Source organism: Microbacterium sp. Root53, from assembly GCF_001426925.1.
GTDB lineage: Bacteria > Actinomycetota > Actinomycetes > Actinomycetales > Microbacteriaceae > Microbacterium.
Genome location: NZ_LMFR01000001.1, coordinates 1 through 111511, shown reverse-complemented (window position 1 = coordinate 111511; position 111511 = coordinate 1). Strand labels below are relative to the sequence as shown.

General features: G+C 70.2%; 114 protein-coding genes and 1 pseudogene (1 of these 115 cut by a window edge). 37 read left to right on the top strand and 78 right to left on the bottom strand.

Annotation, left to right across the window (positions count from 1 at the left end; all coding sequences use genetic code 11):
• From ASD19_RS00560 to ASD19_RS00545, 4 genes are all read right to left on the bottom strand, one after another.
• Nucleotides 1-201, bottom strand: the start of a protein-coding gene (locus ASD19_RS00560; RefSeq protein WP_055987749.1) for an amino acid ABC transporter ATP-binding protein. The gene continues 600 nt to the left of window position 1, outside the view; 201 of the gene's 801 nt are visible here — the first part of the coding sequence; the start codon lies at nt 199-201; the stop codon falls past the left edge of the window.
• On the bottom strand, nt 188-847 hold the full coding sequence (locus ASD19_RS00555; protein ID WP_055987747.1) for an amino acid ABC transporter permease: 660 nt from the start codon (nt 845-847) through the stop codon (nt 188-190). The genes ASD19_RS00560 and ASD19_RS00555 overlap by 14 nt, the downstream gene beginning before the upstream one ends.
• Before the next feature lie 135 nt (nt 848-982).
• A complete protein-coding gene (locus ASD19_RS00550) occupies nt 983-1789 on the bottom strand; it encodes an amino acid ABC transporter substrate-binding protein (RefSeq protein WP_055987745.1) in 807 nt (268 codons plus the stop codon).
• Between the two features lie 125 nt (nt 1790-1914).
• Nucleotides 1915-3546: a hypothetical protein gene (locus ASD19_RS00545; protein ID WP_055987744.1), complete on the bottom strand. Its 1632-nt coding sequence runs from the start codon at nt 3544-3546 to the stop codon at nt 1915-1917.
• A gap of 94 nt (nt 3547-3640) precedes the next feature.
• Between ASD19_RS00545 and purL the strand changes: the two genes are divergently transcribed.
• From purL to ASD19_RS00515, 8 genes are all read left to right on the top strand, one after another.
• A complete protein-coding gene (purL, locus tag ASD19_RS00540; protein ID WP_055987741.1) occupies nt 3641-5959 on the top strand; it encodes a phosphoribosylformylglycinamidine synthase subunit PurL in 2319 nt (772 codons plus the stop codon).
• Between the two features lie 5 nt (nt 5960-5964).
• On the top strand, nt 5965-6123 hold the full coding sequence (locus ASD19_RS14185) for a hypothetical protein (RefSeq protein WP_156377052.1): 159 nt from the start codon (nt 5965-5967) through the stop codon (nt 6121-6123).
• Nucleotides 6124-6142: 19 nt separating this feature from the next.
• Nucleotides 6143-6679, top strand: a complete 537-nt coding sequence (locus ASD19_RS14955; protein WP_442922482.1) for a RidA family protein — start codon at nt 6143-6145, stop codon at nt 6677-6679.
• A 79-nt stretch (nt 6680-6758) separates the two neighbouring features.
• A complete protein-coding gene (locus tag ASD19_RS13840; RefSeq protein WP_082542871.1) occupies nt 6759-7364 on the top strand; it encodes an RNA polymerase sigma factor in 606 nt (201 codons plus the stop codon).
• The gene (locus ASD19_RS00530) at nt 7339-8409 is read left to right on the top strand and encodes a hypothetical protein (protein ID WP_055987740.1); all 1071 of its coding nucleotides are present in this window, start codon (nt 7339-7341) and stop codon (nt 8407-8409) included. Before ASD19_RS13840 ends, ASD19_RS00530 begins: the two co-directional genes overlap by 26 nt.
• A 254-nt stretch (nt 8410-8663) precedes the next feature.
• Nucleotides 8664-8948: a YciI family protein gene (locus ASD19_RS00525; protein ID WP_055987737.1), complete on the top strand. Its 285-nt coding sequence runs from the start codon at nt 8664-8666 to the stop codon at nt 8946-8948.
• Nucleotides 8945-9700 (top strand): DUF899 family protein, encoded by a 756-nt coding sequence (locus ASD19_RS00520; RefSeq protein WP_235562926.1) that lies wholly within the window; start codon nt 8945-8947, stop codon nt 9698-9700. The genes ASD19_RS00525 and ASD19_RS00520 overlap by 4 nt, the downstream gene beginning before the upstream one ends.
• Nucleotides 9701-9763: 63 nt before the next feature.
• Complete coding sequence (locus ASD19_RS00515) at nt 9764-10339, top strand: dihydrofolate reductase family protein (RefSeq protein ID WP_055987734.1); 576 nt, start codon at nt 9764-9766, stop codon at nt 10337-10339.
• 17 nt (nt 10340-10356) lie between these two features.
• Here the strand turns inward: ASD19_RS00515 and ASD19_RS00510 are convergent, their stop codons facing one another.
• Complete coding sequence (locus tag ASD19_RS00510) at nt 10357-11784, bottom strand: lyase family protein (protein WP_055987733.1); 1428 nt, start codon at nt 11782-11784, stop codon at nt 10357-10359.
• Between the two features lie 161 nt (nt 11785-11945).
• Here ASD19_RS00510 and ASD19_RS00505 point away from each other — a divergent pair, with 161 nt between their 5' ends.
• The 3 genes from ASD19_RS00505 to ASD19_RS00495 are packed head-to-tail and all read left to right on the top strand — an operon-like array spanning nt 11946 to nt 13917.
• Complete coding sequence (locus ASD19_RS00505; protein ID WP_055987731.1) at nt 11946-12326, top strand: GntR family transcriptional regulator; 381 nt, start codon at nt 11946-11948, stop codon at nt 12324-12326.
• Entirely contained in the window at nt 12323-13231 is a 909-nt protein-coding gene (locus ASD19_RS00500; protein WP_055987729.1) for an ABC transporter ATP-binding protein, read from the top strand. The genes ASD19_RS00505 and ASD19_RS00500 overlap by 4 nt, the downstream gene beginning before the upstream one ends.
• Nucleotides 13228-13917 carry a hypothetical protein gene (locus ASD19_RS00495; protein WP_055987727.1) on the top strand — a complete coding sequence of 230 codons (690 nt, stop codon included), beginning with the start codon at nt 13228-13230 and terminating at the stop codon, nt 13915-13917. Before ASD19_RS00500 ends, ASD19_RS00495 begins: the two co-directional genes overlap by 4 nt.
• A 43-nt stretch (nt 13918-13960) precedes the next feature.
• Here the strand turns inward: ASD19_RS00495 and ASD19_RS00490 are convergent, their stop codons facing one another.
• The 3 genes from ASD19_RS00490 to ASD19_RS00480 form a co-directional block, all read right to left on the bottom strand.
• Nucleotides 13961-14281 (bottom strand): chorismate mutase, encoded by a 321-nt coding sequence (locus ASD19_RS00490; protein ID WP_055987725.1) that lies wholly within the window; start codon nt 14279-14281, stop codon nt 13961-13963.
• Nucleotides 14282-14423: 142 nt separating this feature from the next.
• Nucleotides 14424-15758, bottom strand: coding sequence for a lactonase family protein (locus tag ASD19_RS00485; RefSeq protein ID WP_055987723.1), 1335 nt, complete (start codon nt 15756-15758; stop codon nt 14424-14426).
• Between the two features lie 109 nt (nt 15759-15867).
• On the bottom strand, nt 15868-17154 hold the full coding sequence (locus ASD19_RS00480) for an adenylosuccinate synthase (RefSeq protein ID WP_055987721.1): 1287 nt from the start codon (nt 17152-17154) through the stop codon (nt 15868-15870).
• A gap of 211 nt (nt 17155-17365) precedes the next feature.
• On the opposite strand from ASD19_RS00480, the gene ASD19_RS00475 reads away from it, so the two are divergent.
• From ASD19_RS00475 to ASD19_RS00435, 9 genes are read left to right on the top strand one after another with little or no spacing between them, the layout of a single operon-like run.
• On the top strand, nt 17366-18382 hold the full coding sequence (locus tag ASD19_RS00475) for an AAA family ATPase (RefSeq protein ID WP_055987720.1): 1017 nt from the start codon (nt 17366-17368) through the stop codon (nt 18380-18382).
• 26 nt (nt 18383-18408) lie between these two features.
• Nucleotides 18409-19293, top strand: a complete 885-nt coding sequence (locus tag ASD19_RS00470; RefSeq protein ID WP_055987717.1) for a DUF58 domain-containing protein — start codon at nt 18409-18411, stop codon at nt 19291-19293.
• The gene (locus ASD19_RS00465) at nt 19280-19762 is read left to right on the top strand and encodes a hypothetical protein (RefSeq protein ID WP_055987716.1); all 483 of its coding nucleotides are present in this window, start codon (nt 19280-19282) and stop codon (nt 19760-19762) included. Before ASD19_RS00470 ends, ASD19_RS00465 begins: the two co-directional genes overlap by 14 nt.
• Nucleotides 19753-20751, top strand: a complete 999-nt coding sequence (locus tag ASD19_RS00460) for a VWA domain-containing protein (protein WP_235562925.1) — start codon at nt 19753-19755, stop codon at nt 20749-20751. The genes ASD19_RS00465 and ASD19_RS00460 overlap by 10 nt, the downstream gene beginning before the upstream one ends.
• Entirely contained in the window at nt 20748-21752 is a 1005-nt protein-coding gene (locus tag ASD19_RS00455) for a vWA domain-containing protein (protein ID WP_055987714.1), read from the top strand. Before ASD19_RS00460 ends, ASD19_RS00455 begins: the two co-directional genes overlap by 4 nt.
• A complete protein-coding gene (locus ASD19_RS00450) occupies nt 21749-22495 on the top strand; it encodes a hypothetical protein (RefSeq protein ID WP_055987711.1) in 747 nt (248 codons plus the stop codon). The genes ASD19_RS00455 and ASD19_RS00450 overlap by 4 nt, the downstream gene beginning before the upstream one ends.
• Nucleotides 22489-23610, top strand: coding sequence for a hypothetical protein (locus ASD19_RS00445; protein WP_055987709.1), 1122 nt, complete (start codon nt 22489-22491; stop codon nt 23608-23610). Before ASD19_RS00450 ends, ASD19_RS00445 begins: the two co-directional genes overlap by 7 nt.
• Before the next feature lie 31 nt (nt 23611-23641).
• Nucleotides 23642-24409: a Pr6Pr family membrane protein gene (locus tag ASD19_RS00440; protein ID WP_200941027.1), complete on the top strand. Its 768-nt coding sequence runs from the start codon at nt 23642-23644 to the stop codon at nt 24407-24409.
• Nucleotides 24410-24416: 7 nt separating this feature from the next.
• Nucleotides 24417-24686, top strand: a complete 270-nt coding sequence (locus ASD19_RS00435) for a hypothetical protein (RefSeq protein WP_055987707.1) — start codon at nt 24417-24419, stop codon at nt 24684-24686.
• Nucleotides 24687-24717: 31 nt separating this feature from the next.
• On the opposite strand, the gene ASD19_RS00430 is transcribed toward ASD19_RS00435, so the two are convergent.
• Nucleotides 24718-25524, bottom strand: coding sequence for a TerC family protein (locus tag ASD19_RS00430; protein ID WP_055987705.1), 807 nt, complete (start codon nt 25522-25524; stop codon nt 24718-24720).
• A 77-nt stretch (nt 25525-25601) separates the two neighbouring features.
• Here ASD19_RS00430 and argG point away from each other — a divergent pair, with 77 nt between their 5' ends.
• Nucleotides 25602-27044 (top strand): argininosuccinate synthase, encoded by a 1443-nt coding sequence (argG, locus tag ASD19_RS00425; protein WP_055987703.1) that lies wholly within the window; start codon nt 25602-25604, stop codon nt 27042-27044.
• Between the two features lie 188 nt (nt 27045-27232).
• Nucleotides 27233-27661 (top strand): VOC family protein, encoded by a 429-nt coding sequence (locus ASD19_RS00420; RefSeq protein ID WP_055987701.1) that lies wholly within the window; start codon nt 27233-27235, stop codon nt 27659-27661.
• A 27-nt stretch (nt 27662-27688) separates the two neighbouring features.
• On the opposite strand, the gene ASD19_RS00415 is transcribed toward ASD19_RS00420, so the two are convergent.
• From ASD19_RS00415 to ASD19_RS00400, 4 genes are all read right to left on the bottom strand, one after another.
• On the bottom strand, nt 27689-28360 hold the full coding sequence (locus ASD19_RS00415; protein ID WP_082542868.1) for a methionine ABC transporter permease: 672 nt from the start codon (nt 28358-28360) through the stop codon (nt 27689-27691).
• Nucleotides 28357-29418, bottom strand: a complete 1062-nt coding sequence (locus ASD19_RS00410; protein WP_055987699.1) for a methionine ABC transporter ATP-binding protein — start codon at nt 29416-29418, stop codon at nt 28357-28359. The genes ASD19_RS00415 and ASD19_RS00410 overlap by 4 nt, the downstream gene beginning before the upstream one ends.
• Before the next feature lie 71 nt (nt 29419-29489).
• Nucleotides 29490-30404 carry a MetQ/NlpA family ABC transporter substrate-binding protein gene (locus ASD19_RS00405; RefSeq protein ID WP_055987698.1) on the bottom strand — a complete coding sequence of 305 codons (915 nt, stop codon included), beginning with the start codon at nt 30402-30404 and terminating at the stop codon, nt 29490-29492.
• A gap of 187 nt (nt 30405-30591) precedes the next feature.
• Nucleotides 30592-31098 carry an Lrp/AsnC family transcriptional regulator gene (locus ASD19_RS00400; RefSeq protein WP_055987696.1) on the bottom strand — a complete coding sequence of 169 codons (507 nt, stop codon included), beginning with the start codon at nt 31096-31098 and terminating at the stop codon, nt 30592-30594.
• Between the two features lie 121 nt (nt 31099-31219).
• Between ASD19_RS00400 and ald the strand changes: the two genes are divergently transcribed.
• Nucleotides 31220-32320 carry an alanine dehydrogenase gene (gene ald, locus ASD19_RS00395; RefSeq protein WP_055987694.1) on the top strand — a complete coding sequence of 367 codons (1101 nt, stop codon included), beginning with the start codon at nt 31220-31222 and terminating at the stop codon, nt 32318-32320.
• Between the two features lie 129 nt (nt 32321-32449).
• Here the strand turns inward: ald and mnhG are convergent, their stop codons facing one another.
• The 17 genes from mnhG to hemE all read right to left on the bottom strand — a co-directional run bounded on the left by mnhG (nt 32450) and on the right by hemE (nt 49457).
• Nucleotides 32450-32782, bottom strand: a complete 333-nt coding sequence (gene mnhG, locus ASD19_RS00390) for a monovalent cation/H(+) antiporter subunit G (RefSeq protein ID WP_055987693.1) — start codon at nt 32780-32782, stop codon at nt 32450-32452.
• Entirely contained in the window at nt 32782-33060 is a 279-nt protein-coding gene (locus ASD19_RS00385; RefSeq protein WP_055987691.1) for a monovalent cation/H+ antiporter complex subunit F, read from the bottom strand. Before ASD19_RS00385 ends, mnhG begins: the two co-directional genes overlap by 1 nt.
• The gene (locus ASD19_RS00380) at nt 33057-33632 is read right to left on the bottom strand and encodes a Na+/H+ antiporter subunit E (RefSeq protein ID WP_055987689.1); all 576 of its coding nucleotides are present in this window, start codon (nt 33630-33632) and stop codon (nt 33057-33059) included. The genes ASD19_RS00385 and ASD19_RS00380 overlap by 4 nt, the downstream gene beginning before the upstream one ends.
• The gene (locus ASD19_RS00375) at nt 33629-35191 is read right to left on the bottom strand and encodes a Na+/H+ antiporter subunit D (protein WP_055987688.1); all 1563 of its coding nucleotides are present in this window, start codon (nt 35189-35191) and stop codon (nt 33629-33631) included. Before ASD19_RS00375 ends, ASD19_RS00380 begins: the two co-directional genes overlap by 4 nt.
• Complete coding sequence (locus ASD19_RS00370) at nt 35188-35769, bottom strand: Na(+)/H(+) antiporter subunit C (RefSeq protein ID WP_055987685.1); 582 nt, start codon at nt 35767-35769, stop codon at nt 35188-35190. The genes ASD19_RS00375 and ASD19_RS00370 overlap by 4 nt, the downstream gene beginning before the upstream one ends.
• On the bottom strand, nt 35766-38738 hold the full coding sequence (locus ASD19_RS00365) for a Na+/H+ antiporter subunit A (RefSeq protein WP_055987683.1): 2973 nt from the start codon (nt 38736-38738) through the stop codon (nt 35766-35768). The genes ASD19_RS00370 and ASD19_RS00365 overlap by 4 nt, the downstream gene beginning before the upstream one ends.
• A 227-nt stretch (nt 38739-38965) precedes the next feature.
• A complete protein-coding gene (gene hemL, locus ASD19_RS00360; protein WP_055987682.1) occupies nt 38966-40285 on the bottom strand; it encodes a glutamate-1-semialdehyde 2,1-aminomutase in 1320 nt (439 codons plus the stop codon).
• A 61-nt stretch (nt 40286-40346) separates the two neighbouring features.
• Entirely contained in the window at nt 40347-41330 is a 984-nt protein-coding gene (gene hemB / locus ASD19_RS00355) for a porphobilinogen synthase (protein WP_055987680.1), read from the bottom strand.
• Complete coding sequence (locus ASD19_RS00350; RefSeq protein ID WP_082542867.1) at nt 41327-42235, bottom strand: uroporphyrinogen-III synthase; 909 nt, start codon at nt 42233-42235, stop codon at nt 41327-41329. Before ASD19_RS00350 ends, hemB begins: the two co-directional genes overlap by 4 nt.
• Nucleotides 42232-43266, bottom strand: coding sequence for a hydroxymethylbilane synthase (gene hemC / locus ASD19_RS00345; RefSeq protein WP_230668214.1), 1035 nt, complete (start codon nt 43264-43266; stop codon nt 42232-42234). Before hemC ends, ASD19_RS00350 begins: the two co-directional genes overlap by 4 nt.
• Nucleotides 43263-43967 carry a hydrogen peroxide-dependent heme synthase gene (gene hemQ, locus ASD19_RS00340; protein ID WP_055987678.1) on the bottom strand — a complete coding sequence of 235 codons (705 nt, stop codon included), beginning with the start codon at nt 43965-43967 and terminating at the stop codon, nt 43263-43265. The genes hemC and hemQ overlap by 4 nt, the downstream gene beginning before the upstream one ends.
• Before the next feature lie 148 nt (nt 43968-44115).
• Nucleotides 44116-44403, bottom strand: a complete 288-nt coding sequence (locus ASD19_RS00335; protein ID WP_055987676.1) for a hypothetical protein — start codon at nt 44401-44403, stop codon at nt 44116-44118.
• Complete coding sequence (locus ASD19_RS00330) at nt 44393-44803, bottom strand: phage holin family protein (RefSeq protein ID WP_055987674.1); 411 nt, start codon at nt 44801-44803, stop codon at nt 44393-44395. The genes ASD19_RS00335 and ASD19_RS00330 overlap by 11 nt, the downstream gene beginning before the upstream one ends.
• Nucleotides 44800-45120 (bottom strand): hypothetical protein, encoded by a 321-nt coding sequence (locus tag ASD19_RS00325; RefSeq protein WP_134746363.1) that lies wholly within the window; start codon nt 45118-45120, stop codon nt 44800-44802. The genes ASD19_RS00330 and ASD19_RS00325 overlap by 4 nt, the downstream gene beginning before the upstream one ends.
• A 132-nt stretch (nt 45121-45252) precedes the next feature.
• A complete protein-coding gene (locus ASD19_RS00320; protein WP_200941026.1) occupies nt 45253-46815 on the bottom strand; it encodes a TIM-barrel domain-containing protein in 1563 nt (520 codons plus the stop codon).
• 66 nt (nt 46816-46881) lie between these two features.
• Nucleotides 46882-48390, bottom strand: a complete 1509-nt coding sequence (locus tag ASD19_RS00315; RefSeq protein WP_055987669.1) for a protoporphyrinogen/coproporphyrinogen oxidase — start codon at nt 48388-48390, stop codon at nt 46882-46884.
• Nucleotides 48387-49457 (bottom strand): uroporphyrinogen decarboxylase, encoded by a 1071-nt coding sequence (gene hemE, locus ASD19_RS00310; protein ID WP_055987666.1) that lies wholly within the window; start codon nt 49455-49457, stop codon nt 48387-48389. The genes ASD19_RS00315 and hemE overlap by 4 nt, the downstream gene beginning before the upstream one ends.
• Nucleotides 49458-49597: 140 nt before the next feature.
• Between hemE and ASD19_RS00305 the strand changes: the two genes are divergently transcribed.
• On the top strand, nt 49598-50863 hold the full coding sequence (locus ASD19_RS00305) for a glutamyl-tRNA reductase (protein ID WP_055987664.1): 1266 nt from the start codon (nt 49598-49600) through the stop codon (nt 50861-50863).
• Between the two features lie 197 nt (nt 50864-51060).
• Here the strand turns inward: ASD19_RS00305 and ASD19_RS00300 are convergent, their stop codons facing one another.
• From ASD19_RS00300 to ASD19_RS00190, 23 genes are all read right to left on the bottom strand, one after another.
• On the bottom strand, nt 51061-52119 hold the full coding sequence (locus tag ASD19_RS00300) for a Bug family tripartite tricarboxylate transporter substrate binding protein (protein WP_055987662.1): 1059 nt from the start codon (nt 52117-52119) through the stop codon (nt 51061-51063).
• 60 nt (nt 52120-52179) lie between these two features.
• Nucleotides 52180-52725 carry a tripartite tricarboxylate transporter TctB family protein gene (locus ASD19_RS00295; RefSeq protein ID WP_055987660.1) on the bottom strand — a complete coding sequence of 182 codons (546 nt, stop codon included), beginning with the start codon at nt 52723-52725 and terminating at the stop codon, nt 52180-52182.
• On the bottom strand, nt 52722-54257 hold the full coding sequence (locus ASD19_RS00290) for a tripartite tricarboxylate transporter permease (RefSeq protein WP_082542864.1): 1536 nt from the start codon (nt 54255-54257) through the stop codon (nt 52722-52724). The genes ASD19_RS00295 and ASD19_RS00290 overlap by 4 nt, the downstream gene beginning before the upstream one ends.
• 182 nt (nt 54258-54439) lie before the next feature.
• Entirely contained in the window at nt 54440-55597 is a 1158-nt protein-coding gene (locus ASD19_RS00285; protein WP_055987658.1) for an MFS transporter, read from the bottom strand.
• 7 nt (nt 55598-55604) lie between these two features.
• Nucleotides 55605-57251 (bottom strand): ethanolamine ammonia-lyase reactivating factor EutA, encoded by a 1647-nt coding sequence (locus ASD19_RS00280; protein WP_200941025.1) that lies wholly within the window; start codon nt 57249-57251, stop codon nt 55605-55607.
• Nucleotides 57252-57262: 11 nt separating this feature from the next.
• Nucleotides 57263-58378 carry an ethanolamine ammonia lyase-activating protein gene (locus ASD19_RS00275; protein ID WP_055987656.1) on the bottom strand — a complete coding sequence of 372 codons (1116 nt, stop codon included), beginning with the start codon at nt 58376-58378 and terminating at the stop codon, nt 57263-57265.
• Between the two features lie 44 nt (nt 58379-58422).
• Entirely contained in the window at nt 58423-59649 is a 1227-nt protein-coding gene (locus tag ASD19_RS00270; protein ID WP_055987654.1) for an MFS transporter, read from the bottom strand.
• 10 nt (nt 59650-59659) lie between these two features.
• Complete coding sequence (locus tag ASD19_RS00265) at nt 59660-60790, bottom strand: ABC transporter ATP-binding protein (RefSeq protein WP_055987652.1); 1131 nt, start codon at nt 60788-60790, stop codon at nt 59660-59662.
• Between the two features lie 26 nt (nt 60791-60816).
• Nucleotides 60817-62622, bottom strand: coding sequence for an ABC transporter permease (locus ASD19_RS00260; protein ID WP_055987650.1), 1806 nt, complete (start codon nt 62620-62622; stop codon nt 60817-60819).
• The gene (locus tag ASD19_RS00255) at nt 62619-63737 is read right to left on the bottom strand and encodes an ABC transporter substrate-binding protein (protein ID WP_055987647.1); all 1119 of its coding nucleotides are present in this window, start codon (nt 63735-63737) and stop codon (nt 62619-62621) included. Before ASD19_RS00255 ends, ASD19_RS00260 begins: the two co-directional genes overlap by 4 nt.
• A 135-nt stretch (nt 63738-63872) precedes the next feature.
• Nucleotides 63873-65108 (bottom strand): MFS transporter, encoded by a 1236-nt coding sequence (locus tag ASD19_RS00250; RefSeq protein WP_082542862.1) that lies wholly within the window; start codon nt 65106-65108, stop codon nt 63873-63875.
• Nucleotides 65109-65206: 98 nt separating this feature from the next.
• On the bottom strand, nt 65207-66301 hold the full coding sequence (locus ASD19_RS00245; protein ID WP_162246639.1) for an ABC transporter substrate-binding protein: 1095 nt from the start codon (nt 66299-66301) through the stop codon (nt 65207-65209).
• Nucleotides 66302-66437: 136 nt separating this feature from the next.
• A complete protein-coding gene (locus ASD19_RS00240; RefSeq protein ID WP_055987642.1) occupies nt 66438-67436 on the bottom strand; it encodes a cupin domain-containing protein in 999 nt (332 codons plus the stop codon).
• Between the two features lie 121 nt (nt 67437-67557).
• A complete protein-coding gene (locus ASD19_RS00235; protein WP_055987639.1) occupies nt 67558-68646 on the bottom strand; it encodes an ABC transporter substrate-binding protein in 1089 nt (362 codons plus the stop codon).
• Nucleotides 68643-69239, bottom strand: a complete 597-nt coding sequence (locus ASD19_RS00230; protein ID WP_055987637.1) for a cysteine hydrolase family protein — start codon at nt 69237-69239, stop codon at nt 68643-68645. Before ASD19_RS00230 ends, ASD19_RS00235 begins: the two co-directional genes overlap by 4 nt.
• Nucleotides 69236-69898 carry an isochorismatase family protein gene (locus tag ASD19_RS00225; protein WP_055987634.1) on the bottom strand — a complete coding sequence of 221 codons (663 nt, stop codon included), beginning with the start codon at nt 69896-69898 and terminating at the stop codon, nt 69236-69238. The genes ASD19_RS00230 and ASD19_RS00225 overlap by 4 nt, the downstream gene beginning before the upstream one ends.
• On the bottom strand, nt 69895-70527 hold the full coding sequence (locus ASD19_RS00220) for a cysteine hydrolase family protein (RefSeq protein WP_055987632.1): 633 nt from the start codon (nt 70525-70527) through the stop codon (nt 69895-69897). The genes ASD19_RS00225 and ASD19_RS00220 overlap by 4 nt, the downstream gene beginning before the upstream one ends.
• Before the next feature lie 69 nt (nt 70528-70596).
• A complete protein-coding gene (locus tag ASD19_RS00215; protein WP_055987630.1) occupies nt 70597-71517 on the bottom strand; it encodes a hydantoinase/oxoprolinase N-terminal domain-containing protein in 921 nt (306 codons plus the stop codon).
• 112 nt (nt 71518-71629) lie between these two features.
• Nucleotides 71630-73009 carry a VWA domain-containing protein gene (locus ASD19_RS00210; RefSeq protein WP_055987628.1) on the bottom strand — a complete coding sequence of 460 codons (1380 nt, stop codon included), beginning with the start codon at nt 73007-73009 and terminating at the stop codon, nt 71630-71632.
• A 16-nt stretch (nt 73010-73025) separates the two neighbouring features.
• Complete coding sequence (locus ASD19_RS00205) at nt 73026-73895, bottom strand: AAA family ATPase (protein ID WP_055987626.1); 870 nt, start codon at nt 73893-73895, stop codon at nt 73026-73028.
• A 111-nt stretch (nt 73896-74006) separates the two neighbouring features.
• Nucleotides 74007-75104, bottom strand: a complete 1098-nt coding sequence (locus ASD19_RS00200; protein WP_055987624.1) for an ABC transporter substrate-binding protein — start codon at nt 75102-75104, stop codon at nt 74007-74009.
• A 70-nt stretch (nt 75105-75174) separates the two neighbouring features.
• Entirely contained in the window at nt 75175-76713 is a 1539-nt protein-coding gene (locus ASD19_RS00195) for an ethanolamine ammonia-lyase reactivating factor EutA (RefSeq protein WP_055987622.1), read from the bottom strand.
• Entirely contained in the window at nt 76700-77947 is a 1248-nt protein-coding gene (locus ASD19_RS00190) for a cupin domain-containing protein (protein WP_055987620.1), read from the bottom strand. The genes ASD19_RS00195 and ASD19_RS00190 overlap by 14 nt, the downstream gene beginning before the upstream one ends.
• A gap of 271 nt (nt 77948-78218) precedes the next feature.
• Between ASD19_RS00190 and ASD19_RS00185 the strand changes: the two genes are divergently transcribed.
• Nucleotides 78219-78719, top strand: a complete 501-nt coding sequence (locus ASD19_RS00185) for a Fur family transcriptional regulator (RefSeq protein WP_055987618.1) — start codon at nt 78219-78221, stop codon at nt 78717-78719.
• Nucleotides 78720-78843: 124 nt separating this feature from the next.
• Here the strand turns inward: ASD19_RS00185 and ASD19_RS00180 are convergent, their stop codons facing one another.
• The 5 genes from ASD19_RS00180 to ASD19_RS00160 form a co-directional block, all read right to left on the bottom strand.
• On the bottom strand, nt 78844-79458 hold the full coding sequence (locus ASD19_RS00180; RefSeq protein ID WP_055987615.1) for an ABC transporter ATP-binding protein: 615 nt from the start codon (nt 79456-79458) through the stop codon (nt 78844-78846).
• Complete coding sequence (locus tag ASD19_RS00175) at nt 79455-80306, bottom strand: ATP-binding cassette domain-containing protein (protein WP_055987613.1); 852 nt, start codon at nt 80304-80306, stop codon at nt 79455-79457. Before ASD19_RS00175 ends, ASD19_RS00180 begins: the two co-directional genes overlap by 4 nt.
• A complete protein-coding gene (locus ASD19_RS00170) occupies nt 80303-81172 on the bottom strand; it encodes an ABC transporter permease (protein ID WP_200941024.1) in 870 nt (289 codons plus the stop codon). Before ASD19_RS00170 ends, ASD19_RS00175 begins: the two co-directional genes overlap by 4 nt.
• A complete protein-coding gene (locus ASD19_RS00165) occupies nt 81169-82152 on the bottom strand; it encodes an ABC transporter permease (protein WP_200941023.1) in 984 nt (327 codons plus the stop codon). Before ASD19_RS00165 ends, ASD19_RS00170 begins: the two co-directional genes overlap by 4 nt.
• A gap of 85 nt (nt 82153-82237) precedes the next feature.
• Nucleotides 82238-83848 (bottom strand): ABC transporter substrate-binding protein, encoded by a 1611-nt coding sequence (locus ASD19_RS00160; RefSeq protein WP_055987610.1) that lies wholly within the window; start codon nt 83846-83848, stop codon nt 82238-82240.
• Nucleotides 83849-84080: 232 nt separating this feature from the next.
• On the opposite strand from ASD19_RS00160, the pseudogene ASD19_RS14950 reads away from it, so the two are divergent.
• Both ASD19_RS14950 and ASD19_RS00150 read left to right on the top strand, forming a co-directional pair.
• Nucleotides 84081-84251, top strand: a pseudogene (locus ASD19_RS14950) (LysR family transcriptional regulator); the annotation flags it as partial.
• A 236-nt stretch (nt 84252-84487) separates the two neighbouring features.
• Nucleotides 84488-84982: a LysR family substrate-binding domain-containing protein gene (locus tag ASD19_RS00150; protein WP_082542860.1), complete on the top strand. Its 495-nt coding sequence runs from the start codon at nt 84488-84490 to the stop codon at nt 84980-84982.
• 156 nt (nt 84983-85138) lie between these two features.
• On the opposite strand, the gene ASD19_RS00145 is transcribed toward ASD19_RS00150, so the two are convergent.
• The 8 genes from ASD19_RS00145 to ASD19_RS00115 all read right to left on the bottom strand — a co-directional run bounded on the left by ASD19_RS00145 (nt 85139) and on the right by ASD19_RS00115 (nt 92693).
• On the bottom strand, nt 85139-85444 hold the full coding sequence (locus ASD19_RS00145) for a hypothetical protein (protein ID WP_134745462.1): 306 nt from the start codon (nt 85442-85444) through the stop codon (nt 85139-85141).
• Between the two features lie 13 nt (nt 85445-85457).
• Nucleotides 85458-85934, bottom strand: coding sequence for a hypothetical protein (locus tag ASD19_RS14180; RefSeq protein WP_134745461.1), 477 nt, complete (start codon nt 85932-85934; stop codon nt 85458-85460).
• Nucleotides 85935-86132: 198 nt separating this feature from the next.
• Nucleotides 86133-87242, bottom strand: a complete 1110-nt coding sequence (locus ASD19_RS00140; protein WP_082542859.1) for an ABC transporter substrate-binding protein — start codon at nt 87240-87242, stop codon at nt 86133-86135.
• Between the two features lie 30 nt (nt 87243-87272).
• Nucleotides 87273-88172 (bottom strand): DUF6282 family protein, encoded by a 900-nt coding sequence (locus tag ASD19_RS00135; RefSeq protein ID WP_055987599.1) that lies wholly within the window; start codon nt 88170-88172, stop codon nt 87273-87275.
• Nucleotides 88172-88945 carry an SDR family NAD(P)-dependent oxidoreductase gene (locus ASD19_RS00130; protein WP_055987597.1) on the bottom strand — a complete coding sequence of 258 codons (774 nt, stop codon included), beginning with the start codon at nt 88943-88945 and terminating at the stop codon, nt 88172-88174. Before ASD19_RS00130 ends, ASD19_RS00135 begins: the two co-directional genes overlap by 1 nt.
• Before the next feature lie 21 nt (nt 88946-88966).
• Nucleotides 88967-90424 (bottom strand): aldehyde dehydrogenase family protein, encoded by a 1458-nt coding sequence (locus ASD19_RS00125; protein WP_082542858.1) that lies wholly within the window; start codon nt 90422-90424, stop codon nt 88967-88969.
• 55 nt (nt 90425-90479) lie between these two features.
• Nucleotides 90480-91565, bottom strand: coding sequence for an ABC transporter substrate-binding protein (locus tag ASD19_RS00120; RefSeq protein WP_156377051.1), 1086 nt, complete (start codon nt 91563-91565; stop codon nt 90480-90482).
• 231 nt (nt 91566-91796) lie between these two features.
• Nucleotides 91797-92693: a LysR family transcriptional regulator gene (locus tag ASD19_RS00115; protein WP_055987594.1), complete on the bottom strand. Its 897-nt coding sequence runs from the start codon at nt 92691-92693 to the stop codon at nt 91797-91799.
• 160 nt (nt 92694-92853) lie between these two features.
• Here ASD19_RS00115 and ASD19_RS14875 point away from each other — a divergent pair, with 160 nt between their 5' ends.
• Nucleotides 92854-93597, top strand: coding sequence for a FadR/GntR family transcriptional regulator (locus ASD19_RS14875; RefSeq protein WP_134745456.1), 744 nt, complete (start codon nt 92854-92856; stop codon nt 93595-93597).
• A 135-nt stretch (nt 93598-93732) separates the two neighbouring features.
• Nucleotides 93733-95004: an NAD(P)/FAD-dependent oxidoreductase gene (locus ASD19_RS00105; protein WP_200941022.1), complete on the top strand. Its 1272-nt coding sequence runs from the start codon at nt 93733-93735 to the stop codon at nt 95002-95004.
• A 76-nt stretch (nt 95005-95080) separates the two neighbouring features.
• Here ASD19_RS00105 and ASD19_RS00100 read toward each other — a convergent pair whose 3' ends face one another.
• From ASD19_RS00100 to ASD19_RS00085, 4 genes are read right to left on the bottom strand one after another with little or no spacing between them, the layout of a single operon-like run.
• Nucleotides 95081-96082: a hypothetical protein gene (locus ASD19_RS00100; RefSeq protein WP_055987592.1), complete on the bottom strand. Its 1002-nt coding sequence runs from the start codon at nt 96080-96082 to the stop codon at nt 95081-95083.
• Nucleotides 96079-97089 carry an amidohydrolase family protein gene (locus ASD19_RS00095; protein WP_055987590.1) on the bottom strand — a complete coding sequence of 337 codons (1011 nt, stop codon included), beginning with the start codon at nt 97087-97089 and terminating at the stop codon, nt 96079-96081. The genes ASD19_RS00100 and ASD19_RS00095 overlap by 4 nt, the downstream gene beginning before the upstream one ends.
• The gene (locus ASD19_RS00090; RefSeq protein WP_055987587.1) at nt 97086-97793 is read right to left on the bottom strand and encodes a 4-carboxy-4-hydroxy-2-oxoadipate aldolase/oxaloacetate decarboxylase; all 708 of its coding nucleotides are present in this window, start codon (nt 97791-97793) and stop codon (nt 97086-97088) included. Before ASD19_RS00090 ends, ASD19_RS00095 begins: the two co-directional genes overlap by 4 nt.
• Nucleotides 97793-98947, bottom strand: coding sequence for a zinc-dependent alcohol dehydrogenase (locus ASD19_RS00085; RefSeq protein WP_055987585.1), 1155 nt, complete (start codon nt 98945-98947; stop codon nt 97793-97795). The genes ASD19_RS00090 and ASD19_RS00085 overlap by 1 nt, the downstream gene beginning before the upstream one ends.
• 86 nt (nt 98948-99033) lie before the next feature.
• On the opposite strand from ASD19_RS00085, the gene ASD19_RS00080 reads away from it, so the two are divergent.
• The gene (locus tag ASD19_RS00080; RefSeq protein WP_055987584.1) at nt 99034-99969 is read left to right on the top strand and encodes a hypothetical protein; all 936 of its coding nucleotides are present in this window, start codon (nt 99034-99036) and stop codon (nt 99967-99969) included.
• Nucleotides 99969-100421 carry an RpiB/LacA/LacB family sugar-phosphate isomerase gene (locus ASD19_RS00075; protein ID WP_055987582.1) on the top strand — a complete coding sequence of 151 codons (453 nt, stop codon included), beginning with the start codon at nt 99969-99971 and terminating at the stop codon, nt 100419-100421. Before ASD19_RS00080 ends, ASD19_RS00075 begins: the two co-directional genes overlap by 1 nt.
• 58 nt (nt 100422-100479) lie before the next feature.
• Here the strand turns inward: ASD19_RS00075 and ASD19_RS00070 are convergent, their stop codons facing one another.
• Genes ASD19_RS00070 through ASD19_RS00050 form a run of 5 tightly spaced genes read right to left on the bottom strand, consistent with a single transcriptional unit; the run spans nt 100480 to nt 104261 of the window.
• Nucleotides 100480-101328 carry an alpha/beta fold hydrolase gene (locus ASD19_RS00070; protein ID WP_055987580.1) on the bottom strand — a complete coding sequence of 283 codons (849 nt, stop codon included), beginning with the start codon at nt 101326-101328 and terminating at the stop codon, nt 100480-100482.
• Between the two features lie 12 nt (nt 101329-101340).
• Nucleotides 101341-102135, bottom strand: a complete 795-nt coding sequence (locus tag ASD19_RS00065; protein WP_055987578.1) for a 3-methyl-2-oxobutanoate hydroxymethyltransferase — start codon at nt 102133-102135, stop codon at nt 101341-101343.
• Complete coding sequence (locus ASD19_RS00060) at nt 102132-102614, bottom strand: hypothetical protein (RefSeq protein ID WP_055987576.1); 483 nt, start codon at nt 102612-102614, stop codon at nt 102132-102134. Before ASD19_RS00060 ends, ASD19_RS00065 begins: the two co-directional genes overlap by 4 nt.
• 2 nt (nt 102615-102616) lie before the next feature.
• Entirely contained in the window at nt 102617-103918 is a 1302-nt protein-coding gene (locus tag ASD19_RS00055; RefSeq protein ID WP_055987574.1) for an aromatic ring-hydroxylating dioxygenase subunit alpha, read from the bottom strand.
• 16 nt (nt 103919-103934) lie between these two features.
• Nucleotides 103935-104261 (bottom strand): 2Fe-2S iron-sulfur cluster-binding protein, encoded by a 327-nt coding sequence (locus tag ASD19_RS00050; RefSeq protein WP_055987572.1) that lies wholly within the window; start codon nt 104259-104261, stop codon nt 103935-103937.
• A gap of 113 nt (nt 104262-104374) precedes the next feature.
• Between ASD19_RS00050 and ASD19_RS14870 the strand changes: the two genes are divergently transcribed.
• The 4 genes from ASD19_RS14870 (at nt 104375) to ASD19_RS00035 (ending at nt 106779) form a co-directional block, all read left to right on the top strand.
• Nucleotides 104375-104503: a hypothetical protein gene (locus tag ASD19_RS14870; protein ID WP_268777921.1), complete on the top strand. Its 129-nt coding sequence runs from the start codon at nt 104375-104377 to the stop codon at nt 104501-104503.
• Between the two features lie 168 nt (nt 104504-104671).
• Nucleotides 104672-105742, top strand: coding sequence for a Fic family protein (locus ASD19_RS00045; RefSeq protein ID WP_200941020.1), 1071 nt, complete (start codon nt 104672-104674; stop codon nt 105740-105742).
• Nucleotides 105743-105782: 40 nt separating this feature from the next.
• Nucleotides 105783-106352 (top strand): HhH-GPD-type base excision DNA repair protein, encoded by a 570-nt coding sequence (locus tag ASD19_RS00040; protein WP_055987568.1) that lies wholly within the window; start codon nt 105783-105785, stop codon nt 106350-106352.
• Nucleotide 106353: 1 nt separating this feature from the next.
• Nucleotides 106354-106779 (top strand): DUF1801 domain-containing protein, encoded by a 426-nt coding sequence (locus ASD19_RS00035; protein WP_055987566.1) that lies wholly within the window; start codon nt 106354-106356, stop codon nt 106777-106779.
• A 7-nt stretch (nt 106780-106786) separates the two neighbouring features.
• On the opposite strand, the gene ASD19_RS00030 is transcribed toward ASD19_RS00035, so the two are convergent.
• From ASD19_RS00030 to ASD19_RS00020, 3 genes are all read right to left on the bottom strand, one after another.
• Complete coding sequence (locus tag ASD19_RS00030) at nt 106787-107419, bottom strand: GntR family transcriptional regulator (protein ID WP_055987564.1); 633 nt, start codon at nt 107417-107419, stop codon at nt 106787-106789.
• A 108-nt stretch (nt 107420-107527) separates the two neighbouring features.
• On the bottom strand, nt 107528-108199 hold the full coding sequence (locus tag ASD19_RS14470; protein ID WP_055987562.1) for a GntR family transcriptional regulator: 672 nt from the start codon (nt 108197-108199) through the stop codon (nt 107528-107530).
• Nucleotides 108200-108459: 260 nt separating this feature from the next.
• Entirely contained in the window at nt 108460-109848 is a 1389-nt protein-coding gene (locus tag ASD19_RS00020; protein ID WP_055987560.1) for a glycine--tRNA ligase, read from the bottom strand.
• A gap of 145 nt (nt 109849-109993) precedes the next feature.
• Between ASD19_RS00020 and ASD19_RS00015 the strand changes: the two genes are divergently transcribed.
• Both ASD19_RS00015 and ASD19_RS14945 read left to right on the top strand, forming a co-directional pair.
• The gene (locus ASD19_RS00015; protein ID WP_055987558.1) at nt 109994-110389 is read left to right on the top strand and encodes a GrpB family protein; all 396 of its coding nucleotides are present in this window, start codon (nt 109994-109996) and stop codon (nt 110387-110389) included.
• 448 nt (nt 110390-110837) lie between these two features.
• Nucleotides 110838-111511: DUF222 domain-containing protein (locus ASD19_RS14945; protein ID WP_156377049.1), on the top strand; the 674-nt coding region annotated here is incomplete at its 3' end.

Here is a 111511-nt window from a genome sequence, read left to right as displayed (position 1 = left end):
CTCGAGGCCGTTCAGCGAGCGCAGCACCGTGGTCTTGCCCGAGCCGCTCGCGCCGATGAGGGCGACGACCTGGCCACGCCGCACCTCGAGGTCGATGCCCTTCAGCACCTCGTGGTCGCCGAAGCTCTTGCGCAGGCCGCGGACGGTCAGCAGGGTCTCGCCGAGCACGTGGCCCGTCGATCCGGACTCAGTGGGCGACATAGTGGTCGAGCCTCCTCTCGATCCGGTCCTGCGCGGCCGACAGCACGGTGCAGAACATCCAGTAGATGAGCGCGGCCTCGATGTAGATCGTCATGAACTCGCTCGTGAACGTCGCGATGCGCTGCGCCTCGCGGAACATCTCCGTGACCAGGATCATGGACGCCAGCGACGTGTCCTTGACGAGCGAGATGAAGGTGTTCGACAGCGGCGGCACGCTGACGCGGGCAGCCTGCGGCAGGATGATCCGCCGCAGCGTCGTCGCGTTCGACATGCCGATCGTGTAGCCGGCCTCCCACTGGCCCTTCGGCACCGACAGGATGGCCGCGCGGATGATCTCGGCCGCGTACCCGCCCACGTTGATCGAGAAGGCGATGATCGCGCTGGGCCAGGGGTCCAGCGTGACGCCGATCGACGGCAGGCCGTAGAAGATCACGAACAGCTGCACCAGCAGCGGCGTGCCCCGGATGATCGACACGTAGGCCCGGCCGATCCACGACAGCACGCGGTTGGGCGAGAGGCGCAGCAGCGCGATGCCGAGCGCGATCACCAGACCGAGCGCGAACGACGCGAGCGTGAGCGGGATCGTCCCCTTCAGCCCGCCCAGCAGCAGCGGCCAGAACGACTCGAGGATCAGTTGCCAGTCCATGGCGCCCCCTTCCGTCTACGAGCATGTCCCAGTTCGCGCCCGAAACCGAACGCACGTGTCCCACTTGACGCCGCCATCCGATCGGGATTCGGGCACCAAGTGGGACACGGGCGGGGCGCGAGCGCCCCGGGAGTCTTACTTGCTGACGTCGGCGCCGAAGAACTGCTCGCCCAGCTCGGCGAGGACGCCCTCCTCGGCCAGCTCGGCCAGGGCGCCGTCGATCGCCTCGGCGAGGTCGGCGTTGTCCTTCGTGAACACGAACGCCATCTCGCCGGCCTCGGGGGTCTCGGCCGCGATCTTGATCGGCGCGTCGGGGTTCTGTTTGACGTAGTCGAGGAAGGTCAGCTCGTCGTTGATGGTCGCGTCGATGCGGCCCTGCTCGAGCAGCGCGATCGCCTGCGCCCAGCCCTCGACCGCCTCGACGGTCGCGCCGGACTCCTCGGCCAGCGCGCCCCAGTTGCTCGAGAGCGACTGGGCCGTCGTCTTGCCCTCGAGGTCCTCGAACGACGCGATGTCGGTGTTGTCCTCGGGCACGACGATCACGCCGGGCGACACGGTGTACGGCGTCGAGAAGACGTACTTCTCCTTGCGCTCGTCGTTGATCGTGACCTGGTTCGCGATGGTCTCGAAGCGGCCCGCGTCGAGGCCCGCGAAGATCGCGTCCCACTGGGTCTCCTCGAACTGCACCTCGACGCCGAGCTTCTCGGCGACCGCGCGCGCGACCTCGACGTCGTAGCCCGTGAGCTCGCCCGAGCCGCCCTCGTGGTAGCTGAAGGGCGGGTAGGTGCCCTCGGTCGCGACGACGAGCGTGCCGTCGGAGAGCGCCGCGGGGCCGTCGGCGGGGGCGTCCGAGCCGGTCGCGGCAGGCTGACCCGCGCAGCCCGCGAGGGCGAACAGGGCGGCCGAGGCGGCGAGGACGGTGGCGGTGCGGGTGATGCGCATGTGGAGGATGATCCTTCGGGTGAGGGATGTTCGGGCGGGCTCGTGAGCCGATAGCCAAGCTCAGCACGGCAGGAGCCGTGTGACCTAACCTCTGCGACGCTGTGTTTCTTCCCGTGTCCGGCGCCCTATGCGCCCGAGGCCGACTTGGCGGCGTCGCGGCGGCGGATGATCTCGCGGCGGGTGCGGGCGGCGAGCAGGGACGGATCCTGGAGATACGGGAACTCGGCCCACGCGGCCGGGTCGTCGACGCCGAGGGCCGCGAGGTAGCTCCCGGCGCGTGCGACGGGGCTCGACCCGCGCAGGCCGAGGGCCGTCATGAGCGCGGCGGGCGCGGCCGCGCCCGCCGGCGCGAAGGCGTCGTTCACGGCGCCGGCGATCCAGGCGATCGCGGCGGCCGCGAGCTCCGGCTTGCCCTTGGCGAACAGCCGCGGCTCGGTCTCGGCCAGCAGGTCGGCGATCCGCAGGGCGGCGGCCACGATCTCGGGGTCGTCGAACACCTCTCCCCCGGCCCGTTCGATCAGGCTGCGGACGGACTCCAGCCCGGCGCGCGCCCGGTCGTCGAGGTGCCTCAGGTCGGTGACGACGCGCGTCATGGGGACGGCGTCGAGCGCATCCAGCTGACGGCGGCCGCCCACGCGCAGCGCGAGCAGCGACAGCTCCCGGGCGCCGGGGTCGTCGTGCGGCAGCTCCCCGTCTGCGTCCATCGCCACCAGGTCGAGGAAGTCGCCGGCCAGGTCGCCGATCGCCTCGAGCGTCAGGGCCGTGAGCCGCTCGTCCACGGCGGACCGGGCGTGGGCCTCCTCGACGAGCGCGGGCAGGGCCCCGAGCAGCGCCTCCGGGTCCGCGCCGTCGTCGGCGACCGCGTCGGGGAGCAGCTCGAGCAGCAGGTCCTCGGCGAACGTGTCGCTCCAGCGCAGCGGATCGCCGCCGCCGCTGTGGGCGCGGTTCAGCGCGATCAGCAGGCGCGCGGCGTCCGCCGATCCGGGCACGCGCGCCTCGACGGCCGCGACAAGGTCGTCGTCCAGGGCGGCGTCCTCCGCGGCGCGCGGGTAGCCGGATCCGCCCTCGGGCAGGGCGTGCAGGATCCACGCCAGCAGCGGGCGGCACGCGGGCCACGACTCCGTGACGAGCTGCGGCTCCAGCGCGAGGTCGGCCGCGATCGCGGTGCGGATGCGCTCGCGCGCGTCGGCGGGCGACACCTCCGTCACCGGATACTCAGCCGGGTCGACGCCCTTCGTGCCCGCGGCGAGCGCGTCGGCGAGGGTCTCCGCCGCGACGAACGCGTCATCGACCGTGTTCCCGCCGTCGCGGTCGATGAAGACCGTGGCGGTGAGCGGGGCGCCGTCCGGCAGCGTCGTGCCGACCAGGATCGTCCCGTCGGCCCCGAGCGCGTGGTCGATGGATGCGACGCCGGTGATCTCCGGAGCTGCGGGCGCCGCGAGCCAGCCAGGGAGCGTGCGCCACCGCCCGCCCGCCTCGGCACGGATCCGGGCCGCGAGCTCGGCGTCCGCCGGGCCGCCGGCATCCAGCAGCACGGCCATCGCGAGCAGCAGCGCATCGCTCTGGCGCACGGCGTCATCCAGCGTGCGGTCCACCATCTCGGCGAGCGTCGGCAGGCCCTCGATCCCGTTGCCGTCGGCGTCGAGCGGGCGGCGCAGCATCTCGAGCACGCTGCTCGCGTAGGCCAGCAGGTCGAACGCGTCGCCGCGCAGGGCCTCATCGACGGTGCGGATGAGGTCGAGGTCGCGGCGGCTCATGCCTCGAGGGTATCCGCGCGCGGATAGACTGGACCGCGTCCGGCCCCTCGACGTCCGCCCGCCCGAGCGACGTCTCGATCCTGGAGCTCGCCGCGTGACCAACGCCCCCACTGCCCACGTCGTCGACACCGTCGCGAACGCCGCCGCCACGCCTGAGCGAGAGCAGCCGTACGACGCTCTGGGGCTCAAGCCCGACGAGTACGCGAAGATCCGCGAGATCCTCGGCCGCCGCCCCACCTCGGGTGAGCTGGCGATGTACTCCGTGATGTGGTCGGAGCACTGCTCCTACAAGTCGAGCAAGATCTACCTGCGCCGCTTCGGCCAGAAGGTCAGCGACGAGATGAAGAAGCGCCTGATGGTCGGCATGGGCCAGAACGCGGGCGTGGTCGACGTCGGCGAGGGCTGGGCCGTCACCTTCAAGGTCGAGTCGCACAACCACCCGTCCTACATCGAGCCGTTCCAGGGCGCCGCGACCGGCGTCGGCGGCATCGTGCGCGACATCATCTCGATGGGCGCCCGCCCGGTCGCGGTCATGGACCAGCTGCGCTTCGGCGCGATCGACCACCCCGACACGGCGCGCGTCGTGCACGGCGTCGTGAGCGGCATCTCGTCGTACGGCAACTGCCTCGGCCTGCCGAACATCGGCGGCGAGACCGTGTTCGACTCGGTCTACCAGGCCAACCCGCTCGTCAACGCGCTCGCGGTCGGCGTCATGCGTCACGAGGACATCCGCCTCGCCAACGCGACCGGCGCGGGCAACAAGGTCGTGCTGTTCGGCGCCCGCACGGGCGGCGACGGCATCGGCGGCGCGTCCATCCTGGCGTCCGACACGTTCGCCGACGGCGGCCCCACCAAGCGCCCCGCGGTGCAGGTGGGCGACCCGTTCGCCGAGAAGGTGCTCATCGAGTGCTGCCTCGAGCTGTACAAGAACGACCTGGTCGAGGCGATCCAGGACCTCGGCGCCGCCGGCATCTCGTGCGCCACGAGCGAGCTCGCGGCCAACGGCGGCTCGGGCATGAACGTCGAGCTCACCAACGTGCTGCTGCGTGACCCCTCGCTGACCGCCGAGGAGATCCTCATGAGCGAGTCGCAGGAGCGCATGATGGCGATCGTCGCGCCCGAGAAGCTCGACGCGTTCCTCGCGGTCGTGGAGAAGTGGGATGTCGAGACCAGCGTGCTCGGCGAGGTGACGGGCGACGGCCGCCTCGTCATCACGTGGAACGGCGAGACCATCGTCGACGTCGACCCCTCGACCGTCGCGGTCGACGGCCCGGTCTACGAGCGCCCCGTCGCCTACCCCGCGTGGCTCGACGCGCTGCAGGCCGACACGGCCGCCGCGCTGCCGCGCCCGACCGACGGCGCCGAGCTGGCCGAGCAGCTGAAGAAGCTCGTGGCCAGCCCGAACCTGGCCGACGCGTCGTGGATCACCAACCAGTACGACTACTACGTGCTCGGCAACACGGCCCTCGCGTTCCCCGACGACGCCGGCATGATCCGCGTCGACGAGGAGTCGGGCCTGGGCGTCTCGATCGCCACCGACGCCAACGGCCGCTACTGCCAGCTCGACCCGTACGCGGGCGCGCAGCTCGCGCTCGCCGAGGCGTACCGCAACGTCGCCGTCACGGGCGCGCAGCCCACCGCCGTGACCGACTGCCTCAACTTCGGCAGCCCCGAGAACCCCGAGGTCATGTGGCAGTTCTCGCAGGCCGTCGACGGCCTGTCGGACGCCTGCCTGGAGCTCGGCGTGCCGGTCACAGGCGGCAACGTGTCGTTCTACAACCAGACCGGCGACGTGCCGATCCACCCGACCCCGGTCGTCGGCGTGCTCGGCATCATCGACGACGTCGCGCGCCGCATCCCGAGCGGATGGCAGGACGCCGGCGAGAACATCTACCTGCTCGGCACCACCGCGACCGAGCTCGACGGCTCGGCGTGGGCCGGCACGATCCACGGTCACCTGGGCGGTCGCCCGCCGAAGGTCGACCTGGCCGGCGAGCGCACCCTCGCCGGGATCATCCAGGCCGCGAAGGACGAGATGCTCGTCTCGAGCGCGCACGACCTGTCCGAGGGCGGCCTCGCCCAGTCGCTCGTCGACGGCGTGCTGCGCTTCGGCGTCGGCGCCCGCGTGTGGCTCACCGAGATCATGGAGCGCGACGGCGTGGACGCCGCCACGGCCCTGTTCTCGGAGTCGACCGGCCGCGTGATCGTCACCGTGCCTCGCGAGGAGGACGTGAAGTTCCGCGGGCTGTGCGAGGGCCGCGGCTACCCCGTGATGCGCATCGGCGTGACCGACAGCGAGCCGACGCTCGAGGTGCAGGACCTGTTCACGATCCCCGTGGCCGAGCTGCGCGCGCTGTCGACCGGCACCCTGCCGGCGGCGTTCGGCCCGACGGTCGTCGAGCCGGTCGCCTGACCCGCATGCAGATCAACCACTCCGAGCTCGAGGCCGACGGCGAGGCATCCGACCACTGGTCGGAGCGCCGCAACCGCCGCGTGCGCGCGGTGGCCTGGGTCGTGATCGTCACGCTGCTCGTCACGGGCGGCGGCGCGACGCTGCTGGCGCTGCTGTTCGGCTGACGTCGGGGCGCCGTCGCGGATGTCCGAGGCGCGTGGCAGGGTCGGCGGCATGGACGGAATCCAGCGCCTGCGCCCCGCCGGGCTCGTGTCGAGCCCGGCCTTCAGCCACGTCGCGATCGTGCCGCCCGGCGCGACCACGGTCTACGTCGGCGGACAGAACGCCGTCGACGCCGACGGCCGCATCGTGGGAGAGGGCGACGCGGCGGCCCAGGCCTCGCGCGCTCTCGACAACGCCGAGGTCGCCCTCGCCGCGGCGGGTGCGACGCTCGCCGACGTCATCCAATGGACCGTGCTGTTCGTGGACGGCGTCGACCTCGCCGCCGCGTACGGCGCGATCGGCCCGCGCCTGGCCTCCCCCGAGCCGCCGCTCGCGAACTGCCCGGGTACGGAAGACGCGAAACTCGATATTGCGGCGCATCGGAGAGGACAGTACGTTACGGCTACCACTCATCGGGAGACAGCGAGGCTAGATCCAACAACCCCAGGCGAGCAGCCAGTCTCCCCTCGAGTAATCCGCCGGCCTGTGCTCGCTGAGACAGCAATTCATCGCGCATAAGGATCCCTGGCCTTGCACTAGCGAACACGCGAGACTAACTCTCCATGAACCGAATCCGCAGAACTGGGCAATACCAAGTGTGAGCACAGACGCCGAGATCATCGCCCGCTCCGTGAGGAGCCCTGCGGTCTTCTACGAGATCTTCGAGCGCCATGCCGCTGCGATCGGCGCGTACGCCCGGCGGCGCGTGGGGCACGACGCCGCGGAAGACGTGCTCAGCGACACGTTCCTCGTGGGGTTTCGGCGCCGGGCGGCGTTCGATAGTCGCTGGGACTCAGCACGGCCGTGGTTGTTGGGCATCGCAACACGCGTGATCAGGAAACATCGGGCCACGGAAACCGCCCAGTGGCGGGCATTCGAGCGAGCTGCAGGCGCCAGCGGGAACCTACCTCGGTCCGACACGGCAGACGCGGACGGGCGGCTTGACGCCTCCGCTGCGGTCCACCGCCTGGAACCAAGGATCGCCTCGCTACCGTCGAGAGACCGAGACACGTTGCTGCTTTACGCATGGGGCGACCTGACCTACGAAGAAGTAGCCGTCGCCATGGGAGTCCCGGTGGGTACAGTCCGATCGCGGCTAAACCGCGTTCGCCGCAAGCTCGCGCCCGCAGCCCCCCCATCGACACCTCGCCCCAGCACGATCGCAAAGGAGGAGCGCAATGTCGCTAATGGACCGCGTGCGTGAGATCCGCGCCGATGAGGCACGCGTCGACGAAACGCAGCTGGGCACTGCGCGTCAGGCGTTGCTCCGAGAAATCGGACGCGAGCAGCGCAAATCCACTCAGAGATGGGTGGGCTTCAAGGTTGCCGCCGGGGGGCTTGCCGCGATCAGCGCGGTCGTGGCAGGGACACTTCTGGTGCCGCTCTGGACCGACCAAGCGGCGACCGCGGCCGAAGTGCTCGACCAGGTCGCAGACGCCACAATCAGCGCGCAGGACACTCAGCTCGCGCCCGGCCAGTACCTGCGCGTCGACCGCAGCTGGGAGAGGGTCGAGCGCTGGAGCAGCGCCTTGGCCGACGACGACGACCCGAACACCCATCCGTTCGTTCCGGTGACCGAACCCGCCGACGGCGCGATTCACCTTCGGAAAGGAAGCGTCCTGTTCGTACCGGCGGATCGATCGGACGACTGGGTATACGACACAGGGCCCGCCGAATCTGTCGTCGCCTCATATGGGCAGGCCGGCGATCGGGCAGCCGCAGAAAAGGATCACTGGATCGGAGAATCCGAACCGAATCAAGTGATCGCGCTCCCTGGCGGCAAGTCACAGTTCCTCGGACGAACCGCGCTGCTCGACCTGCCCGTGAGCATGTGGGAAGCCACATATGAAGACATGCCGCGCGATCCGCACGAATTGCTGCAGTGGTACCACGACCGCTACGAGGCTGAGGGCGGGAGAGACGAGCAGTATTTCGACGACTGGCTCCTCGGGTCGTTCGACGACCTCCTCATGGTGGGCCTTGCTCCGCCGGATCTGAGAGCGGCAATGTTCCGGATGTTGGGCCTGGTTCCCGAGGTCACCTTGACGTCCGTGGATGGCGATGTCGCGACCCTCAGCCATGTGGGCCGCGACGGCACTGAGAGGGTGCTGCGGTTCGACGTCGCGGAGGGTACATTCGAGGCGATCGGGATCGACCAGCTCACGAGCGGGCCCGGGAGTGACGCCGCCGCACCCATGCAGACGATCTCGTTCAGCATCGTCGACTCCGCCCCCGATCCAACCCAATGAGCACTTGCATCCTCGATGGAGATAGTGTTGCCCTCTCTTTCGGCTCCATCCTTCACAGTGGATCGCGAAATGCGAATCCCGACAATAGTCCTGGTTAGTGATCCTCATAGGATCACCCGGCGTCGCCGGGATTCTCGATGCGCCGACCACACGCTTCCTACCAGATCCAGCAGCGCCGCAAGCCTGGACAGCCGTGCGCGGATCTGCCACCCTGCGAGCCCCGACTGAGCGGATCCGGCGTTCGGCACCAGCGGATGCTCTCGGCCTGGGCCGACGACGCGGGCTCCCACCTCGGCCCGGGCGCGCCCGTGGCGGGCCCCGAGCGCGCGAAGTCCGTCGTGAAGCGCGACGGCGAGGTGCTCATCACGGACGGGCCGTTCCCCGAGTTCAAGGAGTGGTTCGCGGGCTACGACCTGATCACCGCCGAGTCGATCGACGAGGCCGCCGCCCTGATGGCCGCGCACCCCACCGCCGTGGCCGGGCGGATGTACATCCTGCCGGTCGTGCCGCTTCCCTGGGAGCAGGAGGACGCGTCGTGAGCGCCGGGAAGCCGCCCGTCGTCGACCTGGCGACATGGCAGGCCGCGCGGGCGGAGCTGCTGACGCGCGAGAAGGCGCACACGCGCGAGGGCGACGCGATCGCGGCGGCGCGGCGGCGCCTGCCGATGGTCGAGATCGACGGCACGGTCGAAGTGACCGGGCCCGACGGGCCCGTGCCCTTCATCCGGCTGTTCCAGGGGCGCGACGAGCTGCTCGTCTACCGCCACATGTGGCACGACGGCGCCCCGCTGCAGGGGCAGTGCGAGGGCTGCACGGTGTCGGCGTGGCAGATGCGCGACGCGGTCTACCTCGAGGCGCGCGGCGTCTCGTTCGCGATCCTGTGCGAGGGGCCGTGGGACGAGGTCGCGCCCTTCATCGACTTCATGGGCTACGAGCAGCCGTGGTACTCGGTGCGGGGCCTCGACGAGCCGCTCGGCGGCGAGATGGGCCACATCACGGTCTTCCTGCGCGACGGCGACCGCGTGTTCCTCACCTATGACACCACCGGACGCGGCACCGAGCCCATGGACGCGATGTTCGCGCTGCTGGACATGACGCCGTACGGCCGGCGCGAGGCGTGGCAGGACGTGCCGGACGGATGGCCCCAGGGCCGCGAGGCGTGCTGGTACTGGCGGACCGACCACACGGGCGCCAGCCCCGTCGACCGCAGCACCACGCACCCCGCGCCGCAGTGGACGCGACCGGGCGCGGTCCCGGTCGACACGCTGGGCCGTCACGCGCACCACCACTGACCGACCCCGTTGATCCGCGCGCCCGGGAGCGGGAGCCTGACGAGGGGGCGAAACGGAGGCATCATGACCACCACCTACACGTTCGACGTGTTCTCGAGCCTCGACGGGTTCGGGTCCGTCAGCGGGGGCGACTGGGGCGGCTACTGGGGCAAGCAGGGCCCCGAGCTGCTCGCGCGGCGGCTCGCCCTCTACGAGCAGCCGCAGCGGATGGTGTTCGGCGCCGAGACGCTCCGGCAGTTCATCGGCTTCCGGTCCGACCCCGACATGGTGGCCGAGATGGACGCGTGGGGTCTGCGGATGATCGAGCTGCCCGCCACGGTGATCTCGAGCACGCTCACCCCGCCGATCGACTGGCCGGACGTCACGGTCGAGACGGGAGACGGGGTCGACGTCGTCCGCCGCCTCAAGGAGGAGTCGGACGTGCCGCTGCGCTCCCACGGCAGCCTGTCGCTCAACCGCGAGCTGCTGAACGCGGGGCTGGTCGACTTCGTGCAGGTCACGATCTTCCCCGTCCTCACGGGCCGCAACGGCGACGCCCCGGTCTTCGCGGGCGCCGACGACTTCGACCTCGAGCTCGTCGCCCAGCACACCCTCGACGCCCGAACGGTCGAGCTCACCTACCGCCCGACCCTGCACTGACGCGGGGGCCTCGCCGTTCAGCTCCCGGCGACGGCGTCGCGGGCGCGGCGGGCGGCCTCGCGCGCGATCTGCGGCGCGAGGCCCACGTGCCCGGCGGGATCCAGCAGCTGCCGGATGCGCACGGGCGGCAGCGCGCGGGTCACCCGCGGGTCGGAGATCAGGAGGCTCTCGAAGTCCTCGCCCTCGGTCGCGCAGCGCATGGCGGCCTCGTAGACGATCCGGTGCGCCTCGTCGCGGCCGATCTCCTCGCCGAGCGCGAGCATCACGGCCTCCGATCCGATCAGGTTCCCGCTCAGCTCGAGGTTGCGGCGCATCCGCTTCGGGAAGAGCTCGAGCCCCTCGAGGATGACCTTCAGGCGCATGAGCAGGTCGCCCATCGCGATCAGGCTGTCCTGCATGGCGGCGTCGAGCTTGGCGGTCGCCCCTCCGTCCGCCTCGTGCGGGTGGATGATCGCGGCCACCGCCTCGGGCGCCTTCGCGCGCACCTGCGCCGCCAGGTCCAGGACGTCCGCGGACAGCTTCGGGTTGCGCTTGTGCGGCATGGTCGAGCTGCCGACCGACCCCTCGGGCACGGGCTCGGAGACCTCGCCGAACTCGGTCTGCATCATGGTCTCGACCTCGATCGCGATGCGCCCGCACGACGCCGCGACGATCGCGAGGTCGGAGATGTAGCCCGACTGGGGCGACAGCAGCGCCCGGGACGGCACCGGCATCGGCTCGAGCCCGAGCAGGTCGGCGACGCGGCGCTGCACCTTCGGGCCGACCTCTCCCAGCGAGGCGAAGCTGCCGACCGCGCCGGCCATCATCACGCGCAGGCACGGCTTCACGCCGTGCTCGATGCGGTCGTGCCCTCGCAGCAGGTCGTCGATCCACGTCGCGACCTTGAGGCCGAACGTGATCGGCACGGCGTGCTGACCGTGCGTGCGCCCGGGCATGATCATGGTCGCCGACCGCTCGGCCAGATCGCCCAGCGCGGCGAGGCAGTCGAGCACGAGCCGGCTCACGATCTGGTGCGCGCGGCCGATCAGGATCGCGTGCCCCGACTGCATGATGTTCTGGCTCGTCGCGCCCCAGTGCACCCAGCCGCCGGCGCCCTCGCCCGCGGCGTGGGCGAGCTCCTCGATCAGCGGCACCAGCGGATGCCCCTGGGCGCGCATGCCCTCGATCACCCGATCGCGATCGAGCGCCGACAGCCGGCCCACCTTCGCGATGCGCCGCGCGGCCTCCTCGGGCACGATCCCCGCCTCGGCCTCGGCGCGCGCGAGCGCCACCTCCACGTCCAGCCACGACTGCCAGATGCTGTCGGTCGTGTACAGGGCGCGGATGCCCGCGTCCGGCACGCTGTAGTCGGTGAAGCGCCCGGCATCCCCCGCCGCCTCGGCGATCGTCAGGTCGATCGGCGTGGCGGCCCTCAGCGACAGGGGGATGGGGGCTGTGTCGCTCATGGCGCTCACATCCGGCGCGGCGTCACGACTGTGGAGCGGTGAAGGGCCATGTGAGCAGGTTAGAGCCCCTCGACCCCGGATCGGGCGCATCGGAGGGTTGACGCCCAAACGGTTCTGTGGTTCATTAGTCGAGTAATGAACCACAGAACCGGAGCGTCGCGTTGATCGAAGAGGGCAAGCCGCTGTTCGTGCAGATCGCCGAGCACATCGAGGACTCCATCGTGGATGGCAGCCTCACCGAGCAGGCGCAGGCGCCGTCCACCAACGAGCTCGCGGCCTTCTACCGGATCAATCCGGCCACGGCCGCGAAGGGGGTCGCCATGCTCGCCGACAAGGGCGTGCTGCACAAGCGGCGGGGCATCGGCATGTTCGTCGCCGAGGGCGCCCGCGACCTGCTGCTGGGCGAGAGGCGGTCCGCGTTCGCCGACCGCTTCGTGGCCCCGCTCCTGGCCGAGGCCCGCAGGATCGGCCTCGACGCCGAAGACCTCGCCGCGCTCATCCGGGAGCGCTCCACGCAGTCGACCACGGGAAGGGAATCATGACCGCCGTCATCGAGGTGAGGAGCCTCACCAAGCGCTACAAGGACAAGAAGGCCCTGGATGACGTGACCTTCGACGTCCGGAAGGACACCATCTACGGCTTCCTCGGCCGCAACGGCGCCGGCAAGACGACGGCGATGTCGATCATCACGGCCCAGAACTTCCCGACATCCGGGTCGGTCCGGGTGTTCGACGAGGAGCCGTACGAGAACGCCCGCGTGCTGAGCCGGATGTGCTTCGTGCGCGAGAGCCAGAAGTATCCGGATGATGCGCACCCGCGTCATGCCCTCGCCGCCGCGCGCCTGTTCTTCCCGAACTGGGATCAGGAGCTCGCCGAACGCCTGGTCGACGACTTCCAGCTGCCGCTCCGGACCCCGATCAAGAAGCTGTCCCGCGGGCAGCTGTCGGCCGTGGGCGTCATCATCGGCATCGCGTCGCGCGCCGAGATCACGTTCTTCGACGAGCCGTACCTCGGCCTCGACGCGGTCGCGCGGCAGATCTTCTACGATCGCCTGCTGGCCGACTACGCGGAGCACCCGCGCACGGTGATGCTCTCCAGCCACCTGATCGACGAGGTCGCGAACCTCATCGAGCGGGTGCTCGTGATCGACCGGGGGCGGATCATCATGGACCAGTCCACCGACGAGACCCGCGACGCCGCCGCGACGGTCGTGGGACCGTCGGCCGCCGTGGACGACTTCGTGCGCGGTCGCGAGGTCATCCACCGCGAGTCGCTCGGCCGCGTCGCCTCCGTCACCGTGCTCGGCGCGCTGGGCGCCGCCGAGCGCGCCGAGGTCGAAGCCGCGGGCCTCGACCTCGCTCCCGTCTCGCTGCAGCAGCTGATCGTGCGCCGGACGCAGCACGCGGCCGGGCAGCCCGTCTCGCAGACCCAGGAGGTCCACCGGTGAACAGTCGCATCCTCAACGTCGTCCGCCTTCAGTTCGTGAACAAGCAGACGTTCCTGTGGGTCCCGCTCATCATCCTCGCGGGCACCGTGCTGCTGAACGTCATGATCGTCGCGCTGGTCCCAGGGGACGGCCCGACGTACAGCGGGGGCGCACAGGCGCCGCTGTGGTACTTCCTCTACGTCGGGATCTCGTCGCTGACCCTGACATTCCCGTTCTCGCAGGCCATGAGCCTCACCCGCCGCGAGTTCTACCTCGGCACCGTGGTGGCCGCCGCCCTCACCGGCGGGATGCTCGCCACCCTCTTCGTGCTGCTCGGTCTCGTCGAGCGGGCCACCGACGGCTACGGGGTGAACGCCTACCTCAGCTACCTGCCTGCGGTGTGGGCGCCGGGGTGGTGGGCCGCGTGGATCGTGATGTTCATCACCACCATGTTCTTCTTCGTGATCGGCTTCTGGGGGGCGACGATCTTCAAGCGGTGGGGGGCGACGGTTCTCACGATCGTGCTGTTCTCGCTGGGGCTGGTCGCGATCGGCGGCCTCTACGTCGTGGGGCGCCTGAGTGCGTGGGACACCGTCTTCCAGTGGTTCGCGACCGCCGGATCGCTCGGCGTGGCGCTCTGGGCCATCCCCGTGATCCTGCTTCTGGGCGGCGGCTCGTACCTCACGCTGCGGCGCGCGACGGTCTGACCACGGTGGCGTCCGCCTCCCGAGGGAGGCGGACGCCGTCGCGTCAGGGGCGTTCGTTCTCCTCGGCGCCGGCCGCGACGTGGTGCCGGATGACCTCGGCCACCACGAAGTTGAACCACTTCTCGGCGAACTCGGGGTCGAGGTGCGCGGCCTCGGCCAGCGTTCGGAGGCGGGCGACCTGCTGCTCCTCGCGGCCCGGATCCGACGCCGGCATCGCGTGCCGGGCCTTGAGCTGCCCGACCTGCTGCGTGGCGCGGAACCGCTCGGCGAGCAGATAGACGAGCGCGGCGTCGATGTTGTCGATGCTGGCCCGCAGGCGCTGCAGGGTCTGCTCGGGCGTCTCGGTCGCGTCGGCGTCGGTCATGCGTCGAGATTACCGGGGCCGCGGGGTCGCTCCTGCCTGACACAATGCAGGACCTCAGTGCCATGATCGGCGTTTCCGGCCGCACGGCCCCGGAACACGCCCGGGATCCGGCGCAGGTCCTGCGTCGTGTCGGGAGAGCGGGCTACCGGACCGGCAGGATGTGCTGCGGCGTCGGGACCGCGAGGCGGTGCCGGACGCGGCCGGGCACGCCGGTGCGCTCGTCGACCGCCAGCGAGACCACCTCGTCCGACCCCTGGCCGGCCACGAGGACGGTGTCGCGCACGACCACGTGGTGGCGCGGCTTGCGCACGCCCGACTCGGCGAGCGCGACCTGCTCGAGGCGATCGCCCTCGCCGCGCACGCGCAGCACGGCGATCGTGTCGCTGCCGCGCAGGCCGGCGTACAGGAACCCGCCGTCGCGCGAGCGGGCGAGCTCCGCGGCGGTGTCGCCGGGAAGCGACCCCGGCGAGGCCGCCAGTCCCGAGCGCAGCGCCCACCTCCCGTCCGGCCCGGGCGAGAGCACGAAGACCTCGCACGTGTACTCGGTCACGACGTACAGGTGCCCGCTCGGATGCAGCACCATGTGCCGCGGCCCCGTGCCGAGCGGCAGCGCGACCTCGTGGTCGAGCTTCAGACCGCGCGGCGACGTGCGCCAGAACCTTACGAGGTCGTAGCCCAGGTCGGTGGTCGCGACGAGCCCGCGCGGCAGGAACACGGAGCAGTGGGCGCGGGGCGTGCGGGGCTCGTCCGGAGCGCCGACCGCGCCGCCGAGGTCCACGGCCCCCGCCAGCGGCGACGCCGGTTCCTGCGCCGCACCGCGCAGGATGTCGCGCACGGCGGGGTCGTCGAACGGGTTCTTCGACTGCCCCAACAGGGCGAGGATCTCGTCGAGCCCGGCGTCCGCGCCGATCGCCGGGGTCGGGGTGGATCCCGCGAGCATCGCGGCCAGCTGCGACGCGTCGGCGCCGCGGTCGACCAGCGCACGGAGGTCGGCGACGCCGCCCTGCTCCGCGACCAGCGCCGCGGCGTCGGGAGCCTGGCGGGGCGCCCCGCCGTCGTACGGGTCGGCGGACGGCTCCGCCTCGGTGCGCGCGCCGAGGCGCCCGGCCCCGTCGAGCGCGACGTGCGTCACGGTGCCGTCCCCCCACGCCGCCGCGATCAGGTGCGACCCGTCGGGCGCGACGCTGACGTGGCACACCGTCTCCCCCGCCTCGACCGGCGAGCCGAGCGGGGCGAGGGTCGCCTCTCCCGTGCGGCGGAACGCGGCGACGCGCCCCTCCCCCTCGAGCGCCGCATACACGACGTCGAGCGACGGATGCGCGGCGAGCCACGTCGGCGAGAGCGCCTCGACCGCGTCGCCGACGAGACCCAGCGGTCCGCTCGCGAGCGGCGAGTCGGGCTCGCCGGCCGTGCCGGCCATGATGCCGCGCGCCTCGGACTTCATGTCGGCGCCGCGCGCCCCGATCCAGAACCTCATGCGCTCGATCCTCGCAGAGTCGGGCGCCCGCGATCAGCCGAGGCCGGCGCCGCCCGGGAGCGACGGAGGGCCCGGCCGATCGGCCGGGCCCTCCGTCGGTGCTCTCGCGTCAGTCCAGGAGGTCGTGACGCACGATCACGGCGTCGCGGGCGGGGCCCACGCCGATCACCGAGATGCGGGTGCCGCTCATCTTCTCGAGCGCGAGCACGTAGTCCTGCGCGTTCTGGGGCAGGTCCTCGAACGTGCGCGCCGTCGAGATGTCCTCCTGCCATCCGGGGAACATCTCCAGGATCGGCTTGGCGTGGTGGAAGTCGGTCTGGTTCACGGGCAGCTCGTCGAAGCGGGTGCCGTCGACGTCGTAGGCCACGCACACGGGGATCTCATCGAGCCCGGTCAGGATGTCCAGCTTGGTCAGCACGAGGTCGGTGATGCCGTTCACGCGCGTGGCGTAGCGCGTGATGGGGGCGTCGTACCAGCCGACGCGGCGCGGCCGGCCGGTCGTGGTGCCGAACTCGAAGCCGCGCTTGCGCAGCCAGTCGCCCTGCTCGTCGAACAGCTCGGTCGGGAACGGGCCCGAGCCGACGCGCGTCGTGTAGGCCTTCACGATGCCGACGATGCGGTCGAGGCGGCCGGGGCCCACGCCCGATCCGGTCGAGGCGCCGCCCGCCGTCGCGGACGACGACGTGACGAACGGGTACGTGCCGTGGTCGACGTCCAGCATCGTGGCCTGGCCGCCCTCGAACACCACCACGTCGCCGGCGTCGAGCGCCTCGTTCAGCAGCAGGCCGGTGTCGGCGACCATCGGCTTGATGCGGTCGGCGTACGACAGCAGGTCCTCGAGGATCTCGTCGCACGTGATCGCGCGGCGGTTGAACACCTTCACCAGCAGGTGGTTCTTCTGGTCGAGCGCGCCCTCGATCTTCTGGCGCAGGATCGACTCGTCGAACAGGTCCTGCACGCGGATGCCGACGCGGTTGATCTTGTCGGCGTAGGCCGGGCCGATGCCGCGGCCCGTGGTGCCGATCTGGCGCTTGCCGAGGAAGCGCTCCGTGACCTTGTCGAGCGTGCGGTGGTAGTGCGTGATGATGTGCGCGTTGGCGCTCACCTTGAGCTTCGACACGTCGATGCCGCGGGCCGACAGCGCGTCGAGCTCGGCGAACAGCACCTCGAGGTCGATGACCACTCCGTTGCCGATCACGGGCGTCACGCCGGGCGACAGGATGCCCGACGGCAGCAGGTGGAGCGCGTACTTCTCGTCGCCGATCACGACGGTGTGGCCGGCGTTGTTGCCGCCGTTGAACTTGACGACCCAGTCGGTGCGGTCCCCGAGGAGGTCGGTGGCCTTGCCCTTGCCCTCGTCGCCCCACTGGACGCCGACGATCACGATTCCCGGCATGGGTTTCCCCTTGTCTTGTGCACGAGCCGACGGCTCGGTTTGCCCACGACCTCTCTCCCGGTTGTCGGGCTGCGTTCTGGGCCTCGGCCAGTCTACCGGCGAGGGCAGAACCACCCGCGGACCGGGCCCTCCGGGCGGGGCGGGCGCGCACTAGGCTGACCGCCGGGGGACGGTCGCGGGCGACCGATGCCCCGTCCGTGAAGGGGGAAGCATGGATCAGCAGGTCTCGACGCAGCAGACCGCCGGACCGAGCGCCGACGAGATGCGCCGCGCGACCGAGGTGCTGCGCGTCATCTCCGAGTCGTACTCCTCCAAGATGGTCGGCCAGGAGCGGCTGCGTACGAGCCTGCTGATCGGCCTGATCGCGGGCGGGCACATCCTGCTCGAGAGCGTGCCGGGCCTGGCCAAGACGACCGCGGCGTCGACGCTCGCCGACACGGTCGACGCGCAGTTCAAGCGCATCCAGTGCACGCCCGACCTGCTGCCGAGCGACATCACGGGCAACCAGGTGTACGACGCCAGCACCGGCTCGTTCCGCACGGTGCTCGGCCCCGTGCACGCGAACTTCGTGCTGCTCGACGAGATCAACCGCTCCAGCGCCAAGACCCAGAGCGCGATGCTCGAGGCGATGCAGGAGCACCAGACCACGATCGGCGGCGAGGTGCACCGCCTGCCCAAGCCGTTCCTCGTGATCGCCACGCAGAACCCGATCGAGCAGGAGGGCACGTACGAGCTGCCCGAGGCGCAGATGGACCGCTTCCTGCTCAAGGAGATCGTGGAGTACCCGAGCCCGCAGGAGGAGTTCGAGATCCTCGCGCGGATCGACTCGGGCGTGCTGGATCCCGAGCGCCACGTCCACACATCGGTCACGCTCGACGACGTGCATCTGCTGCAGGACGTCGCGAGTCGCATCCACGTCTCCCCCGCGATCCGCAACTACATCGTCGGCATCGCGTACGTGACGCGGAACGCGGCGCCGTACATCGGCGAGGAGCAGGCGCGGTACATCAAGTACGGCGCGAGCCCTCGCGCCTCCATCGCGTTCCTGCAGGCCTCGCGCGCGCTGGCGCTGCTGAACGGCCGCCCGCACGTGCTGCCGGAGGACATCCGGAGCCTGCGCCACCTGGTGCTGCGGCACCGCGTGCTGCTGAACTTCGAGGCAGAGGCCGACGGGGTGCGCAGCGAGCACATCATCGACCAGATCTTCGCGGCCGTCCCGACGCCCTGAGGCCCCGCCCCGATCACGGCGACCCCATGACCACCCTCATCACGCGCGTGAAGAGCAAGCTCTTCATCCACGCCACGAAGAAGTCGATGCACGCGCTCGACGGCGCGTACGCATCGCTGCTGCGCGGCCGCAGCAACGACTTCGAGGACCTGCGCAAGTACGAGCACGGCGACGAGGTGCGCGACATCGACTGGCGGGCCACGGCGCGGCTGGGCACGCTGCTCGTCAAGCGCACGCGCGCCATCCGCGCGCACACCGTGCTGTTCGTGGTCGACACGGGCCGGGCGATGGGCGCACTGGCGGGCGACGAGCGGTCCAAGCGCGAGCTCGCGGTGCTGGCCGTCGGCGCGCTCGGCATGCTCACGCTGCGGCACGACGACTTCTCGGTCGTCTTCGGCGACGCCGCGCGGGTGCGGCGCCTGCCTCCCAAGAGGAGCGAGGGCGCGCTCGAGCACGCGCTGCGCGCGATCGACGGCGCCATCCGCGACGCGGATGCGGCGAGCGCGCGCGAGCGCCTGCTCGACTTCGTGGCGCGCACGATCGCGCGCCGGATGATCGTGGTGGTCGTCACGGACGAGGCGCCGGTCACGGCCGAGACGGAGCGGCTGCTGCGCCGGCTGCGCACGCAGCACGACCTGGTGTGGCTCACGCTGCGGGATGCGGATCCGATCCGCTCGCGCGCGGGCCGCGACGGGCGCCGCGACGTGGACAGCGGCTGGCGCGTGCCCGACTTCCTGCACGGCGACCCCGCGATCGCGACCGAGCTCGCCGCCGAGCGTGCGGCGGCGGACGCGCGGCGCGCCGAAGTGCTGACGGCCCTCGAGATCAGCCACGCCGAGCTCGCGTCGCAGGACGACGCCGTGCCGGCGCTGCTGCGCATGCTCAGCCGGAGGGCGCATGTCGGAGCCTGACGAGCTGTACCCGCCCGTGCAGTACGCGCCCGGCTGGATGCTGCTGGCGTTCGGGGTGATCGCCCTGGTGATCCTGGCGTTCTGGCTGATCCTGTTCCTCACGCGGCAGCGCCGGCCGAGGCGCGAGGCCGGGGAGCCGGCCCCCAGCGTGCTCGACGCGGTCGCGCAGCTGCGCCACGAGTACCTCGCGGACATCGACGAGATCGAGCGGGCGTACCGCGCCCACGAGCTGGATGCGCGGCGGGCCAACCTCGAGCTCAGCCGCCTGACCCGCCGCTTCGTGAACGAATACAGCGGCCTGGAGGCGCCCGTGCTGGCGCTCGACGACCTGGTCGCGCGCGGCGTGCAGCCGAGCCTCGTGGACGCGCTGCGCCGCCACTACTACCCGAGCATCTTCGGGCGCGGGCCCGCGATCGATCCGCTCGCGGGCGCCGCGGCGGCGCGCAGGGTGGTGGCCGAATGGCACTGATCCCGATGCACCTCGCGACCCCGTGGCTCATCGCCGTCGCGGTGCTCATCGTGGGCGCCGCGATCGGGCTCGGCGTGCTGCTCGCCCGACGCGGCGGGGCGTCGGGCGGCGACGCCCTGCCGGTCGCGCGCGCCGAGCGGCTGCGTGAGCTCCCCAGCGTCGTGCGCGCCACGCGGCGCCGCGCCGCCGCGGTCGCGGGAGCGCTCGGGCTTCTCGTCGCGGCCGCCGGCGTGGCCGGGGTGGTCGCGGCCCGGCCTCTCGCGGCGCAGACCATCCAGCCGGTCGACACGAGCCGCGACATCATGCTGTGCCTCGACGTGTCGGGCTCGATGAGCGAGGTCGACGTCGAGGTCATCGAGGTGTTCGAGGAGCTGGTCGACGGCTTCGAGGGCGAGCGCATCGGGCTCACGATCTTCAACAGCTCGCCCGTGCAGGTCTTCCCCCTCACGGACGACTACGCGTTCGTGCGCGCCCACCTCGCCACGATCAGGGCGAGCTTCGACGACCACAGGAGCGAGATCCCCGAGCACTGGGCGGGCACGCTCAACGGCGCGGGCGCCTCGCTGATCGGCGATGGCCTCGCGGCGTGCGCTCTGCGGTTCGACCACCGCGACGACGAGCGGTCGCGGACGATCATCCTCGCGACCGACAACGAGGTGTTCGGCGCCGGCGTGGTCACGCTCGACGAGGCCGCGGCCTACGCCGCCTCCGCGGGCGTGCGCGTGTTCGCACTCAACCCGGTCGAGGGCAAGGACGCGCGGGCCAGTGCGGAGCTGATCGCGGCGGCCGAGGCCACGGGCGGGCAGGCGTACGCACTGCGCGGCGCGACGACCGTGGGCGAGATCATCGACGAGGTGCAGGAGGAGGCGGCGACCGCGCTGCGCGGCGAGGCGCAGGTCGTGTGGCGCGACGTGCCGGACGTGTGGATCGTCGTGCTGCTCGCGGCCGTGCTGGGCGGCGCCGCGCTGATGTGGAGGGCGCGCCTGTGAACCTCGTCCTCCAGCCCGTCCTGCATCCGCTGCTGCTGATCCTGATCGCCGCCGCGGGCCTGTTCGTGACGGTCCGGTGCGTCGTCACCGCGCCGGACGGCCGCACGCGCACCGCCTGGATCGTGCGCACCGTGACCGTGCTGGCGTGCCTCGTGCTCGCGCTGCGCCCGGGCATCCCGGGCGGGCAGTTGCAGACCCTGACGACCGACACCGACGTTGTGATCCTGGTCGACAGCACCGCGAGCATCGTGGCCGAGGACTGGGCCGACGGCGCCCCGCGCCTGGACGGCGTGCGTGAGGACGTCGCGGCGCTGGTCGCGGAGTACCCCGGCGCGCGGTTCGCCCTGATCACGTTCGACGCGTCGGCCGAGCTGCGCCTGCCGCTCACGACCGACACGGCCGCGCTGCGCTCGGCCATGGAGGTGCTGCGCCCCGAGCCCACGCAGAACTCGCGCGGCAGCTCGATCGGGATCGCGGCCGACCTGCTCGAGGAGACCCTGCGGAACGCTGCGGCGTCGTCCGAGCGTTCACGCATGGTCTTCTACCTCGGAGACGGCGAGCAGACCGCCGCGTCGCAGCCCGAGTCGCTCCGCGGCGGCGGCGAGCTCGTCGACGGCGGCGCCGTCTTCGGCTACGGCACGGCAGAGGGCGGCCGGATGAAGGTGCAGACGGGCGGGCTCGGCGAGGGCGCCGACGAGTACATCCAGGACGGAGACGAGCCCGCGCTCTCGCGCATCGACGAGGACGCCCTGCGCACGATCGCCGCGGACCTCGGCGTCGAATACCAGCACCGCACACCCGGCACGGAGCCGTCGCTGCCGGCGGCGCCCACCTCCACGACCACGCAGCCCTCCGGCTCGACGGGCGACGTGACCGACCTGTCCTGGATCGTGGCGCTGATGGTCGTGGGCCTGCTCGCCGTGGACGCGGCGCTGCTCGCGGGCGCCATCCCGGGCATCCTGCGGATCGCGGGCCGGCGCGCGGAAGGGGGTGCGCCGTGACCACCCCGGACGACCTCGTCGCGGCGAACCGGCGCCGCGCACGGCTGCGGCGCATCCTGCTGTGGATCGCGGTGCCGCTCGCGGCGATCGCGCTGCTGCTGCCGGTCAAGATCCTCTCGATGTACGCGCTGGCGCACCGCACGATCACGGGGTACGTCGCGGGCGACCACCAGGGCGCGATCGCGGCCGCGGGCGTGCTGGGCGTCGCGAACTGGTTCGAGCCGTACAAGGCGCCGTACGACGCGGGCGTGCCCCTCGCGGCGTCCGGCCGGCTCGAGGAGGCCCGGGCGCTGTTCGAGCAGGCGCTGCCGCTCGCGCCCGGGCTCGAGGCGTGCGCCGTGTGGATCGACCTCGGCATCACGATCGAATGGCAGGGCGACGCGGCCCGCCAGGCGGGCGACGAGGCCGCCGCGTCCCGGTTCTACACCGAGGGCCTGGAGGTCGTGGCCGACACCCCGGCCGAGTGCCACACGCCCGAGGCCGACGCCGCATCGCCGGATGAGGAGCGCAGCGCCGACCAGAGCATCGACGAGCTGGAGGAGCGGCTGCTCGAGAAGCAGCAGCCGCCGCCTCCCTCCGGCGGCGGGGAGGGAGAGGACCCGCCGGAAGAGGAGCAGCAACCGGATCAGCCCTCCGAGGAGCAGCTGCAGGAGCTCGAGGACAAGCTCACGCAGGGACAGGACGAGCGAGAGAACTCGGGAGACGACGGTCAGTCGGGCGCGGGGACGGACAGGCCATGGTGAACGAGCAGGAGCGCCCCGCGCCTCGGCCCGACGCGCACACGGGGGCGCGCTACGTGGTGAAGTCGGACGGCGCTCCTCCCCTGCCGCCGCCCGGTGGGTATCGCGGCGCGCGGCGCGTGCCGGCGCCCGGGGCCGCCCCGATCCCACCGCCGCCGCGCGCGCCCCGCCCCCGGCCGGGCCTGCTCGGCTGGATCGCGCTCGGCGCGAGCGGGCTGTTCGCGCTCGCCCTGGTCCTCGCCTTCGCGCTCGGCGCCACGGACGCGCTGTACGGCGCGACGTTCCTCGCGTTCCAGCTCCTCGTGGTCGGGCTCGTCGTGGCCGCCCTGGTGACCGCGCGCGGGCGGACGCTCGGTGCATGGTCGCTCGCGCTCGTCCTGCTGATCAACGTGGGCACGGTCGGCGCGCTCAGCGCGACGCGGACCTCCGCGGAGGGCGGCTATGCGGGCACGAGGACCGAGGAGGAGCGGTTCCTCGAGGAGCACCCCGGCGTGAAGGGCGAGCGCCTCGAGGACACCCTCGGCCGCCCGTCCCTCGAGGAGGTGCGGGCGACCGCCGATGCCCTGTCGGCCGAGATCCGGGATCGACTCACGGCCGAGTACGGGTACACGTGGGCCGACCCGCTCCCCGAGGACCTGCGCCCCGAGCGCAACGGGTACGGCGGCGAGTCGATGCTCGTCCGGTTCGGCTCCGAGGTGTCGGCGACGAACGAGCCGATCCGCGGCCACGACCGGAAGCTGGCGGTCATGCGGACGATCGACGACGTGCTCGCCTCCCACGACTGGTGGGGCATGATCGCGTTCAACGACCCGGATCAGGGCCTGGACCCGAGCATCCTGGAGAAGTTCTACGGCAGCGCCGACCCCCGCACCCAGGTCACCTGGGAGTGGTACAGCGAGAGCCCCGACGGCCTGGTCGCGGTCTACGCCACCATGACGGACCTCTCCCACGACGCGACCGGCGTGTGGCGGACGGCGCGCGACGCCGACCACGCACGCACGGGAGAGCCGCTCGAGGGCCTGCAGATCATGTTCTACGCCGAGCGGCTCCTGAGCGAGGCCGACGAGGACGAGTTCGAGCGCCGCATGTCCGAGTACGAGCTGCTGCCCGGCGGCTGACGTCCGACGCGGCGGGCGATACGGTGTGGCCATGACCCAGCAGGCCGTCGCCCCCGCGGTCGCCGAACCCGCCCGCTCCCCGATCGATCGCGCGTGGGCCGCCGCACGCGTCGCGGTGGCGGCGCTCATCCTGATCGCCGTGCTCGCGCAGCTGCAGCGCACGCTGTCGAACGCCGCCGCGATGGAGACGCCGCACGGCTCCCATCTGCCGACCGTGGCGGCGAACTTCTTCAGCTTCTTCACGATCGAGTCCAACGTGGCCTCGGCGGTCGTGCTGCTGGTCGCGGCGGTCTGGACCTGGCGCGCCGCGACCGCCGACCGCGATCCGCAGTGGCTGGCGATGCTGCTGGCGAGCGTGACGACGTACATGATCGTCACGGGCATCGTCTACAACCTGCTGCTGCGCGGGGTTCAGCTGCCGCAGGGGGCGACGGTGCCGTGGTCGAACGAGATCCTGCACGTGATCGGCCCCGTCGCGCTGCTCGCCGACCTGCTGATCGCCCCGCGCCGGCGCGCGCTCGGCTGGGGCGCGATCGCGACCATCCTTGTCTTCCCGCTCGCCTGGGTCGGATACACGATGCTGCGGGCGAACACGGTCGTGGCGCCCGCGACCGGCAACGCGTGGTGGTACCCGTACCCGTTCCTCGACCCGCACTCGCCCACCACCGGCGGCGCGCTGGGCGTGGCGCTGTACGTGGTCGGCATCGCCGCCGCGATCGCCCTGGTGGCCTGGGCGGTCGTCGCGATCGGCCGCCGCCGCGCGGCGATCGCGCCCATCGGCGCGCGCCAAGCCGCATGATGGACACATGTGCTCCGTGAACACGTCGTCCTCGAACCGCACCGCCTGGGCCGCCTTCTGGGTGGGCCTCGCGGGACTGGTGCTCATGCCCATCCCGCTGTTCATCGGGCTGATCCTCGGCGGCGGGCTCTCGCTGGTCGCCGCCGTGCTCGCCGTGATCGCCCTGCTGAAGGGCCTCAGCCGTCAGGGCAAGGGCATCGCGCCCGTCGTGTTCGCCGGCATCTTCGTGGCGCTCACGTGGGCCGGCATCTCGGCCGGCGGCGGCATCATCTGGTGATGCGCGCCCGGCGCTGAGGGGCGGGCTCCGCTCAGCCCTTGGCGTCGGAGGTCGCCTGCGCCTCCTCCTCGGGGGTGTAGCCCGAGTGGAGGTGCACCGGCTCGGAGGCCTGACCAGTGCGCTTGCGCTTGCGGGCCGCCGCGACGAGGTTGAGGCCCTCCACCAGGATGGCGAACGCCATCGGGCCGTAGATCAGGACCTTGTCGATGTGGACGCCGAAACCCTCGGCGACGAGGAAGACGCCGATCAGCATCAGGAACGCCAGGGCGAGCATCTTCACGGTGGGGTGCTTGTTCACGAACGTGAAGATGTGCTTCGCGGCGAACAGCATGAGGCCGAACGACAGCACCACGACCGTGATGATGACGAGCATGTTCGAGGTCATTCCGACCGCGGTGATCACCGAGTCGAGCGAGAACACCAGGTCGAGAGCGAGGATCTGGGCCAGCACGGCGCCGAAGGTGGCCCTGCCGCCGACCGCCGAGCCGTGGTCGTCGTCGCCCTCGAGGCGGTGGTGGATCTCCTTGACCGCCTTGTACAGGAGGAAGAGGCCACCCGCGAGGAGGATGAGCTCGCGGCCCGAGAAGCCCATCTCGCCGATGTGGAACAGGTTCTCCTCGAGCGTGATGATCCATCCGGCGAACAGCACCAGGAGCACCCGCATGAGCATCGCGAGGGTGAGGCCGAGGTTGCGCGCCTTGGCCTGCTGCTCGGGCGGAAGCTTGGACGCGAGGATCGAGATGAAGATCACGTTGTCGACGCCGAGCACCACCTCGAGGACGAACAGGGTGACGAAGACGATGGCGAGATCCGGGGTGAACTCGAGCGCGAACTCCATGCTCACAGCTTGCCGTACAGCGCCCGCGACGGGCGACTCGGCGGGGGAGATCCCGGCGAAGCCATAGGATTGAGGCCATGTCGAAGGTCCTCGAGTCCCTGCCCGTCGGCGAGCGCGTCGGCATCGCCTTCTCCGGGGGTCTCGACACCTCCGTGGCCGTCGCGTGGATGCGCGACAAGGGCGCGATCCCGTTCACCTACACGGGCGACCTCGGCCAGTACGACGAGGACGACATCGAGTCGATCCCCGGCCGCGCGCTGAACTACGGCGCCGAGGCCTCGCGTCTGATCGACTGCAAGCCCATGCTGGTCGAGGAGGGTCTGGGCGCACTCGCGTGCGGCGCCTTCCACATCCGCTCCGGTGGCCGCACGTACTTCAACACGACGCCGCTCGGCCGCGCCGTGACCGGCACGCTGCTGGTGCGCGCGATGCGCGAGGACGGCGTCGAGATCTGGGGCGACGGCTCGACCTACAAGGGCAACGACATCGAGCGGTTCTACCGCTACGGCCTGCTCGCGAACCCGCGCCTGCGCATCTACAAGCCGTGGCTCGACGCGACCTTCGTGACCGAGCTCGGCGGCCGCAAGGAGATGAGCGAGTGGCTCGTCGCGCACGGCTTCCCGTACCGCGACAGCGCCGAGAAGGCCTACTCGACCGACGCCAACATCTGGGGCGCGACGCACGAGGCGAAGACACTCGAGGAGCTGAACGTCTCGCTCGAGACCGTCGAGCCGATCATGGGCGTGCGGTTCTGGGATCCGTCGGTCGAGATCGCCGCCGAGGACGTCACGATCACGTTCGAGGCCGGCCGCCCGGTCGCGATCAACGGCACCGAGTTCGCGGATGCCGTCGCGCTCGTCAAGGAGGCCAACGCGATCGGCGGCCGCCACGGCCTGGGCATGAGCGACCAGATCGAGAACCGCATCATCGAGGCCAAGTCGCGCGGCATCTACGAGGCCCCTGGCATGGCGCTGCTGTTCATCGCCTACGAGCGCCTGGTCAACGGCATCCTGAACGAGGACACGCTCGCGACCTACCACGAGCAGGGACGCCGCCTCGGCCGCCTGATGTACGAGGGTCGCTGGCTCGAGCCGCAGTCGTTCATGCTGCGCGAGTCGATCCAGAAGTGGGTCGGATCGGCCATCACCGGCTCGGTCACGCTGCGCCTGCGCCGCGGCGAGGACTACACGATCCTCGACACGAGCGGCCCGGCGCTGTCGTACTCGCCCGAGAAGCTGTCGATGGAGCGCGTCGGCGACGCCGCGTTCGGCCCGACGGACCGGATCGGTCAGCTCACGATGCGCAACCTCGACATCGCCGACTCGCGCACGCGCCTCGAGCAGTACGCGGGCATGGGCCTGATCGGCGGACCGACCGCCGAGCTGGTCGGCGCGCTCGAGTCGGGCGCCGCCGGCGAGATCACGCAGGCCGCCGCGCCCGCGGGCCTCGGCGAGGAGGAGTTCGCGGAGGCCGTCGAGGCGTCCAGCGAGTCCGCGGCGTTCGACTCCGGCACCGACTGAGCCGCTCGGCCGCGTCGCGACGCAAGGACTTCTCCGCGAGGCGAGGACGATCCGGATCCGGATCTCCTCGCCTCGCGGCTTTCTCCTGGTGCCGCGACCTCCGATCGTCCGGGGTGCCGGATGTCGGCGGCGGGTGGGATCCTCGGTTCTGGATCCGGGCATCCGGCCCGGCGAAGAGAGGATCCCCGATGGGCTTCAAGGTCGCTCCGTATATCTCGTTCCGCGACAACGCGGCGGCGGCGCTGGAGTTCTACCAGTCGGTGCTCGGCGGCTCGCTGAACATCATGAAGATGGGCGACATGCCCCACCCCGGCCTGGCCGAGGAGGACCACGCCAAGGTCATGCACGGCCAGCTCGACCTCGAGAGCGGCTTCGTGCTGATGGCCTCGGACACCCCGTCGAGCATGGAGTACGACGGCGGCCAGCGGGTCACCGTGACGCTGTTCGGCGACGACCCCGACGAGCTCGCGGGCCTGTTCGAGAAGCTCGCCGAAGGCGGCAACGTGGTCGAGCCCTACGCGCAGGCGCCGTGGGGCGACCACTTCGGCATGCTCACGGACCGCTTCGAGGTGTTCTGGATGCTCAACGCCTCGAGCGGCCAGCAGCCCGCCGCCTGAGGCGGCTCCCGCCGCATCCGGCGCGCGTCAGCGGCGCAGGATGCGGCGGGCCAGCCAGTTGCCGAAGCCCTGGACGACCTGGGTGATGATCACGATGATCACCAGCGCGGCGATCGTCACGACCTCGTCGAACTGTCGGTAGCCGTATGCGAGCGCGTAGTTGCCGAGGCCCTCGCCGCCCGCGACGCCCGCGACGGCGGACATGTCGATGAGCGCGACGGTCGCGAAGGTGTAGCCGAGCACGATCGGGCCGAGCCCCTCGGGCAGGATGACCGTGCGGATGATCCGCCACGGGCTCGCGCCGGCCGAGCGCGCCGCCTCGATCACGCCGGGGTCGACCGTCACGAGGTTCTGCTCGACGATGCGGGCGATCCCGAAGGTCGCCGCGAGCGACAGGGTGAAGATGATCGCCTCGTTGCCGATGCCCTTGCCCACCACGATCCGGGCCAGCGGCTGCAGCGCGACGAGGAAGATGATGAACGGGATCGGCCGGAACGTGTTCACGAGCGCGTTCAGGATCCAGTACACGACAGGCTGCTCGAGGATCGCGCCGCGTCGCGTCACCGTGATGGCCGTGCCGATCACGAGACCGCCCAGGCCGCCGAGCACGAGCGCCGCCGCGACGAGCCAGAGGGTGATGCCGGTCTGCTCGAACAGGTCGGGGCCGACCTGTGACAGGCGGTCGAGGAGATCGTTCACGCCGCCACCCCGTTCCCCGCGGGCCCGGCATCCGGCACCTCGGTGATCGTCACGCCGGGGCCGATGCCGGCCAGCGCCTCGCGCAGGGCCGCGTCGTCGCCGCGGACCGCGATCGTGAGCAGGCCGTAGACGCGGCCCTGGATGTCGTCGACGCCGCCGTGGACGAGCTGGAAGTCGATGCCGGCCCGGGCCAGCGCCCCGAACACCCGCGCGTCGGACGCGCCCTGGTCGGTGAACGAGATCGTGAAGAAGCGCCCCTCGTGCTGCGCGCGCAGCGCGGCGAGCGCGTCGCCGTCGGGCAGGGCGCGGACGACCGTGCGCACGAAGCGGCGCGCGGTGTCGGACGTCGGCGCCGTGAAGACGTCATACGTCGGCCCGGATTCGACGACCCGGCCGCCCTCCATGACGGCGACCTTGTTCGCGATGCGGGCGATCACATCCATCTCGTGCGTGATCACGACGATCGTGACGCCGAGCTCGCGGTTGACTCGCGCGAGCAGGTCGAGCACCTCGTCGGTCGTCTCGGGGTCGAGCGCGCTGGTCGCCTCGTCGGCGAGCAGGATGCCCGGCTCCGCCGCGAGCGCTCGGGCGATGCCCACGCGCTGCTGCTGTCCGCCCGACAGCTGCTCCGGGTAGGCGCCCGCCTTGTCCGAGAGGCCGACGAAGTCGAGCAGCTCGGCCACGCGCGCGGCGCGCTTCGCGCGGGGCCATCCGGCCACCTCGAGCGGGTACGCGACGTTGTCGCGGATGGTGCGCGAACGCAGCAGGTTGAAGCGCTGGAAGATCATGCCGATCCCCTGCCGCACCTCGCGCAGCCGGCGCTCGGGCAGCTTCGTCACGTCGACGCCGTCGACCTCGATCGAGCCGGAGGTCACGGGTTCGAGCCCGTTGATGAGGCGGACGAGCGTCGACTTGCCGGCGCCGGAGTACCCGATCACGCCGAACACGTCCCCGCGCTCGATGTCCAGGCTGACGCTGTCGACGGCCGTCACGGCGCGGTCCCCGCGGCGCTGCGCGGGGTAGGTCTTGGTGACGTCGGTGATGCGGATGTGGGGCATGGTTCCTCGCGAATCCGGCCGGACACGACGGGGCGCGTGCAGGATCATGATCCCGCACGCGCCCGCATCGGTCACTGCGCCGCGATGGTCTCCTGCACGTCGGCGAGGGCGGTCTGCAGCTCGTCCTTCGGCGTGGTCGCGAAGACCGCGGTGCCGCCGGCCGACTCCTGCACGCCGTCGAGCACCTCCTGCGTCGACTGGTAGATCTCGACGAGCTGGTTCAGGACCTCGTCGTCGATGTCGTCCGCGCGCACGGCGAAGATGTTGACGTACGGCAGGGCGGTCGGGTCGGACGGGTCGTCGGACGCGATCGCGTCCTCGGCCGTGAGGCCCGCGTTGCCGAGGAAGTCGTTGTTGACGATCGCGGCGGCGACATCCGGCAGCGACGTCACGGTGATGGCCGCGTCGACCGCGTTCACCTGCACGCGGGACTCGTCCTCGATGATGTCGTCGACCGTCGACAGCGAGCTGCCGCCGTCCTCGAGCGCGATCAGGCCGGCCGACTGCAGCACGAGCAGGCCGCGCGCCTGGTTGGTGGTGTCGTTGGGGACCACGACGGTCTCGCCGTCCGGGATCTCCTCGACCGAGTCGTACTTGTCGGAGTACAGGCCCAGCGGGTAGATCGCGGTGGCGCCGATCGGCTGCAGGTCGTCGCCCGAGGACTCGTTGTACTCGGCGAGGTACTGGATGTGCTGGAACTGGTTGATGTCCAGCTCGCCCTCGCTGAGCGCCGGGTTCGGCTGCGTGTACTCGGTGAAGTCGACGATCTCGAGGGCGATGCCCTCGGCCTCGACGGCCTCCTCGTACACCGACCAGTAGGGCTCGCTGGCACCGACCACGCCGAGCTGGACCGGGTTCTCCTCGGTGCCGAGGGCGGCCTCGTCGGCGCCTCCCGCGGCGCAGCCCGCGAGGGCCATCATGCCCAGGGCCGCCAGGGGTGCGAGCGCGCGAACGGGGCGGGCGAGGGCACGGCGATCGTGGGACATGTTGCTCCTTCAGTGGATGTTCACCCCGGATCACGGGGGCTCACCCACGGTACGTCGCCGCACACGTGATGTCAGATCTCACGAAATATGACGAAACAGAGTCGCGATCTGCTCAGCGGGATGGTGCAATCCGCTCAGTCCTCGTGTCCGACCTCCGGAGCGGGTCCCATCGCCGGATGCGGCCGCATCAGCGGAACGGCGCCGCCACGGCGTTGCGGTGGTACTCGAAGATGATGCTGGTGCGCGTCGACGCGACGGACTGCTGGGCCGACAGGTGATCGACCACGAAGCGCCGCACGTCGCTCGATCCCTCGACCGCGATGTGGACGAGGAAGTCGTCGACGCCGCCGACGAAGAACAGCTGCAGCACCTCGGGCAGGCGGCGCACCTCGTCGGCGAACTGCACGATCGCGTCGTGCCGCGAGCCCGGCCGCAGCGTCACGCCGATGATCGCCTGCAGTCCCCGGCCGAGGCGGTTGTGGTCGACGCTCGCGTGGAAGCCCCGGATCACGCCCCGGTCGATCAGCGAGCGCATCCGGGCGTGCGCGGTGGACGGCGCGATGTCGAGCGCCGCCGCGAGGTCGGCGTTCGTGATCCGGCCGTCCCGCTCGAGGATCTCGATCATCCGCTCGTCGAGCTCGTCCAGCTCGGCAGGTCGCAGATTCTTCGACTCGGGGGTCCGTGCGGGGCTCATGATGCGGGATCCTCCCTCTGTCGCGGTAATTTCACGAATGATCCTCGCACGATATGGGGAAGCGACGAAGGAATTGCCATCCTGAGGGAAGACCCACGACCGCGCTTCGAAGGAGAGAGCCATGCGGATCGGCATCCCGACCGAGATCAAGAACAACGAGAACCGCGTCGCCATCACCCCGGCCGGCGTGGACGCCCTCGTGCACCGCGGCCACGACGTCCTGGTGCAGGCGGGGGCGGGAGCGGGCTCGCGCATCGCGGACTCCGACTTCGCCGCCGCGGGCGCGCGGATCGTGCCCGACGCCGCGGACGTGTGGGGCGACGCCGAGCTGCTGGTGAAGGTCAAGGAGCCGATCGCCGAGGAGTACGGGCACCTGCGCCCCGACCTCACCCTCTTCGCCTACCTGCACCTGGCCGCCGATGCGCCGCTCACGCAGGCCCTCGTCGACGCCGGCACCACCGCGGTCGCCTACGAGACCGTGCAGCTGCCCGACCGGTCGCTGCCGCTGCTCGTGCCCATGAGCGAGGTCGCCGGGCGCCTGTCCATCACGGTCGGCGCCTACTCGCTCATGCGGGCGCAGGGCGGGCGCGGCATCCTGATGGGCGGCGTGGCCGGCACCCCCCGCGCGAAGGTCGTCGTGATCGGCGGCGGCGTGGCGGGCGAGCACGCGGCGGCGAACGCGCTCGGGCTGGGCGCGGAGGTCGTGGTCTTGGACGTCTCGCTCCCCCGCCTGCGCGAGCTCGAGCGCCGCTACGGCGGCGCGCTGCAGACGCGCGCGTCCACGCGGTTCGCGATCGCGGAGGCGGTCGCCGACGCCGACCTCGTGATCGGCTCGGTGCTCATCCCCGGCGCCGCGGCTCCCAAGCTCGTGACGCGCGACATGGTCGCCGACATGAAGCCCGGCTCCGTGCTCGTCGACATCGCGATCGACCAGGGCGGATGCTTCGAGGGCTCGCACCCCACCACGCACGACGACCCCACCTTCGCCGTGCACCGGTCGCTGTATTACTGCGTCGCGAACATGCCGGGCGCGGTCCCCGAGACCTCGACCCGCGCGCTCACGAACGTGACGCTGCCGTACATCGCCGCGATCGCCGACCGCGGCTGGGACGACGCGGCCGCCGCCGACCCGGCCCTCGCCAAGGGCCTCAACGTGCGCGGCGGCGAGATCGTGAACCAGGGCGTCGCCGAGGCGTTCCGCGGCTACGCGCTCGCGCACTGAGGCCGGCTTGACGACACAACGCAGGAGAATCCGGGACCGCCGGGCGCCCCATCCGCATGTTTCCGGGGTCGGGCCCCCGGCGGCTCCTGCGTTGTGTCGGAAGTATGCCGCCCAGGCCCCGCCGCGGGGTCAGCTGCGATCGGCGAGCTCGTCGACGACGAGCGTGGCCTCGTCGACCGTGCCGTTGCGGTAGGCCTGCCGGCCGACCATGTGGGCGTTCAGGGGCGCGGTCGCCAGCTGGATCAGGACGACGGGGATGAGCGCGACGACGACGGTCCAGGAGCGCATCGACAGCGCGATCGCCGCGGCGACCAGCATGACACCCAGAACCTGCGGCTTGGTCGCCGCGTGCAGGCGCGACGGCACGTCGCGGAAGCGCAGCAGGCCGATCGCAGCCGTCAGGCACAGGAACGCACCCAGCAGCACGAGCACGAGCGCGGCGATGTCGAGCGCGGCGTCCATCACTGATCCCTCCTCGCGACGAATCGTGCGACGGCGATCGACCCGAACACGCCCACGGCCGCGACGATCAGCATGACCGGCAGGGTGCGGGTGTGCTGATGGATGACCATCTCGGCGCCGAGCAGGCAGAGCACCTCGGTGAGCAGCACGTCGCTCGCCACGGCGCGGTCCAGGATGGACGGACCGCGCACGATGCGCACGATCGTGAGGGCGGCCGCGACCGCGAACAGCACGTGCGCCGCCACGATGAGCGCGGTCTGGATCGCGTCGACGCTCATCGCCCGGCTCCCCTCGTGACGTCCACGTGCACGCCCCGCAGCGCGGCGAGGTCGGTCTTCGAGCCCACCGCGCGCACGATGCGCGCCTCCCAGCGCAGCACGCTGCGCCGCTGCGCCTCGACGCCGGCGCGGTCGCGGATGCCGAGCACGTGCAGGTACAGCACGCGGGCCTCGCGGTCGGCCTCGACGATGAGCGAACCCGGGATGAGCGAGGTCGCGACCGCCGTGTGGGTCATCATCAGGTCGGAGTCGGTCCGCAGCGGCACCGCGATGATGGCGGCGGTGGTCTCGCCGGGACGCAGCGTCTGCCACGCGACCGTGACCGCGCCGCGCACCACGGCGCCGAGGAACGCGACGATGAAGACCACGCCGTGCCACAGGTTCACGCGCCCCGAGAGCTCGGCGGTCGGCAGCCGGAACACGATCGTGACGAAGACGGCGACGATCACGCCCGTCACGGCGGACAGCACCGTGAACTGGGCCCACAGCATCATCCAGAGCAGCACGAGCCAGGCGAAGAACGGCAGCTGGTGCCAGAAGTGGCGGGCGCGCGAGCGCGCATCCGGGCTCATGACTCCTCCTCCACCTCTCCCAGGTCGACGAGCGAGATCGGCTCGAGCAGGGCCGATCCGATGCGCTCGCAGATGTCGTAGAGCGGCCCGGCGAACACCGTCAGCCCCACCGAGACCGCGACCATGCCCACGGTCGCCGACGTCATGATCCGCGGGATCACGCGGCGCTCGCTGACCTCCTCGGCCGCCGGCGCGGTGCCGAGGTGCTGGATGCGCGCCTCGGTCTCGGCCGAGTCGTCCTCCTCGCGCCAGAACGACAGGTTCCAGGCGCGCATCAGCGCGTAGAGCGTGAGCAGCGACGTGACGATGCCGGCCACGATCAGCGTGTACATGAGCGGCGTGCCGACCTGCGCGGCGGCGTCGAGCAGCGCGAACTTGCCGATGAAGCCCGAGAACGGCGGCAGGCCGCCCAGGTTGAGGGCCGGGATCAGGTACACCGCGGCGATCACGGGCGCCGCGGCCAGCAGCCCCTTGACCTTCAGGATCGACGTGCTGCCCGCGCGGCGCTCGATCAGCCCCACGGCGAGGAACAGCGTGGTCTGCACGACGATGTGGTGGACCATGTAGTAGATCGTCGCGCCGATGGCGGCCGGCGTCGCCATGGCCAATCCGAAGACCATGTACCCGACGTGGCTCACGAGCGTGAACGACAGGATGCGCTTGAGCTCGGCCTGCGCGACGGCGCCCAGCACGCCGACGATCATGGTCGCGAGCGCGACGATCAGCAGCAGCGTGTTGACGTCGCTGTCGGGGAACAGCTGGGTCTCGGTCCGGATCAGCGCGTAGACGCCGACCTTGGTCAGCAGGCCCGCGAACACCGCCGTGACCGGCGCGGGCGCGGTCGGGTACGAGTCCGGCAGCCAGAACGACAGCGGGAACACGGCCGCCTTCACGCTGAACGCGACGAGCAGCAGCAGGTGCAGCACGAGCTGCACGCCGTCCGGCAGCTCGGCCATCCGCTCGGCGATCTGCGCCATGTTCACGGTTCCGAGCGCGCCGTAGATGACCGCGATCGCGGACAGGAACAGCACGGACGACACGAGCGACACCACGATGTACACCACGCCCGTGCGGATGCGCGACTCGGTGCTGCCGAGCGTGATGAGCACGTACGACGCGACGAGCAGCATCTCGAAGCCGACGTAGAGGTTGAACAGGTCCCCCGCGATGAACGCGTCGAAGATCCCGGCGGCCAGGATCAGGTACGAGGGGTGGAAGATCGACACCGGGGTGTCGTCGTCGCCGTCCGCGGCGCCCTGGCCGACCGAGAAGAGCAGGACCGCGAGGAGCACGACGCTCGAGACCGCCACCAGCAGGGCTGCGAGACGGTCGACGTAGAGCACGATGCCGAACGGCAGCGGCCAGCCGCCCACCGACACCGCGAGCGGGCTGCCGCCGTCGACCACCGCGAACAGGAACACTGCGAGTCCGAACGTGATGCTCAGCGTCGTGATCGACACCACGACCTGGAGGCGCCGGCGGCGCCCGCCGATGAGCGTCACCGCTGCGCCGAGGAGCGGCAGGGCGACGAGCAGCGGCACGAGGAGGCTGAGGCTCACGAGCGGCCCTCCTCGTCCGTCTGCGGGCGGTCGCCGTCATCCGCGCCGTCCGGGCTCTGGGCGCCGGACGCGCCGTATGCCGACGTGGGAATGTCCACCGGCGCGTCGGGAAGCAGGCCCAGCGCGTCTGCGCCGTCGATGGCCCGCAGCGGCGACGCGACGACGTCGACGAAGTCCGTGGTGGCCTCGTCGCCCGCGCCCTCGGCCCCGAGCACCTGCTCGGCCTCCGCGGCGCGCATGCGCAGCGCGATGTCCTCGGCGTCGTCCTCGACCGTGTCTGCCTGACCGAGCTGCCACGAGCGGTAGATGAGCGCGAGCAGGAACGCGCTCACCGCGAACGTGATGACGATCGCCGTCAGCATGAGCGCCTGCGGGAGCGGATCGCTCTGCCGGCCCTCGTCGCCCGCGAACGGCGCGATTCCGGGGAAGCCCATCACGATCATCAGCAGCAGGTTGGTGGCGTTGCCGAGCAGCAGGAACCCGATCAGCACGCGCGTGAGGCTCCGCTCGAGCATCGCGTAGACCCCCGCCGCGTAGAGCACGGCCATCACGACGACGAGGGTGAGGGACACGTTCATCGCGCGCCTCCCTCGGGGGCGGCCGCACGGAACGGCTCGTGCGGGCGCCCGTCGACACCTGCGCCCTTCATCTGTCGGTCGACCTCGGCGCCGAGGCTGCGCAGCACGTCCAGCACCAGGCCGATCACGACGAGGTACACCCCGACGTCGAAGATCGTGGACGTCACGAACTCGAGGTGGCCGATCACGGGGAGCTCGGCCTCCCAGACGGCGCGGGTGAGGGGGTCGAGGCCGAAGACGAGCGGCGCGACCGCCGTGCCCACGGCGAGGATCATGCCCGCGCCGAGCAGGTGGCCCGCGTCGGTGGGCGCCGCGACACCGAGCTCGTAGCGGCCGCCCGCGACGTAGCGCATCACGAGCGCCATTCCCGCGACCAGGCCGCCCGCGAAGCCGCCGCCCGGCAGGTTGTGCCCCGCGAACAGCAGGTAGATCGACACGACGATGATCGTGTGGAACAGGATCCGCACGACCACCTCGAGCATGATCGAGCGCGACTCCGCGCTCATCCGCTGCCCGCCGATCAGCCAGGCCCGCGGCCGGTCGCGCGTGCCCGCGCTCTGCACCTGGATGCCCTGGGTCGTCTCGACCAGCGGACGGCGCCGGGCCGCGCCGCGCGTGGCGCGCGGGAGCCGGCGCGTGAGCCGCTGCAGCGAGTCGATGCGGTCGGTGACGAACACCAGCGACGCGACGCCCGTCGCGGCGAGGATCAGGACCGACAGCTCGCCCATCGTGTCCCAGCCGCGCAGGTCGACCAGCGCGACGTTGACCACGTTCTTGCCGTGGCCGATCTCGTAGGCGAGGTCGGCCCAGCCGACCGACACGGGGTCGTGGATCCGCGCGCTCGTCGCGATCACGACCAGCGCGGCCATCGTGATCCCGACCGACGCCGCCAGCATCGCGCGCAGCACCGGCATGGACGTGCCGTTGTGCGCGCCCATCCGCGAGGGGAGGCGGCGCAGCACGAGGGCGAACGCGACCAGCGTGACCGCCTCGACGAGCACCTGGGTGAGGGCGAGATCCGGCGCCCCGTGGGTGGCGAACAGCACGACCATGCCCAGGCCGGTCACCGCGACCAGGACGACGCCGGTGTAGCGCTTGCGCGCGCGCACGGCGATCACGCCCGCGGCGATCATGAGCGGGGCGGCCGCGAGCTGCACGGGGTCCTGCCACGCGTCCAGCGCGATCCGCCACTCCGGCGTGGCGAACAGCGCGACGGCCTCGCCGACCACCAGCACGAGGAAGATCGTGCCGACGTAGATCGGCAGCGAGCCGCGCTGGGTGAGGCTCGTGACCGCGACCGAGGCGCGGTCGACCGAGCGCGTGATCGCGTGGTACACGTCGGCCGCGGTGAACTGCAGGATGCGGCCCGTGATGTCGAAGCCCGTGGCGCGGACGAGCCACAGGATGATCGCGCCGCCGAGCAGCGTGACCGCGGACAGGAGGAGGGCCGGCCCGAGCCCGTGCCACAGCGCGAGGTGAGCGGGATGGGCCGCGACGGGCTCGATCGCCGCGGCGGTGTCGGCGTACGGCGCGAGCGCATCGTCGAGCAGCGGCGCCACCAGGCCGCCCGCGAGCCCGAGGGTCGCGAGCACGAGCGGCACGCCGAGGAAGCCGATCGGGGGGTCGGGCCACGCGGTCTCCGGCCGGGTTGATCCGTCGCGACGGTGCTTGGTCCAGAACGCTCCCCACAGGAAGCGCCCGCCGTATGCCACCGTGAGCATGGAGCCGGCGACCATGCCGATCAGTGCGACCACGCCCCATCCGTCGCCCTGTCCCGCGGCGTCGAGCATCGCGACGAGCGCGCCCTCCTTGGCGACGAACCCCAGCGTGGGCGGCAACCCCGCCATGGACGCGACGGCCACGAAGGAGATCACCGCCATCACCGGGGCCTGGCGGCCCACGCCCGAGAGCTCGTCGATGTCGCGCGTCGACAGCTGGCGGTCGATCACGCCGACCACGAGGAACAGCGCGGACTTGAACAGCGCGTGCCCGAGCAGGAGCGCGAGGCCGGCCAGGGCGGCGTCGCGCGTCCCGAAGCCGATCACCACGGAGATGAAGCCGAGCTGGCTCACGGTGCCGAACGCGAGGATGCGCTTGAGGTCGCTCTCGCGCAGCGCCTGGAACGCGCCGAGCAGCATCGTGAACACGCCGAGCGTGACGATCACGGGCCGCCACGGGTCGGCGTCGCCGAACGTGGGCGCGAGGCGCGCGAGCAGGTAGATGCCGGCCTTCACCATGGCCGCGGCGTGCAGGTACGCGCTGACGGGAGTGGGCGCCGCCATCGCGCCAGGGAGCCAGAAGTGGAACGGGAAGATCGCCGACTTGCTGAGCGCCCCGACCAGCAGCAGCACCAGCGCGACGTTCACGATCGGCCCGGTGGGCGCCTGGGCGAGGATCGTGCTGAGGCTCGTCGTTTCGGCCTCGACGGCGAGCAGCACCACGCCGATCAGCATCACGAGCCCGCCGAGCGTGGTGACCAGCAGCGCCTGCAGGGCGGCACGGCGGCTGGTCGCGCGCAGGTGGTAGTGCCCGATCAGCAGGTACGACAGGATGCTCGTCATCTCCCAGAACATCACGAGCATGACGATGTCGTCGGTCAGCACGAGGCCGTACATCGCTCCGGCGAAGGCCAGGAGCACGCTGGAGAACCGGCCGAGCCCCTCGCTGCGGCCGCGGAAGTACCAGCGGCAGTAGATCATCACGAGCGCGCCGACGCCGCTGACGACCAGCGCCATCACCCAGCCGAGCGTGTCCATCCGCATCGAGATCTCGATGCCGAGCGGCCGAATCCAGGCGTATGCCGCGAACGGGATGTCCCCGTGGAGCACGCGTGCGGACGCCAGGCAGGCGTGCACGAACGCCGCGAGCGGGAAGACCGCCGCGACGTAGAACACCCGGGCGCCGAGCGGACGCGCGAGCCCCGCCAGGAGCAGGGACCCTGCGGCGAACGCGACGAGGAGAAGCAGCATGACGTCTCCTCGGGCTCGTCGGGCGTAAGCAGCGGCTCAGGCAGGCGGGAAGGTGTCCCGCCAGTCTATCCACGCGCTCTGGCAACCCGGCCCCGCAAGGGATCGACCCCGTGCGAGCGATCCCCCGGTCGTTGAGGGGAGGCGAGGAACGAGCCGGAGTCGAAACGGAGGAAACGCACCGGAGGTCGACCGGTGCGGTCGATCCGGTGCGAGCGTGCGAGACGCTTCTACAGAGAACGGGCGGCCGCTCGGGCGGCCGTGGGCAGCGCGTCGACGATGCGGCCGAGGGCCTCCTCGTCGTGAGCGGCCGTGAGGAACCAGGCCTCGAACACGCTCGGCGGCAGCGAGACGCCCGCGTCGAGCATGGCGTGGAAGAAGGGGCCGTAGCGGTGCGCCTGCTGCGCCTTGGCAGCCGGATAGTCGCGCGGCGCCTCGGCCGCGAACACCGGGTTGAACAGGCTGCCGGCGCGCGAGATCGCGTGCTCGACGCCCTCCGCCGACAGCGCCGCCGACACCTCGGCCGCGACGCGGTCGGCCGCCGCGTCGACCGCCGCGTAGACCTCGGGGGTCGCGAGCTGCAGCGTCTTGATGCCCGCCGCGACCGACAGCGGGTTCCCCGACAGGGTGCCGGCCTGGTACACCGGGCCGACCGGGGCGAGCTGCTCCATCACCGAGGCCTTGCCGCCGAGCGCGGCGAGGGGCATGCCGCCGCCGATGACCTTGCCGAAGGTGATGATGTCGGGCTCGTACGCCTCGCCCGCCTCGACCTGCAGGCCCCAGTAGCCCGCGGGACCGACCCGGAAGCCCGTGAGCACCTCGTCCAGGATGAGCAGCGCGCCGTGGTCGTGCGCGATGGTCGCGAGCCCGGCGTTGTAGCCGTCGGCCGGGCGGACCACGCCCATGTTCGCGGGGGCGGCCTCGACGATGATGGCCGCGATCCGGTCGCCGTGCTCGGCGAAGATCGCCCGCACGGCGTCGAGGTCGCCGTACGGCGCCACGAGCGTCTGCGCGGCGATCGGCGCCGGGACGCCCGCCGTGCCCGGCAGCGCGAGCGTCGCGAGGCCGGAGCCGGCCGCCGCGAGCAGACCGTCGGAGTGGCCGTGGTAGTTGCCGTCGAACTTGACGAGCAGGTCGCGGCCGGTGACGCCGCGCGCCAGCCGGATGGCGGTCATGGTCGCCTCGGTGCCCGTCGAGACCAGGCGCACCTGCTCGACCGGGTTGAGCCCACCCGCCGAGACGCGGCGCGCGACCAGGTCCGCGAGCTCGACCTCGCCCTCGGTCGGGGCTCCGAACGACAGGCCGCGGGTCGCCGCCTCGCGGACCGCCTCGACGACCTCCGGGTGCGCGTGCCCCAGCAGGGCCGGGCCCCACGACGCGACCAGGTCCACATACTCGCGGCCGGCGGCGTCGGTGATGTACGGCCCGCGCGCGGACTGCACGAACCGCGGCGTCCCGCCGACGGACCCGTACGCCCGGACCGGGGAGTTCACGCCGCCGGGGATGACCTCGCGGGCGTGGGCGAACAGGTCGTCGTTGCGATCGCTCATGGGTCCATTGTCTCGTGCTCCGGCTGGTGTCCCGCCCGGGGACCACCGGAGCGGACCGGGGTCAGAGCTCCTCGCGCAGCCAGCCGGCGGCCTCGGCCGCCCAGTAGGTCAGGATGGCGTCGGCGCCCGCGCGGCGGATGCCGAGGAGCGACTCCAGGATGGCGCCGCGGCGGTCGATCCATCCGTTCGCGGCGGCGGCCTCGATCATCGAGAACTCGCCCGACACCTGGTAGGCCCACACCGGCACGTCCACGGAGGCGCGCACGTCGGCGAGCACGTCCAGGTGCGGCAGCGCGGGCTTGACCATGACGACGTCGGCGCCCTCCTCGACGTCGAGCAGCGCCTCCTTGACGCCCTCGCGGCCGTTGCCGGGGTCCATCTGGTACGTGCGTCGGTCGCCCTTGAGCTGCGAGTCGACGGCCTCCCGGAACGGGCCGTAGAAGGCGCCGGCATACTTCGCCGAGTAGGCCAGGATCAGGGTGTCGGCGAAGCCCTCGGCGTCGAGCGCCTGACGCACCGCGGCGACCTGGCCGTCCATCATGCCCGACAGGCCGAGCAGCGCGGATCCGGCGCGCGCCTGCGCGACGCCCATGGCGGCGTAGCGCTCGAGCGTGGCGTCGTTGTCGACCGAGCCGTCGGCGGCCAGCACGCCGCAGTGGCCGTGGTCGGTGAACTCGTCGAGGCACAGGTCGGTCTGCACGACCAGCGCGTCGCCCACCTCGGCCACGAGGGCCTCGGTCGCGACGTTCAGGATGCCGGCCGGGTCGTCGGCGCCCGATCCGACCGCGTCGCGCGTCGCGGGCACGCCGAACAGCATGACGCCGCCGACGCCCGCCTCGGCGGCCTCGACCGCGGCCCGGCGCAGCGAGTCCAGCGTGTGCTGGCGCACGCCCGGCATGGACGAGATCTCGACGGGCGCGTCGATCCCCTCGCGCACGAACATCGGCAGCACGAGCTGCGACGGCACGAGGTGCGTCTCGCGCACGAGCCGGCGCACGGCGGGCGACTGCCGCAGGCGACGCGGGCGGTGGGTCGGGAAGCTCATCGGCCGCGCCCCCGGTCCTCGGAGACCGTGTGGATCACCCCGGTCGGCGTGCGGTCGATCCGGATCGCGCCGGTCGCCACGGGGCCCGTCTCGGGGATCGCCGCCGCCTCGGGCGACAGCGGCGGGACCGGGATGTCCGCCAGCGCGCGGATCAGCGAGTCGATCGTCTGCTCGGGGGCGATCACGTGGATCGGCAGGCCCAGGAGGTCGGCGTCGTGCGCGGTGCGGGGGCCGATCGCCGCGATGATCGTGGCGTCGGGGATGTCGGGGAACTGCTCGCGGACCTGCTCGGCGACCGAGCCGCTCGTGACGAGGATCGCGTTGATGCGGCCCGAGAGGACGTCGCGCACGACGTTGTCCTTGGCCGGCACGCCGACCGTGCGGTAGGCGACGACGCTCCGGACGTCGTGCCCCGCCTCCATCAGCATGTTGGTGAGCACGGGCTTGGCGATCTCGCTGCGCAGCGTCAGGATGCGGCGGGGCTGGGGCTCCAGCTCGTTCATCTGCCGCGCCATGCCGGCCGCGGAGTTGTCGCTGTCGGGGACGAGGTCGACGCGATAGCCCACCGCGGTGAGGGCGGCGGCCGTGGTCTCGCCGACGGCGGCGACCTTGGTCCCCTCGGGGATCTTCGCGTCGTACGCGTAGAGCACGTCGACCGTGGTGGCGCTCGTGACGGTCACCCAGTCGAACTCGCCGGCGGCGAGGTCGGCGAGCGCGCGCTCGAGCGTGGCCGAGTCGTCCGTCGGGGCGAAGTTGATCAGCGGCGCGATCACGGGCACCGCGCCCTGCGAGCGCAGCGTCGCCGCGACGCCGTCGCCCCACGGGCCGCCGCGCGGCACGAGGACGCGCCAGCCGGTCATGGGCTTGCCCGGACGCCGGTCCGGATGTGTCGGGTCTGTGTTCATGAGGGGGACTCTCGCGGTACGAGGTCGGCCGCCCCACGTTCGAGCAGCCGACGTGCGATATCGGATCCGATAGCGCGCGCGTGGTCGATCTGATCCACGCCATCGGCAGCATCCGCACCGTTGCCACTGCCTTGACCCCGAATATACCCCTGTACCGGTGCGGGGATGGACACGGCCTCCACCGTCTCGACCTCGATCACATGCTCGCCGCGCAGCCCGTACACCGCGGCGCGGACGTGCAGATCGTCGCCCTCGAAGCGCGCGTGCACGCCCACCGGTGCGTGGCATCCGGCCTCGATGCCCGCCAGCACGGCGCGCTCGAGCGTGACGGCGAGTCGCGTGCGCGGGTCGTCCAGGCGCCGGATGGCCTCGAGCAGCTCGGGGTCCGCGTCGGCGCGGGTCTCGACCGCCAACGCGCCCTGGCCGGCCGCGGTCGGCCAGGCGCCCAGATCGCGCTGCTCGAAGCGCAGGTCGGTCTCCGGGCCGAGGCGGTCGAGGCCGGCGGCGGCGAGCACGATCGCGGCGAGCTCGCCGTCCACCACGCGCTGCATGCGGGAGTCGACGTTGCCGCGCAGGTCGTGGACCTCGAGCGCGGGGTTCGCGCGCAGCACCTGCGCGATGCGGCGCGGCGATCCGGTGCCGATCAGCGAGCCGGCCGGCAGCGCCTCGAGCGGCACGCCATCGCGCGTCAGGATCACGTCACGCGCGTCGGCGCGCGACGGGTTCGCGGCGATCACGAGGCCGTCGGGCTGCGCGGTCGGGAGGTCCTTGAGCGAGTGCACGAGCAGGTCGCACTCCCCCGCCAGCAGGGCCTCGCGCAGCGCGGTGGCGAACACGCCCGTGCCGCCGAGCTGCGACAGCGAGCCGCGGTTCGTGTCGCCCTCGGAGACGATCTGCACGAGCTCGACGCGACGGCCCGAGACCTCCTCCAGCGCCCGGGCGACGTGACCCGACTGGGTCATCGCCAGCGCGCTGCGGCGCGTGCCCAGGCGGATGGGCGGTGCGTCCGGGACCGCCACGGCGTCGGTCACTGCAGGATCTCGGCGATCTCGGGGATCTCGATCCGGCGGCCCGTGAAGAACGGCACCTCCTCGCGCACGTGGCGGCGGGCCTCGGTGTAGCGCAGCTCGCGCATCATGTCCACGAGGTCGGTGAGCTGATCCGCCTCCATGGGCAGCATCCACTCGTAGTCGCCGAGGGCGAACGACGCCATCGTGTTGGCGGTGACCCCGCGGAACGCGGCGCCCTTGCGGCCGTGGTCGGCGAGCATCTGGCGGCGCTCCTCGTCGGGCAGCAGGTACCACTCGTAGCTGCGGACGAACGGGTAGACCGTCAGCCACTGCTTGGGCGGGATGCCGCGCAGGTAGCCGGGCACGTGGCTCTTGTTGAACTCGGCGTCGCGGTGCACCGCCATGGCGTTCCAGGTGGGGAGCAGCGTGCGGATGAGCTCGGTGCGGCGCAGGCGGCGCACCGCCTTCTGCAGGTCCTCGGCCACCGGACCGTGCATCCACACCATCAGGTCGGCGTCGGCGCGCAGGCCGCTCACGTCGTAGAAGCCGCGGACCGTCACGCCGCCGTCGGCGAGGAACGAGACGATGTCCTCGAGCTCGGTGTCGTGCGCCTCGGGCACGGCGCGGGCGGGATCGCGGCGCCAGACGGCCCAGAGGCTGTAGTTGTCGCCGACGACCTCGGGGGTGTCGCCGGCCGGGTTCGCGGGGTGCTGCTCAGCCATGGACCCATCCTCCCCCTCGCGTGGTGAGGGGACAAACCGAGAGGATCACGACTGGCTATCGGATCCCCCGCCCGGGCTCCCCTACCCGGTCGTTGAGCGGAGCGAGCGCCAGCGAGCGGAGTCGAAACGGATGAAGCCCGCCCTCGGCTCAGCGGGAGATCAGGCGGGCGAGACCCCAGATCGCGGCGCCGAGCGCCAGGGCGACGCCCACGGCGCCTGCCGCCGCGGCGGCGGGCTGCCGGCGTGCGAAGGCGCGGGCCTTCACCGCGCCGGCCTCGATCTTCTCGGCGGCGCGCGCCGGGAGGTTCGCCTTGTGCTCGATCGCGGCGAGCGCGGCCTTCAGCTCGGCGCGGGCGCGCTCGACCGGGTCGGTGATCCCGCTCGGCACCACGGTGCGGGGCGTCAGTGAGGTGTGGCGGAGCGTGTCAATACTCATCGGCGGCGTCCTTCACGATCAGCACGTCGGTCTTTGCGGCCTGGATGGGGCTCTCGCGGCGGCCGATGCGACGGTAGAAGACGAGTCCCACGATGCCGGCCACCAGCGCGAGCACCACCCCGATGCCCATCACGATCAGCGCGGACGCCCACACGGGCAGCCACAGCGAGAGCAGCGCCGTCAGGAAGACCAGGAACATCGGCACGACCCAGGCGATGAAGAACAGCGCCACGATCATGAAGCCCGTGCCGATGCCCGCGTCGGTCGCGGTCTTGACGGCCCAGCCCTTGACGGCGTTGAACTCGGCGACGACCAGGTTCTTCACCAGCTGCGGCACGTCGCCGATCAGCGTGAAGAGCCCGTCGTCCGCCCGGTCGCGCAGCGGCGAGCGCATGGTCATCGGTCGTCAGCCGCCTTCTTCACGTCCTCGGCCGCGTCCTTGGTCGCGTCGAGGGCGGCGTCGAGCTTGGTGCCGGGCGTGCCCTGCTTGGCGGCGGCCTTGGCGACGCCCACCACGCCGCTCCACGCGGCGCGAGGCAGCGCCATGGCGCTGGACGTGGCGAGCTTCTTGGCCTTGCCGACCTGCTCCTGCACGGGCTCGAGGTTCCAGACCTTGAGCGCCTGGGTCTTGATCTGCTCGTACCGCTGACGGCCGGCGCGCGTGCCGAGCACGTAGCCCGCACCGAGGCCGATCACGAGTCCCAACTTCCCCCGCATGGGTTCTCCTCACGTCGTTCGGATGTGCCAATGGACCGCGCATCGCGTGATCCGCCGACGGACTCTGCCAAGGCTAGCGCCGTATTCCCGGATCGGCATCCGCTTGCGGTGGGGACCGCGACCCGCTAGGCCTCAGTCCCGGGGCCGGAACACCTCCCGCAGCCGCTCCCACGCCGGCTCGCGCACGAACACCGGCACCGTCGCGCGGGCGGCGACGTCCGCGAGGTGGGGCGCGCCGCCGGTCACCGCCGCCCCGGTGCGTGCGTCGATCCACTCGCCCTGCGGCAGGTACACCTCCCAGGTCACGGCACCGGGCTCGAGCACGGGAGCCACGAGCACGTCGTCCCCGAGCAGCCACTGGATCGGGTGCGCCCACACGCGCTCGTCGTCGGGGTGGTCGAAGAAGAGCGGGCGCATGAGCGGCCGGGACGTCCGGATGGTCGCGCGAGCCGACTCCGCAAGGTACGGGACGAGCCGCTCGCGCAGCTCCACGAGCTCCCGCACCTCGTCGATCACGGCGGCGTCGCCCGTGCGCTCGGCGATGTTCCACGGGGTGCGGTCGTTCGACGGCAGGCGGTGGTGGTTGAACTCCGAGTGGTACTGCATGATCGGCACGAAGACGCTCGCGGCCATGGCGCGCACGTACCGCTCGGCGTCCGGGATCGGACCCGAGAAGCCCGCGATGTCCCATCCCCAGTACACGATCCCGCTCGCGGCGGCGGACAGCCCCGCCAGCATCGACCAGCGGAACGCCTCCCAGGTGGAGTTCTCGTCGCCGGCCCAGAAGGCGCCGTGCGCCTGGGACCCGGTGAACCCCGCCCGGCTGAACGTCACGGGTGCCTTGCCGGCCGACTCGAGGAGCCGTCCGTAGGCCGCGGCGTACGCGGTCGGGAACGTGTTGTTCGCCTCGTCGCCGCGCCGCCCGTCGAGATAGGCCAGCTCGGCGCCCCACGCGTGCTCGCCGCCGTCGGTCTTGAAGCCGTCGACGCCCACCTCCTCGACGAGATAGCGCCGCTTCTCGGTCCACCACCGCGCCGCGCGCTCGTCGGTCAGGTCGGGCATGAGCGACAGCGGGAACCACCAGCCGCGGTTGCGGTACGGGCGCAGGCCGCCGTCGGGCGTCTCCTCGCGGATCAGCACGCCGGCCTCGCGGGCCGCGCGCGCGTCGGCCGCGGCCTGGCCCACCGGATGCGGGCGCATCTTGATCAGCGGGATCTGCCAGAGGTGCACGCGCACGCCCTCCTCGTGCAGCGCGTCGACCATGCCCTTCGGATCGGGCCACGCCCCGTCGGCGGGGAACGTGAAGTCGGACAGCCGCATCGGGCCGCCGTCCTCGCGCACCGCGTACCGCGCGTCGCGGAAGATCGTGAAGCTCGACTCGTCGCTCCACGCCTCGATCACGACGTTGCGCACCGGGATGCGGTGCTCGCGGTGCAGCTCCATCTGCCGCAGCACCTCGGCCTGGGTGTTCCACTCGTTGCCGCTCGCCCACAGCCCGAACACCCAGTCGGGAAGCTCGGCCGGGCGCCCCACCTCGGCGAGGAACCGGTCGAGCACGACGGCGGGGGATCCCGAGTAGAGGGCGACCTCGACGGCGCGCTCGGCGCCGGCGGGCGCGTCGACCTCCGCCTCGATCACGACGCGGTCGGCGCGCTCCGCTCCGACGTCGAACGACACGCGCCGGGAGGTCCGCACGTGGAAGCCCCATCCGGCCCCGATGTGACGTTGCGGGGGGGCTGTGATGTCGCGGGGCCGCGCGGATCAGCCGAAGAGGGCGGCGCGGCGCACGCGATCGGCCTCGGCGATCGCGTCGGGCACCACCTGCGCCAGGCCGGTTCCGGCGAGCCAGGCGCCGACGGCGCCGATGCCGGGGGTGGATGCCAGGAGCGCGCGGGTGCGCTCGGTCTCGTCGCGATGGCCGACGCGCGAGGCGGGCTGCGACTGGGCGAAGCGCTCGAGGCGCGCGCCGAGCAGCTGCCGCCGCCGCAGCGGCACGCCCAGCAGGCCGGCGGCCTCGGCGAGCGCGAGCTCGGCGACCTCGTCCCGATCCAGGCGCGACGTGGCCGGGGCCTCGTCCTGCGTTCCGAACGAGACGCGCACGACGTGCCGCCCGGCCGCGCGCTCACGCACCCACGCCCACTTGGCGGTGACGTGCGTGAGGGCCTTGGCGCGCGACGAGCCGGGCACGGTGAGCACGCCGGTGCCGCGCGGCGCGGCATCGAGCTCCGGCGCCTCCAGCACGAGCGTGACGATGTCGACCGCGGGACCGGGCAGCGGGGCCTCGGCGGCCAGGCCCTCGATGTGCGGCGCCAGCAGGCGGCGGGCGGCGGCCTCCTCGGTCGCCACGAGCACCACGTCCGCGAACAGGCTGCGCTCGCCGTCGAGGTCCGACGGCTCGACGCCCTCGGCCGGAGGCGGCGTCAGTCCGGCGCCCTCCGGCTCCCCATCCCGCGCGGCGCCGACCAGCCAGCCGCCCGCCGCACGCTCGAGCGACGCGACCGGCGTCCCCGTGCGGATCTCCACGCCCGCCGACGCGAGCTCGGACTCGAGCGCCGCGACGAGGCGGCCCATGCCGCCCGCGAGCCCGAGCACGGCCGACCCGGGCGCCTTGCCCTGACGCGCGGCCGTGAGCTCCGCGACCGCTCCCGTGAGCGATCCGGCGCGCGTCAGCGCCGCGTTCAGGCCCGGGGCGGCGGCGTCCACGTCGATGTCGTGCGGCCGGGCCGAGTACACGCCCGTGGTGACGGGCGCGACGAGCCGGTCGAGCACGGCGGAGCCGAGGCGCGACTCGACCAGCCGGCCGAGGCTGTGCTCGTGCCCGATCGTGAGCGGCGGGCGCAGGCGGTCGAGGTACGCGCGCCACGCGCCGCCCCATCCGATCACCCGGCGGACGTCCTCCGCGAACGGGTTGGCCGGGATGCCGAGCACGCCGCCCTTGGGGAGGGGCTCGGCCCTGCCGCCCGGGAGACCCGCGACCCAGGCGCCGGCCCGGTCGGGCTCGACGACTGCGTCGCCCAGGCCGAGCTCGTCGACCAGGGCGCGGACGTGGCCCCCGCGGGTCGCGAAGCTTTCGGCACCGAGGTCGAGCTCCAGACCGGCCACCTCGCCGCCGCGGATCGCGCCGCCGAGGCGATCGCCCGCCTCCAGCACCGTGACGACCATGCCGACCTTGGCGAACTCGCGCGCGGCCACGAGGCCGCCGATCCCGCCGCCGATCACGACGACGCGCGTGCCGTGCGCGTGCCGGTACAGGCCGTCCAGATCCGTCATGACCGGATGGAGTGGACCAGCTCGACGACGCGCGTCAGGACGGCCGGGTCGGCCTCGGGCGGCACGCCGTGGCCCAGGTTCACGATGTGCGCGCGCGCCGCGCGGCCGCGCTCGACCACGTCACGCACGTGCGCCTCGAGCACCTCCCACGGGGCGCCGAGCAGCGCGGGGTCGATGTTGCCCTGCAGCGTGGTGTCGGGGCCGACCAGGGCGGCGGCCTCGTCGAGCGGCTGGCGCCAGTCGACGCCGACCGCGGCGGCCGCGCCGTCCAGACGCATGTCCGCCAGGAAGGGCCCGGTGCCGACGCCGAAGTGGATCACCGGCACCGGCAGATCCGTCACGGCCGCCCGCGAGTGCGGCGCGACGAGCGAGCGGTACACGGCGGGCGCGAGCGAACCGGCCCACGAGTCGAACAGCTGCACGGCCGCGGCGCCGGCCTCGATCTGGGCCTGCAGGAACGCACGGGACACCTCGGACAGCCAGCCCGCGAGGCGGTTCCAGGACCCCTGGTCGGACTGCATCATGGCGCGGGCGCGCAGGTGCTCCTTCGACGGGCCGCCCTCGACCAGGTACGCCGCGAGCGTGAAGGGCGCGCCCGCGAAGCCGATCAGGGGCGTGCCGGTCCGGTCGAGCTCGGCGACCGTGAGGCGCACCGCCTCGCGCACCGGCTCGGCCGCCGCCGCGACATCGGCCGGCGCGATGGCGGTGATGCGGGCCACGTCGTCCGCCGTGCGGACGGGGGACGCGAAGACGGGCCCGCGCCCCGGCTCGATCTCGACCTCGACGCCGGCCAGGCGCAGCGGCACGACGATGTCGCTGAAGAACACGGCCGCGTCCACGCCGTGACGGCGCACGGGCTGCAGCGTGATCTCCGCCGCGAGGTCCGGCGTCAGGCACGCGTCGAGCATCCGGGTGCCGACGCGCAGCTCGCGGTACTCGGGGAGCGAGCGGCCGGCCTGGCGCATGAACCAGACCGGGGCGGTCTCGGGACGGTCGCCGGCCAGGGCCCTCAGCAGGGCGGACGAGGACAGCGGGGCGCGCGGCTCGGGCGCGTCGGCGTGGGACATGGCTCCATCCTGCCGCGTGGAAGTTCGGGATCCGCTGGGCCGCGCTCCCGGAGACGCCCGTTCTCTCGACATCGAGACATCCCGGGCCCGGATCCAGCGAGCGCTCAGTCCCCGGCTTCGACGCGGCGTAGAATCGATGCGTGCTGCTCTGTGTCACCGCGAGTCATAAGACCGCGCCGTTCGACGTCCTCGAGCAGCTCTCCGCACCCGGCGCCGACAAGATCGCACCCCTGATCGCCCCCGTCGTGGACGGCGTCGTGGTGCTCTCGACCTGCAACCGCATCGAGGCGTACGTCGAGACGGACCGCGACGACAGCGCCGAGCTGATCGCCGAGGCGATGCGCACGGCCTCGGGCCTGAGCCCAGAGGAGTTCGCGGGCGCGTACACGGTCAAGACCGAGGCCAAGGCAGCCGAGCACCTGTTCGCGGTGGCCGCGGGCCTCGAGTCGGTCGTGATCGGCGAGGGCGAGATCGGCGGCCAGGTGCGCCGCGCTCTGACCGACGCACGCCACCACGGCACGACGACCAGCGACCTGGAGCGGATGTTCCAGCGAGCGACCGAGACCCAGAAGGCCATCAAGAACGCCACGGCGCTCGGCCGAGCCGGCCGCTCGCTGGTGCGGCTTGCCCTCGAGCTCACCGACAGCCGCCTCGCCGACTGGACGACGCAGAAGGTGCTGCTGGTCGGCACGGGCATGTACGCGGCGGCCACCATCGCGGCGCTGCGCGACCGCGGCGTCACGGACATCACGGTCTACTCCCCCTCGGGGCGCGGCGCGAAGTTCGGCGCCAAGTACGGCATCGCCCACGCCACGCGCGCGAATCTCGTCGAGACGGCGGTCGCGAGCGACATCGTCATCACGTGCACGAACGCGGACGAGCCCGTCGTCACCCCCGCGACGATCGAGGGTCTCGCCAAGCCGCTGTTCGTGATCGACCTCGGCATGCCCCGCAACGTCGACCCGGCGGTGGGCGAGATCCGCGGCGTGACCCTGCTCGACCTCGAGACGATCCGCCTGCACGCGCCGCTCGAGGAGCTGCAGGCCACCGACACCGCGCGCGCCATGGTCAAGGACGCCGCCGCGCGCTTCGTCGACGTCAGCCGCAGCCGCGCCGCCCAGCCGGCGGTGGTGGCGTTGCGCGAGAAGGTGTTCGGCCTGCTCGAGGCCGAGATCGCGCGCCACCCCGAGTCCGAGGCGGCCCTGCGCCACCTGGTGGGCACGCTGCTGCACACGCCGACGGTCCGCGCGGCCGACTACGCGATGCAGGGCCGCGCCGACGAGGTCTTCGCAGCGATCGAGACGCTCTTCGGCATCGACGCGCGTCCTGCCGCGGCAGCGGCGGGTGGGCAGCAGGCCCAAGCCGCGGCGGCGTGCCCGGTCACGGGCGCCGTCGCTCTGTCCTGACGCGCGCTCCACACGCCCTGACACACGGGGTTCCCGCGCCGTTTCGGCTCGCTCGGCGAACGAGGGAGGAGGACGACGGACCCTCGCGGGCGAGCGGATCGCTCGTCCCGCGGTCCGTGATGCCGAGCGAACAGCGCATATGACGACCCCCTCCGGGGCGAGCCTCGCTCGCGCCGGAGGGGGTCGTCAGAGGTCCGTCAGTACGACGCCTTGAGGATGTCGATCACGCTCTGCGGCAGCTCCTGGAGCGTCGGCACGACCTCGTCCTTCATGTCCTCGCCCGAGAGGAAGTCGATGCCGAGCTTGGCCTTCTCGGCCATCTCGACCACCTCGGGGTCCTCGACCGCCGCGGCGAGCGCGTCCTGGAGGCAGCCGAGGGTGCCCTCGTCCATGCCCGGCGGCGCGACCAGCGGACGACCGAACTCGGTGATGAGCTTGATGCCGTCGAGGATCGCCGTCTGCTCGTCGGTGAGGTCGAGCTCGCTGAGCGTGGCGGCGTCGGGCGACTCGGCCGGAGCCTCGTCCGCGAACGCGAGCACTGCGTGCGACTCGCCGCTCTCGATGCTGGCGCGACGGCTGTCCAGCGGGCCGGCGATCGCGTCGACGTTGGCCTGGATGAGCGCGAGCTCGGTCTCGGACTGGCCGCCGAAGCCCGTGACGACCTCGGCGTTCTTCAGGTCGAAGACCTCGATGAGCGTCTGCGCGAGGATGTAGTCCGACGAGCCGCGGCCGGTCGAACCGAACGTGAAGCCGTCGCTGGCCAGCACGTCGTCCCAGGTCTTGAAATCGCCCGAGGTCGCGGTCGCGACCACCGGGTCGTCGATCGCGATGCGGCCGACGTAGCTCAGGCCGTCGAAGTCGAACGTGGGGCCCTCGGCCTCGGCCAGGATCGCCGAGGCGGCGCCCGTGCCGTTCACGATCGCGATCTGCGAGCCGTCGGGCGTGGCCTTGGACAGCTCGTTGATGGCGAGCAGGCCGCCGGCGCCCGGCTTGTTGATCGGGACGACCTTGGCGCCGAGCGCGTTCTCGAGGCCCGGGAGGACCGTGCGCGCGAGGGTGTCGTAGCCACCGCCCGGCGAGTAGGGGATGACCAGTTCGACGGTCTTGCCCTCGAACGCCGCGCAGGCATCCGCGCCGTCGCCGGTGGGAGCGGCGGCTCCCTGCTGGCCGGGCGCCGAGCAGCCGGCGAGAGCGAGTGCGCCGATCGCGAGCGAGCTCGCGGCGATGCGGGTCCAGGTGAACCGCTTGAGAGTCATGTGACAGGGACCTTCCTTGGTGAAGTGTCGACTACGTAGGTGGGATGCCGACGGCTCGGATCAACCGCCGGGGAGGAGGACGCCGACCGGCGTCAGGATGAGCGTGACGATGCGCGTCAGGGTGTACAGGGCACCCGTCAGCACGACCGCGTAGATCAGCGCGAAGTACCACTTCTTCCTGCCCACCCAGGACAGGTAGGCGAAGGAGAAGACGGCCGTGGCGACGAAGATGCCCGCCAGCCACATCACGATGAGGAATCCCGCGGCGAAGCCGAGGGCCGCCAGCCAGTCCTTGCGCGAGGCGGTCGCGAAGGCCTCCTCGGGGTTGTCCGGGTCCGCCTCCTCCGCCTGGTGCTTCAGCGCGACGAGCTCGTCCTCGACGGCCGTGGACTCCTCCGCGACCTCCGGGGCCGTGCGCATCTTGATGAGGCTGCGCACGACGGTCCAGGCGGTGCCGAGGATGCCGACGATCGACACCAGCCGCGGCAGCAGCACCGCATCGGCCGGGTACATGAAGCTCGCCGCGAGGAACCCCGCGAAGACGAGGAGGAGGATGCCCGCGATGATGAGGTCGGGCCTGAGCGCCTTCTTGTCGACGATGGTCACTTCTTCTTCCCCAGGGTGCGGATGACACGGGTGCCGACACCGACAGGAGCCGCGTCCGACTCGCCCTGCTTGCGGGCGAAGCGGATGCCGAAGCCGACGACGCCGAGGACGACGACGGCGAGGATGAGCACGCCCGGACGGACGAGCCACTCGGCGCCGAAGATGGTCAGCGAGAGGTTCAGGTACTGCTCGATGAGCGGCCCGAGCACCAGCGCGAGCAGGAACGGCACGCGCGGCCAGTCCCAGCGGAGGCAGACCACGCCGAGCGCGGCCGAGCCGAGCATGACGAACAGGTCGCCCCAGTTGTTGCTGGCGGTGTAGGCGCCGACGATGAGGAACAGGAGCAGGACCGGCGTCATGACGGCGCCGTTGATCTTCGTCAGGGCCGCGAGCGGACGGGCCAGCAGCAGCGCGAGGACGATGCCGAGCAGGCCGGCGATGATCACGGTCCAAGCCATCGAGAAGGTGACGTCGAGCTTGTCCTCGAGCATCTCCTTTCCGGGGTTGATGCCGAGGATCAGGAAGCCGCCCAGCAGGACCGCAGTCGCGGCGCCCGAGGGGATGCCGAACGCGATGGTGGGGATGAGCGATCCGGCGTCCTTCGCGACGCCGACCGCACCGGCGGCGATGAGGCCGTCGTCCGCGCCCTTGCCGAACTTCTCGGGGTCCTTCGACGTCTGGCGGGCGTGGCCGTACGCGATCCACTGCGCCACCGTGCCGCCGAGGCCCGGCAGCAGACCCACCGCGACGCCGATGGCCGACGTGCGGATCATGAGCCACCAGTGCCTGAACGGCACCGCGAGACCGGCGCGGACGCCGGAGAGCTTGGCGCCGCCCAGGGAGGGCGCGGCGATCGACGAGCGCGACAACATCAGCTGCAGCACCTCGGCTCCACCGAACAGGCCCACGACGACGGGGACGAGCGCGATACCCGACCACAGGTACAGTTGGCCGAAGTCGAAGCGGGCCACGCCATACGTCGGGTCGATGCCGATGTACGACACGAGCAGGCCCAGGGCCACCATGATGAGGCCCTTTCCGGGGCTCTTGCCCGCGAGCGACACCACGAACGACAGACCGACCAGCGCCAGCATGAAGAACTCGGGCGGGCCGATCAGGAGGACAAGCGGGCGGATGATCGTGACGAACAGGCCGAGCACCACGGCACCGAACACGATGCCGACGGCGGAGCTCATCAGCACCATGGCGAGCGCGCGGCCGCCCTGGCCCCTCTTCGTCATGGGGTAGCCGTCCAGCACCGCCGCGGCGGAGGTCGCCTCCCCGGGGATGCCGAACAGCACCGACGTGATGTCACCGGACGTGGTCGTGACGATCCACATCGAGAGCAGGAATGCGAGGCCCTGGACGGGCTCCATGACGAAGGTGAACGGAAGGAGAAGGGCGATCGCGACCGCTCCGCCGAGGCCGGGCAGCACGCCGACCAGGAAGCCGACGAGAATGCCGACGACCATCAGGCCGAGCGTCTCCCATTGGAGCAGCTGGGCGAGCCCGCTGCCGATGGCTTCGATCATGAGGTCCTCTCAAACGTCGTTGTTCGGGGTGCGAGACGTCGAAGTCCGTGCCCTCAGGCGCCCGTTCCTGCGCCGGACTTCGGGTGCCGCGGTGCAGTGCTTCGCACCACTCTACTCGAGGTCTAATGGTCTCACCAACAGCTGCTCGCCGCCGTGGGCAGCCCCGCACGACGATACGGTGATCAGGACCTCCCCGGCCTCACCAGCACGCTCGGCAGACCGACCAGCACCGCGATGACGGCCGTCGCAAGACCCGCACTGGGCAGTATCAGCACCAGGGCGCCGATGCCCATCGGGGCGAGCAGCAGGGCCGCCGCACGGTAGGTGCCGGCCGCGGCGATCGAGCGCCCCTGGTCCTCGGGGCCGACGGCCTCCGCGGCGAGGGTCGGCTGGAAGGTCTGCAGCAGACCGGCGCCGATGCCCGACAGGAACAGGAAGGTCGCCGCGAGCCAGATCGACTGGGTGACGAAGGTGAGCATGACGAGGCTCACGACCGTGATCATGGTGGCGGTCACCGCCGAACGGCGCACGCCCAGCCGGCGCACCTGGTGCGCGACCGACGAGCCGATGAGGGCGGCGAGGTTCGCGACGGTGCCGAGGATGCCGGTGAGGGCGAGCGAGTGCCCGGCCGCGGTCAGCAGAACCGGCACGTACGAGCTCAGGATGCCGCGCCAGGTTCCGGCCGTGACGCCCATCAGGCCCGCGGCCACGACGCCCGGACGCATCCAGACAGGCCTCTCGGGCTCGGCGTCCGGATCCAGCGGCGGACGCGGGAACGGCGCGTGGTGCGCCAACACCATGCTCGCGGGCACGCCGATGCCGGCCGCGATCGCCGCGACCCACATCGCCGCCTGCAGGGAGAACTCGCCGATCACACCCGCGAGGATCGGGCCCGCGAGCATGCCGGCTCCGTTGGTCACATTCATCAGCGCGACCGACTTGACGGGCTTCCGGTTGGTGTTGCGCACCACGTGGATCTGCGATCCGGTGAAGAAGTACGCGCGCGCGGCGCCATGCAGCACCTGCGAGACCAGGAAGACCCACAGCACGCTGCTCGTGGCGAGCATGGCGCATGAGACGAGCATCATCACCAGCGCCACCACGATCAGCGTCTTGGTGGCGAACCGGTCTATCAGCACGCCCATCCCCATGCGGGCGAGCAGCTGGAACACGGCCGACACGGCCACGAAGAAGCCGATCGCGGCGAGCGAGTAGCCGGCGTCGTCCGCGACCAGCGGGACGAGCACCGTGGCCATGCCGACCGACACCGAGAAGAGGAAGATCGACCCCTCGGACAGCCAGTCCTGCTTGTCCCAGCTGAACGCCCCGCGCTCGGTCACGCCGCGTTCAGTCGATCATCCGATCGCCGAAGATCAGCGACTTGATCGTGACGGGGACGGTGCCGGATGGCTGACGCAGCCGACCGAGGTCGACGTAGTCGAAGTCGCGCAGGAACAGGCCGTCGAGCACGAGCAGACCGCTCGTCACGCCGAGCTCGGTGCGGAGGATGCGTCCGAGGCTCAGCCCCACGTCGGCGTGCAGCACGAGGAACGTCGGGCGACCCACGTCGATGCGCTCGGCGAGTCCGGCGCGGACGCCGTCCGCGAGGGCGCGCACGCGGGGGTATGCCGGGGCGCCCCGGAAGTCGAGCGCGACGGCGATCTCGTCATCGCGCTCGACGCCGAACGCGGCGAGGCGCTCGCGGATCGCCGTGGCGATCGCCTCGGCGTCGACGTCGCCGAACGCGTCCTCGGGGAGGTCGTACCTCGGCGCGATCACCTGGAGATTGCGGCGCGGGAGGAGGAGATCGGCGTCCTCGCGGTGGGTGCTGATGCCCGAGAGCTGGACGCTGTACTCCGACGCGCCCAGCACGGTGGCGCGGATGCGCTCCGCCGCTTCGAGCAGCGGCAGCGTGCGGCCGTCGACGATGTCGCGCAGGGCGTGTCCGAGGCGGAGCCCCAGGTCGCCGAAGTCGCGCGTCTCGTTGCGATAGACGTACTCGCCCACGCCACCCGAGAAGACGACGCCGTCGATCGTGGCGAAGTCCACGACCAGCGGATCGGTGAGCCAGAGCTCGTCATCGCCGGCGCCGTCGAGGAGCTCGAACACGGCCTCGGCCATGCGCGCGGCGATGGCGTCAAGGTCCTCTTCGGCGACCGAGCCGAACAGCTCGAGCGAGCGGTGGGCGTCCTCGGCATGCTTGCGGCCCGCGGGCTCCAGTCGGACGATGTGCCCGTCTTCGTGGGCGAGCAGGCGGCCGCCGACGTGCAGGGCCGCGGTGGTCTTCACCTCGCCCGCCTCGATGAGGCTGAGCTTGGTGGTGCCGCCGCCGATGTCGATGTTGAGGATGCGCGAACCCGCCGCGTTCGAGACGCGCACGGCACCCGAGCCGTAGGCGGCGAGCATGGCCTCCATGTGATGACCGGCGGTCGCCGTGACGAGGTCGCCGGCGCGCTCCGCGATGACCGTGGCGATCGCCTCGGAGTTCTCGCGACGCAGTGCCTCGCCGGTGAGGATGACCACGCCGGTGTCCACCGCCGCGGGGTCCAGCTTCGCGTCGTCGTAGGCGCGGTCGAGCAGGCCGCCGAGCGCCTCGGCGTCGATCGTGAGGTCGGCGGCGAAGGGCGTCAGATGCAGCGGCGAGCGGTGCAGCGTTTCGCGCTCGACCACGATGTAGCGCGACGTGAGGTCCTCGCCGCGTCGGCGCAGGACCAGGCGCGAGAACACGATCTGCGTTCCTGCGGACCCGATGTCCACGCCCACGCTGACCATCTCCACGTTGTCGCGCTGCCAGATCGGGTTGTCGGCGAAGGCCGCCGCCAGCTCCCGGGCGTCGAGCGCGTGATCGTGATCATGATCGTGATCACCGTGGTGATCGTGGTCATGGCCGTGATCGTTCCCTCGGTAGATGCCGGCGGCGTCGAGCCCGTTGGGGCTCAGCGCCGCGACGTCGTAGGGGGCGTGGGTGTGAATGGTGTCAGCGTGGGCGTGCACCGGGGGCTTCCTTACTGCTTGGGCGGCAGGTCGGCGAGCTCGGCCTCGTAGACCGCGTCCATCTGCGGCTTCAGGCCGATCTTCGCGAGCTCGGTCGCGAAGGTGTCGCGCACGATCTGCGACTCGTCCGCGTAGTCGATCTGGTCCCCGCCGATGCGCTGCGAGATCCACGCCTTCGGCACGCCCTGCGCGTTGCGGATCGACACGACCTCGTGCTTGAACGCGAGGTAGCGGGCCGGCTCCGAACCGGTGTTGAAGTGCTGGTGATACCACATGTTCGGCGGAACGATCATGGAGCCGGCGTGCCAGTCGTAGCGCCGGGGCTCCTCGCCCTCCGGCCACATCAGCGAGTAGCCCTCACCCGAGAGGATGATGACGTGCGCACCCGGTCCGTGACGGTGACCCTTCTTGTAGGTCGCCGGCGGGAACTGCGAGATGTGGCTGTTCTGCGAACCGCGCGCCATCGTGAAGCGGATGTGACCGCCGCCCGCGCCGCGCTCTTTCGCCGAGATCAGGGGCAGGCCCACCGAGTCCCAGACGAAGTTCGTCTTGAGCAGCAGACCATCCTGCTCGTCCTTGTTGTCGAAGTAGTCGGGCTCTCCGTTGAAGCGCGACGGGAAGTCGTACGGCGTGTTGAACACGAACTCGGGGTCGTCGAACATGTTGATGATCGGCGGGCCGTTCGTCGACGAGACGAACCGCGCAGGCTCCGAGCCCGAGGCGTTGAAGTGCTGGAAGTTCGTGTTCAGCGGGATCGCGAAGATCGAGTTGGGGCCCCACTCGAACGTGATCTTCTTGCCCTTGTCGTTCCAGACGGTCGTCGAACCGTGGCCCGACAGCACGAGGATCTGCTCCTCGAAGAGCTGACGCTGCGGAGCGAGCGAGCCGCCCGCCGGGATCTCGGCGACGTAGCAGTCGTTCGAGGTGCGGGACGCCTCGTGGTTGATGAACACCCCGCGGCCACCGCGGCGGTCCCACGGCTTCAGCTCGACGGTCTTCAGGTCCTCGACGTAGTGGGCGGCGATGATGTCCAGCCCTTCCGCGGCGACCCAGCGGACATACGGGCTGTCCTTCTCCGTCTTGAACTTGTTCGCAAGCTCAGGAGATACGAGCGCATCCTTGGCCATTTGCGTTCCTTTCTTCTTCTGTCGGGTGGAGGAAGTCGTGATGTCTAGTGCGCTGTTGCCTTCGCTCCGGCGTACTCGCGCACGGCATTCGCGCGCGGCAGGAAGGCAGCCGCATACACGGCCGTCAGAATGCCTCCGAGCGTCAGGGCGACCGCGGGGCCGACCATGGCGGCGAGCTTGCCCATCACCGCGTCGCCCACGGCGGGGCCGCCGCGAGAGGCCATCTGATACAGCGAGGTCACGCGACCGCGGACGGCATCCGGAGTCTCGAGCTGCACCGCCGCGTGGCGGATCGTCGTGGTGACCGCATCGAGAGCGCCGAGCAGCAGGCACGCGGGCAGCGCCACCCAGAACAGCCCCGCGTGTGCGAGCAGGATCGCCGCGCCGCCGTACAGCATGGTCGTCGCGAGCAGGATCCTGCCGAGCTTCCTGCTGCGCGTGACGAGCCGGAAGATCGTGTACGACGCCAGCAGCGCTCCCGCCGAGGGAGCCGCCGCGAGCACCCCGTACCCGACGCCGCCGACGTGCAGCACGTCCGTCGCGATGGCGGGCAGCAGCACGCGATACGCGCTGAAGATGGTCGCCGACAGGTCGAGCGACATCAGCATCCAGATCACGCCCCGCCGGCGGATGTACGAGGCGCCTTCGCGGATCTGCCGGAAGATCGACTCGTGCTTCGGCGCACCCGGCAGGTGCGGCACCTTGATGTAGAACAGCGCCAGCACCATGGCGAGGTACGACAGGGCGTCGAAGCCGTACATCAGCTGCGGCCCGCCGATCGCGATCAGCACGCCGCCGAGGCCCGGACCGACCAGCACCGCCAGCTCTCGCGACGGGTTGATCAGCGCGAACGCCTGCGGCAGCTGCTCGCGCGGCACCATCGCGGGGATGATGGCCTGGCGCACCGGGGCGTCGAACGTCGCGGCCGCCGTCGTGAGCAGCACCGCGGCGTAGATCGCCCAGATCGTGACGACACCGGCCACGGTCGCGATGGTGAGCGCGAGGGCCACCAGCATCGCCACGAACTGCGTCGCCTGCAGCAGCCGTTTACGGTCGAGCCGGTCCGCGTACACCCCTCCGAGCGGCGAGAGCACGAGGATGGCCACCGCCTGAGCGGCACCCACGAGACCCGTGTGGACAAACGAACCCGTCAGCGCATAGACGTGGAACAGAATGGCCGCAATGGTCCCGCGGGTGCCGATCTCAGAGAGGATGACACCGCCCCAATAGAAGGTGAAGCCGCGGTTCTTCAGGATCTCAGGCAGTGCCACCTTCGCGTCCTCAGTCGGCCGGGACGAGCGAGATGCTCTCGGCCTTGAGGTGGACGTAGACCTCGGTGCCCGGCTCCAGGGACACGGAGGCCGCCGTGCGGACGCGCACCTCGGTCTCGCCCACGGCGACGACGTGGTCGACGGCGTCGCCGAGGAAGGCGCGTGCCACGACCCGTCCCTGCCAGACGTTCTCGCTGGCGATCGGCTGGGTCGACAGGTCCATCGACTCCGGCCGGATCGAAGCCACCACCTTCGTGCCGGTGGGCACGGACGCACCGCTGCTGACCTTCAGCACGCCCGCCGCCGTCTCCAGACGGTACTCCCCGTTCGAGCTCTCGATCACCTTCGCCTCGATGAAGTTGGAGGTGCCGATGAAGTCGGCCACGAAGTGGTTGCGCGGTCGCTCATAGATGTCGCGCGGCTTACCCACCTGCTGCACCGCGCCGTCCTTCATGACGGCGATGTTGCTCGACAGCGACAGCGCCTCGACCTGATCGTGCGTGACGTAGATCGACGTGATGCCGAGCTCGCGCTGCAGCCGCTTGAGCTCGAAGCGCAGCGACTCGCGCAGCTTCGCATCCAGGTTCGAAAGCGGCTCATCGAGCAGCAGCAGTTCCGGCTCGATGATGATGCCGCGACCCAGCGCGAGGCGCTGCTGCTGGCCTCCGGACAGCTTGGTGGCCTGACGATCCGCGTAGTGCGCCAGCTCGAGGGTCTCGAGCACCCGCATGACGCGCGCCTTGATCTCCTTCTTGCTGGGTCGCGTGTTCCGCGGCATGACCTGCAACGGGAAGGCGACGTTGTCGAACACGGTCATGTGCGGCCAGATCGCGTACGACTGGAACACCATGCCCAGGCCGCGCTGGTTGGCGGCCACGTTCACGGTCGGCACTCCGTCTCCCGCATGGAAGAACGTCCTGCCGCCCACGGTGATCTTGCCGCTGTCCGGCGCCTCGAGCCCCGCGATCGAACGCAGCGTGGTCGTCTTGCCGCAACCCGACGGCCCGAGCAGCGTGAACATCTCCCCCCGCTCGACCTGGAGGTTCACATCGTTGATGGCGAGGACCTTCGGCGGCGCACCCTTGTGCCCCTTGGGCTTCTCACCAGGAAAGCTCTTGATGAGGTTCGCGATTTCCAACATGGGGTGATTACCTTTCGAAGTTTCTTTCAGTCCTGCTGGATGCCGACTTTGGCCCCGAGCTTGTAAGCGATGGACACCATGACGATCAGCGTCAGCACCATGAGCACACCGATGGCGGCGACGATGACCGACGAGCCGTTCTCCCACTGCTCCCAGATGAGCAGACCGAGCACTTCGGTGCCGGACTTGTACAGCAGGATCGAGCTCGACAGCTCGCGGAAGGAGACCACGAGGATGTAGATCCAGCCCGAGAGCAGACCCGGCATCAGCAGCGGCAGGAGCACGCGGCGGAAGGTCTGCCACCACGAGGCGCCGCTCATCAGCGCGGATTCCTCGAGTTCGGCGCCGATCTGCTGTTGCGACGTCACCGCGTACCGCATGCCGTACGGCATGTAGCGGGTGAAGTACGCGATACCCAGCAGCCACAGCGTGCCGTAGAACGCAGTGCCGACGTTGGCGTCCAGCCAGAGGTAGGTGCTCAGCAGTGCGACACCCATGATCAGGCCGGGGATCACCATCGGGACGAACGTGAACGCGTCGATCAGCTGACGGCCCGGGAGCTTGGTGCGCACCGTGATCCAGGACGCGACGGCCATGAACGCCATGCAGGCGGTCGCGGCGCTGAGGCCCAGGATCAGCGAGTTGGTCAGCGCGCGCGGGGCCGCCGGGATGTCGAACACGTCGAGGTAGTTCTGGAACGTCATCGACGCGAATGCCTCAGCCGAGGGCGCCTGCGGGTACGGCAGGAACGAGTTGAACAGCAGCACCGCCATGGGCAGGATGACCGTCACCAGGAAGTAGGCGAGGATCACCGTTCCCGCGAGCGGACGCCACTTGCCGAGCTCGATCGGACGCGGGCGGAACGCCTTGCCGGTGATCGTCTGGAACTTCTTCGCGTTGCGCGAGATGAGATTCGAGAACGTCACGCCGATCAGGGCGATCGCGAGGAGGCCGAAGGCGAGAGCCGACGCGGTGTCGGTTCCCGGCGGCCAGCCGCGGAGCTCGAAGTAGATCTGGCTGGTGAACACGTAGATATTCGCCGGCACACCGAGCAGGGCGGGCACCTCGAAGCTCTCCAGCGCGCGGACGATCATGATGACGATCGCGCCGACCAGGGCCGGCAGCACGAGCGGCAGGGTGATCTTGCGGATGACCGTGGCGCGGCTCGCGCCCGACATCGTCGCCGACTCCTCGAGCGAGGGGTCCATGGCGCGGAACGCCGCCACCATCAGCAGGAACACGATGGGTGACAGATGCAGGCCCTCGACCCAGGCCATGCCCCACACAGTGTTGATGTCGAACAGGCCCGCGCCACCGAGGTAGTGGTTCAGCAGGCCGATCTCCTTGTCGGCCAGGAAGATCCACGCGACGGTGTACAGGATGCCGGGGATCACGAGCGGGATGATCGACGAGGCGAAGAAGAGCGACTTGAGCGGCACGTCCGTGCGTACCAGCAGGTACGCGAGTGTCGTGCCGACCACGACCGCGAGCACCGACGACGCCGCGGCGAACCACAGCGAGTGGCCGAGCATCTGGAACAGCTTGGTGTCGGCGTACGCCTCGATGAATCCCTCGAGGCCGATGAACTCACCGGTCAGCGGGTCGCTGAACGCGCTGCTGGCCATGAACCACAGCGGCACGACGCCGAACCAGAAGATGACCAGCGCGACGACTGCGAGGATCAGGGTCTTCGGCGTCATCAGGCGCCCGACGAGGGCGACGAAGCCGGTACCGGGCTCCTCGTCATTGCGGATCGGTCCCGTGGCCGGGGCCTTGAATCCGCGCGGCAGACGCTTCTTCGTGCGTGATATCACCTCGAGGGTGGCGGTCACTGCCCACCTCCGCCCTGGAGGAGCTCCTGATAGGCCTCATCCCACTTGTCGCTGTTCTCGGCGAGTTCGATGTTGTCGACGTAGCGCACCTCGACGTCGGCCATCGGGTCGTCGGCACCCTCCGGCACGATGGCCACGATCAGACCACGATCGAACATGAGCTGCTGGCCCTCCTCGAGCAGCCAGTCGGCGAACAGCATCGCGGCGGCCGGGTGCGCGGCGCTCTTGAGCAGTCCGAAGCCGTTCGCGCGGGCGAACACCGGGTCGACCAGCGGCAGGTAGTCCAGCGGCGCACCGTCGCGCTTCTTCTGCTCGACGATGTAGGTGTAGTTCGAGGCGGCGACATCGAAGGCTCCCGCCTGGTGCTGGTCGGCCATCGCCGTGTGGCCCTTCTGGACCTCGGCACCGTCGCGGATGTCGCCGAACAGCTGGTCGATCTCCTCCTGCGACTTGCCCTGCTCCTCCCAGTACTGGTGGAGTGCCATGAACCAGTCGTAGTCCTCGAGCTCGAGCGCGAGGCGTCCGTCCCACTTCGGATCGGCCAGCTCCTCCCAGCTCTTGGGCGCCTCGTCTACACTCACCAAGTCGGTGTTCCAGCTCGGGGAGAAGACGTTGTAGCGCGTCGCGGTCCAGGTCTCGTACTGGCCCTCCTCGCCGACCATGTCGCGCCGCTCGCCGGCGTACTCGGCGAGCACGCCCATCTGGTTCAGCGCGAGCAGTTCGAGCGCGTTGGTCTCGACGACGTCCGCGCTGGCCGAGTTGCCCTTGACCTCCTGGGCGATCTTCGTGAGCACGTCACTCGATCCCGCGCGGTAGACCTCGATCTTGATGTCGAAGGCCTTCTCGAACTCCTCTTCGACCGCTGCGGTGATGTCGGAGGTCATCGAGGTGTAGAGGGCCAGCTGGCCCTCCTCCTCGGCCGCCTCGACGAGGGCTTCGCGGCGCTCAGTGCCGGAGAGGGCCGCCATCTCCTCGTAGAACGCTTCGGCTTCGGTCGGCTCGCCGGCGCCCGCGGCGCCGACCGAGGCCGTGCCGGCGCCACCACAGCCCGCGAGAACGACCGAAGTCGTGAATGCGGCGATGGCGACAGCGCCCGTGCGCGTCAGTTTCATCATGATCCTCCTCCTTGAGGGTCTACGAGATCTGGCCGATGGTCCGACCATTAGAACATCATGTAATCACACTTTTGCATCCCCCGTCCATGAAGTTTGGATAACGACGGTTGCGAGAATGCGCATAGCGAAAACTCTTCACATTCCGGGCGGCGGAGGATTATGACCGCCCCGAAGTCGATGCAGCATCGGCGTCACCGCGACGGCGGCGACGAGTGCCGTCAGCGAGGCCACCCACAGGCCCGCCTGCGGGCCCCACTGATCACACACCCAGCCGAGCAGAGGCATGCCGATCGGCGTGGTCCCGAGGAAGACGAGACCATGCAGCGCCATCACCCGACCGTGCATCGTCGGCTCCGTGCGCAACTGCAGCAGGGTCTTGGACAGCGTATTGAACATCAGGTTCGTGACGCCCATGAGCAGCACGGTCGACATCGCCAGCCACAGCCACGGCGAGACGGCGATCATCGCGTTCGTCAGGGCGAAGCCGAAGCCCGCCAGCAGCAGGCGCCAGCCGGTCACGCGCTCGGTGGCGGCTGTGATCAGGGCGCCGATGACGGCGCCGACCCCGAGCGCCGACGTCAGCCAGCCGTACGTCTGGGCGTCGCCGTGGAAGGTCTCACTCGCCAGGATGGGCAGGACCGCCCGGAAGTTCTGCCCGAACAGCGCCACGACGGCGATCAGGATCATGCACGCGCGCAACTCGGGATGCGAGAACACGTAGGCGAGACCCTCGAGCACGCTCCCGCGCTTGCGCTCGCCCTTGCCGCCCCCCACGACGTCCAGCCGGATGAGCGCGAGCCCCCACAGCACGGGGACGAACGACAGCGCGTTGACCGCGAAGGCCCAGCCACTGCCGGCGAACGCGATCAGCACGCCGGCGATGGCCGGCCCCACGAGCCGCCCGACGTTGTGCACCGTCGAAGCGAGCGCCTGCGCGTTGACGTAGTCCTGCGGCCTGGTCACCTCGGCCACGAACGCGTGTCGCGCGGGGTTGTCGAAGACCGTGACGAAGCCGAGCGCCAGCGAGAAGGCGAACACCACCCACAGCTGCACGGCGCCGACCAGCACGACCACGGCGAGCCCACCCGCGAGGATCATGCTGATGACCTGGGTCAGCATGATGAGCTTGCGCCGGTCGAGGCGGTCGACGACGGCGCCGCCCCACAGCCCGAGGAAGAGCACCGGCAGGAACTGCAGGGCCGCCGCGATCCCGACATCGACCGCCGATCCGCTCAGTTCGAGCACCAGCCAGTCCTGGGCGACCCGCTGCATCCAGGTGCCGATCGTGCTGACAGCGTGGCCGGTGATGAACAGCCGGTAGTTGCGGTGGTTCATCGCGCGCAGCGCTCTCGGCCACGTCGGTCGTCTCATCCGGGCTCCTCCGGTCACGGGCGGGCGCACGTCACCGCCGGCACACGTGCGCCGTAGCCGGAATGACACCGGTCATCGGGCGCTGCTGTCTCGCGTGATCACTGCGCGCCCGCGTTCTTGAGGAGCTCCTCGTAGGATCCCTCCCACTCCGGGCCGTTCTCGAGGAGTTCGCCGTCATCGACATACCGGACATCGACATGCTGCAGCGGGTCGTCCGCACCATCGGGCACGATCGCCGTGGTCAAGCCCTTCTCCGCCAGGAGCACCTGCCCCTCCTCGAGCATCCAGTCGGCGAACAGCGTGGCGGCGGCCGGGTGCTCGGCCTGCGCGATCAGCCCCACGCCGTTGGGACGCGCGAAGACCGGCTCGACGAGCGGTGCGTATTCGAGCGGGGCACCCGCGCGCTTCTGCTGCTCGACGATGTAGGTGTAGTTCGACGCGGCGAGGTCGAACGCGCCCGACTGGTGCCGGTCCACCATCGCGATATGACCGTCGTACGCCACGCCGCCGTCGACGATGTCGCCGAAGAGCGCGTCGACCTCCTCCTGCGTCTTCCCCTGCTCCAGCCAGTAGGTGGAGAGGGCCATGTACCAGTCGTAGTCACCGAGCTCGAGGGCCAGCTGGCCGTCCCACTTGGGGTCGGCCAGGTCCTCCCAGCTCGTGGGCACGTCGTCGGCGCTCACTCGATCGGTGTTCCAGCTGGGCGCGAACACATTGAAGCGGGTCGCCGTCCAGTTCTCGCCCTGCCCCGCCTCGGGCACCTGATCGCGCCGCTCACCCGTGTACTCGGTCAGGATCCCCATGCTGTTCAGCGCCATCAGGTGCAGCGAGTCCGACTCGACCACGTCGGCTCCGATCGCGCCCGCCTGGTGCTCCTGCGTCAGCTTCGTGAGCACGGTCTGGGAGTTGGCGCGGTACACCTCGACGTCGACGTCGAACGCCTCCTCGAAAGCGGGCTCGAGCACGGCGAGAACGTCCTCGGTCAGCGAGGTGTACAGACTGAGGGCGCCTTCGACCTCGGCCGCCGCGACCAGCGTCCTGCGGCGCTCCTCGCCCGTCAGCCCGGCGAACTCCTCGTACGCGGCGCCCTCGTCGGTCGTCTTGGCGGCGCCGACGCCGGACGCGCACCCGGTCGCCGTGAGCGACACCAGGACGACGGCGGCCACCGCCGCCAGTGTGGACTTGCTCGTCACGATCCTCCTCCTCGAGGGTCGGTGCGGATATCTCTGGCCGCGAACACGCGTCGTTCGGCCGAGCACACGTCACCCCCGGCGCCGAGATGACGACCGGGGGTGACACATGCGGGTCAGATCGTGTCGATCGACCCGATCAGCCCTTGTAGTTCGGGGCGTCCTCGAAGTAGTGGATGTTGTCGTAGCCGAGGTGCTTGAAGATGCGGTTCTCCGACTGGAAGAGACGCACCTCCTCACCGTCGCCGGCGAAGATCTGCACCACGTGGTTCTGGGGCACGTAGATCGTGTCGCCCTCGACGAAGTCGAAGCGCTTCGGCTCGAGCGCGATGCGCGCGTAGTACTTCTCCGCGATCTCGGCCTCGACCTCCCACATCAGGAAGTGGCCGCTGCCCTTGAGGGCGTAGAAGACCTCGTCGGCCATCTTCCAGTACTTGCCCGAGCGCGAGCCCGCATCGATCTGCAGCTCGTACGAGTCGGTCGAGAAGATGCGGCCGTCGGTCTTCTCCTGGGAGGCGATGATGCGCTGGTTGCCCAGCGGCGTGACCTCCCAGGTCGTGTCCTCGGGGCCGACGACCTTCTTGCGGTCGAGGACACCGGGCGTCCAGATGCGGCTCCAGTCTTCGCGCGGGCCGAACTCCTCCGGGCGGTCGATGGGGCCAGAGCGACCCTGCTGGATCAGGCCCATGAACATCCAGGTGCTCTTCGCCTTCACGACGAGGGCCTTGGCCTTCTCGTCGTACGGGTTGAAGTGACGGTGCACCGAGTCGGTGTGGACGTAGACGAGGTCGTCCTTCTTCCAGTCGTAGCGCTGGTCGTCGTGGATCTCGTAGCCCTTGCCCTCGAGGATGTAGAAGGCGGCTTCGTTCTGGTGGCCGTGGCCGTGATTCGAGGACTGCGGGGGCAGCTCGACGAAGTGGACGTGGATCGTCTGGGTCAGGAACTCCTCGTCACCGGGGCCGATGCGCCACCACGTCTTCGACTGCTCACTGTCACCGGAGTGACCGACCTTGGCGTCGTCGGTGACGTACTCGTCGTTTCGCACGCGGTTGTACGAGAGCTGCTGCTGGCGGAACTCATTCAGACCGTACGTTGCGGAATCCAGGCCGCGAACGAAGGTGCGCAACTTCTTTGCCATCTATTTCCTCCAATTGGGGAGAGGACCTCACCTGGCAGGAGCCACAGCACCTCGCCTATGAGGGGGAACGGTCTAAACAATAGCCTAAAGGCCCGGGGGGCGGCGAAGAAATCTCCACGGATCAGCCGCCGACGAGGTCGCGGTACCTGTCGTCCCAGAACTCGTAGTTCTCCGTCATCTCCTCCAGCGGCACCGCGACGGTCTCCATGCCGGCGATCGGGCTGTCGTCGCGCGGCACGGATCCGATCCGGTGCACGTCGGGCCACAGGTCCTGCCCATCCGACAGCATCCAGTCCATGAACAGGATCGCGGCCGCGGGGTGCTCTGCCGACGCGAGGATCCCCGCCCCGTTCGGACGGGTCACGACCGGAGCCACGACCTTCTCGCCGTGCTTCCATGCGACCGGGGCGCCCTGGTCGGCGGCGGTCCCGTCGACGTTGTGCTGGTAGATGGACAGGGCGATGTCGATCTTGCCCGACGCGAGCATGTCGCCCATCGCGCTGTGCCCCTTCTCGAACGTGCCGTTCGCGGCGAGCGCGGCCCATATCTCGTCGACCTCCGCCTCGCTCAGGCCCTGATCGAGGTAGTACCGCGACACGGCCGCGTACCAGTCGACGTCGCCGATCTCGAACGCGATCTTGCCCTTCCACTTCGGATCAGCGAACCCGGCGAGATCGTCCGGCAGCGTCGAGCCGTCGATGTTGTCCGTGTTCCACCCCACGACGAACGCGTTGACGTAGGTCGATGTCCAGCCGTCGAAGCGGCCCTCCTCGGGCACGGCGTCGCGGTACTCGCTCTCGTAGTCGGCGAACAGGCCGGCCTGGGCCATCACGTTGTTCTCGTTGAAGTTGTTGTCGACGACATCGACGTTCAGGCTGCCTGCGGCATTCTCCGACATGATCTTCTGCAGCACGGTCTCGGAGTTGGCGCGGGTCGCCTCGACCTCGATGTCGTACGCCTCCTCGAACGCCGCGATCATCGGATCCACGTCGGTGTTCGAGGTGTAGATGGTCAGCGCCCCCTCCTCCTCGGCGAGCTCCACGAGCCGGTCGGTGCGCTCCTGACCCGTCAGGCCCGCGATCTCGTCGAACACGGCCGCCTCGGTGTCGACCTCAGCCCCGGCCTGCACGGTGGGTGCTCCGCCGCAGCCCGCGAGCAGGATCGTGATGGTCGCCAGGCCGCTGGCGACCGCCGGCATCCGCTTGTTCATGGTGTCTCCTTCGATGTCGCCTGCAGAGGCTTCTGCGCCAGCACCGTGCTGGCCAGGGTGTCGAGCGTGAGCACCTCGGCGTACGTGGCGCCGAGGGTCTCAAGCGTGCCGTCGTGCGCCGGCCGCGCACGGTCGAAGCACGCATCCGCGATCACGATCGCATCGCGACCGCTCGAGGTCGCGTCGGTGGCCGTCGCGCGGATGCACGCGGACGTGAGCCCGCCGCAGATCACGACGGTGTCGATCCGCTCCCGCGTCAGGTAGACGGGCAGCGGCGTGGCGACGAACGGGCTCGCGCGCGTCTTCGCGAGCACCCACTCATCGTCGCGCGGCGCGATCGCCGCCGGGAAGTCGCCGAAGTCGTCCGGCACCGTGGTGCGCCCGGGTCCGCGCCGCGCGCTCGCGCGGCCCGTGAATCGCTGACCGTCCGTGTCGGCGCGGGTGAACACCACCGGCAGCCCTCGGTCGCGGAAGAGGCCGATGGCCGAGGCGATCGTCGGCATCGCCTCCCAGGCGCCCACCCCGGTGTCACCGGGCGACTCGGCCCCGGTGAAGCCATACGTGACGTCGACGACCAGGAGGGCGGGCCTCATGTCGCGTTCCACTTCTCCACGAGGTCGTCGAGCGACATCACGTCGGCGTACTTCATGCTCATGTCGAACAGGTTGTTGCAGTGCGCGAACCAGGATCGGTCGAAGCACGCGTCGTCGACCACGAACGTGCGGTAGCCGTTCGAGCACGCGTCGACCGTCGTCGCGCGGACGCACCCGGAGGTCGACACGCCGCACACGATGACCGACTCGATCCCCTCGCGCACGAGGTAGACCGACAGCGGGGTCTGGAAGAACGCGCTCGCCTTCGACTTCTCGAGCACCCACTCGCTCTCGAGAGGGGCGATGGCGTCGGGGAAGTCGCCGAAGTCCGCCGTCAGCTTGGTGCCCGTGCGCTCCTTCTTGGTCGCGTTGCCGGCGAACTGCTGGTCGTTCGCGCTCGAGCGCGTGTAGACGACCCGCGCCCCCTTGCTGCGGGCCAGCTCGATCAGACGGGCGATGGTCGGCATCGCCTCCCACGCGCGCGGACCCGCCGCGGTCGAGTACTCCCTGCTCGCCTCCTCCTGCGAGAGGCCCTCCGATCCGGTGAAGCCGAACGTGACGTCGACGACGATGAGCGCGGTCTTCCCACCGAGCTCCATCGCGCTCGCGCGCATCTTCGCGCGTTCGTCCTCCGGCACGTTCTCGAGCCAGCGCTTCATGAGCCCTCCTCGATGCCGAGCCCTGCGATCACCTGGTCGAGCGTGCGCACGTTCACCATGCGCGGGAACACCTTGCGCATGAAGAACTCGCGCTGCTCCTCGTAGCCGTGGCAGCAGTCCTCGACGACGGTCACCTGGAAGTCCTTGTCGCGCGCCGAGTACGCGGTGGACGCGATGCCGACGTGCGTGGATCCGCCGACGAGCAGGATCGTGTCGATGTCGCGACTGCGCAGCGACAGCTCGAGGTGCGTGCCGTGGAATGCATTCCAGCGGTGCTTGGGCACGTCGTAGTCGCCCGGCTGCGGCGCGAGCTCGGCAAGCACCTGGTACTGCACTGATCCGCTGTCGTACGGCGGGTGATGCTTCGCCGGGTGCTCCGTCGTCCACGGGCGGAAGGAGGCGTCGGTGTCGGCGATGCTGCGCGCGAAGTCGGCGCCGTCGATGCGGTGGTCGGCGCGCGCGTAGAAGATGGGCACGCCGACCGTGCGGCAGGCCGCGATCAGCCGCGCGGTGGTCTTCTGGGTTCCGGCCGCTTCGATCGGCGCGCGGTACGCCTCGAGCATGTCGAAGACGATCAGGCCCGTGCGCTGCGGGTCGTAGGTCGTGGGCGGCACTGCGGGTCGTTGCATGTTCTCTCTCTCTGCCTCAGGACGGAGCCGGGCGCGCGGTGCGCGGAGCCCGCCTCCGTCCTGCGTCGATCACCGTCCGGTGACCTCGGCGTACAGCTGCTCGTAGTGGTCGTACTGCTCCACGAGCTCGCTGGGGTCGACGAACAGGGTCTCGACACCCTGCAGGCCCTCGTCCGCCTCCGCCTCGAGCGACGATCGCAGGCCCGCCTCGCGGAGCACCTCCTGTCCATCCGTGAGGATCCACATGTAGAAGAGGTAGGCAGCCGCGGGGTGGGGCGCGCTGTTCAGCAGCGCGACGCCGTTCGGCCGCTGCACCACGGGCTCGACGAGCGGCTCGTAATCGAGCGGAGCGCCCGTCGCCGCGATGCCTGCGGTCTGGTAGTCGTACGTCGACATCGCGACCGCGTACTGCCCGGCCGCGAGCTGGTCCATCTGCGTGGCGTGACCGTCGACCATGACCGAGTTGGCGGCGATGCCCTTGAAGATCTCCATCACCTCGTCCTCGCTCATGCCCTGCTCGAGATAGTGCTCGTACAGGGCCATGAACCAGTCGACCTCGTTGATCTCCATCGAGAGCATGCCCTCGTACTCCGCGCCGATGCGCTCGGTCACCTCGGCCGTGCGGCGGCCCGGCGCCAGCAGGGGCGGCCTGCTGTACTTCAGGTCGAAGACCGCCGGCCCGTAGGGGCGGCTCTGCTCCTGCGTCTCGTAGATGCCGCGGAAGCCCTTGGTCACCACCAGGCCGACCGTCGCCCCCTTCTCCTCCAGCAGCGCGTTGGTCGCGACCGTCGTGCCGTGGCAGAAGAAGACGATGTCGCTGGCCTTCACGCCGTCCTTCGCCAGCACGTCCAAGCCGTCGAGGATGGCCCGCCCTGGGTCGTCCGGTGTCGAAGGCACCTTCAGCACGCGGTGCTCGCCGGTCTCCTCGTTCAACAGCACGAAGTCGGAGAACGTGCCCCCGGTATCGACTGTCAGGCGGTAGTTCGGCATCGGCCACCTTCCATCATCGTTGACTGTGGTCAGTCAATAGGATGGTCAGGCCTCGGTCAAGTATTTTTCTCGAACGTGCTGCTACGATCTATCGACAAGGCAGATGAGTCCTTCACAGGAGATCGTGCACGAACGCACCCAGCTGCTCGAGGTTGCGGCACTCGACCATCTCGATGAGTTGCGCGTACTGATGCGCGGCCGAGTCGCCGATCCCCCAGTCCTGCCGCGGCTCCGGGTTGAGCCAGAATGCGTGCTTGACCTTGCCGACCATCGCTTCGACGGCCTCCTCGCCGAGCGCCGAGTAGTTCGACCGCGCGTCCCCCAGCACGAGCAGCGTCGTCTTCGCCCCGAGGGCGTCGGCGTGCTCGGCCACGAAGCGCTCGAACACCTTCCCGTAGTCGCTGCGCCCAGCAAGCAGCGCCTCCCGGGTGCTGCCGGCGAGTTCGGCCATCACCTCCGCCGCGTCGGCGCCGGGGCGGAACCGGTCGGTCACCTCGGCGATCCCGTCGACGAAGGTGAAAGCGCGCAGACCATGGAACACCTCGCGCAGGGCGAACACGAACATCAGCGTGAAGTGCGCGAAGTCGGCGACCGACCCGCTGATGTCGCACAGCACCACGAGATCCGTGCGGTGCGGGCGCTTCGGCCGGTGGTGGGTCGTCAAGGGCACGCCACCCGTCCCCATCGCGGCGCGGATCGTGCGCCGGAAGTGCAGCGGGCCACCGCCGAGCGCGCGTCTCTCGCGCGCGAGCCGGGTCGCCAGGCGGCGCGCGAGCGGCTGGATCTCGCGTCGCATCGCCACCAGGTCGGCATGACGCGCCGCCGAGAAGGCCAGCCTGTCGAGCACCGGCCGCACGGTCTCGGTCGCCCGCCGCTCGGACGACTGCCGCTCGTTCCGGCGGCGGTCGATGTCGTCGCTGACCGCCTGGATGAACCGTGACATGCGCCGTTGCGCGAGCGTGTCGGCAACCGAGGCGTCCGTGCCCTCGCTGAGCAGCCGCTCGATCAGGCGGTTCACGACCCCCTGCACGTCGAGGCGCTGCAGCGTCTCGTACATCGACCAGCTGGGCGCCCCATCCGCACGGTTCGGGTCGCTCCCGAAGCGACCCACCGCGTCGGCCGCGAGCTGCCGCAGCAGCTGATCATCGAGGTCCGAGTCGCGCAGCGCCCGCTCGATGCGGCGGCGCATGGTCTCGAGCACGTCGAGGTTGTCGCCCACGGGCGTGTCGAGCTCGCCCTCCGGCGTCGGCATGCCGCGAGCGCCGTCGCCGACGCGGCGCGGGAAGTAGATGTCGAAGAGCGCGTCGAACGTCGGCCGCTGCAGCTGCCGCTTCACGATGGTCGCGGCGTAGGCCTCGCGTACCGTGTCGCGGTCGCGAAGCGACACGAGCGAGAGCGCCGCGATCGCGTCGAGATCCTCGGTCATCGAGACCGGCACGCCGGCCCTGCGCAATGCGTCGACGAATTCGAGGTGCCGCTCGAGGAGAGCCATCAGCGCGATCGCTTCATCAGCGCGACGTCACGAGTTCGCGGCGCGCACGATCCTGATCCGACACGTGCTTGAGCACCGCGCCGAGCGTCTGCATGATGGCGTCCTCGTCGAGCGTGTCGAGCTCGAGGGCGATCAGCGTGCGCGCCCAGTCGACCGACTCGGCGATCGATGGAGCCTTGCGCAGCTCGAGCTGCCGCAGGCGCGCGACCGCATCGACCACCTGCTCGGCCAGCCGCTCGCCGATCTCGGGAACGTGGCTCAGCAGGATCTCCCGCTCGCGCTGCGGGCCCGGGTAGCCGAGGTGCAGGTAGAGACAGCGGCGCTTGAGCGCCTCCGACAGCTCGCGCGCCGCGTTGGATGTGAGCACCACGAGCGGTCGCTGCACCGCCGTGATGGTGCCGAGCTCGGGCACCGTGACCTGGAAGTCGCCGAGCACCTCGAGCAGCAGGCCCTCGACCTCGACGTCGGTCTTGTCGACCTCGTCGATCAGCAGCACGGTCGGGCCCTCACGTCGGATGGCCGAGAGCAGCGGACGCTCGAGCAGGAAGCTCTCGCTGAAGATGTCGTCCTGCGTCGCGTCCCAGGACTGCTCCCCCGCGGCCTGGATGCGCAGCAGCTGCTTCTTGTAGTTCCACTCGTACAGGGCGCGGGCCTCATCGAGCCCCTCGTAGCACTGCAGGCGGATCAGCTCGGCGCCGGCGGCGCGAGCGATCGCCTTGGCGAGCTCGGTCTTGCCGACGCCCGCCGGGCCCTCGACGAGCACCGGCTTGCCGAGCGCATCGGCGAGGAAGACCGTGGTGGCCGCCACCTCGTCGGCGAGATAGCCGGCCGCGCCCAGCGCGTCGACCACGTGCTCCGCAGAGCGGAACCATGACGTCCGTGTCATAACTGCACCTTCCAGACGGAGACCTCATCGACGAGCCGGATGCCGCGAGACGCCGGCCGACGCACGCGGCCGGCGTCTTGCCCGTTCGTGGCCGCGAACGCTGAGCGCGGGTCAGCCCCCCACCAGCGCGCGGTACTTCTCGTCCCAGTACTCGAGGTTGTCCAGCATCTCATCCTCCGGAACCGAGATCGTCTCGATGCCCGCGAGCGAGTCCTCGGCCGACTCGACCGAGCCGACGCGGTAGTCCGACACGATCGCCTCCTGGCCCTTGGTCAGCAGGAAGTCCATGAACAGCATCGCGGCCGCGGGGTGCTGCGCACCGGCCATCAGGCCGGCGCCGTTCGGGCGGATGACGACCGGGGTGACATGCTTGTCGCCATCCTGCCACGCGACGGGGGCGCCGTCCTCGGCGGCCGCGCCGTCGATGGTGTGCTGGTAAATCGAGAGCGTGATCTTCAGCTTGCCGGCGGCAAGCAGGTCGCCCATCGCGCTGTGGCCCTTCTCGACGGAGGCGTTGGCCGCGATGCCCTCCCACATCGCGTCGACCTCCTCCTGGCTCATCCCCTGGTCGAGGTAGTACTGGGTGACGGCGGCGTACCAGTCGACGTCGCCGATCTCGAGGGTGATGAGACCTTTCCACTTCGGGTCGGCGAAGTCCTTGATCTCCGCGGGGAGCTCGGCCGGGTCGACCGAGTCGGTGTTCCAGCCGACGACGAAGGCGTTGAAGCGGTCGGCGGTCCAGCCGTCCATCTGACCCTCCTCGCGTACCGCATCGCGGTACTCGCTCTCGTACTCGTAGAAGAAGCCCTGCTGGTGCAGGATGTTCAGCTCACCCGAATTCGTCTCGACGAGGTCGACGCTGGTCTGCCCCGACCTACCTTCGGCGACCAGCTTCTGCAGCACCGTCTCCGAGTTGCCTCGCGTCGGCTGCACGTCGATGTCGTACTCCGCCTCGAACGCCTCGACGATCGAGTCCATGTCGGTGTTCGACGTGTAGAGGTTGAGCCGGCCTTCCTCCTCAGCCAGTTCCACGAGACGGTCGTGACGCTCCTGACCTTCGAGAGCGTTGATCTCGTCGTAGATGGCCGTTGCCGCCGTCTTCTCTGAACCGCCCGCGGCCGCGTCGGCGGCGACGCCGGCACCTCCGCAACCGGTGAGGACGAGGGCGAGCGCTGCCGCGCCGACCAGACCCAGGATGGGCTTTCGCATGTCATCTCCCTTGATGAGTGTGATTGCAGTGTGAGAGGGACGATCATCCGACAGGTGTCGGATGATCGAGTCAGACGGTCGCCATGGCCTCTCGGCCGAGCGCCGCCGACGTCGGGAACACCAGTGACTTGATCACCACCGGCACAGCGCCCGTGGCGGGCAGCAGCTCGCCGACATCGATGAAGTCGAACGCCTGAAGGTCGAGACCGTCGATCGAGATCACAGGGCGCGGAGCGTCGAGCTCCTCGTTGATGTGGATGCCGACCAGACCGCCCACGTCGCCGTCGCCGACGAGCACCAGCGGCTGACCGGCCGCGAGATGGTCCGCCATGCCCGCGACCACGCCGCGACAGAACGCATCGAGGCGGCCGAAGGTGGCCAGTCCTCGCCAGCGGTAGCACAGCGCGATGGGCTGATCCTGGGGCATTTCGGCGAAGTGCGTCAGGCCGGCCCGCACGGCTCCGGCGATGGCGAGGGCGTCGAGCTCCTCGGCGTCGAGCGGCAGGTGCGGCATGAGCACCGGCACGTTGCGCACGGGCAGCAGCGATGTCGGCTCCACGAAGATCGTGGTGCCGCTCACCTGCACGGTGTACTGCGAGGCGCCGACCACAGTCGCGCGGATCCCCTGCTCCGCCGCCTCCAGCCGCGGGTCCCAGCCGTCGACGCGCGCACGGATCGCGGCCGCCAGGCGCGGGCCGAGGTCACCGTGATCCACACTGTCACGGCCGTATACGTACTCGGCGACGCCACCCGAGAACGAGAACGTGTCGGGCAGGGCGCCGGCCGGCAGCGGATCGAGGCGCAGCAGGGCGGCGGTCTCGGGAGCGGTGACGCCGGGCTGCATGGCTGCGAACACGTGGTCGGCCATGCGCTCGACGAGACGACTGAGCCCGCCCGCCTCGGGGACCTCGCCGAGCGCGAGCCCGAGGCCGACCTCGTCCGCCAGCCGACGTGCGGCCTCCTCGACGCGCACGACGCGCCCTTCGGCGTCGAAGGCCACGATGCGCGCGCCGACGTCGATGGCAGTCAGCGCGATCACCTCGCCGGACTCGCAGAGGGCGATCTTCGACGTGCCGCCGCCGATGTCGACGTTCATCGTCCGACCCTGATCCCTCGAGCGATCCACCGCGCCCGATCCGTAGGCCGACAGCTGCGTCTCGAGGGCGTCGCCGGCGCTCACCGACACGAAGCGACCGGCGAGTTCGCTGAAGACGTCGGCGATGATCCGCGAGTTGGTGCGGCGCACGGCCACGCCGGTCATGATCAGCGCGCCGGTGTCGATCTCGTCGGGGGTGACGCCCGCCGCAGCGTACTGGCGCTCGAAGAAGGCCGCGAGCGCGTCGCGATCCAGTGTCTCCGGATCGCTGTACGGCGTCAGAAGCACCTCCGACTCGTGCGTCACCTCGCGTCGCGTGACGATGTAGCGGTTGTCGCGGCGCTCGAGCACGATCCGCGAGAGCACCATGTGCGTCGTGGAGGATCCGATGTCCACGCCCACGCTGACGAGACGGATCTCGTCCTCCTCCTCGACCATCGAACCGGATCCGGAGAAGAACCTGCCCCCCTCGTGGTCGAGGGGCGTCAGCGCCGAGGGGTCACTGAATCCCATCGGCCATCCGCCGGCTCCGCACGTCCCACTCGACATCGGCGGGTTGCTCGAACCACTCGTCCTTCATGCGCGACTCGACGCCGTTCTCCGCCAGCTGCGCCTCGTACTCGGCGCGGATGTGCGGATCCTCCTGCCAGTAGGCGATCGCGGTGCCACCCTCGTGCAGCTCGCGGGCGGTGTAGTCCGTGTGCTTCGATCCCGGCGCGCCGGGGTCGCGACCCGGGTTGTGCGGGCCGAACCACGCTGTGAGGCGGAACGGGTCCTTGGAGACCGAGAAGTGCTGGTGGTACCAGCGCTGCCCGCCCGGTGCCGCGGTGATGAAGCCGAAGGGCTCGTAGTCGAGGCGCTGCACCTGGTCGCCGTTGCCGTCGAGCCACGGGGTGGGGCCGAGGTGCTCGGGCCACGTGTAGGTGTATCCCTTGCCCTTGAGGCAGATCAGGATGGCGGCCGAGGTGTGCGCATGCGCCTTCGAGTAGCGGCCGTTCTCGTGCTGACCGATCCAGAAGTAGAACTGGTTCCTGGTCATGTACGGCTCGACGCGGCGGTAGCCGGGCGAGCGGCGGTTGTCGAGCGGCAGATCGCAGTTGACCGCGTCGGGGATGAAGTTGGTGCGGCGCATGGCGAGACCTCGCACCGGGTCGGCCTCGATCTCCTCGTTGTAGGCGTAGAAGTCGTCTGCGCCGCTGAAACGGTCGCGGAACACGAACGGGTTGTTGTAGACGGCCTCGACGTTGTTCAGCTGGTTCAGCACGTTCGGCGCGGTGTTGCCGCCCATCAGGAGAGCCGGCTTCGAGGTGGCGTTGACGATGCGGAACCACGCGTTGATCGGGATCGAGAACATCGACCCCTTCTGCCACTCGAAGGTGTGCTTGTTGACATCACCCTCCTGCCACACCTCGGCGGTGCCGCGCCCCTCCACGACGAGGTAGATCTCCTCGAACATGTGCTTCTCGGGGTTGAGCGCGCCGCCGGCCGGCACCTCGACCACGAAGTGACCCCACTTGGTCTCGGTTCCGTAGGTCTGGATGTAGCTCCCGCGACCGCCCTTGCGAGCCCAGTCCTCGCGAGGCAGGTCCGCGACGGTGCGCACGCCCAGGCCACGGAAGACGGGGATGCCCTCGGACTCCATGAAGAGGTCGTAGGGCGTGGGCTTCTTGGTGAAATCACCGAAGCCGGCGCGCGTCTGCTGACCCGCCGGCTCCTGCCAGGCGATCTTCTTCTCGTCGTCGGACATGATTCAGCCTCCAAGCGGCACGGGGACGTCGATGGAGTGGCGCTGCGTCTCTGCAGTCGAAGCTGTCGGAGCAACGTCGCTCAATCTGAACGTTATACCATTTGCAAGCATACGGCGACCGGTCGCCGCCGGTCCCAGACGTCGGAGGTTCTGAAAGGCTGGGTGGTGTGATGCGCGATCGGTTCCTCCCTCCTCGGCTCCCGCCTGTCGATCACGGGCCCGTGCGCCGCATGGACCCTGCCCGCGAAGATTCCCCGGAGCGGCTGGTGCCATGACACGGGACTATCCCGGCGCGGAGGCCTCATCCGTCGATGTCGTGGGCCATTCCGAACTGCACAGCCAGAACGCAGACGGCGCGCTGGCGGCGGCCCTCGAGGCGCTGCGAGGCATGGGCGAGAGGATCACGTCGCCCCGCGTCGCCGTGCTGCGCGTGCTCGCGGCCGAACACGCACACCTCACTGCGGAGCAGGTCGGAGGTGCGCTCCCCGACGTCCACCGGGCGACGGTGTTCCGCACGCTCGACAAGCTCGCTGCGCTGGGCCTCGTCTCCGCATCGCGCATGGACGAGGGCACGGGCTATCACCTGGCCGTCGTCGCTGCCCGACACGACCACCTCCACGCGCGATGCCAGCAGTGCGGCCGCGTCGAGGCGCTCCCCCGCGAGGCGTTTCGTGAGGCCCGCGATCATGTGGCCGACGAGACCGCGTTCCGGGTGAATCTGCGCGCCTCCGTGCTGGTGGGCATCTGCGCGGCGTGTGCCGCGTCGAGATGACGCCGTGCCGGACGCAGAGCCGGCGGCGGACTGCGAACCTGGAGTCACAGCATGCGGTTCAGAGGTCACACTCGCTGCGGATCGCGCGCCGCCGAACGCACGGCGGGCGCCGGCGACCTCGGGGTCAGGCGTTGATGTCGTCCATCGCCACGATCCGGTCGGCTACGCGGTCCAGCAGGGCCCGGTCGTGCGAGATCGCCAGCACGCCGATTCCGTCGCGGCGCACGCCGTCGAGCAGGATCTGCCAGATCTGCGCCTGCGTGATCGGATCGAGGCTCGCGGTGATCTCGTCTGCGATCACGTGGCGAGGCTTCGCCAGCAGCGCGCGCGCCAGGTTCACGCGCTGCAGCTGGCCGCCGCTCAACTCGTGCGAGAACGCGTCGAGCCATTCGGATCGCACCAGCCGGGTGCGCAGCACCTCGTCGAGGTCGGACCCGCCCTCGGCGAGCACCTCGCGGATCTTCCATCGCGGGTTCATCGCGCGCCCCGAGTGCTGCAGCACGAGCTGCGTCGGGCGCGCGCGTCCGGTGGCGGGTGGCCCGCTGACCTCGCCGCGGTCGGGCTTGTGCCAGCCGGCGAGCACCTTGCCGAGCGTGCTCTTGCCGCAGCCGCTCGGCCCCCACAGCGCGACGACCTCACCCGGTTCGATCGCGATGCTCGCGCCGCGCAGCACCTGCTCGCCGTCGTAGCCGAACCACAGGTCGGTGCCGCGCAGCGGCTCGTCGGCCGGTGCCGTCATGCGGCGCGCCCGAGGCTGACACCCGCGAGGGAGCGACGCCCGGGAAGCGCGAAGTCCTGCTGCGGCAGAGCGCGCCACAGTTCGCGCGAGTACGGGTGCGCCAGCCGCGATCCGTCGCCGGAGAACTGCTCGGGCGACGCCGACTCGATGGTGCGCCCGCGGCGCACGACCACGACGCGGTCCGCGACCGGCAGGGCGATCGAGATGTCGTGGCTGACGAGCACCACGGCGGATCCCGCGTCAGCGAGCGAGCGGATGTCGTCGATCACCTCGGCGGCGCTCGCCGGGTCGAGTCCCGGCGTGGGCTCATCGGCGAAGATCAGCTCGGGCTCACCCAGCGTCGCCATCGCGAACAGCACGCGGCGGGCCATTCCGCCCGAGAGCTCGTGCGGGAAGAGCCGGTCGACGCGCGCGGCCAGGCCCCGGCGCTCGAGGGCGGCCCGGGCGGCGGAATCCGGATCGGGCAGGCCCGCCAGACGGGCGGCGCGCGCCACCTGGGCGCCCACGCGCATGAGCGGGTCCAGGTGCGCGGGCGACTGCGGCAGCAGCGCCATCCGCCGGCCGGCGAGCGCACGGCGCTCCCCCGCGTCGACCGCCCGCCCCCGGAATCGCACGGATCCCGACTCGTGTGCGTTGAGCGGCAGCAGGCCCATCACGGCGAGGCCGACGAGGCTCTTGCCGGCCCCGCTCGCGCCGATCACGGCGACGACCTCCCCCGCCCCGACGTCGAGTGACATGTCGACGACGGGCGTGACGGTGCGCCGCCGCAGGCCCCTGCCGTACTGACTGAACGAGATCTGCAGGTGCTCGACGTCGAGGACGGCGGTGTCGGTGAGGGAAGCGCTCATAGGTGGTAGCTCCTCGGATCGGTGACGGAACGGAGGTTCTCGCCGGTGGAGTCGATCAGCTTGACGATGGCCAGCAGGCACACGCCGGGCAGCACGGCCAGCCACCACATGCCCGCCGACAGCAGCGTCATCGACTCGGCGAGGATGTTGCCGATGGCGGGCTGCGTGGCGTCGATCCCGAATCCGAGGAACGACAGCGCGGCCTCGTGCAGGATGGCGTGGGGGAAGACGAGCACGGTGCCCACCAGGAAGTGGGGCAGCAGGTGGGGCGCCAGGTGGCGCCGGATCACCGTCAGCCGCGGCGTGCCGAGCCCGCGCGAGACCGAGACGAAATCCGACGCGATCACCTGCTTGGCCTGCGTGCGCAGCACGCGGGTGAGCGTCGGCCAGTGGCTGAGACCGACGGCGAGGATGACGGCGTGGGTGCCGCCGCCCATCGCGAACGCGATGAGGATCAGCAGCACGAGGTGCGGCAGAGCCAGGACGAAGTCGACGAGCCAGTCGACCGCGGTCGCGACCGACCGGCCGAGAGAGACCGCGGCAGCCGCGAGGGTCAACGCGATGATGCTCGACATCAGCGCGGCCGTCGTGCCGACGACGAGACTCAGCCGCAGGCCGACGAGCGTGCGCGCGAGCATGTCGCGGCCGAGCCGGTCGGTGCCGAACCAGTGCTCCCACGACGGCGCCTGGTTGACCGCGTCGAGGTGCGTGGTGTCGGCGGCCTGCTGCGCGAAGCCGCTGGCGATGATCACGGCCGCGACGACGATGACGCCCACGCAGAGGTGAAGCAGCACGCGGAAGCGGCGATCCCTCAGCCCACGTCCGGAAGGCGCGACGGCGACGGCCTGGGTGTCGGTCATGGTCATCGCGGCTCCACCAGCTTCACGCGCGGGTCGATCAGGCGGTGCGCGATGTCTCCGAGCAGGTTGCCGACGAAGACGAACACGGTGGTGAACAGGGCGATCCCGAGGAGCAGCGGCACGTCCTGACGCAGCGCGGCCGTGGTCGTGGCCTGTCCCAGACCGGGATACGCGAACACCTGCTCGGCGAGCACGGCGCCGCCGAACAGCTCGCCGAACGACGCGAACGACAGGATCACCGCCGGCACGCTCGCGCCCCGCAGAATCCGGTGACGGATCAGCCCCCAGCCGCGCTCACCCTGTGCGCGGGCGAACGCGATGTGCTCGCTGCCGAGCAGTTCGATCACGGCCTGCCGGGTATGCATCACGATCGGCGCGACGCCTACGAGGCTGAGTGTCAGGGCGGGCAGGATCAGGTGCTGCAGGCGCTGCAGCACGGTGACGTCGCCCGCGAGCACCCCGACCGGCGCCGCGCAGCACGCGGGCGCGACCTGCAGCCAGACGGCGAACACGTACAGCAGCAGCAGACCGACCCAGAAGGTCGGCGCCGAGGCGAGCGTGTACGACCACCAGGTGAGCACGCGGTCGATCCAGCGCCCGCGGTTGAGGCCCGCCGCGACACCCATCGCGAAGCCCAGGACCCCCGAGAGCAGCCACGCGGCCCCCAGCAGCACAAGGCTCACAGCGAAGCGGTCGCCGATCACCTGCGCGACGGGCTGATTGAACACGATCGACGTGCCGAGTTCGCCCTGCACGACGTGGCCGAGCCAGGCGAAGAACCGCTCGACGGGCGGGCGATCGAAGCCCCATGCCTCGGCGATCTGCGCGCGCTGCTCGGGCCCGATCTTCGCCGTCTCGGCCCCGATGTAGGCCTGCACCGGGTCGACGGGTGACGCCATCATCAGGCTGAAGGAGGCGACCGCGACCGCCCCCAGCAGCAGCACGAGTCGGACGAGACGACGCCCCGCGAATGCGAACCAGGGCATCTGCATCCGCCCAGGCCGGACGCCCGGATTCTGTGCCGCCGCCATCCGGCTCATGCCGCGACGGCCCTCTCGCCGCGGGCGTGCGTCAGCACGTCCACTTCCACGATTCGATGCCCGCCGTGATCGGCCAGCCGTGCCCGTGCGGCTCGGTCTGCGGGGTGCCGAGGTCGAGGCACTCGCTGACGTAATAGGTGTGGTCGACATTCACCAGCCACGCCCAGGCCGCGTCGCCCTTGGCCGTGAAGCCGTTGCCCGCGCTGTCGAGCTGGGCGGCCTTCCACTCCTCGTTGGCGGCCTCGGGGTCAGTGCTGCTCATTGCCGCATCGAGGTGCGCCTGTACGGCGGGGTTGTCGTAGAAGCCGGGGTTCCAGCTCTCGATGCCCGCGAGATGCGCGCTGTAGAGGTTGTACATCTCGGTCGGGTCATGCGCGCCCCAGCCGAACAGCACCGCGTCGGCGTGCTGGCGCTGGTAGATCTCGTCCCACGTGGCGCTCACGACCTCGATGTCGATGCCGAGCGGGCGGATCTGGTCGGCGAACGCGAGCGCGATGCCCTCGCGCACCGAGTCGCCCGCGGGGTAGAGGAGCTCGAATCGCGCGGTGATGCCGCCCTTCTCGCGGATCCCGTCGTCATCCGAATCGATCCAGCCGGCCTCCTCGAGCATGGCCCTGGCCTCGTCCGGGCGGTTGTCCTCGATCGCCGAGTCGGGGTTGTGCCAGGGCGCGCCGTCCACAGGGCCGCTCGCGGGCGATCCGTATCCGTTCAGCACTCCGTCGACCAGGCTCTGGCGGTCGGCACCGATGTTGAGGGCGCGTCGCACGGCGAGGTCGGAGGTGACGTCGTTGCCGATCGGCGCACCGGCGTCGGTCGTCTTACCCTCGTCCGGCACGGTCGGCAGGCTCACTCCGCGGTTGTCGATGGAGGGCACGTCCACGAGCTTCATGCCCGCGATGTCGCCGGTGACGAGCGACGAGGACACGCCTGCCATGTCGAGCTCGCCGGCGCGCGCCGAGGCGAGGGTGCCGTCCTCGTCGGTGAAGACGAACACGATCCGCTCGAACTCGGGTTTGGTGCCGTAGTAGTTCTCGTTGCGCTCCACGATGAGCTGCTGACCCTGGTCCCATTGCACGAGCGTGAACGGGCCCGATCCGATCGGGTGCTGCGCGTAGCCGTCTGCCTCGTGCGCGGTCTTCGGCACGATCCCGAGCGACGTGAGGCGGTAGACGAAGGTGCTCTGCGGCTTCTCGAGCGTCATCACGACCGTCTGATCGTCGACGGCCTGGGCGTCGGCGAGGCCCGCCACGGAGGTCAGGCCGGGACTCTCCTTCGCGGTGAGGAAGGTGTAGGCGACGTCGTCGGCGGTGACCGGCGTCCCGTCGGAGAAGTGGGCGTCGTCGCGCAGGTGCAGCGTCCACGTGAGCCCGTCCTCGCTCACCTCATAGTCGGTGGCGAGGTCGCTCACGATGTTCATGCCGGCATCGAGCTTCAGCAGCGTCGACTGGAACAGCGGAGATCCGTACCGGCCCCAGCCGAGCGTGGGGTCGAAGCCATCTTCAGGCTCGCCCCCGATGGCGAGGCGCAGCTCAGATCCCGCGTGCTCGGCCGTGGCGCCGCCCCCGGAGCCCGAGGCGCAACCGGTGACGCCGAGGACCATCAGGGCGGTGACCGCGAGCGCGGCGAGGGCTGGTCTGCGCATGGATTTCCTCACGACGACGGGATGGAATCGGCCGCGGGCGCACGGGTCTCGCTCGAGCCTTCCTGAAGGCTAGACGCGATTCAGTCGCAAGACAAGCGAAAAACTAAACATCAGACCAAAACAGGGCCGCGCGTGCCAGAATCGACGCCAGGGCACGTGCCCAGGGCCGGGCACCCGGAGCGGGACCCAACGGAGATCCAGGTCGATCGCAGCGTCGCGATGGGGAGAATGCATGGATTCACGACAGCTTCGCTATTTTTCGGTCTTGGCAGAGACCTGCCACTTCGGGCACGCCGCCCAGACATTGCACGTGACGCCCTCCGCGCTGTCTCAGGCCATGCGCCAATTGGAGGCCGAGCTCAACGTGGTGCTCTTCCACCGCACGACTCGACGGGTCACACTGACCCCGGCGGGACTCTGGCTGCAGGAGGAGGCTGCGCAGATCCTGAGCAGGCTGCATGGGGCCACGCTGGCGATCCGGCGATTCTCCACGGGCGCGGCCGGCAAGCTGGGTCTCGGGTTCACCGGGACGTCGGGCTTCGCCTACCTCCCACGGATGGCCCAGACACTCAGGACGGCGCTCACGGGGGTCGACCTGTCATTCCGAGTGGAGATGCTCACGCCACAGCAGTGTGAGCACTGCGCACGGGCGCGCTCGACATCGGGCTCCTGCGCCCTCCCGCCGTGGGTTCGGACCTCGCGACGGTCCCGTTCGCCAAGGAGCCGCTGCTCCTGGCATTCCCGGCCGCTCATCCCCTGGCTCATCAGCCGAACCTGAGATTGCGCGACCTGAAGGACGAGGCGTGGATCGCCTACCGAGCGAAGCATTCGCTCATCAATGCCGCCGCCACCAGGCTGTGCCGGGACGCCGGCTTCGAGCCGAAGCGAGCGCACCTCTGCTGGGAGACGACCGTGATCATGGCATTGGTCGCGGCCGGCATGGGGATCGCGATGGTGCCCGGTGGCGCACAGTCCTTCGCGCTGCGGGGCATCACCCTCCGCGAGGTCCCCGACGCGCCCCCGCTGGAACTCGTCCTCGCCTACCGGGCGGACATCACCAACCCCGCCGTCGAACCCGCTGTGCGTCTGCTCAGCGACCTCGCCGCCCGCGAAGATGAGCTGCTCCTGACCTGAGCCGGCTTCACGGGACTGACCCGGCGGTGAAGGAGCACCGCCGGGTCAGTCCGCCACGCCGCCCACGTGGCGGCAACCCGCGAACCGAGGTGAAGGAGCACCATCGGGTCGCGAGCGGTCTCCGGTGCCGCGCGATCTCCCAGAGATCATCCGGCCTCATCTCCAGGCGAAGTCCGGATCCGTGTACACCTCGTCAGGCATCAGCGTCTTGAGCCCGCGTTGCCCGAGTTCGCTCTCGAACATGGCTCTGATCGACGGGTCCTCGTCGACGTACTCGACCTGATCATTTTTGTTGACGACCTTCTCGGTATACCCATTGAGCTGAATCGGCGGGTGAATGGCCAGATACCGCGCAGGTTCGGCGCCCACGTTGAAGTGCTGGTGGAACCACCGGTTCGGGGGCACGAACATCGACCCCTCCTGCCAGCGCACTACGACCTTCTCCTCGCCCTCCTTCCACATCAGCGAGTACCCCTCACCCTTCGGGATCAGGATCGCGCGACCGGGGCCGTGACGGTGCCCCTTCTTGTATGTCCTGGGAGCGAAGACCGACATGTGGGCGCTCATGTCCGTCCCCGCGAACTGGATCCGAACGGTCCGGCTTCATGGTGGGTCCGCCACCGCTGTGCCCCAGAAGGACGACCTTCTGGATGCCAGGAAAGTCACGCAGGTACTCGATGCCCTGCTTGACGGCCAGCGCGTTGTCTTCCCACGGCGCGCAGGCTGCTTCGTTGTTGTCGCACACGGGGTTCATTCCCAGCACCACGAAGCCACGCGCCGGCAGCTCCCCGGTGCTGATGTGCGACATGTAGTTCGAGTTGCGGTGCATTGCGATGACGGCGACTGAAGGATCCGGGTGCGCCGACGCATCCGGGTAGTAGAGCGCGCCCTTCACCGCACTGGGCGAGAACTGCACGAACGTGGGCGCGGGTGGGCCGTCGTCAGCGACCATGCCGGCGACGGTCTGAGCCGGCGCCTTCTGCGCGCTGAGGGTGTGAGCACCCAGGACGGTCGCTGCGATCAAGGCGACCGACGCCGCGCCGGATACGAAACGATGTCTCAGCAATGGGGACCTCCTTGTTCCCTTCGTCGGATATCTCAGGCCGGGCTATGAGCGACCTGGGCGGCAGTCCGCTCCCCGGGGCGCGGCTCAGCCGCCCACGAGCTCGCGGTACTTGTCGTCCCAGTACTCGAAGTCCTCGGTCGCGACCTCGAGCGGCATCGGGATCGTCTCGACTCCCGCGATCCAGCTGTCCTCACGCGGGACGGATCCGACACGAAAGTTGTCGTGCATGATCTGCTGTCCCTGCTCACCGAGCATGAAGTCCATGAACAGCATCGCCGCCGCCGGGTGCTCGGCGGCCTTCAGGACGCCAGCCCCGGTCGGGCTGATCACGACGGGGCCGACGTGCCCGCCGCCCTCTCTCTTCCACTGCACAGGTGCGCCGAGCTCCTCGGAGGCACCGTCGAGCGTGTGCTGGTAGATCGACAGGGCGATCTGCAGCTTGCCGGCCGCGAGCATGTCGCCCATCGCGCTGTGGCCCTTCTCGACCGACGCGTTCTCGGCGATGCCGGCCCACATCCCGTCGACCTCGGCCTCGCTCATGCCCTGGTCGAGGTAGTGCTTCGACACGGCCGCGAACCAGTCGGTGTCGTTCATCTCGAGCGCGACGCGCCCGTCCCACGTCGACTCGGCGAAGTCCTTGATCTCGGATGGGATCTCCTCCGCGTCGACGTTGTCGGCGTTCCAGCCGACGACGAAGACGTTGAAGTAGTTGGCGGTCCAGCCGTCCATCCGGGCCTCGTCGACGACAGCGTCGCGGAACTCGCTCTCATAGGCGTAGAACAGTCCCTGCTGATTGGCGATCACGTTCTCCTTGAACGGGTTCTCCAGCACGTCGACGCCCAGGCTGCCGGCGCTGTTCTCGCTCATCACCTTCTGCAGCACCGTCTCCGAGTTGCCCCGGGTGGCGTCCACGGTGATGTCGTAGGTCTCCTCGAAGGCCTCGATCACCGCCCCGAGGTCGGTGTTGGAGTGGTAGATCGTGAGCTCGCCCTCCTCCTGCGCCAGCTCGACCAGCCGGTCGGTGCGCTCCTGACCGCTCAGAGCGTTGATCTCGTCGTACACGGCGGTGGCCGACGTCTCCTCCTCCCCGCCCTCGCCGCCGGCGACTCCCGCCACGCCTGCTCCGCCGCAACCGGTCAGCAGCAGCGCCGCCGCAGCCATGCCTGCTGCACCGGTCCGCATCCTCTTCTTCATCGCATCTCCTTTGATGCCGCAGCCGTGCGGCTATGTCAGTCCCAGCAGCGCTGCGGGGTTGTCGGACGCCGCCCGACGGACGGCGTCTTCGGAGAGGCCCGCGTCGTACACCGCGCCCAGCAGCATCCGCAGCAGCGCCGACGGCGACGGGTTGCTGCCTCCGAAGAAGTCGCTCGTGAACACGGCGCGCTCGGCGCCGATCTCACCGACGAGCCCGACCACCTCGGCCGGATCGTGCCGACCGGGCGAGATCGTGGGCCAGCAGAACTCGATGTACGCGCCGAGCTTCGCGGCCTCGCGCACCGCATCGTGCGGCGCGCCGACGGATCCGGACAGCGGATGTCCGCAGAGCACGCGGTCGAAGCCGATCCGGTGCGCCTCCTCGGCGATCGCGAGGGACTCGCGCCACGACAGGTGCCCCGTGCTGAGCATCATGTCCTTCTCAGCGACGAGCCGAATGATCTCGCTCGCGACGTCGGTGAGCCTCTCGTCCTCGTCGAGCACGCTGAGCACGCCCAGCCGCTGGTGGTCGAAGTGCTCGAACGCGTCGCCGAGGCGCTTGCCGAAGCCGCCTCGCTCGGCGTCGTTCCTCGAGCTCCAGGTCGGCATGAACACCGCCTTGGCGCCGAGGTGCGCGGCCGCTTCGACGGCGAACGGGTCGAGCCCGCCGACGTGGCTGTTGAGCGTGATGCTGCCGTAGACCTCGACGGGCCCCTGGTACAGCTCCCGGATGTACGGGATCGCGGTGGCCGTCGGCCACAGGTGTGACTTCAGCACGACGGCGCGCATGCCGGCGTCCTCCGCCACGGGCAGCCATTCCCACTCCGATGCAGCCTTGCGGAACAGCGTCTGGGAGAACTCGACGTCGATGTGGCAGTGCAGATCGACGGCATCCCGCACGAGGCGGTCGTAGACGGTCTCGGCAGCCATCAGTGCATGCACGAGCCGCCGTCGACCACGAGGGTCTGACCGGTGACGAAGTCGCTGTCGGGCGAGATGAAGAACGAGACGGCGCCCGAGAGGTCCTCGGGCATCTGCACGCGGCCGAGGGCGCGGTCACCGACGCGCGACTTGCGGTACTCGATGTCCTTCTCCGACGCGTTCTCCTCGCTCAGGGTCGAGCCCGGCGCGATGCAGTTGACGCGGATGCCGTCCGCGCCCACCTCACGGGCGAGCGTCTTGGTGAAGCCGAGGATCCCCGCTTTGCTCGTGACGTAGTGGATCCGGCTCGCCGATCCCTTCAGGGCGGTGCCCGACGAGATGTTGACGATCTTGCCGTAGCCGTTCTTGGCCATGTGCGGGGCGACGGCCTTGCACATCTGCCATGTGCCGCGCAGGTTCACGCGCATCATGAGGTCCCACTCGTCCAGCCCGATCTCGTCGTACGGGGCACGCGACATCGGGACGACCGAGAAGACGGCGGCGTTGTTGACGAGGCCGGTGATGGTGCCGAACTCTGCGACCGCAGCGTCGACGAGCGCCTGGACGTCCTCTTCCTTGGAGATGTCGGCCCGCACGGCGAGGGCGCGGCCCCCGTCGGCGATGAGGGCCTCGGCCTTCGCCTTGGCTCCGGCCTCGTCGAGGTCGGCGATCACGATCGGGTAGCCGTCGGACGAGAGCCGGTCGGCATACGCCGAGCCGATCCCGTGCGCCGCGCCGGTGATGATGACGGCGCCGCGCTCCGCGGTCGTGGTGTTGCTCATGGTGTCTCCTCGGGGGTCGGATCAGAGGGTGATGGTCACGGACTTCTGGCGGCCGTAGCTGAGCAGCTCGTCGACGGAGCTCTCCTTGCCGATGCCGCTCTGCCGGAAGCCGCCGAATGGCGCGCCGGTCGGGCGCTTGCCGGTGCCATTGATCGAGATGTAACCCGAGTCGATGTGCCGGGCCATGCGCAGCGCCTGCGAGATGTCGCGCGTCCAGATGTTGCCGGTGAGACCCAGCTCGGGATGGTTGACCTGATCGAGCAGCTCGTCGTAGTCGTCCCAGTCGAGAACCGACACGACGGGACCGAAGATCTCCTCCTGCGCGATCGTCATGTCCATGGTCACGCCGGTGAACGCGGTGGGCTGGATGAAGTAGCCGGTGTCCAGCCCCTCGGGGCGCTTGCCGCCATACGCGAGCGTCGCGCCCTCATCGATGCCGGACTGCACGTAGCGGACCACCTTCTCGTAGTGACCGCGGAACGCCACCGGCCCCATGTCCGTGTCGTCCTGCATCGGGTCGCCGACCTTCAGCTCGGACAGGCGCTTCACGAGCGCCGCCACGAAGCGGTCCTTGATGTCGCGGTGCACGAACACGCGGGAAGTCGATCCGCACGACTGCCCCATCGAGCGGGCGAAGTTCATCGCCGCGACCGAGGCGACCGCCGCCTTCTCGGCGTCGGCGTCGGGGAAGACCACCATCGGGTTCTTGCCGCCGAGCTCGAGGCTGACGTGCTTGATCGCGGCCGACCCGGCCTCCATGATCCGCGACCCGGTGGGGACGGATCCGGTGAACGCGACGCGCGGCACGTCGGGGTGCGCCGAGAGCGCGGCGCCCGCCTTCGCTCCCGATCCCGTGATGATGTTGAACACACCCGCGGGGAAGAGGTCCTTCACGAGCTCCGCCAGCCGCAGCGCCGACAGCGAGGTCTGCTCGCCCGGCTTGGCGATCACGGGCGCGCCCGCCGCGAGCGCGGCGGCGGCCTTGCCCGAGATGAACTTGATCGGGTGGTTGAACGGCACGATGCGGGCGACCACCGGGTACGGCACGAACTCGGTGTAGGTCACCTGATCCGGACCGCTCGGGATCGTCTCGCCTTTCGTCTCGCCGGCGATCCCCGCGAAGTAGCGGATCTCGTTTGCCGCGCTCGTGACGTCGGCGCGCATGCTGGCGATCGGAAGTCCCGCGTCACGCGCGTCCAGCTCGGCCAGCTCGTCGCGGTTCGCGTCCAGCACGTCGGCGAACTGTCGCAGCAGCGCCGCGCGCTTGGTCCACGGCGTGCCGCTCCACTCCCCCGAGACCCGGCGAGCGGCGGCGACCGCGCGGCCGACGTCGTCGGCCGTCGCGTCGGGCAGCCGTCCGATCACCTTCTCGGTCGTGGGGTTCTCGGCATCCAGGACGCCGCCGTCCGAGGCCCCCACCAGCTGTCCGTCGATCAGCATTCCGCGCAGGGGAACCTTCACGTCGTCGCCCATCGTCATCTCTCTCCTTGCTCCATTGCTCTCATGCCGTGCTGCGGTATCCGCGAAGCGGACGTCACATGAACATCTCCTCGTAGAGGTCGGCCCACTCGTTGGTCTGCTTCATCACCTGCTCCGGATCGGTGAACTGCGCCTCGAAGCCGCCCTGCTCGGGCTTGAGCTCGGGGGTCAGCGCGTCCACCTCGGGATGCGCGGGAATGCCATTGCCGTCGCGGATGATCTCCTGACCTTCCTCGGAGAGGATGAAGTCCAGGAAGAGCATCGCGGTGTGGGGGTGCGGCGGGTACTTCGCCAGCGCGACGCGGGAGTACTGCGCGGTCACGGGGTTCAGCGGGGCCCAGTCGACGGGCGCGCCCTTGGACGCCGCGTCCACGATCTGGTCGTTGAACAGCTGCACGCCGATCGGCACCTGGCCGCTGATGACGCGGTCGAGCACGGCGCGACCGGAGGCGTCGACGTTCTGCATCTGCTGCGCGGCGAGGTCGTCGAAGTAGTCCATCGCGCGGTCCTCGCCCCAGGCCTCCATGAGGTTGCCCAGGAACAGCGGCCCGCCGGAGGTCGGGCTCGTGCTCCAGGACATCCTCCCCTTCCACTTCGGGTCGAGCAGGTCCTCATAGGTCTGCGGCACGTCGTCCGGCGACACCATGTCGGTGTTGTACGCGACGGCCATGAAGTACATCAGCTGCGGCGCCGAGAACCCCTCGGGGTCCTTCGCCGAGTCGGGATAGGCATCGAGCTCCGGCGACGTGAACGGCTGGATGGCGTCGGTGCTCTCGAGCATGGTGGCCGTGCCGGTGCCGTCGACGACGTCCACGAAGTGGCTGCCGGCCTGGTACTCCTTGATGACCTTCGACGCGACGTCGGTGGAGTTGGCGCGGTAGATCTCGACGTCGGCGAAGGGGTACTTCTCCTCGAAGGCCTCCGCGAGAGGGTTGGCGAGCTGGTCGGGGATCGTGGTGGTGTACCACATCAGTTTGCCCTCGTCCGCGGCACCCTCCTCGAGCATCTGCTGCCGGTCGGCACCGGACGCCAGGGCGATCTCCTCGGACCCCTCGGCAGCCTTGGCCGTGCTGCAGCCGGCGAGCGCCGACGCGGTGAGGACCAGAGCACAGACCGACGTCACGTTTCTGCGAAGCATCATCACTTCCCTCTCGTCCCTCCGCTTCGTCGCGGAGAAGTGCGGGCCGATTGATGCCAGCTAACACTTAATCAAAGGCTATTGCAAGCAGAATATCGATGAAAGGGTGTGTGGGCGGCGGAGGGACGCGCCGAACCCGGCGTCCCCGCCGGGGACGCCGGGAGCCACTCAGGCGCAGGCGCGCGGGAACCCGGGGGCCGGGCCCAGGGGGCGACGGGCACCGCTCGGCAGGCGCTACGCCTCGACCGGCTCCTCGGCCCAGCGCGCCTGCAGGAGAGACACCGCGGCGTCGACGACCGGATCGCGCGCGTCCTTGCGGAAGGCGAGCACCTGCTCGAGCTCGCCGACGCCGTCCACCTCGCGGAAGCGGACTCCCTGACGCGGCAGGGCGCGGGCACCCTCGGGCACCAGCGTGACGCCGAGGCCGGCCGCGACGAGGCCGAGCAGCACCGATGTCGTCAGGCCGAAGTGCGCCCGACGCGGCGTGAAGCCTGCCTGCAGGCAGGCGTGGCTCGCGGCGTCGTTCAGGGGCGAGTGGTCGCCGTCGTACGCGACCCACGCCTCGTCACGCAGATCGATCAGCGTGAGATCCGGCTTGTCCGCCAGCGGGTGCGCCTCCGGCATCGCGAGCAGCAGACGCTCCTTCACGAACGGCAGCGTCTCTATTCCATCGCCGACGACCGGAGGACGCAGGATCCCGAGCCCGAGCGCACCGGAGCGCAGCGCGTCGCACTGGTCGGGGGTCAGCATGTCGCCGCGCACCGACAGCACCACGCCGTGCAGCTCCTCGCGCAGCAGGCGCGCGATGCGGGGGAGGTACGCGTACGTGGCGATGCCCGTCATCCCCAGCCGGAGGAATCCCGACTTGCCGGCCGCGAGCCGCTTCACCGCGACCGCTGCCTCGTCGACCCGGCGGAAGATCTGCTCGGCCTCTGAATAGAGGAACGCGCCGGCGGTCGTCACGGTGACGAGGCGGGTGGTGCGCTCCAGCAGCGTGGCGCCGAGCTCATCCTCGAGCGCCCGGATCGCCTGCGAGATCGTCGACTGCGAGACCTGCAGCCGTTCAGACGCCTGCCCGAAATGGCAGGTTTCCGCCACCGCCGTGAAGTACCGCAACTGCCGCAGGTCCATATGCCGATTTCCCCCACCCGGAACGCCACGAGCGCCGCAGAGATAGAGAACGATAATATATGTTTGCCGAAGTGCTCGGTCTCGCGAACTTCGCGAGCGCCGCCCCATGCGCACCCCACTCCATCACATCCTGAGCGTCGTGGGGCCACAGAAAGAGATCATGTCTTCCACCTCACCCGACCGCCGCAGTACACCGAAGTTCACGCCGGTCAACGTCGGGCGGACGTCCTACGCCATCGTCGATCAGATCAAGCAGTTCATCCGCGATGGCGAGCTGAAGGCCGGGGATCGACTGCCCAACGAGCGCGACCTGTGCCAGCAGTTCGGAGTGAGCCGGGTCACAGTGCGCGAGGCGCTGCGCATCCTCGAGGCCAACGGCCTGGTCGAGGTGCGCGTCGGCGCCCAGGGCGGCTCGTTCCTCACCTCCCCTTCCGCCGAGCTGGTGGGCGACAACCTCGCGCACCTTCTCTCACTCTCGCCGATCACGGGCACGGCCGCGACGGAGGCGCGTCTGGCCTTCGAAGTCGCGATCCTGCCCCTGGTGATGAAGTACGCCACCGACGACGACATCGCGGCGTTGCGCGCCATCGTGGCCGAGTCGAAGGATCTCGAGAACGAGGGCCGGTACTCTACGGAGATGTCGGCCGCGTTCCACGTACGCCTCGCCGCGTGCGCGCACAACGGCGCCGTCGAGGTGCTGATGCGCAGCTTCTACGGCCCCATCCTCACCTCGCTCACGGAGGCGAAGGCGGCCGCCCCGGTCATGGGCATGCGCGGCATCCAGGAGCACGACGACATCATCGACGCCGTCGAGGCACGCGACCTCGAGCGCGCGAGCGCGATCATGACCGAGCACCTGGGGCGCACAGCCGATCGCATCAGGCTGCTCGAGGGCGACGAGTGAGCGTCCGCTGAGCCGCGTCGGCCGCGAAGGCGCCGACGCGGCCCCTCTGCGAGCGGCCACCGGCCCCCGCGGAGACTTCGCCGGTGCGCGCATGCGGTAAATGTGGTCTAATGGTCTAACCGTAGAAGGAGGACCATGATGACCGACGCAACGGCGCGCCCGCTGTCAGCCGGAACCCTCATCGTCGGGGCCGGCCAGGCGGGCCTGCAGCTCGCCACCAGCCTCCGAGAGATGGATCACGCCGGCAGGATCACGCTCGTCAGCGGCGAGCCCCGGCTCCCCTACCAGCGCCCGCCCCTGTCCAAGGCGTACCTCTCCGGCAAGGCCGACGAGACCGAGCTCTCGCTGCGCGGGGAGGACTTCTACGAGGCCAACGGCATCGACGTGCTGCGCGGCGAGTGGATAGAGACCATCACGCTCGTCGAGGGCGGCAACGGCGCCGGCCAGGCCCGGACGAAGAGCGGCCTGACGCTTGCCTTCGACAAGCTCGCCCTCACCGTAGGCGGCCACCCGCGCCGTCTGCAGGCGCCCGGATCCGACCTCGCTGGCATCCACTACCTGCGCGACGTCGACGACGCCGCGAACCTGCGTCGGGACCTCGACGCGGCCGAGCACGTGGTCGTCGTCGGCGGCGGCTTCGTGGGCCTCGAGATCGCCGCGGCCTCGACCGCCAAGGGCAAGAAGGTCACCGTGCTCGAGGCACTGGATCGGCTCATGGCCCGCGTGGTCGCGCCGGAGATGTCGGCGTTCTACGCCGCCGCGCACCGCCGCCGCGGCACGCAGATCGAAACCGGCGCGGCCGTGACCGGCTTCCGCGGCGAGGGCCGCGTGAGCGGCGTCGAGCTGGCCGACGGTCGTGTCATCGATGCGGACGTCGTCGTCGTGGGCATCGGACTCATCCCGCACACCGAGCTCGCGCAGCAGCTGGGCATCGGCACCGACCGTGGCATCGAGGTCGATCAGCAGGGCCGCACCCGCCTGCCCGGCGTCGTCGCCGCCGGCGACTGTGCCGTCGTGGCGCACCCCGACCACGGCCAGGTGCGTCTCGAGTCGGTGCCCAACGCGATCGCGCTGGCGAAGGCCGCCGCGGCGGCCCTGCTCGACCGCGAGCCCGTCGAGCCGCCGCTGCCCTGGTTCTGGTCCGACCAGGCCGACCTGAAGCTGCAGATGGCCGGCCTGTCGATCGGGTACGACCAGGTCGTGCTGCGCGGCGACCCCGACACCGAGCAGTTCTCCGCCCTCTACTACCGCGACGGGCGGCTGGTCTCGGTCGAGGCGGTGAACTCGCCGCGCGACTACATGGCCGTGCGCCGCGTCCTCGAGATGGGCCGCACCATCCCCGCCGACGCCGCGGGCGACCTCGACATCCCGCTGAAGACGCACCTGAGCGCGCACGCCCCGGCGTGATCACCGCACTCACGCTGAGAGGGCCTGGAGCTTGCGCTCCAGGCCCTCTCAGCGTGAGTGCGACAGTTCCGTGGCGTCAGATGATGAACGATTCCAGCGATTCGGGGGCGAAGATCTCCTCCGGCGCGCGCAGCGTGCGCGACAGGCCCTGCTCGTGGTGGTAGCGCAGGAAGGTCTCGAGCACCTTGCGATCGGACGGGCCGAGCCCGTACGACCAGAAGTCCTCACCCAGCAGCGTGCGCGCCTGCTCGAGGTGCACCATGAGCCAGGGGTCCATCAGCTGCAGCGCCGACGCATCGTAGATGCGCGCGTGCGCCTCCTTCTTGGCGATGTTCAGCGCCTTCGTCAGCGACTGCGCCACCCACGGCGCGCGCTCGTAGACGTCCCGGCGGATCACGACGACGTGCATGATCGGGAAGATCCCGGTCTGAGCGAAGTACTCCTGCTCGGCCGCCTTCGCGTCGGGGAACAGGCGCGCGACGGTGCCGCCCTTCGGATCGAACGTGCTCGGGATGCGGGGCGCGAGCAGCGCGTCGAGCTCGCCGTCGGCAAGCATCCGCGAGATCGTCTTGTCCTCGGGGATCGGGCGGACGTCGAAGGGCACGTCGACCTTGCCCTTCTCGATCCGGCCGGGGGTCTCCTCGCCGCCCGTGAAGTACGTCGCCGAGTCGAGCGGCACGCCGTAGTGGTCGGCGAGGATGCCGCGCTGCCAGACCACCGCCGTGAGCTGCATCTCCGGCATGGCGATGCGCTTGCCGACCAGGTCGGACGGCCGCTCGATGCCCGCCTCGGTGTTGATGAAGATGCCGCCGTGACGGAAGACCCGCGAGGTGTAGACCGGGATCGCCACGAACGGCGAGTTCTCCAGGCCGCCGGCCCTGTCGAGCGTCGCCGTGTACGTCGACAGCGACATCTCGGCGACCTCGAACTCGCGGTGCCGCAGCATGCGGAAGAAGGTCTCCTCCACGGGCAGGCGCAGATAGTTGAGGTCGACGCCGTCAACGGGGACCGTGCCCTCCGCGATGGACCGGGTGCGGTCGTAGTCGCCGCACGCGAATGTCAGCGGGATCCTGCTCATGCGCTCGTGCCCTCCAGGCGCGCCGCAAGGCGCGGATAGACCCGCAGCGCGTTGGCGCGGGTGATGCGATCGAAGTCGTCCTCGTCCAGGTCGGCGCTTCGCAGGTAGACGAGGGTGTCGTCCCACTCCACGCCCGTCTCGGGGTCGGCTCCGCGCACCGCGCCGAGCATCTCGGACGCGAACAGCACGTTCGCGGCCGGCACGACCTCGGTCAGCAGGTCGATGCCCGGCTGGTGGTACACGGCTGTGTCGAAGAACACGTTCGCGAGCAGCTCGGACGGATCCTGCCAGCCGTTGCGCACGGACAGGCCGCGGTAGCGTCCCCAGTGGTACGGAACGGCCCCGCCGCCGTGCGGGATCACCAGGCGCAGACCGGGGAACCGCTGGAACAGGTCCGACTGCAGCAGCTGCATGAACACGCTGGTGTCGGCGTTCAGGTAGTGCGCGCCGAGCGTGTGGAAGTTCGGGTTGTCCGCCGTCGAGACGTGCACCATGAACGGCACGTCGAGCTCCTCGGCCGCCTCGTACAGCGGGAACCACGACTCGTCGGTGAGCGGCTTGCCCGCCCACGTTCCCGACGGATCCGGGTTCAGGTTGGCCGCGACGAAGCCGAGCTCGGTGACCGTGCGGCGCAGCTCGGCGATCGCGCCGTCGAGATTGCCCTCGGGCGTCTGGGGCAGCTGCGCGGCCGGCGCGAAGTGCTCGGGGAACAGCGAGCTGACTCGCGAGATCAGGTCGTTCGACGCGCGCGCCCACTCGTCCGCCATGCGGGCGTCCGGCTGGTGGTGCTGCATGCCCGACGCGCGGGGCGAGAAGATCATCAGGTCGCCGCCGCGCTCGGTGAGCACGCGGATCTGGTTGCCGACGACGCTCTCGCGCACCTGGTCGTCGCTGATCCGGTTCCACAGGTCCGCGGATGCGGGACTCTCGCCGTTCAGCTGCGCCTTGCGGAAGTCCAGCAGCGCGCTGGGCTCGGTCGTGTAATGGCCGTGGACGTCGATGATCACTTGTCGGCCTCTTCCTTCCAGGCCTGGTAGTCCACGTAGCGGATGCCGGCCTTCTCGATCATGGGTCGCATGTCGTTCACGTCAAGCGCGATCTCGCCCGCCAGATAGCGCGCACGGGCGCGCTCCTCCTTCTCCTCGCGCTCGCGGGAGGCGCGCGCGACGGCCGGGGCCTGAGCGCGGGGGACGATGACCACGCCGTCGTCGTCCGCGACGACGACATCGCCGGGTTCGACGATGCGGCCCGCGACGGAGATCGGCACGTTGACGTCGCCGAGCGCGCCCTTGCGCGTGCCCTCGGCGGAGACGTGGCTCGACCAGACCGCGAAGCCCATCTCTCGCAGGTCGGCCACGTCGCGCACTCCTGCCTCGATGACCAGGCCGCGCACGCCCCGTGCCTTGAGCGAGGTGGCCAACAGGTCTCCGAAGTAGCCCATGTCGCACGGCGAGGTCGGCACGACCACGAGGATGTCGCCCTCCTGGCACTGCTCGACGGCCACGCCGATCATCGTGTTGTCGCCCGGGGCGACGGTCACGGTGACGGCGTTGCCCGCGACGCGCACGTTCTGCTGAATCGGGGTGATCGACGATCCGAGCAGACCGGTGCGTCCCTGCGCCTCGTGGATGGTCGCGACGCCGAACGCGGCGAGCGCATCGACCTGATCGAGCGGCGTGCGGGGCGGGTCGGTGACGACGACGCCCGGCATCAGGCGGCGTCCTTCCGGCCGCCGGGCTTGCCGATCAGCTCGGGCATCATCGAGATGTGGATCGCGTCCTCGTCGGTCTTGCCGGCGAGCACGCGGATCGCGAGGTCGACCTGGTCGATGCCGTAGCGGTGCGTGGCGAGCTTGTGCATCGGGAATCGGCCCGACGCGATCTGCGCGATCGCGAGCTCGCACGCATTGAACGAGTGACCGCGCGCCGACTTGATGGTGATCGCCTTCTCGGTGACCTGCTTGAGCGGGAAGTCGGGGAACGCAGCGAGCTCGCCCTGCACGACGAGCGTGCCCTCGCGACGCTTGAGCACGTCGATGCCCAGCAGTGCCGGTGCGGTGCCGGCGCGCGAGGTGCAGTCGAGCACGAAGTCGAGGCCGCGACCGTTCGTGAGATCCATGATCTTCTCGCGCGGGTCCTCGGTGAGCACGTCGATGGTGTGATCGGCGCCGAGCTCCTCGGCCAGCGCGAGGCGGTCCTTGTCGCGGGTGGTGCCCGAGACGATGATCTTGGATGCACCGGCCTGCTTGGCCGCCATCAGCTGGGCCAGGCCCTGCTGGCCCGGGCCCTGGATGAGCACCGTGTCGTTGTAGCCGATGCCGGCGGTGAGCAGCGCCCATTCGATGCCGTTCGAGATCGGCATCACCAGACCGGCCAGCTCGGGGGTGACGGTGTCGGGCACCTTGTGCAGCACCGCGTTCCACGGCAGGTACATGTACTCCGAGAAGCCGCCCCACAGGTTGCCGTCGAAGTCGGCCGACGTATAACCGAAGCGGCGGGCGTCGGGATTGGTGCGCCAGTCGGTCGCCTCGCAGTGGCGATACTCGCCGATGCGGCACCACTCGCAGTTGAAGCAGGCCACGTAGTGCTCGACGAAGACGCGGTCGCCCTCCTGCAGCCCGTGGCGGATCTTGAACTGCTCGCCCGCCTCCACGATCACGCCGACGTTCTCGTGGCCCATGATCACGCGCCCCTGCGTGGCCGGGGTGCTCGGCGGGTTGAAGTACAGCTTGGCGTCGGTGCCGCAGATGCCGGCGACCTCCACCTTCAGCAGGGCCGAGTCAGCGTCGATGCGGGGCTTCGGGAGCTCCTGCATCTCGGTGACCCCCGGCGCGGTCCGCACCGCTGCCAGAACCGTTTCGCTCATGCGCACATCCTTGGGCTCTTCATTGGATAAATGGTCATACCACGTTAGCATTCGAGGCAGTCGCACCACACGATCTCGGAGGCACCATGCACCTGTCCACACTCACCCGGCTGCAGGGCGCGAACCGCGCGCTCATCACGGGCAGCGTCGCCCCGGCCGGGTACACCCTCGACTTCGTCGATGAGCCGGTCCTCGTGAAGGGCTTCCGCAAGATGGTGCGCAACCTCGAGTACGACGTCGCCGAGATGGCGCTCACCACCTACCTGACGGCCAAGGAGCACGGCGCCCCGTTCACCGCGCTTCCGATCTTCCTGGTGCGCGACTTCCACCACGGAGCCGTGCAGATCCGCAAGGCCGACTCCGGAATGACGGCGCCCGACCTCGCGGGCAAGCGCGTCGGGGTCAACCGCGGCTACACGGTCACCACCGGCGTGTGGGCCCGTGCGGCCCTCGCTGAGGCGGGACTGGACCTGACGAGCGTCACCTGGGTGCGCTCCGGCGACGAGCACGTCGCGACCTACGTGCCGCCGGCCAACGTCGTGCAGGCCCCAGAGGGCCGCACTCTCGAGGAGCTGCTGCTCGCCGGCGAGCTCGACGCCGTCATCGGCGCCTCGATCGACCACCCTGACGTCGTGCCGCTGTTCGCCGACCCGCTGCGGGCCGGCCTGGATGTGCTGCGCGACACCGGTGTCTTCCCGATCAACCACCTCGTCGTCGTGAAGGACTCGCTCGTCGCCGAGCGCCCCGACCTCCCCCGCGCGATCTTCGACGCCTTCACCGAGGCGAAGCGCCGCTACGTCGACGAGCTGCGTGCGCACAGTGACGGCGCGAAGAAGGGACAGGATCGCACCCTCACCGCCGTCATGGAGCTCACCGGATCCGACCCGCTCCCGTACGGCGTGGAGGGCTCGCGTGTGACGCTCGAGAAGCTGATCGACAACGCCATGACGCAGGGCATCCTGACAGAGCGTCCGGCGTTCGAGAGCATCTTCGTGCCGTCGACGCTCGGGATGCGCGGCTGATGACCCGCATCGCGATCACCGGCGACCATCACGGCATCGGCATGCGGCCGCGGATGGTCGAGGTGCTCACCGCGCGCGGGCACGACGTGATCGACCTCGCCGCGCACGTCACCGACGTCGTCGACTACCCCGAGCTGTGCGCCGACCTGTGCCGCGCTGTGCAGTCCGGACGCGCCGAGCTCGGCATCGTCCTGGGCGGCAGCGGGCAGGGCGAGGTCGTCGCGTGCAACAAGATGCGCGGCATCCGGGCGGGCCTGGCCTACTCGGAGTTCGCCGTGGACATCTCGCGGGGCAACAACGACGCCAACGTCATGGTCATCGGCACCAAGGTGCTGGACGAGGAGCAGGCGCTCTCGCTGCTCGACCGCTGGCTCGCCACGCCGTTCAACGGCGGCGTGCACGCCGAGCGCATCGCCCAGATCGCGCGCCTCGAGGAATCCGGCGGCATCTGACGCCGACAGACGTGAGAGGGGCGGTGGCTGCAAGCCACCGCCCCTCTCACGTGTGCGCCTAGTACTTCGACAGGAAGTCGCGCACCCGGGCCACTGACGCCTCCGGTGTCTGCTCCGCGACCGGCACATCCCAGTACTCGTTCACGGGCAGGCATTCCTGCAGGTACCGCGCGGCCGACCGCGTGTGCGAGAGGTCCTCGCCCGGCACGATCAGCGCGGGGGTGTCCAGCAGCTGCAGATCCTCCGGTTCGGGGCCGGGCACCGTGTCGCGGTCGAACAGCAGGCGCGCCGATCCCGACACGATGGTCGTGTAGCGCTCGATGCTGGTCTGCGCGAACGTCTTGGCGAACTCGTCGTCCGAGCGCAGCGCCGCCGCCCAGGGGCTGACCCGCGGGTCCTTGCTGAAGCCGGCCTCGGTCGAGCGGGCGTGCTCCACCACCGCGGCCACGCCGTGCTCGAGTGCGAAGCCGAGGTGTTGCGTGAAGCGCTTGTGCTGCGCCGCGCGGTACGTCACGCCGCCGGCCGGCGAGAACAGCACCATGCTGCGCACGCGCGCGGGCTGCGCCACGGCGAGCATCGCCGCCGAGGTGCAGCCGACGCAGCCGCCCATGGTGTGCACCTGCTCGAAGCCGAGGTGGTCGATCAGCGCAAGCGCCTGATCCACGTACTTCGGCCAGGACAGCCGCTCCAGGCGTCCGCCCGAACGGCCCGACTCGCGCCGGTCGTAGACCACGCAGGTGTAGTCCTTCGAGAGCGCCTCGACGAAGCCGAGGTCCTTGTACCGGCCGAACGTCGTCCAGTTGTCCAGGCTCGCGTCGAAGCCGCCGGGGCTGAACATCAGGATCGGCGGACCATCCCCGATCACCTCGTAGCGAGTCCGGATCCCTCCGAGTTCCACCTCAGGCATATCGCACCCCTGTCACTTCTGACCCTTGAGCTTGCGGGCGCCGCGGATGTCCGCCGCGCACTCGGCGAGCGCGTCGTGGATCACCTTGGCGACGTTGGCGTAGGTGTCCGGTTCCGCGTCGACGTTCTTCGAGTTGTAGCCGACGGCCGCGGTGATCATGCGGATGCGGCCGTCCAGCCACGGTCCGCCGCCGAACCCGCCCAGCACCGGGATCCTCACCGCGTCCACGACGGCCGCGCCGATCACCGGACCGGAGTTGGTGAAGTTCAGCGCCACGGCGCCGGCGTCCTCGAGACGCTTGGCCTCGCCGATGAACTCCTCGACCATCTCGTCGGGGATCTCCGCGGTGTGGGCCGCGCTGTACTCGATGCCGTACTTCAACGACGTCTGCGGCGTGATGCCGAACTGGGCGAAGACGGGCACGCCCGCCTTCGTCACGGCCTCGACCGCCTCGGGGAAGTCGGCGGCGCCGTCGAGCTTCACGAGATCGACGGCGGCTTCCTTCACGAGCCTGATCGCCGCGGGAACCGCGTCGCCGGACTGCAGCGGACCGAAGGGGAAGTCGGCGCTGACCAGCGCGTTCTTCACCCCGCGGCGCACGGCCTTGGCCGCCACCAGCAGCTCGTCGAACGTGATCTCCAGCGGGTTCGGCTGTCCCCACAGGTTGGTGCCGACCGTGTCCCCGACCGAGACGATATCCGCGCCGACCCGGTCCGCGATCGTGGCCATGTGATAGTCCCAGGCGACGAAGCAGACGGACTTCTCGCCCGCCTGCTTCATCGCCTGCAGCTGAGGGATCGTCGTCATGCGCGGATCGCGACCAGCAGCTGGAAGAGGTCGTCCTCGTCAGCGGGAACCAGGAGGATCCGGCAGTGCGGACGGATGGCGGCCAGCGTCGAGCTCTCGAGGTCGCCCTCGTTGAGCATCAGCAGACCGGCGGTCATGATGGACCGCTCCCACGCGGCCTTGCCGACCGCCCAGGTCGCGTCGGGTTTGATGCCGTTGGTCGCCACGAAGATGATCGAGTCGGAGTGCTCGATCTCGGCCTCCATCAGCCGCGTCTCACCGTCCAGGGTGAACAGCTCCACGCCGGTGTCCGACACCGTGTAGAACTGCGCCTGCCCCCACGGGTTGTCCGCGATCCTGCGCACGACGGCCTCGGCCGCGTCATCGAATGCGATGACACGGGTCGAGCGCGCGAAGGCCAGAGGGTAGTCGAGGCGGAACGAGGCCTCCTTGGCGGTCGTCGCGAGCACGTGACTGCTCACCATGATCGGCTTCGACATGTTCACACCGAGGTCTGCGGTACGCCCGGACGCGCCTTGAACGCCTCGCCGATGCCCTCGACGAACGGCTGGTCGGCCGGCAGCACGATGGCGACCGAGCGGATCTGCTGGTGCTCGGGGATGTTGCCGGCCGGCTCCGTCCCGTTGTCGCGCAGCGCCTCGGCGGCACGGCGCAGCTTCTGGCGCGCCTTGATGATGCCGGCGTCGGTCGCGACGAGCCGCTCCTTCGTGCGGTCGACGATGGGGCCCATCGACTCCTGCAGCGACGAGTCCTGGATCGCGATGCCCTCGACACCCGAGAACAGGATGCCGGCCTTCTGCTTCTCGCGATCGATGAGGTAGTCGTTCTCCTTGTTCGCCACCGGGCGGTACGTACCGGGGATGTTCTTGGAGTGAACGCCCGCACCGTCCTTCATCGCCTGGACCTCGGCCTCGGTGAGTTCACGCGTGGGGTGGTAGTCGAACGACCACGCCCAGCAGTTCTCGTCGTCGATCGGGACCCAGAAGTGGCCGTGGACCGGGTGGTCACCGCGCGGCGGCACCATCGTGAAGTTCGGGAGCACCCACGGCGTGACACGCCAGTAGTAGTGGCCCTCCTCGGCGTTGCGGCGAGCGCCGATCAGCAGGCCGCCCTCGTTCTCGACGACCTCGAAGAAGGGCTTGAGGTCGTTCTTGTTGTACTCGTTGCCCTTGGCGCCCTTGAACAGCGGGTCGGCCTCGAGGCCCTTGCCGGTCGGGCCACCGCCGTGCAGCCAGGTGACGTGGCTCGAGTCGATGCCGCCCTCGAGCGCCTGCAGCCAGTTGTTCTCCTGGTAGCGCTTCGAGGTGAAGGTCTGCTTCGAGGGGACGGTCGCGAACTCCCACGTGGGCAGCGGCGGCTGCTTATCGGGCTCGCCCATGTATGTCCACAGGATGTCGCCCACCTTGACGAGCGGGTACGAGCGCAGCTTGACGTTCTTGCAGAACTCCGAGTTGTTCAGCTCGCTGGGGACGTCGATCGCCTGACCGTCCTGGTTGTACTTCCAGCCGTGGTACGGGCAGCGGATCCCCCCCTCCTCGATGCGTCCGAAGAAGAGCGAGATGCCGCGGTGGGCGCAGAACTCGTCCATGAGTCCGTACTTGCCCTCGGGGGTGCGCACCGCGACGAGGCGCTCCGACAGGATCTTCACCCGGACGGGCGGGCAGCCGTCCTCCGGCAGCTCTTCGGTGTGCAGCACGGGCTGCCAGTAGCGGCGGAACAGATTGCCCATGGGCGTGCCAGGGCCGGTCTGCGTCAGCAGCTCGTTGATGTCAGGGCGCAACATGATTCTCTGTCTCCTCTCAGTGCCACGCCTCAGCGCGCGGCTCCACGACGAGTCCATCGAGCTCGTCGCACATCTTGATCTGGCAGCCGAGACGGCTCGCCTCGGTGAACTCGGACACCCCCATGTCGAGCAGGTCCTCCTCGAGCGGGCCGGGCCCGCCCACCTTGTCGCGGAACTCGTCCTTGACCCAGACATGGCACGTGGCGCACGAGAGCTGGCCGCCGCACTCACCGACGATCCCCTTCACGCCCGTCCGCACGGCAGCGCTCATGACGCTCTCACCATCGGCAGCCTCGACGATGCGCTCGGTACCGTCACTCTCGACGTACACGACCTTGGGCACGCGAGCCTCCTTCCGCGTAAACATCTATTGGACTTACCAATCTACCTCGCCCGGGGGCTGCTCTGTCAAGACAGCCGCGGATCGCGGGACACGCACGCGTCTGTGAGGCGAGCATGGAGTCCTGGGCTCTGACCATCACCGGCGACATTGCGGCCGACACCCTGCTGACCGACTACCCGTTCGCGCTCTTGATCGGGATGCTGCTGGACCAGCGAGTGCGTGACCCCGCAGGACCCGCCTGACGGGCACCTAAGGTCAAGTCGCAGAGAACGTTAACTACAGCGATGTGATTCAAGGTCTGTACGCGGTTCTCCATCGACGGGCGCTTCGGATCGCCCTATAACCATGTCGCGTACGTCGCCGACCCGCTGGGCGACGAACCTCCACTCGAGTCCGCGACGTGGCGGGCAGTGAACGAAGCGAACCGCGCTTTGGCGCGACTGGACCAAGCCTCGAGCCAGGTCCCCAGCCCTGATCTCCTCCGTCGGCCGACGCTTCGGCGCGAAGCACAGAGCACCTCAGCTCTCGAGGGAACCTTCGCTCCCCTTGAGCAGGTGCTCGGGGCCGACACCAGCGACGAGAAGCTCAGCAAGGAGCTGGTCGAGGTGCTGAACTACGTGGAAGCTGCGAGCGTCGCGTTCAACTACGTGGCAGAGTCCGGGAATATCACGGTCGGCCTCCTCGAGACATGTCAGAAGGTCCTTGTACGAGGCACAGACTCGGATACGCAGGATGCCGGACGCGTGAGGACCACACCGGTCGCGATCGGCAGCCCGACCGGCTCGATCGAAGACGCGAGGTTCGTGCCCATGCCGCCGGGCGTCGAGCTCAGAGCAGCGATCGGAGACCTCATCGATTGGATACGGTCGCGAGAGATCGAGCGCGACCCGATCGTCGCGGCCGCCCTCGCGCACTACCAGTTCGAGACACTTCATCCGTTCAACGACGGAAACGGACGCATTGGACGCCTGCTCGTTGTGCTCCACTTCATGGTCGACGGCGTGCTGCGCGAACCGCTGCTCAGCGTCTCACCCTGGTTCGAAGCCCGAAAGACGGAGTACCAGGATCATCTCGCTTCGGTCTCCGCCACTGGTCGTTGGGATCCTTGGATTCGCTTCTTCGCAGAGGGCATCGCCGCATCCGCCACGGATACCGCGCTTCGCGTCGATCGCCTGCTCTCAGTGCAGCGCCGCTACGTCGAGCTCCTCCAAGAAGCTGGGAGCAAGGGCGTCATCCGCGATATCGCCGACATCCTCATCGGTGACCCGCTCGTGACGGTCCCCATGCTCACACGACGCTTCGGCAAGGCCGCGCCGACAGTCAACGCTGCACTCGAAAGGCTGGTAAGCCTCGGTATCCTCAGCGGTCCGATCCGGACGTACAACCGCAGGTTCATAGCGCGAGACATCTGGGCGGCGGTGACCGCACCTCCTGGCGCGGTCGCGGAGCGCAATGCACCGCTGATCGCTGAGGGCGCGTAGAAGCACCGTCGCCCCAGCAAGCCGGGGAGAGAATGGTCACATGACGCTCTCCATCACCGGTGACGACGCCGCCGACGCGCTGCTGACCGAGAACCCGCTCGCCCTGCTGATCGGGATGCTGCTGGACCAGCAGATCGCGATGGAGACGGCGTTCACGGGCCCCGAGAAGATCCGGCAGCGGATCGGATCCGTCGACGCGGCCACGATCGCGGGCTACGACCCCGAGGCGTTCACCGAGGCGTTCCGGCAGACGCCGGCCGTGCACCGCTTCCCGGGCTCCATGGCTGACCGCGTGCGCACGCTCTGCCAGACGATCGTGGACGACTGGGGCGGCGACGCCGCCGCGATCTGGACGCAGGGCGACCCGGACGGCAAGGAGGTGCTGAAGCGCCTCAAGGCCCTGCCGGGATTCGGAGATCAGAAGGCGCGGATCTTCCTCGCGCTGCTGGGCAAGCGGTACGGCTTCGACGGCGCCGGATGGCGCGAGACGGCGGGTCCGTACGGCGAGGAGGGCGCGTTCCGCTCGGTCGCCGACATCACGAGCCCCGAGACCCTCGCCAAGGTGCGCGAGTACAAGCGCGCGGCGAAGGCCGCCGCCAAGAACGGCTGACGTGAAGCCGTCGGGCGGCGACGTCGCCGCGCACCTGCTGGGAGTGACGCCCGAGCGTCGCCGCGCGGACGCCGAGATCCTGATCGACCTCATGCGGGAGATCTCGGGGCGCGAGCCGGTGCTGTGGGGCACGATCATCGGCTTCGGCTCGTGCCACTACCGCTACCCCACCGACACCGAGGGCGACTGCGGCATCCTCGGCTTCGCGCCGCGCAAGGCCGCCACGACGATCTACCTCCTCGACGGGGTCGACGCGCACGCCGAGGAGCTCGCACGGCTCGGCCCGCACACGACCGGGGTGGGGTGCCTCTACGTGAAGCGCCTGGAGGACGTGGACCTCGACGTGCTCCGCGGGATCCTGACCCGCTCGCTCGCCTGGGTCGAGGGGGGCGGCAGCGAGGGGATGCGTCTCACCGTCACCGGATGACGGCGCGTCAGAGCACGCCGAACATCGCCCGGACCGCCCGCTCGGCCGCGACGCCGTCGCACGCCACGACGGCCTCACGCAGCGCCGCGCGGTGCTCGAGGATGCGGGCCGCTGTCGCGGCGTCGCAGGAGACCCGCATGGCGCGGTCGATCATGGCGGTCACGTCGGTGCAGCCGCGGATCAGGCTGTTGCCGGTGCACGCGATCAGGTGCTTGAAGAGGCGGCCGAGCGTCGCGGCGGTCTCCCCGGGCTCGGCGGCTGCGGTCGCCTCGTCGAGCATCGTGAGCGCGAGCGCGCGGTCGTCCTCGAACATCCGGTAGGCGGCGAGGCGCGACACCGATCCGTAGAGGTAGCCGCCGTACTCCCACGCCTCGGCGACGTGCTGCTCGGTCAGCGCCGTGACGCGCGTGTAGCGGCTGGSGGAGGTCTCCACCAGCCCCGCGCGCTCCAGCCGCTGGACGGCCTCGCGGATCGGCATGCGGGACACTCCGAGCCCGGCCGACAGCTCGCTGTCGCGCAGCAGCTCCCCGGCCGCGAGGCGGCCGTCCAGGATCGCCTCGCGGAGACGGTCGTAGACCAGGTCCGACAGGCGTGGACCCCGGTTGCGGAGCGGGGTGTCGAGATCGAGTACAGCGTCCAATGGGGCGTTCCGTTTCCGCAGAGAGAACAGGGAACCCCCTCCCCTGCCCATGCTAGTACCCGGGTAGGGTACCCATGCGGCAAGGCGGCCGCGACGCGCCGGGCGCGATCACTGCCGCACGCGCTGCGCGACCTCCCCGAGATCGCCGTCGATGCCGTGGAGCTCGCGGACGGCGGCCTCGGCGCCATCCGCGTCCTTCTCCTCGATCGCGCGACGCAGCCGGGCGATCAGCGGAAGGACCGCGTCGAGCACGCCCGCGAGCGGGATGTTCCGCGTGACGTAGTCGACCGTGTAGAGAAGGTCGCTGCGCAGCTTGAAGTTGCTGTTGCCGCACGTGGCGATGATGTGGCGGTTGAACGCGCGCGTAGCGTTGAAGTACGCGTCGCGATCTGTGCCGGCCGAGACGATCGCATCGAGCAGCCGGACGGCCTCCTCGCGCTGCGCGTCGTCCATGCGACGCGTCGCCATGCGCGTCGCGGCGCCGTAGAGGTACCCCGCGTACTCGACGATCTCGGACGCGCGCTCGGGAGTGATCTCGACGACGCGGGTGTAGCGACTCGCGGCCGTCTCGACGAGGCCCGCGCGCTCCAGGCGCAGCAGCGCCTCGCGCACGGGCATGCGCGAGACGCCCAGGCGGTCGGCGAGGGCCTGGTCGCGAAGGCCTTCGCCGGGCTTGAGCTCTCCGTGGACGATCGCCTCGGCGATCTGGTCGAAGACCATGTCTGAGAGTCGCGGGGCCTGCGGCGGGCGCAGCGGGGCGCCGAAGTCGAGCGGGGACATTGAACGATCCAATCCAGCCTTACGGCTGACGAGCACTGGGAGGCCGGGTTTACCTCCCATGGCGGACGATTGTACATTCATTGAATTTTCCGTGGCCAGGATCTATTCCGTCATCCCGGTAAGCACCCGGGGCGGACACGGGCGCGGGCCCCCGTCTTCCCGACGGGGCCCGCGCGTGATCCGGGCGTCGCCGGCGGCCCAGCCGGCCGAGCGGGCGCCTGGCGACCGGCGGGGTGTCGATGGGTCGCGCTGTGCGCGGGTCAGGCGCCGCGGAGGCGCTCCGCGAGGTAGGCGCGCAGGCCCTCGAGCGGCACGCGCTCCTGGCCCATCGTGTCCCGATCGCGCACGGTCACGGCGCGGTCGTCGAGCGAATCGAAGTCGATCGTGACGCACAGCGGCGTGCCGATCTCGTCCTGGCGGCGGTAGCGGCGCCCGATGGCGCCGGCGTCGTCGAAGTCGACGTTCCACGTGCCGCGCAGGTCGTCGGCGATCTCGCGCGCCAGCGGCGACAGGCGCTCGTTGCGCGAGAGCGGGAGCACGGCGACCTTCACGGGAGCGAGGCGCGGGTCGAGGCGCAGCACCGTGCGGGTGTCGGTGCCGCCCTTGGCGTTGGGCACCTCCTCCTCGGTGTACGCGTCGATCAGGAACGCCATCATCGAGCGGGTCAGGCCGAACGACGGCTCGATCACGTACGGCACGTACTTCTCGCCCGACGCCTGGTCGAAGTAGGTGAGGTTGCTGCCGCCCGACGCCTCGATGTGGTTGGTCAGGTCGAAGTCGGTGCGGTTGGCGATGCCCATCAGCTCGCCCCAGCCCTTGCCCGGGAAGCCGAAGTCGTACTCCACGTCGATCGTGCGGTCGGAGTAGTGCGCGCGCTCGCCGTCCGGGATGTCGAGCCTGCGCATGTGCTCCGGGTCGATGCCGAGGTCGACGAACCAGTTCCAGCACTCCTCGACCCAGTGATCGAACCACTCGGGCGCCTCGGCCGGCGGCACGAAGTACTCGATCTCCATCTGCTCGAACTCGCGCGTGCGGAAGATGAAGTTGCCGGGCGTGATCTCGTTGCGGAACGCCTTGCCGACCTGACCCACGCCGAACGGCGGCTTCTTGCGCGACGCCGTGAGCACGTTGGCGAAGTTCACGAAGATGCCCTGCGCGGTCTCGGGGCGCAGGTAGTGCAGGCCCGACTCGTCGTCGATCACGCCGAGGTAGGTCTTGACCAGGCCCGAGAAGGACTTCGGCTCGGTCCACTGGCCGCGCGTGCCGCAGTCAGGGCACACGATGTCGGCCATCCCGTTCTCGGGCTGGCGGCCCTTCTTCTCCACGAAGGCCTCGATCAGGTGGTCCTCGCGGTGGCGCTTGTGACACTGCAGGCACTCGACCAGCGGGTCGGTGAACGTCGCCACGTGACCCGAGGCCTCCCACACCTTCGAGGGCAGGATGATCGACGAGTCGAGGCCGACCATGTCGCCGCGGCCGCGCACGAACGTCTGCCACCACTGGCGGCGGATGTTCTCCTTGAGCTCGGTGCCGAGGGGGCCGTAGTCCCACGCCGAGCGGGAGCCGCCGTAGATCTCTCCCGCCTGGAAGACGAACCCGCGGTGGCGGGCGAGGCTGATGACCTTGTCGAGGCGGGAGGGCTCGGCCATGGTGGCTCCAATGGTCGGGAGGGATCGGGATGGGCGCGCGCGTCCGTCGGGATGCGCGCGCGGATACCTCAATCCTAGTTCGTGCGCGGAACCGGTCGCGGGGTGGAGCGGATGGGTCGGCGGAGGCCTGTGAGACAGTGACCGCATGCCGAGCATCCGCGACATCATGGCCTTCGCCGACAGCCCGCCGCCGCCGGGGGCGAGTCCCTGGGCGTGGCTGCCCCCGCTCGAGCGCGCCGGGTTCACCCTGGTCATCCGGGAGCCGTGGTGGGATGGCCACCGGGGTCTGAGATGGGACGGGTGCGAGTCGAACATCCACGTGTTCGGTCCCGAGGCACCCGAGCCGTGGAGGCATCGCATCTTCCGCGATCACCTGCGCCGAGATGCGGAGGACCGCACACGCTACGCCACCGTCAAGCGGGAGGCGGCTGACGCGGCGAACGCCGGCCGCGAGACGGTCATGCAGTACAACGTGCGCAAGCAGGCGGTGATCCGGGCGATCTACGCGAAGGCCTTCGAGGCCGCGGGGCTGGTCTCGTAGTTCTGTTCGATACTTTCGAGCTGCTTCCTGGTCTATGTCGTACATATGTACTATACTGTGGTCATGGCCGAGCAGTCGATCTTCGAAGCTCTCTCCCCGCACGAGGCGATGCGGGCGGCGATCGAGGTGCTGCGGTCGGTGCAGCCGCAGATCGCGGGGATGAGCGACGCGGAGACGGTGTCGTTCGCGCCGCTCGCCGAAGAGCTCGGCCGTCTCACGGACGGGGTCCGGGTCCGCACCGCCGGGGAGATCGACGCCCGCTCCGACCGGATGCTCGACGAGCGGCTGTCCGCGCAGCACGGCTGCCGGAACGGGATCGAGCTGCTCGAACGNTCTTGCCGGCCTGGATGAGGGCCACGCCACCACCGGCGTCGCCGAGGAACTCGGCCGCCTCACGGACGGGGTCCGGGTCCGCACCGCCGGGGAGATCGACGCCCGCTCCGACCGGATGCTCGACGAGCGGCTGTCCGCGCAGCACGGCTGCCGGAACGGGATCGAGCTGCTCGAACGMCTCACSCAGGCGCCGACGCGGGAGGTCCTCGCGCGGGTGCGGCTGGACAAGCGGCTGCGCGCGGAGACGGCGCTCACCGGCGAGGYCCTCCCTCCCCGGCATCCCGASGTCGCCGCCGCGATGCGGCACGGGGACATCGGCACGCCGGTCGCGGAACTGATCACGGGCACGCTSGACCGGGTCGCGCACCGCGCCGACCCGGTCGTCATGATCGCCGCCGAGCGCGAGCTCGTCGCCAGCGCCACCGGGCTCATCGACGGGATGCCGCCCACGTTCGCGCAGCTGAAGGTGCAGGCGGACACSTGGGCCGCGTACCTCGACCAGGACGGCCCCGCCCCGGACGCGGAGAAGGCATCCCGGCGGCGCGGGTTCACGATCGGGAAGGAACGCGACGGCCTGTTCCCCGCACGCGGAGACCTCACGCCCGAAGGCGCCGCGGTGCTCCAGCGGATCCTGGACGCGGGCGGCAACCCCGCCGTCCGCTTCACCGACAGCTACCGAGATAAGGGCGAGGGCGAGCCGTGGACCGACGACGAACCCGTCGACGACCCCCGCACCCCCGCCCAGAAACGCCACGACGTGCTCGTCGCCGCCCTCCACGCCGCCACCCG

What these genes read in the sequence shown, in the direction of transcription:
- ASD19_RS00555 (WP_055987747.1), bottom strand. Translation starts at nt 847, where the DNA reads ATGGACTGGCAACTGATCCTCGAGTCGTTCTGGCCGCTGCTGCTGGGC.
- ASD19_RS00550 (WP_055987745.1), bottom strand. Translation starts at nt 1,789, where the DNA reads ATGCGCATCACCCGCACCGCCACCGTCCTCGCCGCCTCGGCCGCCCTG.
- ASD19_RS00545 (WP_055987744.1), bottom strand. Translation starts at nt 3,546, where the DNA reads ATGAGCCGCCGCGACCTCGACCTCATCCGCACCGTCGATGAGGCCCTG.
- ASD19_RS14185 (WP_156377052.1), top strand. Translation starts at nt 5,965, where the DNA reads ATGCAGATCAACCACTCCGAGCTCGAGGCCGACGGCGAGGCATCCGAC.
- ASD19_RS14955 (WP_442922482.1), top strand. Translation starts at nt 6,143, where the DNA reads ATGTCCGAGGCGCGTGGCAGGGTCGGCGGCATGGACGGAATCCAGCGC.
- ASD19_RS00530 (WP_055987740.1), top strand. Translation starts at nt 7,339, where the DNA reads ATGTCGCTAATGGACCGCGTGCGTGAGATCCGCGCCGATGAGGCACGC.
- ASD19_RS00525 (WP_055987737.1), top strand. Translation starts at nt 8,664, where the DNA reads ATGCTCTCGGCCTGGGCCGACGACGCGGGCTCCCACCTCGGCCCGGGC.
- ASD19_RS00515 (WP_055987734.1), top strand. Translation starts at nt 9,764, where the DNA reads ATGACCACCACCTACACGTTCGACGTGTTCTCGAGCCTCGACGGGTTC.
- ASD19_RS00510 (WP_055987733.1), bottom strand. Translation starts at nt 11,784, where the DNA reads ATGAGCGACACAGCCCCCATCCCCCTGTCGCTGAGGGCCGCCACGCCG.
- ASD19_RS00500 (WP_055987729.1), top strand. Translation starts at nt 12,323, where the DNA reads ATGACCGCCGTCATCGAGGTGAGGAGCCTCACCAAGCGCTACAAGGAC.
- ASD19_RS00490 (WP_055987725.1), bottom strand. Translation starts at nt 14,281, where the DNA reads ATGACCGACGCCGACGCGACCGAGACGCCCGAGCAGACCCTGCAGCGC.
- ASD19_RS00485 (WP_055987723.1), bottom strand. Translation starts at nt 15,758, where the DNA reads ATGAGGTTCTGGATCGGGGCGCGCGGCGCCGACATGAAGTCCGAGGCG.
- ASD19_RS00480 (WP_055987721.1), bottom strand. Translation starts at nt 17,154, where the DNA reads ATGCCGGGAATCGTGATCGTCGGCGTCCAGTGGGGCGACGAGGGCAAG.
- ASD19_RS00475 (WP_055987720.1), top strand. Translation starts at nt 17,366, where the DNA reads ATGGATCAGCAGGTCTCGACGCAGCAGACCGCCGGACCGAGCGCCGAC.
- ASD19_RS00470 (WP_055987717.1), top strand. Translation starts at nt 18,409, where the DNA reads ATGACCACCCTCATCACGCGCGTGAAGAGCAAGCTCTTCATCCACGCC.
- ASD19_RS00465 (WP_055987716.1), top strand. Translation starts at nt 19,280, where the DNA reads ATGTCGGAGCCTGACGAGCTGTACCCGCCCGTGCAGTACGCGCCCGGC.
- ASD19_RS00460 (WP_235562925.1), top strand. Translation starts at nt 19,753, where the DNA reads ATGGCACTGATCCCGATGCACCTCGCGACCCCGTGGCTCATCGCCGTC.
- ASD19_RS00445 (WP_055987709.1), top strand. Translation starts at nt 22,489, where the DNA reads ATGGTGAACGAGCAGGAGCGCCCCGCGCCTCGGCCCGACGCGCACACG.
- ASD19_RS00440 (WP_200941027.1), top strand. Translation starts at nt 23,642, where the DNA reads ATGACCCAGCAGGCCGTCGCCCCCGCGGTCGCCGAACCCGCCCGCTCC.
- ASD19_RS00435 (WP_055987707.1), top strand. Translation starts at nt 24,417, where the DNA reads ATGTGCTCCGTGAACACGTCGTCCTCGAACCGCACCGCCTGGGCCGCC.
- ASD19_RS00430 (WP_055987705.1), bottom strand. Translation starts at nt 25,524, where the DNA reads ATGGAGTTCGCGCTCGAGTTCACCCCGGATCTCGCCATCGTCTTCGTC.
- argG (WP_055987703.1), top strand. Translation starts at nt 25,602, where the DNA reads ATGTCGAAGGTCCTCGAGTCCCTGCCCGTCGGCGAGCGCGTCGGCATC.
- ASD19_RS00420 (WP_055987701.1), top strand. Translation starts at nt 27,233, where the DNA reads ATGGGCTTCAAGGTCGCTCCGTATATCTCGTTCCGCGACAACGCGGCG.
- ASD19_RS00410 (WP_055987699.1), bottom strand. Translation starts at nt 29,418, where the DNA reads ATGCCCCACATCCGCATCACCGACGTCACCAAGACCTACCCCGCGCAG.
- ASD19_RS00405 (WP_055987698.1), bottom strand. Translation starts at nt 30,404, where the DNA reads ATGTCCCACGATCGCCGTGCCCTCGCCCGCCCCGTTCGCGCGCTCGCA.
- ASD19_RS00400 (WP_055987696.1), bottom strand. Translation starts at nt 31,098, where the DNA reads ATGAGCCCCGCACGGACCCCCGAGTCGAAGAATCTGCGACCTGCCGAG.
- ald (WP_055987694.1), top strand. Translation starts at nt 31,220, where the DNA reads ATGCGGATCGGCATCCCGACCGAGATCAAGAACAACGAGAACCGCGTC.
- mnhG (WP_055987693.1), bottom strand. Translation starts at nt 32,782, where the DNA reads ATGGACGCCGCGCTCGACATCGCCGCGCTCGTGCTCGTGCTGCTGGGT.
- ASD19_RS00385 (WP_055987691.1), bottom strand. Translation starts at nt 33,060, where the DNA reads ATGAGCGTCGACGCGATCCAGACCGCGCTCATCGTGGCGGCGCACGTG.
- ASD19_RS00380 (WP_055987689.1), bottom strand. Translation starts at nt 33,632, where the DNA reads ATGAGCCCGGATGCGCGCTCGCGCGCCCGCCACTTCTGGCACCAGCTG.
- ASD19_RS00370 (WP_055987685.1), bottom strand. Translation starts at nt 35,769, where the DNA reads ATGAACGTGTCCCTCACCCTCGTCGTCGTGATGGCCGTGCTCTACGCG.
- ASD19_RS00365 (WP_055987683.1), bottom strand. Translation starts at nt 38,738, where the DNA reads ATGCTGCTTCTCCTCGTCGCGTTCGCCGCAGGGTCCCTGCTCCTGGCG.
- hemL (WP_055987682.1), bottom strand. Translation starts at nt 40,285, where the DNA reads ATGAGCGATCGCAACGACGACCTGTTCGCCCACGCCCGCGAGGTCATC.
- hemB (WP_055987680.1), bottom strand. Translation starts at nt 41,330, where the DNA reads ATGAGCTTCCCGACCCACCGCCCGCGTCGCCTGCGGCAGTCGCCCGCC.
- ASD19_RS00350 (WP_082542867.1), bottom strand. Translation starts at nt 42,235, where the DNA reads ATGAACACAGACCCGACACATCCGGACCGGCGTCCGGGCAAGCCCATG.
- hemQ (WP_055987678.1), bottom strand. Translation starts at nt 43,967, where the DNA reads ATGGCTGAGCAGCACCCCGCGAACCCGGCCGGCGACACCCCCGAGGTC.
- ASD19_RS00335 (WP_055987676.1), bottom strand. Translation starts at nt 44,403, where the DNA reads ATGAGTATTGACACGCTCCGCCACACCTCACTGACGCCCCGCACCGTG.
- ASD19_RS00330 (WP_055987674.1), bottom strand. Translation starts at nt 44,803, where the DNA reads ATGACCATGCGCTCGCCGCTGCGCGACCGGGCGGACGACGGGCTCTTC.
- ASD19_RS00325 (WP_134746363.1), bottom strand. Translation starts at nt 45,120, where the DNA reads ATGCGGGGGAAGTTGGGACTCGTGATCGGCCTCGGTGCGGGCTACGTG.
- ASD19_RS00315 (WP_055987669.1), bottom strand. Translation starts at nt 48,390, where the DNA reads ATGACGGATCTGGACGGCCTGTACCGGCACGCGCACGGCACGCGCGTC.
- hemE (WP_055987666.1), bottom strand. Translation starts at nt 49,457, where the DNA reads ATGTCCCACGCCGACGCGCCCGAGCCGCGCGCCCCGCTGTCCTCGTCC.
- ASD19_RS00300 (WP_055987662.1), bottom strand. Translation starts at nt 52,119, where the DNA reads ATGACTCTCAAGCGGTTCACCTGGACCCGCATCGCCGCGAGCTCGCTC.
- ASD19_RS00290 (WP_082542864.1), bottom strand. Translation starts at nt 54,257, where the DNA reads ATGATCGAAGCCATCGGCAGCGGGCTCGCCCAGCTGCTCCAATGGGAG.
- ASD19_RS00275 (WP_055987656.1), bottom strand. Translation starts at nt 58,378, where the DNA reads ATGGCCAAGGATGCGCTCGTATCTCCTGAGCTTGCGAACAAGTTCAAG.
- ASD19_RS00265 (WP_055987652.1), bottom strand. Translation starts at nt 60,790, where the DNA reads ATGTTGGAAATCGCGAACCTCATCAAGAGCTTTCCTGGTGAGAAGCCC.
- ASD19_RS00255 (WP_055987647.1), bottom strand. Translation starts at nt 63,737, where the DNA reads ATGATGAAACTGACGCGCACGGGCGCTGTCGCCATCGCCGCATTCACG.
- ASD19_RS00250 (WP_082542862.1), bottom strand. Translation starts at nt 65,108, where the DNA reads ATGAGACGACCGACGTGGCCGAGAGCGCTGCGCGCGATGAACCACCGC.
- ASD19_RS00240 (WP_055987642.1), bottom strand. Translation starts at nt 67,436, where the DNA reads ATGGCAAAGAAGTTGCGCACCTTCGTTCGCGGCCTGGATTCCGCAACG.
- ASD19_RS00235 (WP_055987639.1), bottom strand. Translation starts at nt 68,646, where the DNA reads ATGAACAAGCGGATGCCGGCGGTCGCCAGCGGCCTGGCGACCATCACG.
- ASD19_RS00230 (WP_055987637.1), bottom strand. Translation starts at nt 69,239, where the DNA reads ATGAGGCCCGCCCTCCTGGTCGTCGACGTCACGTATGGCTTCACCGGG.
- ASD19_RS00225 (WP_055987634.1), bottom strand. Translation starts at nt 69,898, where the DNA reads ATGAAGCGCTGGCTCGAGAACGTGCCGGAGGACGAACGCGCGAAGATG.
- ASD19_RS00220 (WP_055987632.1), bottom strand. Translation starts at nt 70,527, where the DNA reads ATGCAACGACCCGCAGTGCCGCCCACGACCTACGACCCGCAGCGCACG.
- ASD19_RS00215 (WP_055987630.1), bottom strand. Translation starts at nt 71,517, where the DNA reads ATGCCGAACTACCGCCTGACAGTCGATACCGGGGGCACGTTCTCCGAC.
- ASD19_RS00210 (WP_055987628.1), bottom strand. Translation starts at nt 73,009, where the DNA reads ATGGCTCTCCTCGAGCGGCACCTCGAATTCGTCGACGCATTGCGCAGG.
- ASD19_RS00205 (WP_055987626.1), bottom strand. Translation starts at nt 73,895, where the DNA reads ATGACACGGACGTCATGGTTCCGCTCTGCGGAGCACGTGGTCGACGCG.
- ASD19_RS00200 (WP_055987624.1), bottom strand. Translation starts at nt 75,104, where the DNA reads ATGCGAAAGCCCATCCTGGGTCTGGTCGGCGCGGCAGCGCTCGCCCTC.
- ASD19_RS00195 (WP_055987622.1), bottom strand. Translation starts at nt 76,713, where the DNA reads ATGGGATTCAGTGACCCCTCGGCGCTGACGCCCCTCGACCACGAGGGG.
- ASD19_RS00190 (WP_055987620.1), bottom strand. Translation starts at nt 77,947, where the DNA reads ATGTCCGACGACGAGAAGAAGATCGCCTGGCAGGAGCCGGCGGGTCAG.
- ASD19_RS00185 (WP_055987618.1), top strand. Translation starts at nt 78,219, where the DNA reads ATGACACGGGACTATCCCGGCGCGGAGGCCTCATCCGTCGATGTCGTG.
- ASD19_RS00180 (WP_055987615.1), bottom strand. Translation starts at nt 79,458, where the DNA reads ATGACGGCACCGGCCGACGAGCCGCTGCGCGGCACCGACCTGTGGTTC.
- ASD19_RS00175 (WP_055987613.1), bottom strand. Translation starts at nt 80,306, where the DNA reads ATGAGCGCTTCCCTCACCGACACCGCCGTCCTCGACGTCGAGCACCTG.
- ASD19_RS00170 (WP_200941024.1), bottom strand. Translation starts at nt 81,172, where the DNA reads ATGACCATGACCGACACCCAGGCCGTCGCCGTCGCGCCTTCCGGACGT.
- ASD19_RS00165 (WP_200941023.1), bottom strand. Translation starts at nt 82,152, where the DNA reads ATGCCCTGGTTCGCATTCGCGGGGCGTCGTCTCGTCCGACTCGTGCTG.
- ASD19_RS00160 (WP_055987610.1), bottom strand. Translation starts at nt 83,848, where the DNA reads ATGCGCAGACCAGCCCTCGCCGCGCTCGCGGTCACCGCCCTGATGGTC.
- ASD19_RS00145 (WP_134745462.1), bottom strand. Translation starts at nt 85,444, where the DNA reads ATGTGGAAGGAGGGCGAGGAGAAGGTCGTAGTGCGCTGGCAGGAGGGG.
- ASD19_RS14180 (WP_134745461.1), bottom strand. Translation starts at nt 85,934, where the DNA reads ATGGTCGCTGACGACGGCCCACCCGCGCCCACGTTCGTGCAGTTCTCG.
- ASD19_RS00140 (WP_082542859.1), bottom strand. Translation starts at nt 87,242, where the DNA reads ATGAAGAAGAGGATGCGGACCGGTGCAGCAGGCATGGCTGCGGCGGCG.
- ASD19_RS00135 (WP_055987599.1), bottom strand. Translation starts at nt 88,172, where the DNA reads ATGGCTGCCGAGACCGTCTACGACCGCCTCGTGCGGGATGCCGTCGAT.
- ASD19_RS00130 (WP_055987597.1), bottom strand. Translation starts at nt 88,945, where the DNA reads ATGAGCAACACCACGACCGCGGAGCGCGGCGCCGTCATCATCACCGGC.
- ASD19_RS00125 (WP_082542858.1), bottom strand. Translation starts at nt 90,424, where the DNA reads ATGACGATGGGCGACGACGTGAAGGTTCCCCTGCGCGGAATGCTGATC.
- ASD19_RS00120 (WP_156377051.1), bottom strand. Translation starts at nt 91,565, where the DNA reads ATGATGCTTCGCAGAAACGTGACGTCGGTCTGTGCTCTGGTCCTCACC.
- ASD19_RS00115 (WP_055987594.1), bottom strand. Translation starts at nt 92,693, where the DNA reads ATGGACCTGCGGCAGTTGCGGTACTTCACGGCGGTGGCGGAAACCTGC.
- ASD19_RS14875 (WP_134745456.1), top strand. Translation starts at nt 92,854, where the DNA reads ATGTCTTCCACCTCACCCGACCGCCGCAGTACACCGAAGTTCACGCCG.
- ASD19_RS00105 (WP_200941022.1), top strand. Translation starts at nt 93,733, where the DNA reads ATGATGACCGACGCAACGGCGCGCCCGCTGTCAGCCGGAACCCTCATC.
- ASD19_RS00100 (WP_055987592.1), bottom strand. Translation starts at nt 96,082, where the DNA reads ATGAGCAGGATCCCGCTGACATTCGCGTGCGGCGACTACGACCGCACC.
- ASD19_RS00090 (WP_055987587.1), bottom strand. Translation starts at nt 97,793, where the DNA reads ATGCCGGGCGTCGTCGTCACCGACCCGCCCCGCACGCCGCTCGATCAG.
- ASD19_RS00085 (WP_055987585.1), bottom strand. Translation starts at nt 98,947, where the DNA reads ATGAGCGAAACGGTTCTGGCAGCGGTGCGGACCGCGCCGGGGGTCACC.
- ASD19_RS00080 (WP_055987584.1), top strand. Translation starts at nt 99,034, where the DNA reads ATGCACCTGTCCACACTCACCCGGCTGCAGGGCGCGAACCGCGCGCTC.
- ASD19_RS00075 (WP_055987582.1), top strand. Translation starts at nt 99,969, where the DNA reads ATGACCCGCATCGCGATCACCGGCGACCATCACGGCATCGGCATGCGG.
- ASD19_RS00070 (WP_055987580.1), bottom strand. Translation starts at nt 101,328, where the DNA reads ATGCCTGAGGTGGAACTCGGAGGGATCCGGACTCGCTACGAGGTGATC.
- ASD19_RS00065 (WP_055987578.1), bottom strand. Translation starts at nt 102,135, where the DNA reads ATGACGACGATCCCTCAGCTGCAGGCGATGAAGCAGGCGGGCGAGAAG.
- ASD19_RS00060 (WP_055987576.1), bottom strand. Translation starts at nt 102,614, where the DNA reads ATGTCGAAGCCGATCATGGTGAGCAGTCACGTGCTCGCGACGACCGCC.
- ASD19_RS00055 (WP_055987574.1), bottom strand. Translation starts at nt 103,918, where the DNA reads ATGTTGCGCCCTGACATCAACGAGCTGCTGACGCAGACCGGCCCTGGC.
- ASD19_RS14870 (WP_268777921.1), top strand. Translation starts at nt 104,375, where the DNA reads ATGGAGTCCTGGGCTCTGACCATCACCGGCGACATTGCGGCCGACACC.
- ASD19_RS00040 (WP_055987568.1), top strand. Translation starts at nt 105,783, where the DNA reads ATGACGCTCTCCATCACCGGTGACGACGCCGCCGACGCGCTGCTGACC.
- ASD19_RS14470 (WP_055987562.1), bottom strand. Translation starts at nt 108,199, where the DNA reads ATGTCCCCGCTCGACTTCGGCGCCCCGCTGCGCCCGCCGCAGGCCCCG.
- ASD19_RS00020 (WP_055987560.1), bottom strand. Translation starts at nt 109,848, where the DNA reads ATGGCCGAGCCCTCCCGCCTCGACAAGGTCATCAGCCTCGCCCGCCAC.
- ASD19_RS00015 (WP_055987558.1), top strand. Translation starts at nt 109,994, where the DNA reads ATGCCGAGCATCCGCGACATCATGGCCTTCGCCGACAGCCCGCCGCCG.